This is a genomic window from Streptomyces sparsogenes (genome assembly GCF_001704635.1).
Classification (GTDB): Bacteria; Actinomycetota; Actinomycetes; order Streptomycetales; family Streptomycetaceae; genus Streptomyces; species Streptomyces sparsogenes.
This window is the reverse complement of record NZ_MAXF01000110.1, coordinates 1-115,343: the sequence shown is the minus strand read 5'-3', so window position 1 is coordinate 115,343 and position 115,343 is coordinate 1. Positions and strand designations below refer to the sequence as shown.

General features: G+C 72.2%; 79 protein-coding genes and 1 pseudogene (1 of these 80 running past the window's edge). 30 read left to right on the top strand and 50 right to left on the bottom strand.

The annotated features are described in order from the left end of the window. A protein-coding gene (locus BBH68_RS23590) for a prenyltransferase/squalene oxidase repeat-containing protein (protein WP_065965472.1) crosses the window boundary here: on the top strand, positions 1 to 1,246 show its 3' portion. Its footprint begins 179 nt before the window's first position; 1,246 of the gene's 1,425 nt are visible here — the last part of the coding sequence; its start codon lies off the left edge, out of view; it ends in the stop codon at positions 1,244 to 1,246. 122 nt (positions 1,247 to 1,368) lie between these two features. Here the strand turns inward: BBH68_RS23590 and BBH68_RS23585 are convergent, their stop codons facing one another. Continuing rightward, positions 1,369 to 2,367, bottom strand: coding sequence for a pirin family protein (locus BBH68_RS23585; RefSeq protein WP_065965471.1), 999 nt, complete (start codon positions 2,365 to 2,367; stop codon positions 1,369 to 1,371). A gap of 167 nt (positions 2,368 to 2,534) precedes the next feature. Here BBH68_RS23585 and BBH68_RS23580 point away from each other — a divergent pair, with 167 nt between their 5' ends. Further along, the gene (locus tag BBH68_RS23580; protein WP_065965498.1) at positions 2,535 to 3,041 is read left to right on the top strand and encodes a carboxymuconolactone decarboxylase family protein; all 507 of its coding nucleotides are present in this window, start codon (positions 2,535 to 2,537) and stop codon (positions 3,039 to 3,041) included. A gap of 66 nt (positions 3,042 to 3,107) precedes the next feature. Here BBH68_RS23580 and BBH68_RS23575 read toward each other — a convergent pair whose 3' ends face one another. After that, positions 3,108 to 4,139 (bottom strand): NAD-dependent epimerase/dehydratase family protein, encoded by a 1,032-nt coding sequence (locus BBH68_RS23575; protein WP_065965470.1) that lies wholly within the window; start codon positions 4,137 to 4,139, stop codon positions 3,108 to 3,110. A 125-nt stretch (positions 4,140 to 4,264) separates the two neighbouring features. Beyond that, a complete protein-coding gene (locus BBH68_RS23570; protein ID WP_245738248.1) occupies positions 4,265 to 5,461 on the bottom strand; it encodes a sulfotransferase family protein in 1,197 nt (398 codons plus the stop codon). Between the two features lie 6 nt (positions 5,462 to 5,467). Here BBH68_RS23570 and BBH68_RS23565 point away from each other — a divergent pair, with 6 nt between their 5' ends. Together BBH68_RS23565 and BBH68_RS23560 are read left to right on the top strand one after the other, a co-directional pair. Next, positions 5,468 to 6,355, top strand: coding sequence for a GNAT family N-acetyltransferase (locus BBH68_RS23565; RefSeq protein WP_065965469.1), 888 nt, complete (start codon positions 5,468 to 5,470; stop codon positions 6,353 to 6,355). A gap of 19 nt (positions 6,356 to 6,374) precedes the next feature. After that, entirely contained in the window at positions 6,375 to 7,313 is a 939-nt protein-coding gene (locus BBH68_RS23560; RefSeq protein ID WP_245738247.1) for an aminoglycoside phosphotransferase family protein, read from the top strand. Positions 7,314 to 7,410: 97 nt separating this feature from the next. Here the strand turns inward: BBH68_RS23560 and acnA are convergent, their stop codons facing one another. The 3 genes from acnA to BBH68_RS44315 all read right to left on the bottom strand — a co-directional run bounded on the left by acnA (position 7,411) and on the right by BBH68_RS44315 (position 11,301). Continuing rightward, positions 7,411 to 10,128, bottom strand: coding sequence for an aconitate hydratase AcnA (acnA, locus tag BBH68_RS23555; RefSeq protein WP_065965468.1), 2,718 nt, complete (start codon positions 10,126 to 10,128; stop codon positions 7,411 to 7,413). Positions 10,129 to 10,545: 417 nt separating this feature from the next. Beyond that, positions 10,546 to 11,010 carry a hypothetical protein gene (locus tag BBH68_RS44320; protein WP_065965467.1) on the bottom strand — a complete coding sequence of 155 codons (465 nt, stop codon included), beginning with the start codon at positions 11,008 to 11,010 and terminating at the stop codon, positions 10,546 to 10,548. Positions 11,011 to 11,055: 45 nt separating this feature from the next. Beyond that, positions 11,056 to 11,301, bottom strand: a complete 246-nt coding sequence (locus BBH68_RS44315; RefSeq protein ID WP_065965466.1) for a hypothetical protein — start codon at positions 11,299 to 11,301, stop codon at positions 11,056 to 11,058. A 533-nt stretch (positions 11,302 to 11,834) separates the two neighbouring features. Between BBH68_RS44315 and BBH68_RS23540 the strand changes: the two genes are divergently transcribed. Together BBH68_RS23540 and BBH68_RS23535 are read left to right on the top strand one after the other, a co-directional pair. Continuing rightward, positions 11,835 to 12,728, top strand: a complete 894-nt coding sequence (locus BBH68_RS23540) for a ribonuclease BN (protein WP_245738246.1) — start codon at positions 11,835 to 11,837, stop codon at positions 12,726 to 12,728. 90 nt (positions 12,729 to 12,818) lie between these two features. Continuing rightward, positions 12,819 to 13,385, top strand: coding sequence for a Uma2 family endonuclease (locus BBH68_RS23535; protein ID WP_065965465.1), 567 nt, complete (start codon positions 12,819 to 12,821; stop codon positions 13,383 to 13,385). A 15-nt stretch (positions 13,386 to 13,400) separates the two neighbouring features. Here BBH68_RS23535 and BBH68_RS23530 read toward each other — a convergent pair whose 3' ends face one another. Both BBH68_RS23530 and BBH68_RS23525 read right to left on the bottom strand, forming a co-directional pair. Beyond that, entirely contained in the window at positions 13,401 to 13,763 is a 363-nt protein-coding gene (locus BBH68_RS23530; protein ID WP_065965464.1) for a GntR family transcriptional regulator, read from the bottom strand. Between the two features lies 1 nt (position 13,764). Further along, entirely contained in the window at positions 13,765 to 14,733 is a 969-nt protein-coding gene (locus BBH68_RS23525; RefSeq protein ID WP_104531380.1) for an SdpI family protein, read from the bottom strand. A gap of 134 nt (positions 14,734 to 14,867) precedes the next feature. Between BBH68_RS23525 and BBH68_RS23520 the strand changes: the two genes are divergently transcribed. The 4 genes from BBH68_RS23520 (at position 14,868) to BBH68_RS23505 (ending at position 30,004) form a co-directional block, all read left to right on the top strand. Beyond that, the gene (locus tag BBH68_RS23520) at positions 14,868 to 16,397 is read left to right on the top strand and encodes a helix-turn-helix domain-containing protein (RefSeq protein WP_065965462.1); all 1,530 of its coding nucleotides are present in this window, start codon (positions 14,868 to 14,870) and stop codon (positions 16,395 to 16,397) included. A gap of 128 nt (positions 16,398 to 16,525) precedes the next feature. Continuing rightward, the gene (locus BBH68_RS23515; RefSeq protein ID WP_065965461.1) at positions 16,526 to 22,873 is read left to right on the top strand and encodes a protein kinase domain-containing protein; all 6,348 of its coding nucleotides are present in this window, start codon (positions 16,526 to 16,528) and stop codon (positions 22,871 to 22,873) included. 55 nt (positions 22,874 to 22,928) lie between these two features. Next, a complete protein-coding gene (locus BBH68_RS23510; protein ID WP_065965460.1) occupies positions 22,929 to 25,877 on the top strand; it encodes a DEAD/DEAH box helicase in 2,949 nt (982 codons plus the stop codon). After that, a complete protein-coding gene (locus tag BBH68_RS23505) occupies positions 25,877 to 30,004 on the top strand; it encodes an Eco57I restriction-modification methylase domain-containing protein (protein WP_065965459.1) in 4,128 nt (1,375 codons plus the stop codon). Before BBH68_RS23510 ends, BBH68_RS23505 begins: the two co-directional genes overlap by 1 nt. Positions 30,005 to 30,504: 500 nt before the next feature. Here the strand turns inward: BBH68_RS23505 and BBH68_RS43300 are convergent, their stop codons facing one another. Continuing rightward, positions 30,505 to 30,705, bottom strand: coding sequence for a DUF397 domain-containing protein (locus tag BBH68_RS43300; protein ID WP_076970684.1), 201 nt, complete (start codon positions 30,703 to 30,705; stop codon positions 30,505 to 30,507). Next, positions 30,702 to 31,583, bottom strand: coding sequence for a helix-turn-helix domain-containing protein (locus tag BBH68_RS23495; protein WP_065965457.1), 882 nt, complete (start codon positions 31,581 to 31,583; stop codon positions 30,702 to 30,704). The genes BBH68_RS43300 and BBH68_RS23495 overlap by 4 nt, the downstream gene beginning before the upstream one ends. A 157-nt stretch (positions 31,584 to 31,740) precedes the next feature. On the opposite strand from BBH68_RS23495, the gene BBH68_RS23490 reads away from it, so the two are divergent. Continuing rightward, a complete protein-coding gene (locus BBH68_RS23490) occupies positions 31,741 to 32,223 on the top strand; it encodes an ATP-binding protein (protein WP_065965456.1) in 483 nt (160 codons plus the stop codon). A 54-nt stretch (positions 32,224 to 32,277) separates the two neighbouring features. Here the strand turns inward: BBH68_RS23490 and BBH68_RS23485 are convergent, their stop codons facing one another. From BBH68_RS23485 to BBH68_RS23465, 5 genes are all read right to left on the bottom strand, one after another. Further along, entirely contained in the window at positions 32,278 to 32,910 is a 633-nt protein-coding gene (locus tag BBH68_RS23485) for a hypothetical protein (protein WP_065965455.1), read from the bottom strand. 19 nt (positions 32,911 to 32,929) lie between these two features. Continuing rightward, a complete protein-coding gene (locus BBH68_RS23480) occupies positions 32,930 to 34,051 on the bottom strand; it encodes an AAA family ATPase (protein WP_065965454.1) in 1,122 nt (373 codons plus the stop codon). Positions 34,052 to 34,056: 5 nt separating this feature from the next. Then, positions 34,057 to 35,931 (bottom strand): DUF1998 domain-containing protein, encoded by a 1,875-nt coding sequence (drmB, locus tag BBH68_RS23475; protein WP_065965453.1) that lies wholly within the window; start codon positions 35,929 to 35,931, stop codon positions 34,057 to 34,059. Continuing rightward, on the bottom strand, positions 35,928 to 39,077 hold the full coding sequence (locus tag BBH68_RS23470) for a helicase-related protein (RefSeq protein WP_065965452.1): 3,150 nt from the start codon (positions 39,075 to 39,077) through the stop codon (positions 35,928 to 35,930). The genes drmB and BBH68_RS23470 overlap by 4 nt, the downstream gene beginning before the upstream one ends. 73 nt (positions 39,078 to 39,150) lie before the next feature. Continuing rightward, on the bottom strand, positions 39,151 to 40,257 hold the full coding sequence (locus BBH68_RS23465) for a sigma-70 family RNA polymerase sigma factor (RefSeq protein WP_065965451.1): 1,107 nt from the start codon (positions 40,255 to 40,257) through the stop codon (positions 39,151 to 39,153). Between the two features lie 477 nt (positions 40,258 to 40,734). Here BBH68_RS23465 and BBH68_RS23460 point away from each other — a divergent pair, with 477 nt between their 5' ends. Genes BBH68_RS23460 through BBH68_RS23450 form a run of 3 tightly spaced genes read left to right on the top strand, consistent with a single transcriptional unit; the run spans position 40,735 to position 46,016 of the window. Then, entirely contained in the window at positions 40,735 to 42,552 is a 1,818-nt protein-coding gene (locus BBH68_RS23460) for a DUF4357 domain-containing protein (protein WP_065965493.1), read from the top strand. A 14-nt stretch (positions 42,553 to 42,566) separates the two neighbouring features. Then, on the top strand, positions 42,567 to 43,844 hold the full coding sequence (locus BBH68_RS23455; protein ID WP_065965494.1) for an McrC family protein: 1,278 nt from the start codon (positions 42,567 to 42,569) through the stop codon (positions 43,842 to 43,844). A gap of 36 nt (positions 43,845 to 43,880) precedes the next feature. After that, positions 43,881 to 46,016 carry a UvrD-helicase domain-containing protein gene (locus BBH68_RS23450; RefSeq protein ID WP_065965450.1) on the top strand — a complete coding sequence of 712 codons (2,136 nt, stop codon included), beginning with the start codon at positions 43,881 to 43,883 and terminating at the stop codon, positions 46,014 to 46,016. A gap of 21 nt (positions 46,017 to 46,037) precedes the next feature. Here BBH68_RS23450 and BBH68_RS23445 read toward each other — a convergent pair whose 3' ends face one another. Beyond that, positions 46,038 to 47,693, bottom strand: coding sequence for an N-6 DNA methylase (locus BBH68_RS23445; RefSeq protein WP_065965449.1), 1,656 nt, complete (start codon positions 47,691 to 47,693; stop codon positions 46,038 to 46,040). A 169-nt stretch (positions 47,694 to 47,862) separates the two neighbouring features. Here BBH68_RS23445 and BBH68_RS23440 point away from each other — a divergent pair, with 169 nt between their 5' ends. Both BBH68_RS23440 and BBH68_RS23435 read left to right on the top strand, forming a co-directional pair. Next, on the top strand, positions 47,863 to 49,182 hold the full coding sequence (locus tag BBH68_RS23440) for an ATP-grasp domain-containing protein (protein WP_065965448.1): 1,320 nt from the start codon (positions 47,863 to 47,865) through the stop codon (positions 49,180 to 49,182). Then, positions 49,182 to 51,251 (top strand): CocE/NonD family hydrolase, encoded by a 2,070-nt coding sequence (locus tag BBH68_RS23435; protein WP_065965447.1) that lies wholly within the window; start codon positions 49,182 to 49,184, stop codon positions 51,249 to 51,251. The genes BBH68_RS23440 and BBH68_RS23435 overlap by 1 nt, the downstream gene beginning before the upstream one ends. 89 nt (positions 51,252 to 51,340) lie before the next feature. Here the strand turns inward: BBH68_RS23435 and BBH68_RS23430 are convergent, their stop codons facing one another. Then, the gene (locus tag BBH68_RS23430; protein WP_065965492.1) at positions 51,341 to 51,733 is read right to left on the bottom strand and encodes a RidA family protein; all 393 of its coding nucleotides are present in this window, start codon (positions 51,731 to 51,733) and stop codon (positions 51,341 to 51,343) included. Positions 51,734 to 51,855: 122 nt separating this feature from the next. Beyond that, on the bottom strand, positions 51,856 to 52,980 hold the full coding sequence (locus tag BBH68_RS23425) for an acyl-CoA dehydrogenase family protein (protein ID WP_065965446.1): 1,125 nt from the start codon (positions 52,978 to 52,980) through the stop codon (positions 51,856 to 51,858). A 266-nt stretch (positions 52,981 to 53,246) separates the two neighbouring features. On the opposite strand from BBH68_RS23425, the gene BBH68_RS23420 reads away from it, so the two are divergent. Next, positions 53,247 to 54,917 carry an AMP-binding protein gene (locus BBH68_RS23420; protein WP_065965445.1) on the top strand — a complete coding sequence of 557 codons (1,671 nt, stop codon included), beginning with the start codon at positions 53,247 to 53,249 and terminating at the stop codon, positions 54,915 to 54,917. A gap of 4 nt (positions 54,918 to 54,921) precedes the next feature. Then, a complete protein-coding gene (locus BBH68_RS23415) occupies positions 54,922 to 55,776 on the top strand; it encodes a PaaX family transcriptional regulator (protein WP_065965491.1) in 855 nt (284 codons plus the stop codon). An 85-nt stretch (positions 55,777 to 55,861) separates the two neighbouring features. Here BBH68_RS23415 and BBH68_RS23410 read toward each other — a convergent pair whose 3' ends face one another. From BBH68_RS23410 to BBH68_RS23400, 3 genes are read right to left on the bottom strand one after another with little or no spacing between them, the layout of a single operon-like run. Continuing rightward, positions 55,862 to 56,410 carry a DinB family protein gene (locus BBH68_RS23410; protein WP_174589076.1) on the bottom strand — a complete coding sequence of 183 codons (549 nt, stop codon included), beginning with the start codon at positions 56,408 to 56,410 and terminating at the stop codon, positions 55,862 to 55,864. Positions 56,411 to 56,422: 12 nt separating this feature from the next. Beyond that, positions 56,423 to 58,705, bottom strand: a complete 2,283-nt coding sequence (locus BBH68_RS23405) for a bifunctional salicylyl-CoA 5-hydroxylase/oxidoreductase (RefSeq protein ID WP_065965444.1) — start codon at positions 58,703 to 58,705, stop codon at positions 56,423 to 56,425. Further along, positions 58,702 to 59,529: an enoyl-CoA hydratase family protein gene (locus BBH68_RS23400; RefSeq protein ID WP_065965443.1), complete on the bottom strand. Its 828-nt coding sequence runs from the start codon at positions 59,527 to 59,529 to the stop codon at positions 58,702 to 58,704. The genes BBH68_RS23405 and BBH68_RS23400 overlap by 4 nt, the downstream gene beginning before the upstream one ends. Before the next feature lie 232 nt (positions 59,530 to 59,761). On the opposite strand from BBH68_RS23400, the gene BBH68_RS23395 reads away from it, so the two are divergent. Further along, positions 59,762 to 60,241: an ATP-binding protein gene (locus tag BBH68_RS23395; protein WP_065965442.1), complete on the top strand. Its 480-nt coding sequence runs from the start codon at positions 59,762 to 59,764 to the stop codon at positions 60,239 to 60,241. Between the two features lie 13 nt (positions 60,242 to 60,254). Here the strand turns inward: BBH68_RS23395 and argF are convergent, their stop codons facing one another. The 6 genes from argF to BBH68_RS23365 form a co-directional block, all read right to left on the bottom strand. After that, positions 60,255 to 61,259 (bottom strand): ornithine carbamoyltransferase, encoded by a 1,005-nt coding sequence (gene argF / locus BBH68_RS23390; RefSeq protein WP_065965441.1) that lies wholly within the window; start codon positions 61,257 to 61,259, stop codon positions 60,255 to 60,257. A gap of 124 nt (positions 61,260 to 61,383) precedes the next feature. After that, entirely contained in the window at positions 61,384 to 62,607 is a 1,224-nt protein-coding gene (locus tag BBH68_RS23385; RefSeq protein WP_065965440.1) for an arginine deiminase, read from the bottom strand. 102 nt (positions 62,608 to 62,709) lie between these two features. Continuing rightward, positions 62,710 to 63,492: a hypothetical protein gene (locus BBH68_RS23380; protein ID WP_065965439.1), complete on the bottom strand. Its 783-nt coding sequence runs from the start codon at positions 63,490 to 63,492 to the stop codon at positions 62,710 to 62,712. Between the two features lie 17 nt (positions 63,493 to 63,509). Beyond that, on the bottom strand, positions 63,510 to 65,666 hold the full coding sequence (locus BBH68_RS23375; protein ID WP_065965489.1) for a hypothetical protein: 2,157 nt from the start codon (positions 65,664 to 65,666) through the stop codon (positions 63,510 to 63,512). Positions 65,667 to 66,023: 357 nt separating this feature from the next. After that, on the bottom strand, positions 66,024 to 66,716 hold the full coding sequence (locus tag BBH68_RS23370; protein ID WP_065965438.1) for a Crp/Fnr family transcriptional regulator: 693 nt from the start codon (positions 66,714 to 66,716) through the stop codon (positions 66,024 to 66,026). A gap of 173 nt (positions 66,717 to 66,889) precedes the next feature. Continuing rightward, the gene (locus BBH68_RS23365) at positions 66,890 to 68,317 is read right to left on the bottom strand and encodes an MFS transporter (protein ID WP_245738245.1); all 1,428 of its coding nucleotides are present in this window, start codon (positions 68,315 to 68,317) and stop codon (positions 66,890 to 66,892) included. Between the two features lie 234 nt (positions 68,318 to 68,551). On the opposite strand from BBH68_RS23365, the gene BBH68_RS23360 reads away from it, so the two are divergent. The 4 genes from BBH68_RS23360 to BBH68_RS23345 all read left to right on the top strand — a co-directional run bounded on the left by BBH68_RS23360 (position 68,552) and on the right by BBH68_RS23345 (position 71,567). Further along, positions 68,552 to 69,529, top strand: coding sequence for a GlxA family transcriptional regulator (locus BBH68_RS23360; RefSeq protein WP_065965436.1), 978 nt, complete (start codon positions 68,552 to 68,554; stop codon positions 69,527 to 69,529). A 49-nt stretch (positions 69,530 to 69,578) separates the two neighbouring features. Next, positions 69,579 to 70,604 (top strand): YihY/virulence factor BrkB family protein, encoded by a 1,026-nt coding sequence (locus BBH68_RS23355; RefSeq protein ID WP_065965488.1) that lies wholly within the window; start codon positions 69,579 to 69,581, stop codon positions 70,602 to 70,604. A 62-nt stretch (positions 70,605 to 70,666) separates the two neighbouring features. Then, a complete protein-coding gene (locus tag BBH68_RS23350; RefSeq protein ID WP_065965487.1) occupies positions 70,667 to 71,215 on the top strand; it encodes a phosphatase PAP2 family protein in 549 nt (182 codons plus the stop codon). Between the two features lie 85 nt (positions 71,216 to 71,300). Beyond that, a complete protein-coding gene (locus tag BBH68_RS23345; protein WP_065965486.1) occupies positions 71,301 to 71,567 on the top strand; it encodes a DUF4235 domain-containing protein in 267 nt (88 codons plus the stop codon). Between the two features lie 69 nt (positions 71,568 to 71,636). Here BBH68_RS23345 and BBH68_RS23340 read toward each other — a convergent pair whose 3' ends face one another. From BBH68_RS23340 to BBH68_RS23290, 12 genes and pseudogenes are all read right to left on the bottom strand, one after another. Further along, positions 71,637 to 74,336: a polynucleotide kinase-phosphatase gene (locus BBH68_RS23340; protein WP_065965435.1), complete on the bottom strand. Its 2,700-nt coding sequence runs from the start codon at positions 74,334 to 74,336 to the stop codon at positions 71,637 to 71,639. Next, a complete protein-coding gene (locus BBH68_RS23335) occupies positions 74,333 to 75,886 on the bottom strand; it encodes a 3' terminal RNA ribose 2'-O-methyltransferase Hen1 (protein WP_065965434.1) in 1,554 nt (517 codons plus the stop codon). Before BBH68_RS23335 ends, BBH68_RS23340 begins: the two co-directional genes overlap by 4 nt. Positions 75,887 to 75,984: 98 nt before the next feature. Beyond that, positions 75,985 to 76,515 (bottom strand): annotated as a pseudogene (locus BBH68_RS23330) (AAA family ATPase); the annotation flags it as partial. A gap of 69 nt (positions 76,516 to 76,584) precedes the next feature. Beyond that, a complete protein-coding gene (mmuM, locus tag BBH68_RS23325) occupies positions 76,585 to 77,511 on the bottom strand; it encodes a homocysteine S-methyltransferase (protein ID WP_065965433.1) in 927 nt (308 codons plus the stop codon). Between the two features lie 380 nt (positions 77,512 to 77,891). Continuing rightward, positions 77,892 to 78,815 carry an LLM class F420-dependent oxidoreductase gene (locus tag BBH68_RS23320; protein ID WP_065965432.1) on the bottom strand — a complete coding sequence of 308 codons (924 nt, stop codon included), beginning with the start codon at positions 78,813 to 78,815 and terminating at the stop codon, positions 77,892 to 77,894. A gap of 18 nt (positions 78,816 to 78,833) precedes the next feature. Beyond that, a complete protein-coding gene (locus tag BBH68_RS23315; RefSeq protein WP_065965431.1) occupies positions 78,834 to 79,307 on the bottom strand; it encodes a DUF6099 family protein in 474 nt (157 codons plus the stop codon). Between the two features lie 159 nt (positions 79,308 to 79,466). Then, complete coding sequence (locus tag BBH68_RS23310) at positions 79,467 to 79,838, bottom strand: nucleotide pyrophosphohydrolase (RefSeq protein ID WP_065965430.1); 372 nt, start codon at positions 79,836 to 79,838, stop codon at positions 79,467 to 79,469. Then, on the bottom strand, positions 79,804 to 80,976 hold the full coding sequence (locus BBH68_RS23305; protein ID WP_065965429.1) for an AAA family ATPase: 1,173 nt from the start codon (positions 80,974 to 80,976) through the stop codon (positions 79,804 to 79,806). Before BBH68_RS23305 ends, BBH68_RS23310 begins: the two co-directional genes overlap by 35 nt. 147 nt (positions 80,977 to 81,123) lie before the next feature. Further along, positions 81,124 to 81,516: a nuclear transport factor 2 family protein gene (locus BBH68_RS23300; protein ID WP_065965428.1), complete on the bottom strand. Its 393-nt coding sequence runs from the start codon at positions 81,514 to 81,516 to the stop codon at positions 81,124 to 81,126. 64 nt (positions 81,517 to 81,580) lie between these two features. Next, the gene (locus tag BBH68_RS42080; RefSeq protein ID WP_170066590.1) at positions 81,581 to 81,745 is read right to left on the bottom strand and encodes a hypothetical protein; all 165 of its coding nucleotides are present in this window, start codon (positions 81,743 to 81,745) and stop codon (positions 81,581 to 81,583) included. Between the two features lie 53 nt (positions 81,746 to 81,798). Then, positions 81,799 to 83,382 (bottom strand): IS1182 family transposase, encoded by a 1,584-nt coding sequence (locus BBH68_RS23295; protein WP_065960697.1) that lies wholly within the window; start codon positions 83,380 to 83,382, stop codon positions 81,799 to 81,801. 186 nt (positions 83,383 to 83,568) lie between these two features. Further along, entirely contained in the window at positions 83,569 to 84,597 is a 1,029-nt protein-coding gene (locus BBH68_RS23290; RefSeq protein WP_065965427.1) for a LysR family transcriptional regulator, read from the bottom strand. Positions 84,598 to 84,812: 215 nt separating this feature from the next. Here BBH68_RS23290 and BBH68_RS23285 point away from each other — a divergent pair, with 215 nt between their 5' ends. Further along, positions 84,813 to 85,595, top strand: coding sequence for a hypothetical protein (locus BBH68_RS23285; RefSeq protein ID WP_065965426.1), 783 nt, complete (start codon positions 84,813 to 84,815; stop codon positions 85,593 to 85,595). A gap of 126 nt (positions 85,596 to 85,721) precedes the next feature. On the opposite strand, the gene BBH68_RS42075 is transcribed toward BBH68_RS23285, so the two are convergent. Beyond that, the gene (locus BBH68_RS42075) at positions 85,722 to 85,877 is read right to left on the bottom strand and encodes a hypothetical protein (RefSeq protein WP_158080290.1); all 156 of its coding nucleotides are present in this window, start codon (positions 85,875 to 85,877) and stop codon (positions 85,722 to 85,724) included. A gap of 65 nt (positions 85,878 to 85,942) precedes the next feature. Between BBH68_RS42075 and BBH68_RS43295 the strand changes: the two genes are divergently transcribed. Then, positions 85,943 to 86,332, top strand: a complete 390-nt coding sequence (locus tag BBH68_RS43295) for an AAA domain-containing protein (RefSeq protein ID WP_065965425.1) — start codon at positions 85,943 to 85,945, stop codon at positions 86,330 to 86,332. Positions 86,333 to 86,684: 352 nt separating this feature from the next. On the opposite strand, the gene BBH68_RS23275 is transcribed toward BBH68_RS43295, so the two are convergent. From BBH68_RS23275 to BBH68_RS23260, 4 genes are read right to left on the bottom strand one after another with little or no spacing between them, the layout of a single operon-like run. After that, the gene (locus tag BBH68_RS23275) at positions 86,685 to 87,935 is read right to left on the bottom strand and encodes a TIGR02679 family protein (RefSeq protein WP_065965424.1); all 1,251 of its coding nucleotides are present in this window, start codon (positions 87,933 to 87,935) and stop codon (positions 86,685 to 86,687) included. Further along, positions 87,932 to 92,065, bottom strand: a complete 4,134-nt coding sequence (locus BBH68_RS23270; protein ID WP_065965423.1) for a TIGR02680 family protein — start codon at positions 92,063 to 92,065, stop codon at positions 87,932 to 87,934. Before BBH68_RS23270 ends, BBH68_RS23275 begins: the two co-directional genes overlap by 4 nt. Beyond that, positions 92,062 to 93,348, bottom strand: a complete 1,287-nt coding sequence (locus BBH68_RS23265) for a TIGR02678 family protein (RefSeq protein ID WP_065965422.1) — start codon at positions 93,346 to 93,348, stop codon at positions 92,062 to 92,064. Before BBH68_RS23265 ends, BBH68_RS23270 begins: the two co-directional genes overlap by 4 nt. Continuing rightward, positions 93,345 to 94,898 (bottom strand): TIGR02677 family protein, encoded by a 1,554-nt coding sequence (locus BBH68_RS23260; protein ID WP_065965421.1) that lies wholly within the window; start codon positions 94,896 to 94,898, stop codon positions 93,345 to 93,347. The genes BBH68_RS23265 and BBH68_RS23260 overlap by 4 nt, the downstream gene beginning before the upstream one ends. A gap of 789 nt (positions 94,899 to 95,687) precedes the next feature. Here BBH68_RS23260 and BBH68_RS41545 point away from each other — a divergent pair. Then, positions 95,688 to 96,347 (top strand): hypothetical protein, encoded by a 660-nt coding sequence (locus BBH68_RS41545; protein ID WP_141713047.1) that lies wholly within the window; start codon positions 95,688 to 95,690, stop codon positions 96,345 to 96,347. 209 nt (positions 96,348 to 96,556) lie between these two features. Here the strand turns inward: BBH68_RS41545 and BBH68_RS23250 are convergent, their stop codons facing one another. Both BBH68_RS23250 and BBH68_RS23245 read right to left on the bottom strand, forming a co-directional pair. Further along, entirely contained in the window at positions 96,557 to 102,616 is a 6,060-nt protein-coding gene (locus BBH68_RS23250) for a hypothetical protein (protein ID WP_065965419.1), read from the bottom strand. 76 nt (positions 102,617 to 102,692) lie between these two features. Beyond that, positions 102,693 to 104,969, bottom strand: a complete 2,277-nt coding sequence (locus tag BBH68_RS23245; protein ID WP_245738243.1) for a hypothetical protein — start codon at positions 104,967 to 104,969, stop codon at positions 102,693 to 102,695. Between the two features lie 302 nt (positions 104,970 to 105,271). Between BBH68_RS23245 and BBH68_RS23240 the strand changes: the two genes are divergently transcribed. The 4 genes from BBH68_RS23240 to BBH68_RS43285 all read left to right on the top strand — a co-directional run bounded on the left by BBH68_RS23240 (position 105,272) and on the right by BBH68_RS43285 (position 109,925). Continuing rightward, on the top strand, positions 105,272 to 106,984 hold the full coding sequence (locus BBH68_RS23240; RefSeq protein ID WP_065965485.1) for a DUF262 domain-containing protein: 1,713 nt from the start codon (positions 105,272 to 105,274) through the stop codon (positions 106,982 to 106,984). Positions 106,985 to 107,019: 35 nt separating this feature from the next. Continuing rightward, positions 107,020 to 108,300 (top strand): type II toxin-antitoxin system HipA family toxin, encoded by a 1,281-nt coding sequence (locus tag BBH68_RS23235; protein ID WP_065965417.1) that lies wholly within the window; start codon positions 107,020 to 107,022, stop codon positions 108,298 to 108,300. Positions 108,301 to 108,666: 366 nt separating this feature from the next. Further along, entirely contained in the window at positions 108,667 to 108,894 is a 228-nt protein-coding gene (locus BBH68_RS43290; RefSeq protein WP_245738251.1) for a DUF4357 domain-containing protein, read from the top strand. Between the two features lie 2 nt (positions 108,895 to 108,896). Next, on the top strand, positions 108,897 to 109,925 hold the full coding sequence (locus BBH68_RS43285) for a 5-methylcytosine restriction system specificity protein McrC (protein ID WP_076970688.1): 1,029 nt from the start codon (positions 108,897 to 108,899) through the stop codon (positions 109,923 to 109,925). Here BBH68_RS43285 and BBH68_RS23220 read toward each other — a convergent pair. From BBH68_RS23220 to BBH68_RS23205, 4 genes are all read right to left on the bottom strand, one after another. Beyond that, positions 109,829 to 111,184 (bottom strand): class I SAM-dependent RNA methyltransferase, encoded by a 1,356-nt coding sequence (locus BBH68_RS23220; protein WP_065965414.1) that lies wholly within the window; start codon positions 111,182 to 111,184, stop codon positions 109,829 to 109,831. The two genes, BBH68_RS43285 and BBH68_RS23220, sit on opposite strands and share 97 nt — an antisense overlap. 74 nt (positions 111,185 to 111,258) lie before the next feature. Further along, positions 111,259 to 113,361, bottom strand: coding sequence for an APC family permease (locus tag BBH68_RS23215; RefSeq protein ID WP_065965413.1), 2,103 nt, complete (start codon positions 113,359 to 113,361; stop codon positions 111,259 to 111,261). Between the two features lie 93 nt (positions 113,362 to 113,454). After that, positions 113,455 to 114,939 carry a cytochrome P450 gene (locus BBH68_RS23210; protein WP_065965412.1) on the bottom strand — a complete coding sequence of 495 codons (1,485 nt, stop codon included), beginning with the start codon at positions 114,937 to 114,939 and terminating at the stop codon, positions 113,455 to 113,457. Next, on the bottom strand, positions 114,936 to 115,343 hold a 408-nt coding region (locus tag BBH68_RS23205; protein ID WP_065965484.1), incomplete at its 5' end, for a GTP-binding protein. The genes BBH68_RS23205 and BBH68_RS23210, both read right to left, overlap by 4 nt.

Genomic DNA, 115,343 nt, shown 5'->3' with positions numbered 1-115,343 from the left:
TTCGTACGCCGGGCCGGGGCTGTCCAACGAGTGGGCGTTCAGCGCCTTCGCCGCCGCCGGAACCGCGGCGGTGGACGTCACCCCGGCCGGCGACACGAGCAGGAACGCGAGAACGGTCTACCGAAACCTTCTGTCCACCACCGGCTGGCCGTCCTCCTCCCCCGTCGTCACCGACTACGAACGCGCCGCGCTCAACGCGTACGCCGCCGGCATCGACCCGGCCCGCGTCTCCGCCTCCCGCAACCTGATCGCCGACATCTACGGCTACTGGCACACCAGCGAGGTCGGCTACTTCGGTCCCTCCGCCAACTTCAACGGCACCGTCTTCGCCGCGCTCGCCCTGAACGGCGCGAAAACCCGGTCCGGCCAGGTCCGCGTCCCGCAGGCCTTGCGCGACACGATCGTCACCCGCATCCGCGCCAACCAGCACAACGACGGCGGCTGGAACTACAGCAAAGCCGAGGGCAACCCAACCGAGCTAGCGACGGCCGGCGACATCGACATGACGGGCGCGGCGATGGCAGCCCTGTGCGTCTCCGGCGTGCCGAACACCGACACCGACATCGTGCAGGCCAAGGCTTTCCTCAAGAGCAAACTGGTGGCCAACAGCGGCGCTTTCAACGCCATGTTCGGCGTCAACACCGACTCCAACGGCTGGGCCGTCTCCGGCCTGAACGCCTGCGGCATCAACCCACAGACCGGCGACTTCCTCACCTCCCAGGGCAAGACCCCCATCGACTTCATCATCGCCCAGCAGTTCAACCCCGGCGGCGGCTTCAAGTACCTGCCCAGCGACACGACCCCATCGGCGTACGCGTCCATCGACGGTCTGCGGGCGGTGGCCGGAGGCGGCTTCACCTCCGCCCCGCCCGTGCCGACCACCCCGGGTGCCCCGCAGTGGGTGGGCCAGACCTCCCTCACCCCCGGTACGGCGACGAAACTGGCGCTGACCGTGGACGACGGTGCAGGCAACCTCAAGGTCTGCTCGGTGACCCTCACCCCGACCGCCGGAACGACCACGCTGGGCGCCGTTCTCGACGCGGCGACGAGCGCGGCCCTCCCGTCGGGCTGTGTCACCTCGGTGGCGCCGTCCTCCGGCACGGGCACCATCGCGTCCCTCAACGGCAAGGCCAACAGCGGCTCGAACACCTGGAAGGTCAGCGTCGACGGCTCGGCCTTCACCACCGCGACGCGGGAGACGGCCGTGGGCGTCGGCGACACGATCGCCGTGCGCTGGGGCGCCTGATGCCCGTGCCGGGGTCGTGGGGTCGCGCGGCGCGCCGTCTCCCCGCCGCCTGCCGCGGCCGGCTTCGTCACTGAGCCGGGGCCGCCCGGGCTGCGACGTTGCCACCCCTACGTCTGTCCAGGTCAGCGATCATTTCCCCGCGGCTTCAGCGGCGCGTTCGGCAGCTCGGGGGCGGGCAGGCGGTCACCGTCGTAGCCCTTGACCTCGCCGAAGCGGGAGCCGGTCATCCAGTCCTCGCGGGCCTGGGCGATGTCCTGGTGGTCGCGGCCGATGAAGTTCCACCACATCACGATCCGCTCCCCGAACGGCGTCCCGCCGAGCAGCACCATCCGGGCGGGGGCGTCCGTGGTGTTCGTCAGCTCCAGGGTCCGGTTTCCGGGGGCGAGGTAGCCGAGTTCGGCGGGGCGCAGGAGGGTGTCGGCCATGCGGACCTCGCCGCGGTCGAGGAGGAGGCCGTGCTCGAAGGCCGGGTCGATGTCGAGGCCGACCGTGGCGTGCGGCTCCAGGACGAGTTCGGCGCCCAGCAGGGGGCTGAAAGTGGGGACCGGCGACGTGTCGCCCGCGAGGGAGCCGAGGAACACCCTGGCCTCACCGGCGGACCCGTCCCCCGCCGGGGTGCCGGTCAGGGCGACGGGGCCCGGGACGTAGTGCCGGAAGTCGCGGGCGGTGTGCCGGTGCTGTTCCGGCAGGGCCACCCACAGCTGTACGCCGTGCAGGATCGTGGTCCGGGGGGTGGAGACCTCGGAGTGGCTGATCCCGTGGCCGCCGGTCATCAGGTTCAGCTCGCCGGGGCGTACGAAGGCGTGGCTGCCCAGGCTGTCGCGGTGCTCGATCTCCCCGCTGAACAGCCAGCTCACCGTCTGCAGCCCGGTGTGCGGATGCGGGGCGACGTCCATCCCGCCCGTGGCGGCCACGTCGTCGGGCCCGTAGTGGTCCGCGAAACACCAGGCGCCGATCAGCGTCCGGGCCCGCTGTGGCAGGGTGCGTCGTACCGTCATCGCGCGCGGGCCGCCCAGCGGGACGTCGCGCGGGGTCAGGACCTCCACCCGGGGGGCGCCGGTCTCCTCGTCCGGGGAGGCGCCGCAGCGCTGCACGGCGGGCTGGGTCTCGGTGTTGCTCATGGGGCGACGCCTCCCGGGGCGGGATAGTGCGGGATAGTTTTATGCTCAACAATCATGGATGATAGGTCCACACCTCGCTGAGGTGCGAGACCTCTCGAGAAGTGTGGCCCATGCGGTCCGGTGAAGGAGATCAGGTGACTGACGCGGCAGCGACCTCCGTCGACAAGGTGACCTCCGCCGAGGGGCGGGGCAAGCGGGTCTTCGTCGACAAGCAGAGCCCGCGGGCCTACGGCGCCCTGGCACAGACCGCCGAGGCGGTCCGCGCGGTCGCCGCCGAGGCCGGGCTCGACCGGATCCTCGTGGAACTGGTCAACCTCCGGGTGTCCCAGATCAACGGCTGCGCGTACTGCCTCCACCTCCACACCAAGGCCGCGCTGCGCGCCAGCGAGACCACCCAGCGCCTGGGCGTGCTGCCGGCCTGGCGCGACACGGAGGTGTTCACCCCCCGGGAGCGGGCCGCGCTCGCCCTCGCCGAGGCGACCACCAACCCCGCGGACGCCGCAGCCCAGGAGGCGGCCTACGCCGTCGCGCGCCCGGTGCTGACCGACGACGAGATCTCGGCGGTGATCTGGGTGGCGATCACCATCAATGCGTTCAACCGGATCTCGATCATGAGCAAGCACCCCGTACGCCCGGTCCCCGCGCCCCGGCCGGCCGCTGCCGCACAGGACTAGGCCCTCCCGCCGGCCGGGAGCCCCCGCCGGCCGGGGGCCATCGGGAGGGCCACCTCGGAAACGTGCCTACGGCGCCCCGGCCGCCGATGCCGCCAGCACCCTCGCCTCCCGCTCCGGGTCGAGCCCCACCGGCGGCCGGTCCGGGCGGTGGGGCGCCCGGCCGCCAAGCGCGCACAGCCACTCCCAGGTGGCGGCCACGGTCTCGGCGACGGGGCGGCAGCGCAGGCCCGCGGCCAGCGCCCGGGACACGTCGCTCTGGTGCACCGTGTCGTAGAGCTCCCCCGGCGGCAGCCAGATAGGCAGCTCGGTCCACGGCTCGACACCGGCCGCCAGGACCGTCTCCGGGTCCGTCCAGCACAGCTCGGCGTCCGACCCGGTGGCGGCCACGCACGCCTCCAGCAGCTCGCCGAAGGTCGCGTGGCCGGGCGGGCTCACCAGGTTGTACGGGCCGCCGAGCCCGCGCTCGGCCGCGTCGAGCAACCAGGCGGCCAGGTCGCGTACGTCGATGTACTGCAGCGGCAGATCGCGCGGCCCCGGTGCCAGGACCCGGCCGCCCAGGGTCCCTCCCCGCGCGGCGCCCGCGATGCGGGTCAGCCACCACGGCAGCCGCCCGACGTTCTCGTACGGGCCCAGGATCAGCCCGGCCCGGGCCAGCAGCGCCCGGTCCCCGAACGCCGCCTCGGCCGCCAGCTCGCCGCCCCTCTTGGCCTCGGCGTACTCGACCTCGCCCGCGTCCGGCGAGGCCTCCACCAGCGGGCCGTCCTCGTCGAGCCCGGCCGGGGCGGGGTAGGCGTAGACGGACCGGCTGGAGACGTAGACGTAGTGCCCGGCGCGCCCGGCCAGCAGCCGTGCCGCGTCCCGCACGGCGGATGGCGCGCCCGTCCAGGTGTCGACGACCACGTCCCACTCCCCCGCGCCGGCCCCCTCCAGGGCCGCCAGGCCGCCCGCGGCGCTCCGGTCGCCCCGCAGGGCGGCCACGCCCGCCGGGGGTTCGTGCCGCCCCCGGTTGAACACCGTCACCTGCCAGTCGCGTGCCAGCGCCTCCTCGGCCACGGCCCGCCCCACGAATTCCGTACCGCCCAGCAGCAGAAGTCTCATGGCGGCGACTCTGCCCGGCCGGGCGGCGCCCGCGGAATCGCCGCATGCTCTGAGCGAATACGCTCACAGCGGACACGCCCTGGGCGGGCGCGCCCTGCGCGAACCGGCGGTGAGGCAACCCGCCGCTACGCCCCGGCCATGGCCGCGCGCAGCACCTCCGTACCCGGGGCGCAGGACTCCCGGAGGGCCGACAGCTCCTCCGGGGGGAGGCGCAGGGAGGCGCCGCGCCGGCCGTGGTCGAGCGTGGCCTCGGCCGCCGCCAGCCAGTCCGGGGTGGGCTCCACGCCGATGAACCCGGCCAGCCGGGTCAGCTCCCGCCGGGGCGCGTCGAGCAGCTCCTCGTACGACAGGGATGTCCGGGACCCCTCCGGGACCCGGGAGAGCGCGGTCAGGCCCCGGGTGATCAGCCGCGACCACATCGCGCCGAACCGGGCGACCGGCACGGGCGCCTCCAGCAGCAGCGCGGGGTCGAACCGTTCGGCGAACAGCCCCGCGAGGTCGGGCGGCAGGGACCGCAGGTGCTCGTCGGTGAGCCGGGTCAGCGGACCCGCGCCCGAGGCGGCCCTGGCGTCCATGGTGCGCAGGATCATCCGGAAGCCGGGGTGGCGGCTCATGGACAGCGCGCAGTCAGGCCCGTCCCGGAACAGATGGACGAACCGGGCCCCGGGGAACGCCTCCCGCAGCCAGGGCACCCAGGCCAGGGCGCCGCCCGAGCGCTCGACGACCACGCCGCGGCCGAACCGGTCGGCCAGCAGCTCGAACAGCGCCCCGTAGTGGCGGGCGACAGGGCGGCCGGGCCACGCCGAGACGCGCGGCGCCAGCTCGTCGAAGAGCCCGTCCGGGTCGTCGGTGAGGTGCGGCAGGACCGTCATGCACAGGGCGGGGATGCCGGTGGTCCCGGCCGAGAAGCGCCCGGGGCGCCGGGGGTAGAGGAACTCGGGCGCCGGGACGCCGCTGCGGATCATCCGGTCGAAGCTCTCGTTCGGCCGGGTGAGCAGCTCCCAGAACTCCGCGCCGCCCAAGGTCCGCCCGGGCAGCGGGTGCCGGTGGGGCTCGGCGCCGAGGGACGTGAAGAGCTCGTTGACGCTGAGGACGCCGGGGTGCAGGTTCAGGACGTGCGAGAGCGCCGTCGAGCCGCTGCGTCCGGTGCCGACGACGAACGTCAGGGGCCGCGTGCTGATGGGTCCACCTCCGGTGCTGGCCCGCCGCGGGGTACGGCGGCGGGGCGGCGGCCGCGCGCGGGCCGCCGGGCAGCGATCAGTAAAGGCCCAGGTGCGACCGGGGCGCAAGGGTGTCGACGGCGGCAACACGGGCGCCATCATGGAGACATGATCCTCCGTCGGCTACGCGACACCGAGGAGGACGCCGAGGCGGTACGGACCGTGTCCGCCGCCGCCTTCGGCGCCTCCCGCGCCCTCCCCGGCGCGCCCGACGCCGAGTGGCCGCCGCGCCGCGTCGCCCTCGCCCACGGCCGCAACCGCCACCTGGCCCGCACCGACCCGGGCGGCTGCTGGCTGGCCGTGGACGACGCCGGGATGCCGGTGGGCGCGGCGCTGTCCACCCGGCGCGAGGGCACCTGGGGGCTGGCGATGCTGGCGGTGCTGCCGCGGGCGCAGGGGCGCGGCCTCGGGCGGGAGCTGCTGGCCGCGACGCTCGCGTACGGCCGCGCCTGCCTGCGCGGGATCATCGTGGGCTCCGAGGACCCGCGCGCGGCCGCCACCTACCGGCGCGCGGGCTTCACCCTGCACCCGGCCATCCGGATGCGCGGAGTCGTCGACAAGGTGGCCAAGGACCGGCTGCCCCCGCTGGACGGCGCCGTGTTCGAGGGCGGGGCCAGGCAGCGGGACATGCTGGACTCCGTGGACCGCCGCACCCGGGGCGGGGCGCACGGGCCCGACCACGACCTGCTGCTGCGCCAGCGCCGGCTGTTCGTCTCGGACGACCTGGCGGGCAGCGGCTACTGCTACGTCGGCGACGACGGCAAGGTGGAGCTGCTGGCCGCGACCTCGCGGCGGCTGGCGAAGCGGCTGCTGACCGCCGCGCTGCTCAGCCTCCCCGAGGGCACCGAGGCCCGGGTCCCGAGCCTGACGGCCGAGCAGGAGTGGGCGGTGGACGTGGGCCTGGCGGCCGGTCTCGAGCTGTCCACCAGGGGCTATGTGTGCCTGCGCGGGATGCGGCCCCCGGCCCCGTACATCCCGTCCAGTACATTCCTGTGAGGGTGAGGGGTACCTTCCTGTGACCGTGAGAATTGAGGTACCCGAGGCGCTGGCCGCCTCGCAGAGCAGGTACGAGGGGGCCGCCGGGCGCGCCTGGGTCGCGGCGCTGCCGGGGCTGGTCGCCGGGTACCTGGACCGGTGGGAGCTGCGCCCGGACGGGCCGCCGATGCACGGTGCGTGCGCCCTCGTGCTGCCGGTGACGGGCGCGGGCGGCGACGGTCCGGCCGTGCTCAAGGTGCAGCTGGTCACCGAGGAGACCGTGGACGAGCCCGCCGCGCTGCGGGCGTGGGGCGGGCTGGGCGCGGTCCGCCTGCTGCGGGACGAGCCGGCCGGCGGGGCGATGCTGCTGGAGCGTCTTGACCCCGCCCGCTCGCTGTCCGCCGTCCCCGACGACACGGCCGCCGTCGAGGTCCTGGCCGGGCTGCTGGCCCGCCTTGGCGAGGCCCCGGCCCCGCCAGGCCTGCGGCACCTCGCGGACATCGCCGCGGCGATGCTCGACCGGGTGCCTGGGGCGGTGGCCGCGCTCGGCGCCCCGGAGGACGCCCGCCTGGTCCGTGACTGCGCGGCCGCCGTGCGGGAGGTGGCCGGGGAGCCCGGCGACCGGCTGCTGCACTGGGATCTGCACTACGACAACGTCCTGGCCCCGCCCGCCCCCGACGCCGACGGCCGGGGCCCGTGGCTGGCCATCGACCCCAAACCGCTGGTGGGCGACCCGGGCTTCGAACTCTTCCCGGCCCTGTACAACCGCTGGGACGACATCACCGCGACCGGGGACGTGCCGCGCGCGGTGCGCCGCCGCTTCGATGTGATGACCGAGGTGCTGGGGCTGGACCGGCGGCGGGCGCGGGCCTGGACGCTCGGGCGCGTGCTGCAGAACACGCTGTGGGCGGTGGCCGGCGGCGCGCGGGCGGTCGATCCGGTGCGGGCCGCGATCGCCCGCGCGCTGCGGAGCCCCTGACCGCACGCGGACGGGCCACCCGCGCGCCGGGGACACGCGGACGGGCCGCACCCCCGCGCCGGGGGTGCGGCCCGTCCGTACGGGTGACCGCTGGGGGTTACTTGCGGATCAGCGAGCGCAGCACGTACTGCATGATGCCGCCGTTGCGGTAGTAGTCGGCCTCACCGGGGGTGTCGATGCGGACGACCGCGTCGAACTCGACGCCCGTGTCGGTGGTGACCTTCACGGTGCGCGGGGTGGTGCCCTCGTTCAGCTCGGTGACGCCGGTGATGGAGAAGGTCTCCTCACCGGTCAGGCCCAGCGACAGCGCCGAGGCGCCCTCCGGGAACTGGAGCGGCAGCACGCCCATGCCGATGAGGTTCGAGCGGTGGATGCGCTCGTACGACTCGGCGATGACGGCCTTGACGCCGAGCAGCGCGGTGCCCTTGGCGGCCCAGTCGCGGGAGGAGCCGGAGCCGTACTCCTTGCCCGCCAGGATCACCAGCGGGATGCCCGCGGCCTGGTAGTTCTGCGAGGCGTCGTAGATGAAGGAGACCGGCCCGCCCTCCTGGGTGAAGTCGCGGGTGTAGCCGCCCTCGGTGCCCGGCGCGACCTGGTTGCGCAGGCGGATGTTGGCGAAGGTGCCGCGGATCATGACCTCGTGGTTGCCGCGGCGCGAGCCGTAGGAGTTGAAGTCGCGGCGCTCGACGCCGTGCTCGGTGAGGTACTTGCCGGCCGGGGTGTCGGCCTTGATGGCACCGGCCGGGGAGATGTGGTCGGTGGTGACCGAGTCGCCGAGCTTGGCGAGCACCCGGGCGCCGGTGACGTCCTGGACGGGGGCCGGCTCCATGGTCATGCCCTCGAAGTACGGGGGCTTGCGGACGTAGGTGGACTCCGGGTCCCACTCGAAGGTGTTGCCGGTCGGGATCGGCAGCGCCTGCCACTGCGCGTCGCCCGCGAAGACGTCGGAGTAGCTGGAGGCGAACATCTCCTGGCCGATCGCGGAGGCGACGACCTCCTCGACCTCCTTCTCGGAGGGCCAGATGTCGGCCAGGTGGACCGGGTTGCCGTCCTGGTCGGTGCCGAGGGCGTCCTTGGTGATGTCCACCTTCATGGAGCCCGCGATGGCGTACGCGACGACCAGCGGCGGGGACGCCAGGTAGTTCATCTTGACGTCCGGGTTGATCCGGCCCTCGAAGTTGCGGTTGCCGGAGAGCACGGAGGTGACGGCGAGGTCGGCCTCGTTGACGGCCTTGGAGACCTCCTCCGGCAGCGGGCCGGAGTTGCCGATGCAGGTGGTGCAGCCGTAGCCGACCAGGTTGAAGCCCAGCTTGTCCAGGTACGGGGTGAGGCCGGCCCGGTCGTAGTAGTCCATGACGACCTTGGACCCGGGCGCCAGGGTGGTCTTGACCCACGGCTTGCGGGTCAGGCCCTTCTCCACGGCCTTCTTGGCCACCAGGGCGGCGGCGACCATGACGTACGGGTTGGAGGTGTTGGTGCAGGAGGTGATCGCGGCGACGGTGACGGCGCCGTGGTCGATCTCGTACTGGCTGCCGTCGGGGGCGATGACCGGGGTCGGCTTGCTCGGCACGCCGTTGTGGTTGACGGCCGGGGCGTCGGAGGCGGGGAAGGACTCCTTGCCCGTCTCCTCGTCCTCCGAGACGTAGTTGCGCACGTCCTGGGCGAACCGCTCGGCGGCCTCGGACAGGATGATCCGGTCCTGCGGGCGCTTGGGGCCGGCGATCGACGGGACGACCGTCGACAGGTCGAGCTCCAGCTTCTCGGAGAAGTCCGGCTCGGCGGCCGGGTCGAGCCACAGGCCCTGCTCCTTGGCGTACGCCTCGACGAGCGCGAGCTGCTGCTCGCTGCGGCCGGTGAGCTTGAGGTAGTTGATGGTCTCGCCGTCGATCGGGAAGATCGCGGCGGTGGAGCCGAACTCCGGCGACATGTTGCCGATGGTGGCGCGGTTCGCGAGCGGGATGGAGGACACGCCCTCGCCGTAGAACTCGACGAACTTGCCGACCACGCCGTGCTTGCGCAGCATCTCGGTGATGGTCAGCACCAGGTCGGTGGCGGTGGTGCCGGTCGGCAGCGAGCCGGTCAGCTTGAAGCCGACGACGCGCGGGATCAGCATGGACACCGGCTGGCCCAGCATCGCGGCCTCGGCCTCGATGCCGCCGACGCCCCAGCCCAGCACGCCCAGGCCGTTGACCATGGTGGTGTGCGAGTCGGTGCCGACCAGGGTGTCGGGGTACGCCTGTCCGTTCCGCACCATGACGGTGCGGGCCAGGTGCTCGATGTTGACCTGGTGGACGATGCCGGTGCCCGGCGGGACGACCTTGAACTCGTCGAACGCCGTCTGGCCCCAGCGCAGGAACTGATAGCGCTCCTTGTTGCGCCCGTACTCCAGCTCCACGTTCTGCGTGAACGCCTCGGGGGTGCCGAAGCGGTCGGCGATGACCGAGTGGTCGATGACCAGCTCGGCGGGCGCGAGCGGGTTGATGCGCGCGGGGTCACCGCCCAGCTCCTTGACGGCCTCGCGCATGGTGGCGAGGTCGACGACACAGGGCACACCGGTGAAGTCCTGCATGATCACACGGGCCGGCGTGAACTGGATCTCCTGGCTGGGCTGGGCGCTCGGATCCCAGTTGCCCAGCGCGCGGATGTGGTCGGCGGTGATGTTCGCGCCGTCCTCGGTGCGGAGCAGGTTCTCCAGCAGCACCTTCAGGCTGTACGGCAGCCGGGCGGAGCCCTCCACCTTGTCGAGCCTGAAGATTTCGTACGACTCGTCGCCCACCTGCAGCGTGCTGCGGGCGTCGAAGCTGTTCGCCGACACGACTGTCTCCTTCATGCATGATCTCGCGCGTACTACCGCAATCCTGCCGTCACATGCCCTCGCCCATCAGCTAAGGCCAGACTTACTTAGGCAAGCCTTACCAGTGCGGCCGCGGTGCGCCTTCCGGCGGATATCTCGATGTCAAGATAACCCTAATACATGGGCCGCCGCACAGGGGGCTCGCGTGGCGATCAACTGTGCCTTTGCTCACCATGAGGACCAGGCGAAGGAGGACCTCATGGATTCCTCGGGCACTCCCCCCTCGGAACCTCCCTCGGAACCCCCGTCCGGATCTCCCTCGGAACCTCCCTCCGGCTCTCCCTCCGGGGTTCCCTCACAGCCGCCACTGAACGCCGTCGAGCGCCAGGAGTACGAACGGCTGCGCAAGGCGGCGGCCGTCCGCCACCGCCGGCTGCGCTACGCCGCCGCGTCGGTGCTGCTGGTGCTGGCCGTGCTGCTCGCCCCGCTCGCCGTGGTGGCCACCTGGACGCACGAGGAGGTCGCCGACACCGACCGGTACGTGCAGACCGTGGCCCCGCTGGCCTCCGAACCCGCCGTGCAGAACGCGGTGACCGACCGGCTCACCAAGCGCGTGGTCGACAACGTGGACGTGGCCGGTCTCACCGCCGCCCTCTCCAGGGCCCTCGACCGGGTCGGCGCCCCGCCCCGGGTGGCCGACAGCGCCCGGCTGCTGACCGGGCCGCTGAAGACCGCCCTGACCACGGGCGTGCACGACGTGGTGGCCAAGGTGGTGCGCAGCGACCAGTTCGCCCAGGTGTGGACCGCCGCCAACCGCCGGGCACACGCCGCCGTGGTGAAGGTCCTCACCGGTGAGGGGCCCAGCGCCGTCCAGGCCAGGGGGAACACCGTCGTCCTGGACATCGGCACCCTCATCGACAACGTCAAGCGCCGGCTGGTGCAGGCGGGCTACGAGAAGGCCGCGAAGATCCCCACCGTGGAGCGTACGGTCCCGCTGCTGCGGGTCGAGAAGCTCGACAAGGCGCAGAACGCCATGCGGCTGCTCGATGTGCTGGGCCTGTGGCTGCCGGTCGCCGCGATCGTGCTCGCCGCGCTCGCCGTGTGGACGGCCCCCGCGCACCGGGTGGCGCTGATGAGCGTCGGCGTGGGCGTCGCGGTGATGATGCTGGTGCTGCTCGTCGGCCTCGCCGTCATGCGCCAGGTCTATCTGGGCTCCGTCCCGCCCACCACGCTGCCCGCCGACGCCGCCGCCACCATCTACGACACCTTCGTACGCTTCCTGCGCGAGTCCACCCGCACGATCCTGGTCATCGCGGTGATCACCGTGGTGTCCGGCTATCTGTACGGCCCCGGGCGCGGCGCCCGCGCCGTGCGCTCGGGGGCCGCCCGCGCCACCGGCGCCACCGGCCGGGCGCTGGCCCGCACCGGTGCGCGCACGGGTGGTACGGGCCGCTGGCTGGACGCCCACCGCGCCTGGACCACCGGGGTCGTCATCACCGGCGGCGCGCTCGCCCTCGTCCTGTGGAACCACCCCACCCCGGCGTCCGTGGCGCTCGTGCTGGGCGTGGTCGTCCTCGTCCTGGCGCTGCTCGGCATCCTCGCGTCGGCGGCGGGCGAACGTCACGAGAGCCCCTTATCGGTGGCGGAGAGCCCCTTATCGGTGGCGGCGGCAGCGGTGAACCGGCCCGACCGTCCGAGGTGGCAGCCTGGAACGCAGGAGGCAGGCGGTGAGTTCCGGCGGAGACGAACACCGGCCACCCCGGTTCGGCAGAGCACGGAGTGTCCTGGCCGCGGCGCGCTCGCCAGCGGTCGCCGGGCTGGCCGAACGGCTCCTGGCGGTGAACACCGTGGAGGCCGCCATGCGGCTGGCCGCCCAGGCGTTCCTGACGGCCCTGCCGCTGCTGATGGCGGTGTCCGCGTTCGCCCCCCAGGGGCTGAAGGGCCTGCTGACGGACTCCGTGCGCTCCGTCGTGGGCGTGCGTGGCGAAGCGCTGGACGAGGTGCGCCGGGCCCTCGCCGCGTCCGGCACCGCCAGGACCCCGTCGGGTGCCGTGGGCATCGTGGTGGCGCTGGTGTCGGCGACGGCCTTCAGCCGCGCCCTGCAAGCGGTCTGCGAGCGGTGCTGGAAACTGCCCAGGGCGGGCCTCCGCGTGGCGGCGTGGCGCTGGCTGCTGTGGCTGCTGGTGTGGCTGGCGGTGCTGCTCGTACAGGCGCCGCTGCGCAGGGGCTTCGGCACCGGGATCGTCTCGGGGCTCGTGTTCTCCCTGCTGTCGGCCGTCCTGCTGTGGTGGTGGACCCAGCACCTCCTGCTGGGCGGCCGGGTCGACTGGCTGCTCCTGCTCCCCGGCGCGGTCCTCGCGGGCACCGGCACCGTGCTGCTGGGCTACGCCTCCCGTCTGCTCATGCCCTTCGCCATGAACCGCAGCCTCGGCGACTTCGGCCCCCTCGGTCCCGTGTTCACGCTGCTGTCCTGGCTCATCGTGATGTTCCTGATCGTGGTGGCGGGCCTCGCGATCGGCCAGCTGGTGGCCACCTCCGCGTGGTACGCCCGGCTCGCCGGCCTGCCGGCGGGTGACGGGGCGGGGTCGGGGGCGGGGGCGGCCGGTCACCGATACGAGTGATCGCTGGGGAGAAACGCCCCACGTCGTGAAGGATTGCGATAGACCTTCCGCAGTCGTCATGCTGCAGTTACGTCGCCTGGTGGAGGACCGATGAGCGTGCAACCCCATTCGGACACGGCTTCGTACGTGGCCGACGACCCCGAAACCGCACTTAAGTACGCGATCCAGCACGTCCGGGGGGACGACCGGGTGCAGATCGTCGAGGGGGTCATCGAACCGTTGTCTCCGACCTGGGGCCATGAGAAGGCAGCCGACAAGATCCGTAACCAGATCGCGCCGGTCGTATCCAAGCTCGGGTGTGTAGCGGGGTCAGGCAATTTGGACCTGCCCGGCAGCACTAACTGGTACGTGCCCGACGTGGCGGTAGTACCTGAAGAGCTGGCAGAGGCCAGGGCACTGTTGCCCGACCAGACCCTGCTGGTCGTCGAGGTCACCTCGGACTCGAACGGAGACACCGACCGGATCGTGAAGCGCCGCCGCTACGCCGAGTACCGCGCCCCGCTGTATCTGCTGGTCGACCGGCAGGAGCGCACCTGCACGCTCTACAGCGAGCCCGGGGACCTGGGCTACACCGAGGTGCACGGCCCGCATCCGTTCGGTACGCCGATCCGGCTCCCCGAGCCGTTCGACCTGGAGCTGGACACCTCGGAGTTCTGACGGCCGCCGGCGGGCTCAGCCGCCCGTGAGGCGGGTGCGGACGAGGGCGAGGAGCTCGTCGTCCGAGAGGCCGATCGCGCGGGCCCGGGCGACCAGGCCGTGGACCTCCTCGACGAGGCGGGCGCGGCCGGGGGAGGTGGTGGCGCCGGTGACGACCGCGCCGCGGCCGCGGCGGAGTTCGATCAGGCCCTCTTCGCGGAGCCGCTGGTAGCCGCGGAGGACGGTGTGCACATTGACGCCGAGGGAGTCGGCGAGGGCGCGGGCGGCGGGGAGGCGTTCGCCGGGGTGGACGGTGCCGTCGGCGATGGCGCGGCGTACGGAGGAGGCGATCTGGTCGCCGAGCGGGACCGGGGAGCCGGGGTCGACCGTGAACAGCATGTCAGCTCGCGTCCGCCGGGCGGCCCGCGCCGCGGTCGACGAGGGTGTTGAGCAGGGCCGCGGCGGTGCGGGCATCGTCCACCGTCACCACGAACTCCTTTCCGGTGGTCAGCCGCAGGCACAGCGCGTCGCCGGAGCGCATGACCAGGCCGCTGCGCCCGGCCCGGATCCGGTAGCCCCAGCCGCCGAAGTCGCCGAAGGCGTCCACCGGGCGGCTCGTGGCCTCCTCGATGCGGCCGAGCGGCACCCGCAGCCGGGGCCGCCGGACCACGGGCGGGGTCACGGTCAGGCCGCGCCGGTCGACGGTCACCCGGCAGGCGGACAGCAGCACGGAGATCACCCCCATGATCGTCATCGGCAGCCCGCTCCCCGGGTTCACGGCGAAGGCCAGTATGGCGCCCGCGCCGACGAGGGCGGCCCCCACCGCCAGCAGCACGCGCGAGGTGACGGTGCGCGTCCAGCTGGCGACCTCGCCCTTGCCCAGCGGCAGGCGGTGCGGCTCGCCGGCGGGCCGGTCGGCGGACCGCGCGTCCGCGCCCGCCAGCAGCCAGCCGACCGCGCCGGCGGGCAGGGCGCAGGCCAGGGCCACGGCCAGCTGCCACATGGGGAAGCGGACATCGGCGGCGTCGGGGACGTCGGCGTTGGCGAAGAGCGTGGCGGGGAACGCGTAGCCCAGCAGCCCCGACTCGCCGTACGCGCAGGCGATCAGCGGGCGCAGCGAGCCCAGGCTCCGGCTCGTGCGGTGGGCGAGCACGGCGAAGACCGCCCCCTGGACCGCGAGGAGCGCGACGGCCACCCCGACGAAGGAGCCCGCGCCGGAGAACCCGTCGGCCCTGCCGCTCGCCGGGAAGTGGGTGGCGAGCGGGTCCGGCAGCCGGTCGCGCAGGGCCGCGTACGTGGTGACGACGGCGGCGCAGGCCAGGGCGAAGGGGAGGACGACGACCAGCGTGCGGCGCGGGGACTGATTCACGAGCACCTCCTATTGTTCGCATACTAGTAGAACAATCGCGCGCGATCACCCGACCGGGCAGGGCCTCGCGCACCCCTCACCCGATCGCCACCCCCGTCACGCCTGCATCTCATATCTGAGATAGCCTCTCCCGTATGACTGATGACTACCTCTCCCGCATCGGCAAGCTCATCCGTGACGCCCGCCAGCATCGCGGCTGGACCCAGTCGCAGCTCGCGGAGGCTCTGGGCACAAGCCAGAGCGCGGTCAACCGTATTGAGCGCGGCAACCAGAACATCAGCCTTGAGATGATCGCCAGGATCGGCGAGGCGCTCGACAGCGAGATCGTCTCGCTCGGCTACGCGGGGCCGATGCATCTGCGGGTCGTCGGCGGCCGCCGCCTCTCGGGCGCCATCGACGTCAAGACGAGCAAGAACGCGTGCGTCGCCCTGCTGTGCGCCACGCTGCTCAACTCGGGCCGTACGACGCTGCGAAGGGTCGCCCGGATCGAGGAGGTCTACCGGATCCTGGAGGTGCTGAACAGCGTCGGCGTCCGCACCCGCTGGATCAACGACGGGGCCGATCTGGAGATCGTGCCGCCCGCCGAGCTGGACCTCGACGCGATGGACACCGAGGCCGCCCGCCGCACCCGCAGCGTCATCATGTTCCTCGGCCCCCTGCTGCACCGCATGGAACAGTTCAAGATCCCCTACGCGGGCGGCTGCGACCTCGGCACCCGCACCGTCCAGCCGCACATGACCGCGCTGCGCCCCTTCGGCCTCGAAGTGACCGCCACGGACGGGATGTACCACGCGCGGGTGGACCGCACGGTGGCCCCCACCCGCGCCATCGTCCTGACCGAGCGCGGCGACACGGTCACCGAGAACGCCCTGCTGGCCGCGGCCCGCCACGACGGCGTCACCGTTATCCGCAACGCCTCCCCCAACTACATGGTCCAGGACCTGTGCTTCTTCCTCGAGGAGTTGGGGGTCAAGGTCGAGGGAGTGGGCACCACCACCCTCACCGTGCACGGCGTCCCCCGCATCGACCGGGACGTGGACTTCTCCCCCTCCGAGGACCCGGTCGAGGCGATGAGCCTGCTCGCCGCCGCGGTGGTCACGGAGTCGGAGCTGACGATCCGGCGGGTCCCGGTGGAGTTCCTGGAGATCGAGCTGGCGGTGCTCGAGGAGATGGGCCTGGACCACGAGCGCGGCATCGAGTACGCGGCCGACAACGGCCGCACCCGGCTGGTCGACCTGACCGTACGGCCCTCCAAGCTCCAGGCCCCGATCGACAAGATCCACCCGATGCCGTTCCCCGGCATCAACATCGACAACGTGCCCTTCTTCGCGGCCATCGCCGCCTCCGCGCAGGGCTCCACGCTGATCCACGACTGGGTCTACGACAACCGGGCCATCTACCTGACCGAGTTGAACCGCCTGGGCGCCCACGTCAAGCTCCTCGACCCGCACCGGGTCCTGGTGGAGGGCCCGACCCGGTGGCGCACGGCCGAGATGATGTGCCCGCCGGCGCTGCGGCCCGCGGTGGTGGTCCTGCTGGCGATGCTGGCGGCGCCGGGGACCTCGGTCCTGCGCAACGTGTATGTGATCAACCGGGGTTACGAGGACCTGGCGGAGCGGCTGAACTCGATCGGCGCGCAGATCGAGACCTTCCGCGACATCTGAGCACGCCCGGCGATAACGCCGTGTTGCCCTGACCAACTCCCCGCCATCTGTTGACGACGTCAACGCGAAGGTGCCATCCTCGTCAACAGGTGAAGGTATACGCTCCCTACGGAACGTACCCACCTTGTATGCGACGGGTGAAGCGGGGAGGGCCAGTGGGCCAGGAGACGGTCGACGGACGGTTCCGGATCACGGGGATTCTGGGGCGCGGGAACATGGGCGAGGTGCACCGGGCCCGGGACCTTCGGGCCGCCCCGGACTCCCCGCACCAGGAGGTCGCGGTCAAGACCGTGCTCCGGGCCCGGACCGGAGTCGCCGTCGACGCGTCGGGGCCGAGCAAGGAGATCGACCGTTTCCGCCGTGAAGTGCGGATCATGCGCATGCTCTCCCAGGGCCACCCCAACCTCACCCTGCTGATCGACGGTGGCGTGGACCGCACGCCGGGCGGCAGTGGCCTGCCCTACCTGGCCATGGAACTGCTGGACGGCCACCCCCTCGCGGACCTCATCGACGAGGAGCCGCAGCTGCCCGTCTCCTGGGTCGCCGCCATCGGGGCGCAGATCGCCGCGGGGCTCGCCGCCGCCCACACCGCCGGGGTCGTCCACCGCGATCTGAAGCCGGCCAATGCGATGCTGACCCGCGACGGCACCGTCAAGGTCCTCGACTTCGGCATGGGCTCGGTCGTCGACGACCCCGACCAGACCAGGCTGACCAGCACCGGCGTCAGCGTCGGCACGGCGCGGTACATGGCACCCGAGCAGTTCCGCGCCGAGCGGGTTTCTGCGTCGGCCGACCTCTACGCGCTCGGCTGCATCGTGTACGAGCTGCTGATCGGACGGCCGCCGTTCTCCGCCAGAACCCCCTACGAGCTGTCCGAACAGCACCAGCACGAGCGGCCGCCGCGACTGACACTGGTGCGCCCGGACCTGCCCCCCGAGCTGGTCCGGCTGGTGGACCGCCTCCTGGAGAAGGACGCCGAACTCCGGCCCGAGAACGCCGCCCTGGTGCGCGAGGCGCTGGTCCCGCTCGCGCTCGCACGGGACGACACGGCCGCCCTGCTGGCTCCGCACTGGCAGGTGATGGACCCGGTGGCACGGCTGCGCGCCCTGCTCCCCGAGCCCGCGCCGGCCGCCCCCGCACCCGTGCCGCGCAGGGAGCCGCGCCTGCCCGAGGCGATGGACGTCTTCGGCATCCACGCCGACCTGATCAGCGAGTACGAAAGCTTCACCAAGAGCGCCACGGTGATCAGGGACGCCCGCATCGCCGGTTTCGTCGAGGACGACCTGGCGGCGAAGTCGCAGTGGCCCGACCCGTGGCTGTCCCTGAACCCGTTCTTCGCCGACGGCGGCCAGGTCACCGACCTCGTGCGGGACGAAGTGCTGCATCCGAAGTGCGCGGAGATCTTCCAGGCCGGCAAGAAGGAGACCTCGCCGCGCCCGGACGGCCGGCCCCTGACCTTCCATCTCCACCAGCGGCAGGCGATCGAGGCCGCGCAGGCGGGCGACTCCTATGTGCTCACCACGGGCACCGGTTCCGGCAAGTCGCTGGCGTACATCGTCCCGATCGTGGACCGCGTACTGAAGGAGCGTCAGGCGGCGGGACCGGACGCGGGTGGCCGCGTGCGCGCGATCGTCGTCTATCCCATGAACGCGCTGGCCAACTCACAGCTCGGTGAGCTGGAGAAGTATCTGCGCCACGGGTTCGGGAAGGGCCGGGAGCCCGTCACCTTCGCCCGCTACACCGGCCAGGAGTCCGACGAGGACCGCCGGGAGCTGCGCAAGAACCCCCCGGACATCCTGCTGACCAACTACGTGATGCTGGAGCTGATGCTGACCCGGCCGGACGACCGGTCCAGCCTGATCCGCATGGCCGAGGGGCTTCAGTTCCTCGTCTTCGACGAGTTGCACACCTACCGGGGCAGGCAGGGCGCGGACGTGGCGTTCCTGATCCGCCGGGTGCGGGAGGCCTGCCGCGCGTCCTCGACCCTGCAGTGCATCGGCACCTCGGCGACCATGTCCACCGAGGGCTCCTGGGAAGACCAGCAGCGCGAGGTGGCCAGGGTCGCCGGCCGGCTGTTCGGTACGCCGGTGCTGCCGAAGCGGGTCATCGGCGAGACCCTGGTCCGGGCGACCGAGGAGGCCCCGGAGACCGTGCCCGCCGAGCGGCTGCGGGTGCCGGCCGCGCCCCGCTCGTACGAGGCGCTGACGAAGGACCCGCTGGCCCGCTGGGTGGAGTCCCGGTTCGGCCTGGAGCGCGAGGAGGGCACGGGGCGGTTTCGCCGCCGCGCCCCGGGCACCGTCGAGAAGGCGGCGGCCAAGCTGGCCGCGCAGTCCGGGGTGCCCGAGGAGAGCGTGCGCGAGGCGATCCGGACGACCCTGGAGGCGGGTGCGCAGGCCAAGCATCCCGTGACGGAGCGGCCGCTGTTCGCGTTCCGGCTGCACCAGTTCCTCTCCAAGGGCGACACCGTCTACACGACGCTCGAGGACCCGCTCACCCGGCCGCTCACCCGCACCTACCAGCTGGAACAGCCGGACAGCGACGGCAAGCCGCTGTTCCCGCTGGCGTTCTGCCGTGAGTGCGGCCAGGAGTACCTGACCGTCTGGCGCACGGAGGACGGCGGCGCGTTTGGTTACGAACCGCGCCGGGACACCTCCGCCTCCGGGGGCCGTGAGGGCGAGGGCTATCTGTACCTGGGCATCCCCGGGGAGGACTACGAGTGGCCGGCCGACCCGCAGAAGGCCGTGGACGACCGGCGGCTGCCGGAGTCGTGGCTGGAGCCGGACGCGCAGGGCGTGACGGTCGTCAAGAAGTCCTACCGGCCACGGCTGCCCAAGCGGGTCGTCGTGGACGCCCACGGACACGAGTCGGGTGAGGGGCTGGTGGCGGCCTTCGTCCCGGCACCGTTCCTGTTCTGCGTGCACTGCCAGGTCTCCTACGAGCAGACCCGCGGCCGGGACTTCGCCAAGCTGGCCACCCTCGACCAGGAGGGGCGTTCCTCGGCGACCTCGCTGATCTCCGCGTCCATCGTGAAGTCCCTGCGGGCGGTGCCGGAGGAGAGCCTGGGCAAGGAGGCGCGCAAGCTCCTCACCTTCGTCGACAACCGGCAGGACGCCTCGCTCCAGGCCGGGCACTTCAACGACTTCGCCCAGGTGACCCAGTTGCGTGGCGCCCTCTATCAGGCCGCGGTACGGGCCGGTGAAGAGGGGCTGCGCCACGACGACCTGGCCGAGGCCGTCACCGAGGTGATGGGCCTCACCCCGCGCGAGTACGCGGCCGGCACCGACCTGCCTCCGTCCATGGAGCGCCGGGCCACGAAGGCGTTCCGGGACGTCGTGGGATACCGCCTGTACCGCGATCTGGAGCGCGGCTGGCGCATCACGATGCCGAACCTGGAGCAGACGGGGCTGCTGCGGATCGACTACGAGGACCTGGCCTGGATCGCCGCCCACCCCGAACGCTGGCAGTCCGCGCACGCCGCGCTGCGCGACGCCGATCCTGCCCTGCGCGAGGAGGTCGCCCGGACGCTGCTCGACTTCATGCGGCGTGCCCTCGCCATCGATGTGCAGTACTTCCGCGACGACTTCGACACCTTGCAGCGGGCGAGCGAGGAGCGCCTGACCGGGCCGTGGGTGCTCAGTGAGAGCGACCGGCCCGCGGTGGGCACCGCCTACCCATACGGCTCACGGCCGGGTATGGAGCGGACCGCTCAGTTCCTTTCGGCCCGCGGCAAGTTCGGCAAGTATCTGCGGCGCAACATGCCGGACCTGCGCGACCTTCCCCTCGACGACGTCCAGAAGGTCATCGAGGACCTGTTGACGGTACTGCGCGACGCCGACCTGGTGCGCGAAGTGGACGCGACCCCCGAGCAGTCCGGTCCGGCCTACCGCCGCCGCGCGGCGCAGAAGCGCACCGGTTACCGGGTGTCGGCCGCCGCGCTGATCTGGCGGGCCGGGACCGGAGAGCGGGGCGCGGTCGATCCCCTGGCGCGCACCTACACCAGCGGCGAGGGCCCGCGCGTCAACCCGTTCTTCCGCGACCTGTACCGCACCGCGGCCGCCGAGCTGGCCGGCCTCTACGCGCGGGAGCACACCGCGCAGGTCACCCCGGAGGACCGGCTGGAGCGCGAGCGGCAGTTCCGCGACGCCGAACTGCCGCTGCTGTACTGCTCGCCGACGATGGAGCTGGGCGTGGACATCTCCTCGCTCAACGCGGTGATGATGCGCAACGTGCCGCCGACCCCGGCGAACTACGCGCAGCGCTCGGGCCGGGCGGGCCGTTCCGGTCAGCCCGCGCTGGTGACGACGTACTGCGCGACGGGCAACAGCCACGACCAGTACTACTTCCGCCGCTCCCAGGCCATGGTGTCGGGGCAGGTGGCCCCGCCGCGCCTGGACCTGGCCAACGAGGACCTGGTGCGCTCGCATCTGCAGGGCATCTGGCTGGCGGAGACCGGGATGAAGCTCGGCACCGCGATCCCGGAGGTCGTCGACGTCGCCTACGACCCCGACGGGGACGACCGCCCCGACCCCCACATGCCGCTGCCCCTCCTCCCGGACATCCTCAGCGCGTCCCTGGACGAGGACGCCCGCAGGCGCGCGGCCGCCACCGCCCGTACCGTCCTCGCCCCGCTGATCGCGGACTTCGAGTCGACCACCTGGTGGTACGACGAGTGGATCGAGGACCGGATCGAGCGGGCCCCGGAGAAGTTCGACGCCTCCTTCGATCGGTGGCGGGATCTGTTCCGGGCCGCCGTCATCGACCAGTACGAGCAGAACAAGCGCGTCGTGGACCACACCCTCTCCCCGGGCGAGCAGAGCCGGGCGCGCTCTCGCCGCCGGGAGGCGGAGACGCAGACGAACCTCCTGCTGAACCGCTCCGTCGACAGCAAGTCGGTGATGAGCGACTTCAATCCGTACCGCTACCTGGCGTCCGAGGGGTTCCTGCCCGGCTACAGCTTCCCGCGGCTGCCGCTGGCCGCGTACATCCCGCGCTCCGGCAACCGCCGCAACGCCGACGGCGACTACTTGCAGCGTCCCCGCTTCCTCGCGATCCGCGAGTTCGGCCCGGGCGCGCTCATCTACCACGAGGGCGCCCGCTATCAGGTCACCCGGGTGCAGCTGCCGCCGGACGCCTCGGGCGAGCTGGCGACGGCGGAGGCGCGCCGCTGCGACGGCTGCGGCTACCACTACGCCGTCAAGCCCGGCTCCGACACGTGCACGATGTGCGGGGAGGAGCTGTACGGCAAGCGCACCGGCCTGCTCCACCTCCACACCGTGTACACCACGCCGCGCGAGCGGATCTCCTCCGACGAGGAGGAGCGCCGCCGGGCCGGTTTCCGGCTGGAGACCTCGTACGCGTTCCAGGACCACGGGGCCCGCAAGGGGCGGCTCACCTCGCATGTCGCCGACGCCGACGGGGCGCCCGTCCTCGACCTGGACTACGGCGACTCCGCGACCGTCCGGATCACCAACCTCGGCCGGGTCCGCGACAAGGAGGGCGAGCCGGACGGCTACTGGCTGGACCTGGGCGACGGCCGCTGGCTCAACGACCGGGCCGCCGCGGACGCCATCGAGGGCACCGGCATGCCGGTGGTCGACGAGGACGGCAACGAGAAGCGCCGCAAGAAGCGGGTCCTGCCCTTCGTGGAGGACCGCCGCAACATCCTCGTGGTCACCCTGGAGGAGCCGCTGCCCGAGCCGGTGGCCCTGTCGTTCCTGTACGCGCTGGAGCGGGGCATCGAGGCGGCGTTCGAGCTGGAGGACTCCGAGCTGACCGCGGAGCTGCTGCCGCCGGACGACGGCCCGCGCCGCCGCATGCTGTTCACGGAGGCCGCCGAGGGCGGCGCCGGGGTGCTGCGCCGGATCCAGCACGACAGGCACGCCCTCGCCAAGGCCGCCCGGACCGCGCTGGAGATCTGCCATTTCGGCGAGGACGAGGGCGGCCCCGCGGGCGGCGAGAAGTGCGCCCGCGGCTGCTACGCCTGCCTGCTGACCTACGCCAACCAGACCCACCACCGCCAGCTGAGCCGGCACGCCGCCCGCCCGCTGCTGGAGCGGCTGGCCCAGGCCCGCACCGAGCGGGAGGACCGCGGCGAGTCCCGGAGCGAAGCCTTCCGCAGGCTCGCCCCGGCGGCCATGTCCCACAGCGCCTCGCCGACCCCGGTGGAGGCCGATCTGGCGGCCCTCGTCGCGGGCGGTGACCTGCTCGGCTGGCTGCGGGCGAAGGGCTACCGGCTGCCGGACGAGGCCGGCGTCCTGGTCCCGGAGGCCGGGGCGTGCCCCGACCTCGTCTTCCGCCTGGACGGGGCCAACCTCGCCGTGTTCGTCGACGTCCCCGGCCACACGGCCGACTCCACCCGCGACGTCGAGGCCGGGTACCGCCTGGAGGACGCCGGCTGGGACGTCCTGCGCTTCCCCACGGACGCGGACTGGGACGCCATCATCGAGCACAACGCCGCCTACTTCCGCCTCCGTTGATCGTCGCACCCCTCCTGTCGCCCCCCTCTCGATCCCAAGGAAACCGAGACATCTCATGAGCCTCACGTACACAGCCGGCTCCCTGGTCGCCGCCCGTGGCCGGGAATGGGTGGTGCTGCCCGAGAGCGCCCCCGACATGCTGGTGCTGCGCCCCCTGGGCGGGAGCGAGGACGACATCGCGGCCGTCTTCCCCACCTTCGAGGAGGTGCGCCCGGCCGAGTTCGCGGCGCCGAGCCCGGCCGACCTGGGCGACCAGCGGGCCGCCGGTCTGCTGCGCACGGCGCTGCGCATCGGGTTCCGCTCGGGTGCGGGCCCGTTCCGCTCGCTGGCGTCGATCGCCGTCGAGCCCCGGGCCTACCAGCTGGTGCCGCTGCTGATGGCGCTGCGGCAGCGCACCGTGCGGCTGCTGATCTCGGACGACGTCGGTATCGGCAAGACCGTCGAGGCCGGCCTGATCGCCAAGGAACTCCTCGCCCAGGGCGAGGCGACCCGGCTGGCGGTGCTGTGCTCCCCCGCCCTGGCCGAGCAGTGGCAGTCCGAGCTGCGGGAGAAGTTCGGCATCGACGCCGAGCTGGTCCTGGCCTCCACGGTGACACGGCTGGAGCGCGGCCTGGAGCTGGGCCAGTCCCTGTTCGACAAGCACCCCTGCACGATCATCTCGACGGACTTCATCAAGTCGACCCGGCACCGGGAGGACTTCGTCCGGCACTGCCCCGAACTGGTGATCGTCGACGAGGCCCACACCTGCGTGGCGGCCGACGACACCGCACAGGGCGGCACCTCGTCCGCGGCGAACCAGCTCCGCTACGAGCTGCTGCGCAGGATCTCCGCCACCGCCGACCGGCATCTGCTGCTGCTGACCGCGACCCCGCACTCCGGCAAGGAGTCCGCGTTCCGCAACCTGCTCGGCCTGGTGCGGCCCGAACTCGCCACGCTGGACCTGGAGTCCGCGGCGGGGCGCGCGAAGCTCGCCGAGCACTTCGTGGCCCGCAAGCGCGCCGACGTCCGCGACTACCTCACCAAGGAGGACGGCCTCGCCGACGACTCCCTGGCCGAGCGGACCGCCTTCCCGTCCGACCGCTGGACCAAGGACGAGCCGTACAAGCTGACGCCCGCCTACCGGGCGCTGCTCGACGACGCCATCGCCTACGCGCGGGACCGCGTCACGGCGGCCGGGGAGCAGGGCAAGCGGGAGGCCCGCATCGCCTGGTGGTCGGTGATCGCGCTGCTGCGCTCGATGGTGTCCTCACCCGCGGCCGCCGCGCAGACCCTCAAGACGCGTTCCGAGTCCGCCACCGCCCGCACCGCGCAGGAGGCGGACGCGCTGGGCGCCCCGGTGGCCGCCGACTCCGCCGAGAACGACCGGCTGGAAGGCATGGACGTCGCCCCCGGCGCCGCCGAGTCGGAGGAGGCGGGCGCCCGGCTGCTCGAACTCTCGCAGCGGGCGGCACAGTTGGTGGGACCGGCCGAGGACGCGAAACTGAAGGCGCTCACCCGGCATCTGAAGGGCCTGATCGCCGACGGCTACCACCCGATCGTCTTCTGCCGTTACATCCCCACCGCTGAGTACCTCGCCACGCAGCTCGACGGCAAGCTCGGCAAGAAGACCAAGATCGCCGCGGTCACCGGCACCCTCTCCCCGCAGCAGCGTCTTGAGCGCATCGAGCAGCTCGCCGCCGAATCCGCCGAGGAGGCCGGCGACCCCGCCGCCCGCCGCGTGCTGATCGCCACGGACTGTCTCTCCGAGGGCGTCAACCTCCAGCACCACTTCGACGCCGTCGTCCATTACGACCTGGCCTGGAACCCCACCCGCCACGACCAGCGGGAGGGCCGCGTCGACCGCTACGGGCAGAAGCGCGACCAGGTCCGTGTCATCACCATGTACGGCGAGGACAACGGCATCGACGGCAAGGTCCTGGACGTGCTGTTCAAGAAGCACCGGCAGATCAAGAAGGACCTGGGCATCTCCGTCTCCGTCCCCGACGAGACCGCCTCCGGCGTCACCGACGCGGTGGTGGAGTGGCTGCTGCTGCACGGACGGCAGGGCAGCCAGGAAAGCCTGTTCGACGTGGACGGCCACCAGGAGTCGTTCGACCGCATCGAGCGCGAGTGGAACTCGGCCGCCGAGCGGGAGAAGACGTCCCGCTCCAAGTACGCCCAGCGCGCCATCCACCCGGAGGAGGTGGCCCGCGAGGTCGCCGCCGTACGGGCCGCGCTCGGGGGCGCCGACGAGGTGCGCGGCTTCGCCCTGGAGGCGCTGCGCGACCTGGAAGCGCTGGTCCGCGACCCACGCGGTGGCACCGGCGACTTCACCGCCCAGCTCGGCGGCGCCCCGGCCGGCCTGCGCGACGCGCTCGCCGCCACGCTCGGCGGACGGCTGATCGAGGAGGACCGGGAGATCCCCTTCCGTACGACACCGGCGATCGCCCGCGGCGAGGCCGCGCTGGTCCGCACCGACCCCGTGATCGGCGCCATCGCCTCGTACGTCCTGGACTCGGCGCTCGACGCGAACACCCCGGGCCCCCGCCCCGCCCGGCGCTGTGGCGTCGTCACCACGGACGCGGTCACCATCCGCACCACCCTCCTGCTGGTCCGCTACCGCTTCCACCTCACCCTGCCGTCCCGCACCGGAGAGCGGCAATTGGTCGCGGAGGACGCCCGGCTGCTCGCCTACGAGGGGATGCCGGCGCGCGCCCGCTGGCTGGACGACGACGCGGCCACCGCCCTCCTCGCGGCCCGCGCCACCGCCAACACCCACGAGCAGCTGGCCCGCAACCAGATCACCCGCGCCCTGGACGGCCTGCCGGACCTGTCCGCCCACCTCACGGAGTACGGCACCCGCCTGGCCGCCGAACTCGACACCTCGCACCGCCGCGTGCGCAAGGCCAACGAGGAGATCGTCCGCGGCCTGAAGGTCGTCCCGCAGGAGCCCGCCGATGTCCTCGGCGTGTACGTCTATCTGCCGCAGCAGCCCGTTTCTATCGCGCCGGGAGCCGAAGCCTGATGTCCGCCGCCACCCGCACCGCCCTGGCCTTCACCGCCGTCACCACGGTCGGCGGACTGCTCCCCGCCGACATGCTCCTGCGCATCGCCGAGGCGCGGAACCTCCCGGGCACCAAGCCCGCCGACTACGGCCTGCCCGCCTCGGTCCCCGTACGCGACGAGGCCGAGCGCGCCTGGGAGTACCTCAAGCCGCTCTGGCGCGACCTGCGCACCGCCCTGCCGTCCGACCCGAACACCGGCGCCCCCGCCGCCGACCCGACCGGCCGCGCGGGCACCGACTGGCTCGCCCAGCTCTTCCGCAAGCTGGACTTCGGCGCGCTGACGGAGGTCGGTGGGGACGGCATTCCCGCCGACTCGGACCCGGACAAGCGGTTCCCGGTCTCCCACCGGCACGGCCCGGCCCTCGTCCATCTGATCCCCTGGAACCAGGAGCTCGACAAGCGCCCGGCGGCTGGGCAAGTCCCCGCGCAGTCCATGCTCCAGGACTGCCTCAACCGCACCGAGGCCCACCTGTGGGCAGCACTTACCAACGGCCGCCGCCTGCGGCTGCTGCGCGACTCTTCGTCCTTCTCCACCGCCGCCTACGTCGAGTTCGACCTGGAGGCGATGTTCGACGGCGAGCTGTTCAGCGAGTTCGTGCTGCTGTACAGCCTGCTGCACGCGTCGCGGTTCGAGGTGCCGGAGGGGGCGGCGCCCTCGGGGTGCTGGCTGGAGAAGTGGCGGACCGAAGCCGTCACCTCGGGGGCGCGGGCGCTGGACCAGCTCCGGCTGGGGGTGCAGAACGCGCTGACGGTGCTTGGTACGGGGTTCCTGCGCCACCCCGACAACGCGCGACTGCGGGAGAACACCGACCCGAAAGCGCTCCGGGATGCTCTGCTGCGCCTCGTCTACCGTCTGCTCTTCGTCTTCGTCGCCGAGGACCGCGATGCCCTGCTCGACCCGGAGGCCGGCGAGCGGCAGCGGGAGGCGTACGAGCGGTACTTCTCCTCGGCGCGGTTGCGTCAGCGCGCCCGGCGGCGTCAGGGCACGGCACACGGCGACCAGTACGAGGCTCTGCGGATCGTCCTCGACGCGCTGGGTACGGAGGATGGCCGCCCGGAGCTGGGGCTGCCGGGGCTCGGCGGCCTGTTCACCCACACGGATGCCGATGCCCCGCTGGACGGTCTGAAGCTGTCCAACGAGTCGTTGCTGGCCGCCGTCCGTCACCTGGCCCAGGTCCGCGACCCGGGCGCGCGGCGCTGGCGGGCGGTGGACTACCGCCACTTGGACGCGGAGGAGCTGGGCTCGGTGTACGAGTCCCTGCTGGAGCTGGAGCCGAAGCACTCGGCGACGGACCGCTCGTTCGAGCTGATCGAGGTGGCTGGGAACAGCCGTAAGACGACCGGGAGTTACTACACGCCGTCCTCGCTCATCGAGTGCCTGCTGGACACGACGCTCGACCCGGTCATAGACGACGCGGTCAAGCGGGGCGAACAGCGGGCCACGGAGGCCGGTCGTCCCGATCCGACGGATGACATTGTTGATGAGCTGCTGTCGCTGATGGTGTGTGACCCGGCGTGTGGATCTGGACACTTCCTCGTGGCCTCGGCGCGGCGTATCGCCAAGCGCGTGGCGTCCGTGCGGGAGCGCAACCCGGAGCCGACGGTCGACGCGATGCGTCACGCGTTGCACGAGGTCGTCGCGCGCTGCATCTACGGTGTCGACCTCAACCCGATGGCCGTGGAGCTGGCCAAGGTCTCCCTGTGGATCGAGGCCATGGAACCGGGCAAGCCGCTCGGCTTCCTGGACGCGCATGTCAAGCACGGGAACGGCTTGATCGGCGCGACGCCGAAGCTGCTGGCGGACGGTGTTCCGGACGACGCCTTCAAGCCGATCGAGGGCGACGACCGGAAGTACGCGGCCGGGCTCGTCAAGCGCAACAAGGCCCAGCGCGGTGGCCAGGACGAGCTTCTGTTCGACACGGATGCGCTGCCCGGCAATGAGCGTTACGCCGCTGAGCTGGCCCGGATCACTGCTGCACCTGCCGATTCCCTGAAGCAGGTGCGGGCGCAGGAGTCCGCGTACCGCGCCTACACGGAGTCGACCGCGTATGTGCACGACCTGCACGCTGCTGACGCGTGGTGTGCCGCGTTCGTCTGGCCCAAGCGGGAGGGGGCGCCGGAGGCGCCGACGGATCAGGTGTTCCGGGCTCTGCGGGGGCGTGACCAGTCGGCTGTGCCGGATGCCACGCATGAGGAGATTCTGCGGCTGCGGGATCAGTACGGCTTCTTCCACTGGCACCTGGAGTTCCCGGAGGTGTTCGCCGTCCCGGAGTCCGGTGTCGGGGTTCAGGAAGGAACGGGCTGGGCCGGAGGGTTCGACGCGGTGGTGGGGAATCCGCCGTGGGAGAGCGTGAACTTTCCGGAGACGGAGTTCTTTGCAGTGCGCGCTCCGGAGATTGCAGCAACCAACAACACAGCTGCCCGCAAGAAGAAGATCCGAGAACTCAAGGAAAACCCGGACACCATGCACCTGCACAGCAGCTACGAGCTTGCAAAGCGTAAGGTCTACGGTGAGAGTCACTTCTTGCGCGCTTCAGCCCGCTACCCACTGACCGGACAGGGAAATCTCAATCTATACGCACTTTTCGCCGAGGGCGACCGCGTCCTAACCTCCAGCCGAGGTCGCACTGGCGTCATCATTCCAACCGGCATCGCGACAGACGCACGTACACAGTATTTCTTCAAGGATGTCGTCATGAAGGGCCATTTGGTGGCTCTCTACGGTTTCGAGAATGAGGAGAAGGTCTTCCCCAGCGTCCATCACAGCATGAACTTCGCCTTGTTCTGCATGGCAGGCTCCGGCACCCCAGACAACCCCATCTCCTTCGCCTTCCGCGTCCGCCAAGTCGCCCAGATCCCCGAACGCGCCTACACCCTCACCGCCCGCGACATCCAACTCCTCAACCCGAACACCGGTACCTGCCCCGTCTTTCGCAGTCGGCGCGACGTTGAGATCACTCTCGGCATCTACCGCCGGGTCCCCGTCCTGATCAACGAGACGAAGGGCTCGGACGGGAATCCATGGGATGTCTCATTCATGACCATGTTCCACATGTCGCATGAGTCGCACCTCTTCCGTCCCAACATCCAAAACGGTGAGACCTTCAACGATCTCCTCAATAGCGGTTGGCGTCTCGACGGCAACGTCCTGGTCCGCGGCGCCGAACGGCTCCTCCCCCTATACGAGGCGAAGATGCTCCACCACTACGACCACCGCTTCTCCACGTACGAGAACGCCACAGAGAAGCAACTGGCCGTGGGCACTCTCCCCCGCTTCACTCTGGATCAACACCAGGATGCATCTGCTGTCCCCCTACCCCGGTACTGGGTCTCGGAACAGGACTGGACTAACGGCGAGTTCGACAAGAAGACCGGAGAGGAAGTCAAGGAAGCCGGAGTCTCTACCCGACTGGCCAGGAGGGGGTGGAAGCGGGATTGGCTGCTTGGATGGCGGGACATCACGAATACGAGTAACGAGCGGACCACTATCTCGTTCGTTTTCTCGCGTTCCGGAGTTGGCAACAAGGTTCCAATCATGACATCGAGCCTTCCCGCAGCTAGTCTCGGATCACTCATTGCTTGCCAGTCATCCTTCGCGCACGACTTCGCAAGCCGACAAAAGGTCGGCGGAATTACGATGAACTTCTTCATCGTTCGACAGTTGCCCACCCCCACCCCCGCCCAACTGGCCCCCCACCTGAACTCGATCGTTCCACGCCTTCTCGAACTCACCTACACCGCTGCGGACATGGAAGCGTTCGCCCGCGACCTAGGCGACACCGGCACCCCCTTCCGCTGGGACCCCGAGCGCCGTGCCATCATCCGCGCCGAGCTGGACGCCCTCTTCTTCCACCTCTACGGCATCACCCGCGACGACACTGCCTACATTCTGGACACCTTCAACGTCGTCCGCGACAACGACATCAAGGCGCACGGCGAGTACCGCACCAAGAACCTGATCCTCGCCGAGCACGACCGCATGGCCGCCGCCGGTCTCACCTTGGAGAACCCGCTCATCGAGGGCGAGTCCGGCAACTACCGCTCCACCCTCACCCCGCCCCCCGGCCAGGGCCCCCGCCACGCCTGATCCGCCCCACACGCAAGGAACGAACATCTCGTGGTACGCCGAAGCCAGACCAGCAACCCGCGCTCGGCCGTCGTCCTGACGTCGGGCGCGGACTGGGGCACGCGTGCCGCCGGGCAGCGTCGGGGCAGCGGGGCGGAGTTCCCGATGCCCCGGCGGCAGGCGGCGAAGGTCAAGGCGTTGCAGCAATCCCTCGGACTGATACGCACGGCGATCAAGGCCAAGCGCTGGGCCCAGGCGCGCTACATGCTCAGCCGGGCCAGGGCTCTGGTCAACGCGCTGCCCGCCGACCAGACCGTGCAGGAGCGTGAGCAGCTATCTCAGCTGCGGAAGAAGTTCGAGGCACGCGGCACGCCGGCCGCCAAGAGCGCCGCAAAAGCGAAGGCCACTCCCGGGGCGCGGGCGGGCGGCAAGAAGTCAGCCGCCAAGCCCGCGCCACAGAAGACCGCGCCGAAACCGCCACCCAACCTCGGCGAGCGCTACATCAACCGCGCCTCGCTCGGCTACGCGCCCGAGGCACCCGACACGAACGTCACGAAGGACGCCCAGCCCTCGCGGTCCACGGCGAAGGGCGGGCGGGTCAGGTCCTTGGAGTCCCGTATGTGAACAGCTTCCTCGGCGATCGCGATCTCCACGCAGTCGTCGCCCTCACCGCCGCTGTAGCTGGACTTGAACCAGGCGAGTTCCGTCGTACCCCTACTCATAGCTCTCCTCGCAGTCGCTCCAGCAAGGCCCGGGATTCGTTGGGGCTCAGGGCCTGCGAGCGCAGTGTTTCATAGCGTTGGCAGAGCGCACTCACCTCTTTCGGGTCGGAGATCAGCCGCCCGTTCTTCTGGCCCTCGGAGTACCCGAGCCTCTGCCTCGCAGGGGTCTCCAAGATCCGCACCGGCCCATCCATGCACGGGTGCAACCCAGACTCCAGCGGCACTACCTGGAGCGTCACGTTGCGCGGGGTACTGCATTCCAACACGTGGTCCAACAGCCCCCGCATAGCCTCCGCATCCCCGAACCGCCGCCGGAACACATGCTCCTCGACAATGAAGCTGAACGGCACCTTCGGCCGCTCCCGCATCATCCGCTGCCGCTCCATCCGCGCCGCGAGCTGCTCCTCCAGTTCCTCCTCGGTCCGCAGCGGGATCGTGCCCTCGAACACCGCCCGCGCATACGCCTCCGACTGCAACAGCCCCGGCACCACCCTGCACTCATACGTGCACAGGCTCACCGCCTCCCGCTCCAGCCGCGCCCACCGACGGAACCACGCCGCGAGCCCCGCCTCGCCCCGGGTGAGATGGCGGGCGGCCCTCCGCAGCGCGCCGGTGTTTCCGGTTGCCTCCTCCGCGCGTTCCACGAACGCCTCGTCCGGCATCCGGCGTCCCAACTCCACCGACTCCACGGTGTGCTTGGAGAACTGGACGATGGTGGCGAGTTCACTTCGGCTGAGCCCCGCGTGTTCGCGCAATGCCTGGACGACCGCGCCGAATGTGCGCAGACTGTCCGAGGGGTGGGGTTCCCGCTCGGTATCCCCCGCCGGAACCGTCCGGGCATCCACGACCGTGGCTGTCTCCGTTTGGACCATGTCCATCCGCCGCCCCTTTCTCCAGCCCTCTCGGGCCCGCACACGTTCAACACTCAGCGTGGCGGCGCGACACGCGTACTGTCCACGCAGTGTGTTCGTACACTGACCTAGCGTACGTGATGTGGCTCTCGTCACAGGCCCAAACGGGTATCACGCTGGCGCCATGAACCAACCCGCTCCCCAAGTCACCACCACGCCGCTCACCTTCACGCAGCTGATCTCCTCGACCCGACGCGGCGCTCGGCTCGCCCGGCTGCTCAGCGTGGATCAGCTGCGGTCCTGGGGTGCCCCGCAGGACCTCACCGAGCGTGCCGAGATCGTGGTCGCTGAGCTTGCCGCGAACGCCGCACTCCACGGCAGCCTGCCGGGTCGCAGCTTTCGGCTGACCCTCGTGTTCGACGCTCCGCCCGGCCGCCTTCGTGTCGATGTCACCGATGGGCGTGGAGACAGGTGGCCCCTGGTCAGGCCCGCAAGCGCCGTGTCCGACGAGTCGCTCGCCACCACCGGGCGCGGGCTCTCGCTCGTCGCCGCGATCGCCGACCGCTGGGACACGCTCCCCTATCCGCCCAGCGGCAAAACGGTCCGCGCCCTCCTCACGTCACCTCCTCCTGCCCCGCGCCCGAACGGATCAGTGACTTTGCGGTGAGTTTGGGACAGCGACACCGCCACGGCGTGTCGGTGTCCCAAACTCACCGCAAGCTCATGCCTCGCACGGGGCCCAGCTCGACGGGGGCTGTCCGAAGATGGCACGGGCGGACTTGATCGTCAGTCGTCCGAAGAGATGGTTGCCGCCTGCGCCGAGCGCGGCACCGATACCGAGTGGCACCTGCTTGCTCAGCACCAGAACCCCTTGCTTGGTCCCGTACTTGGTGACGAACCGCGGGCCCAGCACCTTGTTGACGCGGTTGATCGCGCTCATGGGGATCGCGTTGACGATGCGCCGTGCCCAGTAGGGGCCGGTGCGCCCGATGGCCTTGTCCAGGACCTTGACCGCTCCGTCGCCGAGGAGGACGGTCAGGACCAGGAGCTTGCGTCGCTCGAAGTCCTCGGGATGTATGCCGTGGACCTCGGCCAGCGACAGCGTGTAGAGCACTGACGCCTCGGTGAAGACCATGGCATCGGCCAGAGCCGTCGGGATCCCGGCACCGGGCACGATCCCTGCCGCGCCGGATGCTCCTCCGGATGCGGTGATGCCGGCGAGGTAGTAGCGGTTCAACCGACGGATCAACTCCTGTGGGGTGTCGTCGGGGTGGACTCTCCGCAGGCGCTCGACGTGCTTCCTCGCCAGCGGTTGCTGGGCGACCAACGCCTTGTCGAGGGCCTGCTGGAGCATTCTTTTGGCGTCATCGGCCTTAGTCTTCGGGGTTGTGGTCCTCTCGGATCGCGAGCGCTTCGAGGTGGCGCGGCGGCCGGCTGCCCTGCCAGCCCAGTACCAGTCGCTCACGCGCGCGCGTGATCATGACGTAGTAGGCCATGCGGAGGGAGGCCGCCGTGGGGTCGGTGGCGGAGTCGGTTTCGGTGTCGGCGATGACGACGGTGTCGAAGTCGAGCCCCTTGGCGCTCGCCCGGTGGACGAGGACGACGCCGGGGCGGGCGAGGTCGAGGTCGCGGTAGCGGCCGGAGGGGGCCGCCGAGCTGTAGAGCTGGGGCTCGTGGACGAGGCCGGCGCGTTCCAGGTGGCGCATCAGATCGGCTGCCGTGCGCAGGGAGTTGACGATGACGCCGATGCGGTCCTTCGGGTGCCGGGCCGCCATGGTGGCGATGTCGTCGGCCAGGGCCCTGGTGCCGGAGTAGTGGCGGACGACGGGCACCGTGCCACTGCGGAAGGGTGTCCGGGGGCGGGGGCCGCCGGTGCGGAAGTGCTCGGCGAGGGCGGCGATCTCGCGGGTGTTGCGGTGGTTGCCGGTGATCTCGATACGTCCGGTGGAGCGCCCGAGGGCGTCGGTGATCTCGGTGAGGGTGGAGTTGGTGTCGGTGAGGCGCTGGCACTCGTCGGCGAAGACCGTGACCGAGGCGGCGGCGAGCCGGACCAGCCGGTAGAAGCCCGGCGAAAGGTCCTGGCCCTCGTCGATCACGAGGTGGGGTGTGGCCGTGTCGTTCTCGCCGAGGGTGGTGGCGGCCCGGTGGGTGAGGGCGGTCCAGTCGAACCAGCCGTCCTCGGTGCGGGGTGCGTCCTGGCCGAAGCGGCGGTTGATCCAGCCGTGGACGGTGGCGGCTTCGACGGGCGCGCCGGGGACCGTGAGGCCGGCCAGGGTGTCGCGCAACAGCCGGCTCAGGAGGCGGGAGCGCGACAGCAGCAGGGTGGGGCGGCCGGTGAGGGCGAGGTGCACGGCGCGGTGCGCGGCGAGCAGGCTCTTGCCGCTGCCGGGCGGGCCGCTGACGAGGTGGTTGCCGGTCAGTGGCAGGGCGTCCAGGCAGTCGCGCTGGGCGGGGGTGAGGCCGGGGTGGAGAACGGGGGTGTTCGCGGTGGTCATGGCGGTCATCCCAGGGCGGTGGCGGCCGCGTACTCGCGGCTCGCGGTGAGGACGTCGGTGAAGTAGCCGGGGACGCGGGCGGAACCGACGACCAGGGCGCGGTCGAGGAGGGTGTTGCCGGTCTGGCAGCTCGTCTCGGGCAGCAGGGTGCAGGCGTGGCAGGCGGCTCGGTTGAGGTTTCCGAAGCCCTGGCCGGTGTGTTCCGCGCACAGCGGGTCGGCGGAGCACCAGGCGGCGGCCTCCAGCATGCGGATGAGCGTCTCGGCGAGGTGGGGCGCCTCGCCCTGCCGGACCAGGCCGCCGAGGGTGCCCTCCGCGTCACCGGCGGCCGTGTAGACGAGCAAGCCGCGCTGGGCGTACTCGGGGCGCCCGTAGACGCGCTCGCGCAGGCTGGCGGTGGTGTAGCCGGAGTCGAAGGAGAGCTGGCGGATGAGCAGGTGGGCGAGGGTGTGCAGGAGCAGGAAGCGAGCGGAGAGTGCGCTGCCGACGGTCTCGGCGAGCTGTTCGTCGCGGAACGACGCGTCCAGGTCGGCGCGGACCCCGTGGACGTGGGCCCGCACGCGGGGGTCGTTCTCCCAGGTGGTCAGGCGCTGCTCGTCGAGGGTGAGGACGATGCCCTCGCCGTAGACCTCGGTCGCGGGCAGCCAGCGCAGGCGGCCGCTGGTGTCGGCGGGTACGAGGGTGCCGCCCGGGGAGTGGCGGCGGAACCCGGTCAGTGCCCGCACCTCGCGGAGCCGGTCGGCGAGGACGACGCCGTCGATGTGCGCGTCGAGGGTGGCCCAGGGCTCCTCCGTCTCGCCGCCGAGACCGAGGCCACTGCGGCGGATGGAGAAGTGACCGGTGGGCTCCGGGAGTTCGGTGGCGTCGAAGGCGTGCCACTCGTCGCGGCTCAGGTCGATCTTTCCGGACTCCGGGCGGTCGGCGGGCTGGGGCGCGGTCGAACCGGTGGCCTCCGCGATGAGCTGGTCGATGAGGCTGTCGGGGGCCTCGGTGTCCTCCTTGATCATGTCCCGGAAGAGGGCCGCTCGGGGTGTGCCGAGTGCGTCGAGCAGGTTCGTCCAGTAGCCGTGGCCCCGGACGGCCTCCGCCGCGTCCTGCTCCGCGCGCGGGGCTTCCGCGGACTGGGGGATGTCCAGAGCCGAGTAGACGACCGGGTAGTAGACGTTGCCCGCGGTGCGCTGCACGACGTGGACCTGCTGGCCGCACGTGATGTTTTCATCCCGGCGCTGCCAGGGGTTGCGGCCCGGGCAGCGTCCGCCCTGGGGGCCGAGGATGTCGAGCAGGTCGCGCTCGGCTCCGCACGCCTTGCCGTCCTGCCGGATCGCGCCGCAGCGTACGGAGAGCGCTTCGAGCCCGGAGGCGCGGTCGGCGACCCGGAAGCCGAGCCGGCGTGCCTTCCAGGCGTGCTTCGCCTCCGGGCACGAGGCCCGAAGTTCGGGCGTGAGGCGGGAGTGGGCCCAGTACCACCAGTCGACGTCGTCGAGGTGCCCGTCCGCGCAGACGCGGACGAACCGCATCGGCGTGAGGCGGGGCGCGGCGGCGCAGGACGTGCACACGGGCGGCTCGCCGGGCTTCTCCATCTCACGCAGGAAGCGGACCATGGTGCGGCAGGCGCCGCAGAACAGCCAGCCGGGGAAGCGGACGTAGGGGACGCCGGGGCCGTCGGGCCGGTCGTAGCGGTCGTTGAGGGTGTGGGGCGCGGCGTAGAAGCCGGTGACGCCGAGGCGGACGGCGAGCCGTTCGGCGGGGACGGGGGTCTTGAGCCGCGGCCAGGCCTCGATGCCGGCGGCGACGAAGGACTCGCCCTGGACGTCGAGGACGGCGCCGACGCCGAACGGCAGCACGGTCTGTGCCTGGCGGACCCGGAGTTTGCGCTTCACTTTCCTGCTCCCGTCACGGTTATCTGGCACTCGCGGTCGACGCTGCGCATGGAGTTGAGGGTCTCCCACAGGCCGTAGCGCTGCTCGAAGGTCTTGAGCAGGTTCCGGTGGCCCTTCCCCTGGCTGCGGTAGTAGAGGTCCTTGCCCTCGGCGGCGGCTGTTCGGGCCTCCCGGTACCAGTCGGCCAGAAGGTTGCCGAGTTCGGCGCGGACATCGGCCCGTACACCGTCGGCGTCGGCGCCCGTAACGCCGCGCTCAGCGACGGCGGCGCGCTCGGCGAGGGCGTCGGCGATCCGCTGGGCCTCGTCCTGGTGGCGGGTGAGGTGTCCGGCCTGGTTCTCGGCGGCCAGGCCGAGCCGGTGGCGGACCAGGACGACGAGCGCGGCGTGCAGGGCGCGGCGCCGGGCGGGCGGGGACCAGGGGGTGACGCTGGCGGGTTCGACGTAGCGGTAGAGCGCCCGGTGGTAGTCGAGGAAGGTCTCGTAGTGGGACCGGTCGCGCGGGCGGGTGGCGTTGAAGTAGGTGACGACGAGTCCGGGCACGTGGTGGCGGCCGACGCGGCTGGTGGCCTGGATGTACTCGGCGGTGGTCTTGGGCTGGCCCTGCATGAGCAGGTAGGCGAGCCGCTTCACGTCGACGCCGACGGAGAGCATGTTGGTGCACGGCAGGAAGGACACCGACCGGGGGTCGCTCCAGGGCTTCTCCAGGCGGTCGAGGAGGATGGGCTGCTCGGCACGCGGCAGGTTGCTGGTCAGTTCCTGTACGTCGCCGGCGCCGAGCGCGCGGACGCCGGTGCCCTCGTCGAGGCCCCTCAGCTGGGCGGGGATGTCGTCGCCGGCCGCGGTGACGGTTCGGCCGAGCTCGCGCAGGCTGTGGTGGTAGGCGACGAGCGTCCAGTAGGCGTCGCGGTGTTCCTCGGGGAGTTGGTGGACGCCCTGGAGCATGGCCGCCGTGGTGGCGACGGCGCCGCGGCCCGCGGTGTGGCCCTGGGCCATGACGCCGAGGTAGAGGCGGCCGGGGCGGCCGGTGTCGGGGACGGCGAAGTAGCTGTCGCGGGCGTCGAGTCCGGACGGCGGGAAGAGCTGCACGTCCTGGTGGTGCAGGGCGCGGACCTGTTCGGTGGAGCGCCGGATGGTGGCCGTGGCGGCGACGATCTTGGGCGGGCGGCCGTCCGGGCCGGTGCACAGCTCCAGGACGGCCGCCTCGTAGAGGCCGACCGTGGTGCCCAGCGGTCCGGTGAGCAGGTGCAGCTCGTCCTGGATGATCAGGGACGGGGGCGGGTTGCCGGTGCCGGCGCCGAAGAGGCGGCCGGAGTCGGGCTCCCAGGCGAGCCGGGCGAACTTGTCGACGGTGCCGAGGACGAAGGTGGGCGGATCCCGGTAGAGGTGCTGGTCGACGACGGCGACGGGCAGGACGTCGTGGAAGGCGCACTCGTCACGGGTGCAGTGGAAGGCGAAGGCGTCCGTCCCGGCGCGGACTCCGTAGTCGGAGCGGACGCCGGACCGGGCCGGCGGCAGGATGCGGGTGCCGCACCACGGGCAGCGGTCGAGGATGAAGACGTCCTCGGGGTGGGTGGCCTCGTACTGCTGGTCGAAGGCGTCCTTGGCCTTCTGGAACGTGTTGGGGGTGGTGGTCTCGCCGACCCACAGGCCGATGGTGATCGGTTCGTCGCCGAGGCCGAGTCCGGGTTCGGTGCGGCGGAGGTGTTCCAGGGCGCAGATCGTGGTGGCGGCGCGCTGGAACTGCTGGGTGGTGAGCAGGCTGAGGGTGTAGCGGCTGAGCACGGTCGTTCCGCCGCCTTCGCCGCGGATCCGGCGCAGGGCGATCGTGAAGGCGGCCAGGAGCAGATACGCCTCGGTCTTGCCGCCGCCGGTGGGGAACCAGATCAGGTCGGTGGTCTCCCGGTCGCGGTGGCCGGGTTCGGCGACGCCGTCGAGGGCGAGGAGGAAGAAGGCGAGCTGGAAGGGGCGCCAGGTGGCCTCGGGGTCGACGGGCGGGTCGAGGGCCACGGGGTCGGAGCGGTGGCGCCGCTGACCGGCCTGGTCGGGGGCGGAGTGGCGCATCTGGAGCAGCATGGCGCGCTGGGCGATGCGGAAGGCGGCCAGGAGTTCGGGGCGGTCCGGGTCGCACAGGGTGCGCACGCCCGCTTCGATGCGGGTGACCGCCTGACGGACACGGCCGAGGATTCGCTCCGCGGCCTCCCGCCCCCAGACCGGCACCTCGACGGAGCACTGGCCCACATACCAGGCGTGGTAGGAGGCGGCGAACTCGGCCAACTCCTCACGCAGTTGGTCTCTGTCGACGGCCGCGTCGGCCAGGTGGGCGAGGGTGAGCACGGGGGCGTCGAGCGGGCCGCCGGGCCGGACGGCGGGCACCTCGGCGCGCGGCAGGACTTCGCAGGCGAGGCGTTCGACGGCGCCGTCCTCGCCGCGGTCCTCGCGGACGGCGCAGCCGTGGCCGACGGCGTGGGTGACGACGTGCCGGTACTGCAGGCGCAGTTCACGCTCCTCGGGGTCACGGCTGGCGAGCCGGACGCTGGGGTAGGGCAGGACGGCGCCGTCGGCGGGGCGGACGGTGAGCCCGCACTGGAACAGCATGTCGTCCCAGCTCGGCGCCTTGCCGTCGGTGCCGTCGTGGCGGGCGGTGTTGACCAGCGCCACGGTGATCAGGGTGCCGTCGCCGTAGGAGCGGCGGCGCAGCCGGATCTCCGCACGGCCGCCGAGGACGGGCACGCTCTCCCGGTCGGGGCCGACGGTGTGCCTCTCGGCCGCGAGGGGGATCCGGCGCCAGCGCCGCCCGCGCCCGGGTTCGCTGCGCTGCGTCTCGTAGCGGCCGGCCGTGCAGACCACCTCGACCTGTGCGGCGTCGGTGTAGAAGCTGAGGCCGAGGGAGGCGGGCAGCCAGCTGTTGGTCTCGGGCACCGGGTCGGCGGCCGGACTCGCGTCGGGGGCGTCCTCCTCGGCGCCCGGCGCCTCGGGGTCGTCGGCCGCGAGGGCGAGCCGGCGCTCCAGCGGGGCCTGTTGCGGGTACAGCGTGCCCATGAGGTACTGCCGGTCGGGCGGAGCGTCGAGCACCTCGTCCTCGCCGCCGGCGGGGCCGACGAGCTGGCGGGTGAGGTAGTCGACCAGCTCCTGGCGCGGGTCCATGTGCGGGTTCCTTTGGATCAGGTGGGGGCGTGGAGAGGGTTCGGCGGTGGGCCCGCCGTGATGTGCGGCCGGTTCAGGGGTGCGACGGGATCATCCTGTGGCGGACGAGCTGCTCGCGGAACTTCTCCTTGGCCTTCGATTCGAGCTGTCGGATGCGTTCGCGGGTGACGCCGAAGACGGCGCCGATCTCCTCCAGCGTGTCCGGCTCGTCGCCGTCAAGGCCGGTGCGCCGGACGAGGATGTGCCGCTCCCGCTCGGGGAGGTGCTCCAAGACGTGCCGAAGGCGCGCCTGGAATTCCTTGCGGAGCAGCACGGCAGGAGGTCCGGGCTGCCGGCTCGGCCCGATGATCAGGTCGCCGAGTGCGGTGTCGTCGCCGATGATCCGGTCCAGGGAGTCGGTGGGCCGGCTGATTCTGCGCACCTTCTCCACTTCGGCGAACGTGAGGCCGGTGGCGTAGGCCACGTTGTCGACGGTCCTGGCGCGGCCCTCGCTCAGCAGCTTGCGCTCGGCCACGGCCACCTTGCTGACCTTTTCGTGCATGTGCACGGGCACCCGGATCACCGTGCCCTCGTCGGCGATGGCCCGGGTGATGGCCTGCCTGATCCACGACGTCGCGTAGGTCGACAGCTTGTAGCCTCTGGTGGCGTCGAACTTGCGGACCGCGCGCATCAGGCCGAGGGTTCCGTGCTGGACGAGGTCCTCGATGTCCAGTCCGTGTCCCTGGTAGCCCTGCGCGATCTTCCCCACGAGCCGCCGGTTGTGCAGGACGAGGCACTCGTAAGCACGCCACGGCTCGCCGTCGCGGGGCAGCGCCGCTATCTCCTCCTCCGGGACATCGCGGCCGAGGTGGTCGGTACCGCCGCGGAGGAGAACGGCGAGACCGACTTCCTCGTCCGCCTTGAGCACGACCTTCGCCGGGTTTCCGCGCCACCGGTCCTCCTCCAGCACGGCCCGTGCGGCGCGAACGGCGTCGGACAGCCTGTCGTCCATGACGGAAACGGCGGAGTGGGCGCACTTCTCACGGGTCGGCGGCTGCACGCGGGGTGTGCCGGGGCGGGTGATCGGGAAGTCGGCGGTCAGCTCACGTGCTTCCGCGGGGCCGAGCCCATGGAGCCTTACGACGCCGTCGTGGGCGAGCTTGCTGACGGTGCCTTCGGCGTCGGCGTAGCGGGCCAGCATCCGCCGGGCCTGGGCCAGGTGTCCCTGGGCGGGTGCCGTGGCGGGCGCCCGACATTCTTTCCGGCGTGGGGGCTTCACATGAATGCCGACTACTGCGAGCCCGGTGCGGAGCCTTCGCCGCTGCTCGTCACTCGTGAGCCCGAGCCGGTCCGCCTCCCGCGCGAAGGCCTGGTGGCCGACAACTCCCGCGGAAGACGCGCACCGTTTCAGTCTTTCGATGACCGAAGGTAACTCCGCCTCGATCGCACGCCGCTTGGCCTCGGCCACTGGCTCCGCACCCATACGCCCCCCACTTCAGCGTTCAAGCGCCGGCTCGGCCCGAAACGGTCGAGCGGACACATTCCACACCCTAGGACCTGTCTGTTTACATCGTCAACACGCTCCCTCTAAGCGCTTTTGCAGAACACGGATCACTTGACACCGTCAACAGGTAAGGTGTGGGCGTCCGTACAGGCCTCGCGCACCCGGAAGGTCACCGTGCCCCAGCCCGAGCTCCTCCCCGGCACACCCGAGTTCCGCATCAAGCTGCCCAAGGACGGCGGTGAGGCCCGGGGACATCTGCTCGCCGAGTTCGGCGGCAACGGCACCCACAAGTTCCTTCTGCGGGCAGGTTCCATGGTGGCCGCCGAGGCATGGCCCGGGCTCGGCGACCACGCCCGCCGCAACCGCGCGGATCTGCGCGCGAGCGGCGGCCTGGCCGACGCTCCCGCCGATCCCGGCCTGCCGCAGGGGCCGCCCCGTTGGGTGGTGACCCGGGACATCGAGTGCAACTCCTCCTCGGCCGCCGCCGCGCTCGTCTACGGGTACGACGCTTCCGGCCCCGAGTCCTGGCGCACCGCGGAGGGCCACCCGCTCGCCGACTACCTGGCCACGGGCTGGCGTCCCCCGCGCAAGGCGTGGCTGGTGCGCGGCTCCAATGTCTCCGGGCACAACCTGGTGCGGCAGCTGTGGCTGAAGGAGGGCTTCGTCTCCCTCGCGGCCGCGCATCTGCCGCCCCTGGAGGAGACAGATCCGACCAAGAGCACGCTGCGCCGTTTCGTGGAGGAGGGGTACGAGGGGGCGGCCTCGTACAACCAGAAGCGGGGTCTCGTCGACGAACTGCACGCCTTCCTGACGCAGATGCGCGTCGGCGACACGGTCGCCACCATCGGCGACGGCCGGCTGCACATCGGGCGGATCACCGGGGAGGCCGTGCAGACTTCGTCGCCGGGCGGGCTGTCCAATCTGCGGAGGGCCGTCTCCTGGATGCCGCGGAGCCGTGCGTACGAGGAGCTTCCGGAGGAAGTGCAGCAGAAGCTGTCCGTTCAGCATGACGTCGTCGACCTGACCGGTGTGCTGGAAGCGCTCGACGGGCTCAGCGGGCAGAAGGAGCACACGGCCCCGGCGGCCCCCGGTGAGGACCCCGCCGTGGGACAGTCGGCGCCGCGAGAGCTGTCGCTGCCCCACATCACCGAGGCGCTCGCCGCCGACCTCTTCGTCCACGACCGCGCCTGGCTTGACGACATACGCGAACTGCTCGTCGACGAGAAGCAGTTGGTGCTCTACGGCCCACCGGGCACCGGCAAGACCTATATGGCGATGAAGCTGGCCGAGTACTTCGGTGGCGGCCCCGAGCAGGTCAAGATCGTGCAGTTCCACCCCTCGTACGCGTACGAGGACTTCTTCGAGGGGTTCCGGCCCGTGGAGGACCCCGAGACGCGGGAGGTCGCCTTCCGGCTGACGGCGGGCCCGCTGCGGGAGCTTGCCGATCTCGCCCTGCGCGAGGGCAACCGGCACATCCCGCACTTCCTGATCATCGACGAGATCAACCGCGCCAATCTGGCGAAGGTCTTCGGCGAGCTGTACTTCCTCCTGGAGTACCGGAAGAAATCGCTCCGCCTCACCTACTCCGGGGACGACTTCGCGCTGCCGCCCAACCTCTTCGTGATCGGCACGATGAACACCGCCGACCGGTCGATCGCCCTGGTGGACGCGGCGATGCGGCGCCGCTTCGCGTTCGTGGAGCTGTCCCCGCGCAGCGAACCGACCGCCGGGCTGCTCGCGCGCTGGCTGCGACGCGAGGGCAGGGACCTGGAGCCCGCCGGCCTCCTCGACGCCCTCAACGCCCGTATCGACGACGCCGACTTCGCCATCGGCCCCTCGTACCTGATGAAGCCGGGCGTGTACCGCGAAGGCGGCCTCGAACGGACCTGGCGCACGAAGATCCTGCCGTTGCTGGAGGAACACCACTACGGCGAGGGAATCGACGTCAACGCCCGCTACGGCCTCGACTCGCTGCGCGGGCAGCTCCCGTGACGGTGCCCGCGTCCGTGCCCGCGTCCGTGCCCGCGTCCGTGCCCGCGTCCGTGCCCGAGGTGTCACTGCGCGAGTACGGGCCCGCCGTCTCCGTCCCGCTGGGCGCCGAGGCCGGTCGGGCGCTGGCCGCCTCCGGCATCCTGCGGAGCGCGACCCCCGACCCCGGCCGGCCCGGACACTGGCTGCTGCGCGCGGGCAACCGGGTCGGCGCAGTGCGCACACCCGGCGGTCCGGTCGTACGGATCATGCCCAAGACCCCGGTGAGCCGGCTGTTCTTCCTCCTCGGGTTCAGCCTCGACCCGGCCCGCGCCTGGCGTGACAGCGGGGAGGGCACCGTCGACACCGGCGCGTACGACGACGTCGTCCCCGCGCTCGCGCACGCCGTGGAACGGCAGATCGACGCGGCGCTGCGGCAGGGGGTCCTCCAGGGCTACCGGGAGGTGGAGGAATCCGCTCTGGTCATGCGCGGGCGCCTGCGCGAGGCCGAGCAGATCCGGCGGCACTTCGGCCGTACGCCGCCCGTGGAGGTCGCCTACGACGCGTACACCGCCGACACCGCCGAGAACCGCATCCTGCGCGCCGCCGCCGAGCGGTTGCTGCGGCTGCCGGGCGTTCCCGGACCCGTCCGGCGGCGCCTCGCTCATCAGCGCGTACGCCTGGCCGACGCCCTGCCGCTGATACGGGGGCAGGAACTGCCGCGCTGGCAGCCTTCACGCCTCAACTCCCGCTACCAGCCCGCGCTGCGGATCGCCGAGGCCGTCCTGCGCGGCACCTCGCCCGAGCACCGTCCGGCCGGGGCCGACCCGCTCGCCGTGGACGGCTTCCTGCTGGACATGAACAAGCTGTTCGAGGACTTCGTCACGGTCGCGCTGCGTGAGGCTCTTCGGGAGCGCGGCCTGACCGCGCGCCTCCAGGATCCCCACCACCTCGACCTCGCGGGTCTCGTACGGATGCGCCCCGACCTCGTCGTCCGTACCGGCGACGGCCGCACCCCGCTCGCCGTCGTGGACGCCAAGTACAAGGTGGAGAAGGCATACGGACTCCCCAACGCCGACCTGTACCAGGCCCTCACCTACGCCACCGTGCTCGGGCTGCCCGAGGCCCACCTGGTGTACGCCGCCGGGCACCGGCCCGAGCGCTTCCACGAGGTACGGGGCACGGCGGCGGGTCCTGACGGCCGGGGAGTGCGCCTCTACCAGCACAGCCTCGATCTCTCCCGCCCACCGGAACAACTCCTCACGGCCCTGGGACAGCTCGCCGGACGGCTGGCCGGGGACCTTCCCCATTCATGATCACGAAAAACCGCCCGGCGGAAAGGAAGAGACCCCATGCCCCGGCTCGCCTTCGCCCAGAGCTTCTGGGACGGCTACGACACCCTGGAGAAGCCGGTCCGAGCCGGAGTACGCAAGGCCATGGCGAAATTCCAGGCCATGAGCGTCGCCGCGCTCAACGCGGACAAGGGACTGCATCTGGAGTCCGTGGAGAACGCCCGTGACCCACGGATGCGCACCATCCGCATCACCGACTTCTGGCGGGGCGTCGTGCTCGCGCCCGACGACGGCAGCGATATGTTCCTGCTGGTCAACGTCCTGCCGCACGACGACGCCTACACCTGGGCTGCGAAGCGTCTGTACAGCGCCAACTCCGCGACGCGCGCCCTCGAGGTGCGCGACGCCGTCGCCCTGGACGAGCTGACACCGCTGTACGAGACGGCCGCGCGCACGGCACCCCGGCTGCTGTTCGCGGATGTCTCCGACGGCACGCTGCGTGAACTCGGGATCGACGACCAGGTGCTGCGCGCCGCGCGCTCCATGGTGGACAAGGCCCAGCTGGAGGCCTTCGCCACGCTCCTGCCGGAGGACCAGCTGGAGGTGTTGCAGTACCTCGCCGAAGGGTTCAGCCCGGAGGAGGTCTACCGGGACGTCGTGGCCGTCCGCCGGCCCGCCGACGCGCCCGCCGAACCGGTCGAGGACCTGGCCACGGTGATCTCCAACACCCACGCGCGCATCCGGCTGGTCAGCGGGCCGCACGAGTTGGAGGAGATGCTGGAGAAGCCGTTCGCGGCCTGGAGGGTCTTCCTCCACCCCTCCCAGCGGCGCGTCGCCTATCGCACCTCCTATGGCGGCCCCGTCCAGGTCACCGGCGGACCCGGCACCGGCAAGACGGTGGCCGCCCTGCACCGGGTGCGGCACCTGCTCGGCCGCTCCGAGGACGGCCGTGTCCTGCTCACCACGTACACGAACGCGCTCGCGGCCGGGCTGCGCGAGTTGCTCGGTCTGCTCCTCGACGAGGACGAGAAGCTGCTGGCGCGCGTGGACGTGACCACGGTCGACGCTTTCGCGAACGGCGTCGTGCGCGCCGACTCGGCGGCCGTGTGCAAGCCGATCGGGGACCGGGAGCAGCGGCAGTTGTGGGAGAAGGCGGTCAAGCAGCTCGATCTGCCGTTCACCGCCCAGTTCCTGGCCCAGGAGTACCGGCACGTCGTCCTCGGCCAGAACCTCCGCGATCTCGACGCCTACCTCGCCGCGAGCCGCCGCGGCCGCGGCTCCGGTCTCGGTCCCGCGCGCCGCCGGGAGGTGTGGAGCGGCGTGGAGCGGTTCGAGCAGTTCCTGCGCGACCGCGGCGAGACCACGCACCTGCGCGTCTGCGCCCGCGCGGCGGAAATCCTCGCCGACCGGCCGGCTCCGTACGCCCATGTCGTGGTCGACGAGGCGCAGGACCTGCATCCCGCGCAGTGGCGTGTGCTGCGCGCTGCCGTCTTCCCCGGCCCCGACGACCTTTTTGTGACCGGCGACCCGCATCAGCGGATCTACGACTCCCGGGTGTCGCTGCGGTCGCTGGGCATCACCACGACCGGGCGCAGCTTCCGGCTGCGCGTCAACTACCGCTCCACGGAGGAGATACTCGCCTGGTCGGCTCGCCTCCTCGCACCCGTCACCGTCGACACGCTCGAGGGAGAGGGGCCCGACTCGCTGGCCGGGTACCGCTCCCTGCTCCATGGACGCCGGCCCCAGGTGCGGGGGTACGCGACCCGGCAGGAGGAGACCGAGGCGCTGGTGGAGCGGGTCCGGACGTTGCTCGCCGAGGGCCTCGCGCCGCACGAGATCGGCGTGTGCGCACGCTTCAACCTCTCCCTGGACACGGCCGAGGAGAAACTGAACGCCGCCGGCATCCCGGTGCTACGGGTCAGAGGCCGGGTGGCGCAGGGCGCCGAGGGCGTACGGCTGGCGACGATGCACGCGATGAAGGGGCTGGAGTTCCGGGCGGTGTCCGTGCTCGGTGCCGCCGAGGGCGCCGTCCCGTTCGCCCGCGAGATCACCCCGCGTGAGGCCGACCCGCTCCAGCACGACGCCGACCTGCTCCGTGAGCGCTGTCTGCTCTTCGTCGCGTGCACACGGGCTCGCGAGACCCTGAGTGTGACCTGGAGCGGGACCGCGAGCCCCTTCCTTCCGCACGCCGTCTGACCGGCCGCGACGACTCCGTGCTCATTCCTCCGGTGCCAGGGCGCCCGTGGCGAGACCGTCCCGGGCGACCTCGGCGAGCTGCCGGCTCAGCTCGTCGACCTTGCGCATTCCTTCCTCGAACGCGGACAGCGCCCGGAAGGCGGAGCCGTACCGGCGCTGATCATCGATGCCCATACGGGGGATGCGTGAGCCCCTGCCGTCGAAGCGGTAGGTTCCGCTCGCGCTCGTGGACCTCCGGGCGTTGGCGGAGCTGCGCAGGAATCCCCGCAGATAGTCGGTGTCGAGCTGATCGCTGGCCGAGACCGGCTCCTGGCCGTCGTACGCCACGAGCCCGGCACGGGCGAGATCCGCGACGCTGGTGGTGGCGCCGTCCAGCGAGCCCGGCCCGCCGCCCGCGGCGAGCCCGGGCAGGAGGGCGGCGAGTCGACGGATCCGGTCCTCCAGTTCCTCGCGCAGGGCGGCGTACTCACCGGGGTAGTCGCGGTGCCGGAAACGGAGGTGGCTGCCGGGTGTCAGGTCGACGGTGTCGTCGAGGAATTCGATCAGCGGCACGTCGGCGACCTGGTCGGGGCGTGGTTCCAGACTCCCGTCGGGGCTGTTGTCCGTCAGGTCGACCATGCGCACGGTGTGGTTCGTGTCCACGCCTCCCGTGCTCTCGGGGCGCCGCAGACACCACAGATGGACGGGCAGGGCGTGCGAGGTCGCCGTGCCCGGCGGCAGGGCGACGACTTGCCGCACGATGCCCCGGCGTACGAGTTCCGCCCGGATGCGGCGGCCGGCCTTGCGGTAGGCGACCGAGGCCGGCATGACCATGAGGACGTGGCCGCCGGGCACCGTGTGCGCGTAGGCGTGCTGGAGCCAGGCCAGCTCCCCTTCGGCTTTGGACGGGGTGCCGAGGTCCCAGCGGGCGTCGAGGAGCAGTTCCTCCCGCCCCCACTCGGTCACGCCGGCCGGAGGGTCGCAGACGACCAGATCGGCCTTGAGGTCCGGCCACTCGTCCGCGCGCAGGGAATCACCCGCCACGACGCGCACGCCCGACCGGCCCAGGAGGTCGGCGCGGAGCTGTGCGAAGCGGGCGCTGTCGGCGTCCAGCTCCTGTCCGCGGCAGCGCGCCCCGGCTCGGGAAGCAACGGACAGGAGCAGCACCCCGATGCCGCAGGCGGGATCGAAGACGGTGGCGTCGGCCGGCAACTCGGGAGCGAAATGGCACACGGCGCGCACCACGCGCTCCGGCGTCACCTGGTCGGACCCGGCGCGCCGGGCGGAGTCCATGAACCGTTCCGTCAGTCCGTTGACGACGTCGGCGGGCGTTTCCGTGCGGGCGAGCCCCTGTACACGGGTGGCGACGTCATCCGGCACTCCCGCTCCGGCCTCTCCGGCCAGCACCGCGGCGACCTGGGCCAAGCCCGCGATCATCTGTTCCCCGTACACGGCCCGCATGGCCTGCCACAACTCGACCTCGGGTGAGACCTCCTGGCCTTTGCGCTGCTTGTCCAGCCATTCCTGGACCTCCGCGAGCGCGTAGAGCGGGCTGTTCGCGGCACCGCCCGCCGGCGCGGGAAAGTCGTCGTAGCGCCGACGCCAGTTGGAGACAGCGGCCCGGGTGACTCCGGCCAGCCGAGCGATCTCGGCGCCGGTGACCAGTGGGCCGACCGGTGAAGCGGCATTCTCCGTCATAGCTTCAGCGTATACGGAGTGTTACCTGCTTTCCAGGGTGCACTATGTTGACAATGTACACATACCGTAACTGTCGCCACTGCCGTCGCAATCGGACACATGGGGATGGCTGATCCGCCGGCGGGTACCCGGGCACCCGGAAACGGCGTCGTCGAGGAGGCAGGACCCGGTGGGCGAGAAGAACATCTTTGTGATCGGTCTGGACGAGGCGAACGTGCCGACGCTCGAGCGTGTCCCGGGAGCGGACCAGTACCGGTTCCACCGTCTGCTCTCGATCGAGGAACTGCAGGTCGGTGAGGTCTCCGTGGCGGATCTCATCAAGCGGGCCGAGGGCGTGCTGGACGCCTTCGAGGGCAGTGTCGACGCGATCGTCGGCTACTGGGACTTCCCGGTGAGCACGCTCGTGCCGATCCTGAGCGAGCGCTACGGCACCCGCAGTACGAGTCTCGAGTCCGTGGTCAAGTGCGAGCACAAGTACTGGAGCCGGCTGGAGCAGCAGAAGGTGATCGACGAGCATCCGCGCTTCGGCCGGGTCGATCTGGAGGCGCGCGATCCCCGGCCGCCGGAGGGGGTGCGCTTCCCGATGTGGCTCAAGCCGGCGCTCTCGTACTCCTCGGAGCTGGCGTTCGGCGTCAAGGACGAGGAGGAGTTCCGCGCGGCGGTCGCCGAGATCCGGGAGGGCATCGGCCGGGTGGGCAGGCCGTTCGAGTACATCCTGGAACGGCTGGATCTCCCGCCGGAGATGCGGGGGGTGGGCGGTCAGGTGTGCCTGGCGGAGGAGGCGCTGACCGGGGTGCAGGTCGCGGTGGAGGGATACGTCCACGAGGGCGAGGTGATCGTCTACGGGGTGCTGGACTCCATCGACTACCCCGACAGCCCCTGCTTCCTGCGCCACCAGTACCCCTCCACGCTGCCGGAGCCGGTGGTCCGGCGGCTGCACGACGTGTCCCGGCGGGTCATCCGGCAGATCGGCATGGACGGCGCCACGTTCAGCATCGAGTACTTCTACGACCCGGGGACCGACGAGATCAATCTGCTGGAGATCAACCCCCGGCACTCCCAGTCCCACGCCGAGCTGTTCGCCTACGTCGACGGCGTGGCCAACCACCACTGCATGCTCGGCCTCGCCCTCGGCGAGGACCCGAGCCTCCCCCACCGCGCCGGCCGCTACCGGATGGCCGCCAAGTGGTACTACCGGTGGTTCGCCGACGGGGTCGTGCGGCGGACGCCCGACGCCGAGGAGATCGCGCGCATCGAGCGGGAGATCCCGGGGGTGCGGATCGACGTGGTGCCCGAGCGGGGGCAGCGGCTGTCGCAGCTGGAGCAGCAGGACAGCTACAGCTTCGAGATCGCCCACATCGTCACCGGCGGGGACACCGAGGAGGACATGCGCGAGAAGTACGACCGCTGTGTGGCCGCCCTGAACAGGACCCTGGAGGCCGCGCCCGATGGCCATGGGGAGGAGCGGAAGGAGCGAGGGACCGGCTGATGCGTTGTGTGAGCAATCTGCCGTACGCCACGAAGGAAGAAGAGCACGTCACCATCGCCATGTCGGACGGCGTCCGGCTGTCGGCACGCGTCTGGCGTCCCACGTCCTCGGACGAGGAGCCGGTGCCGGCGGTGCTGGAGTACATCCCGTACCGCAAGCGCGATCTGACCGCCGTGCGCGACTCCATCCACCACCCGTACATCGCCGGCCACGGCTACGCGTGCGTCCGCGTCGATCTGCGCGGCACCGGCGAGTCGGAGGGGGTGCTGACGGACGAGTACCTGGAGCAGGAGCAGCGCGACGCCGAGGAGGTCCTGGCCTGGCTCGCCGAGCAGCCCTGGTGCGACGGCAACACGGGCATGATGGGCATCTCCTGGGGCGCCTTCGCCGCCCTTCAGGTCGCCGCGCGGCGGCCGCCGAGCCTGCGCGCCATCGTCATCGCCTCCTTCACCGACGACCGGTACGCCGACGACATGCACTACATGGGCGGCGCCCTGCTGTCGGACAACCTGGCCGAGGCGGGCACCATGTTCGCGTACGCCACCTGCCCGCCGGACCCGGCCGTGGTCGGCGACCGCTGGCGCGGGATGTGGCGGGAGCGGCTGGAGAACGCCCGCCCCTGGGTGCTGGAGTGGCTGCGCCACCAGCGCCGCGACGACTACTGGCGGCACGCCTCGGTGTGCGAGGACTACGGGGCCGTCCAGTGCCCGGTGCTGGCCTCCAGCGGCTGGGCGGACGGCTACTCCAACGCCGTGACCCGGCTCCTCGGCCGTCTGGACGTGCCGCGCAAGGGCCTGATCGGCCCCTGGTCGCACAAGTACCCGCACCTGGGCGAGCCCGGCCCCGCCATCGGGTACCTCCAGGAGGTGGTGCGGTGGTGGGACCACTGGCTCAAGGGCGTGGACAACGGCGTCATGGACGGGCCCATGCTGGTGACCTGGATGCAGGACAGCGTGCCGCCGTCCACCTCCTACGAGGAGCGGCCCGGCCGCTGGGTCGGGGAGCCCACCTGGCCGTCCCCGCACGTCGAGCCGGTCGCGTACCCGCTCACCCGCCACCGCATCGGCGCCCCCGGGGTGGCGCCCGGCGGCCGGGACGCGCCCGGGGAGGCGCTCGGCGGCCAGGAGGGGGACGGCGAGGCGCTGACCGTGCAATCTCCGCTGTCCGTGGGCCAGTTCGCCGGCAAGTGGGCCTCCTACAACGCGCCCCCGGACCTGCCGTACGACCAGCGGGAGGAGGACGGCGGTTCGCTGGTGTTCGAGACCGATCCGCTCACCGAGCGGGTGGAGATCCTCGGCTCCCCCTCCGTGGAGCTGGAGCTGTCGGCCAGCGAACCGGTCGCCATGGTCGCCGCCAGGCTGTCCGACGTGGCCCCCGACGGCCGCGCCACCCGGGTCACCTACGGGGTGCTGAACCTCACCCACCACCAGGCCATCGGCGACCCGGAACCGCTGGAGCCCGGCCGGCGCTACCGCGCCCGCGTGCAACTCAACGGGGTGGGCCAGGCCTTCCCGCCCGGCCACCGCATCCGGCTGTCGCTGTCCACGTCGTACTGGCCGCTCGCCTGGCCCCCGCCCAGGCCGGTCCTGCTGAGCGTGGTCGACGGCGCCGGCACCCTCACCCTGCCGGTGCGCCGGCCGCAGCCGAGCGACGACCGGCTGCAGCGGGTGTTCGGCGAGCCCGAGGGCACACCCCCCGTCGCCACCACCCGCACGACACCCCGCGAGGAGCGCTGGGACGTCAAGCGCGACCTGGTCGGCTACCGGTCCGAGCTGGAGATCGTCAAGGACGCCGGCACGCTGCGCGTCGAGGACATCGGGCTGGACGTGGGCCGCCGGGCCTACGAGCGCTACACCGCCGTCGCCGACGACTTCACCTCGGTCGGCGGCGAGTCCACCTGGACCATGCGCTTCCGGCGCGACGACTGGGACGTACGGGTGGTGACCAGCACCAAGCTGCGGTGTGACGAGAAGGAGTTCTCCATCGACGCCACGCTGGACGGCTACGAGGGCGACCGGCGGGTGTTCTGCCGCAGTTGGAACGAGACGCTGCCCCGCGACTGTCTGTGACCACGGCGTCCGTGCGCGGCGCTCCGGGTGTCCGCGGGGGTCGGGGCGCGGCGGTCGGGGCGCGCCGGCCGTGGCGGGCGCGCCGGCTCCTACGGGACCACCGCGATGCCGTCCAGCTCGACCAGCGCCGCCTCGTCCCACAGCCGTACGACGCCGATGACCGCCATCGCGGGGTAGTCGCGGCCCGCGAGCTCGCGCCAGATCCGGCCGAGCTCCGGGGCGGACGCGCGGTACGCCGCGACGTCGGTGGTGTGCACGGTGAGCCGGGCCAGGTCACAGGGCGCGCCACCGGCGGCGGCCAGGGCGGTCAGCAGGTTGGTCAGGGCGCGGCGGAACTGGTCCGGGAGCGTGGCGCCGACGATCGAGCCCGCGCCGTCGAGCGCGGTCTGGCCGGCCAGGAAGACCAGCCGGCCGCCGGTGGCCGTGACGGCGTGGCTGAAGCCGGTGGGCGGGGAGAGCTGCGGCGGGTTGACGCGCAGCAGCGGGGGCGGGGCGGGGGACTCGGGGGGCGCGGCCGGGGGCCTGGGGCGCCCGGTGGCGGCGGGGCCGGGGCGCCCGGCGGGAGCAGGGTGTCCGGCGTCGCCGGTGTGGTCTGTGGGGCCGGTCATCGGTACAGCTCCCTCGCGATGATCGTGCGCTGGACCTCGGTCGCGCCCTCGTAGATCCGGGGCGCGCGGACCTCGCGGTACAGGTGTTCCAGCAGGTGGCCGCGGCGCAGCGCCCGGGCGCCGTGGATCTGCACGGCGGCGTCCACGACGTACTGGGCGGTCTCGGTGGCCAGGAGCTTGGCCATGGCCGAACTGCCCGCGATGCCGGGCGCGCCCTCGTCGTACGCGGCGGCGGCCGCGTAGACCAGGAGGCGGGCGGCCTCGGTGCGGGTGGCCATCTCGGCGAGCTGGTGGGAGACGGCCTGGAGGTCCTTCAGGGGGCCGCCGAAGGCGGTGCGCCGGCCGGCGTGGGTCACGGAGGCGTCGAGCGCGGCCTGGGCCATGCCGACGGCGAATGCTCCGACGCTCGGCCGCAGCAGGTCGAGGGTGCGCATGGCGACGCCGAATCCCTTGTCGGGCGCGCCCAGGACGTCCTCGCGGGTGACCGGGACGCCGTCGAAGACGAGGCTGCCGATGGGGTGCGGGCTGAGCATCTCCAGCCGCTCGCCGCTGAGCCCGGGGCGGTCGGCGGGCACGAGAAAGGCGGTGACGCCGCGCGAGCCCGCGCCCTGGGTGGTGCGGGCGAAGACCACGGTGAAGTCGGCCTCGGGGGCGTTGGAGATCCAGCACTTCTCGCCGGTCAGCCGCCAGCCGCCGGCCCCGTCCGGGTCGGCCCGCAGGGCGAGCGCGGCGGCGTCGGACCCGGCCTGCGGCTCGCTGAGCGCGAAGGCCGCGACCGCGCGGCCGGCCCGGACCTCGGGCATCCAGCGGGCGTACTGCTCGGGGCCGCCGGACAGCACGATCGGGTAGCCGCCCAGGCCCTGGAGCGCGAGCGCGGTCTCGGCCTCGGTGCACTCCCGGGCGAGCGATTCGCGCAGCAGGCACAGGTCGAGGGCGCGCACCGGGCCGTCGTCCGGGAACAGCCGCCGCAGCAGGCCGAGTTCGCCGAGCGCGGCGGTCAGGGGCCGGTTGACCCGGCCGGGCGGGCCGCTGTCGGCGAGGGGGCGCAGCAGGTCGCGGGCGAGGGAGCGCACTTCGGCGCACCAGCGCCGCTGCTTCGGATCGAGTGCGAACGACGGCACCGGTCACCCCCAGTAACTCGGTTTTGCCTCCGGGGCGCCTCAGCCCCTGTCGACGGTCGACCGTGCTCGGCCCTTCGTTCCTCAGGGCCTCCGCGCGCTCTCCCTTTCGACAGCGGCGCGCCCCTTCGGCGCGGAGTGTTTATCGCGATCTGTTGACTGTCGTCACCATCACGTTACGCTGACAAGGCGACTTCGGGCAGGGCATGTGCGGGCACAGCGGCATGCACAGGGCAGGCATGAGGCCGGGCATAGGGGGCGCGTCCGCGATGGAGCTGAGGCCTTCGGCGCACACCGACACGTTCGCCCGGGACCATCTGCCGCCCGCCGGCCAGTGGCCCGCCTTCCTCCTCGGCCTGCCCGGGCCGCCCCGCCCCGACCGGCTCAACTGCGGCGCCGAGCTGCTGGACGCCACCGTCGAGCGGTACGGCGCGGACCGGGTCGCGGTGCGCTCGGCGACGGGCGAGGTGTGGACGTACGGGGAGCTGCGCGCGCGTGTCGACCGGATCGCGCACACGCTCACCGGGGCGCTCGGGGTGGTGCCCGGCAACCGGGTGCTGCTGCGCGGCGCCACCTCGCCGTGGCTGGCCGCGTGCTGGCTGGCCGTGATGAAGGCGGGGGCGGTCGCGGTGACCGTGCTGGCCGCCCACCGGGCCCGGGAGTTGGCGACGATCTGCGAGGCGGCCCGGATACGGCACGCGCTGTGCGACATCCGATGCGCGGACGACCTGGAGAGGGCCGCGGTGCCGGGGCTGCGGGCGACGTACTACGGCGGGGACGGCCCCGGGGACCTGCTGCGGCTGGCGGCCACCGCGCCGGCGTCGTACGAGGCGGTGCCGACCTCCGCCGACGACGTGGCGCTGATCGCCTTCACCTCCGGGACGACGGGACGGCCGAAGGGCTGTATGCACTTCCACCGCGATGTGCTGGCCATCGCCGACACCTTCTCCGCGCAGGTGCTACGGCCGCGCGCCGACGACGTGTTCGCGGGCAGCCCTCCCCTGGGCTTCACCTTCGGCCTCGGCGGTCTGGTCGTCTTCCCGCTGCGCGCGGGCGCGTCGGCGCTGCTGGCCGACTGGGGCGGGCCGGAGCGGCTGCTGGCCGACATCGCGCGCCACCGGATCTCCGTGCTGTTCACCGCGCCGACCGCCTACCGGACGATGCTGGCGCGGCTGGCGGGCGGCGACGCGTACGACATCTCCTCGCTGCGCCGCTGCGTCTCGGCCGGGGAGAACCTGCCCGCGGCCACCTGGCACGCGTGGCACCGGGCGACCGGGCTGCGGATCATCAACGGCATCGGGGCGACCGAGCTGCTGCACATCTTCATCTCCGCCGCCGACGACGCGATCCGGCCGGACGCGACGGGCGTCCCGGTGCCCGGCTTCGAGGCGCGGGTGGTGGAGCACACGGACGCCGGGCTGCGGCCGGTCCCGGACGGCCGGCCCGGGCTGCTCGCGGTGCGCGGGCCCACGGGCTGCCGCTATCTGGCGGACGAGCGGCAGCGCGAGTACGTACGGGACGGCTGGAACCTCACCGGGGACACCTACATCCGCGACCCGGACGGCTACTTCCGCTATGTGGCACGCGCCGACGACATGATCATCTCGGCCGGGTACAACATCGCGGGCCCCGAGGTCGAGGATGCGCTGCTGCGCCACCCCGACGTGGTGGAGGCCGCGGTGACCGGGCGGCCGGACGAGCGGCGGGGCGCGGTCGTGGTCGCCCATGTGGTGTTGCGGCCGCGCGTCGCGGGGACGGACGAGACCGCCGCGGCGCTGCGGGAGTTCGTCGCCTCGGAGCTGGCCCCGTACAAGTGCCCGCGCGAGTTCGTCTTCCTGGACGCCCTGCCCCGCACCCCCACCGGCAAGCTCCAGCGCTACCGCCTGCGGGACGGAACGGCGGAGCGCGGCAGGCGGGGTGCGGGCGGCGGCTTACAGTAAGCGCGTGACCGGCCAGCACACGCCCCGCTCCCTGATCGTCACCTTCTACGGCGCCTACGGCCGCGGCGACGGCCACCCGGGCGGGCACCCGGACGACCGCCCGCCCGGCCCCGTCCCCGTCGCCGCGCTGATCCGGCTGCTGGGCGCGGTGGGCGTGGACGCGCCCTCCGTACGCTCCGCCGTCTCCCGCCTCAAGCGGCGCGGGCTGCTCGTCGCCGACCGCACGCGGGCCGGGGCGGCCGGATACGCCCTGTCCCCGGACGCGCGCCAGTTGCTGGAGGACGGCGACCGCCGCATCTACGGGCGCCCGGGCGCGGACGGGGGCACCGGCGGCTGGCTGCTCGCCGTCTTCTCGGTCCCCGAACACGAGCGCCACAAGCGGCACCTGCTGCGCTCGCGGCTGGCCCGGCTCGGCTTCGGCACCGCCGCGCCCGGGGTGTGGGTCGCCCCCGACCACCTCTACGAGGAGACCCGGCACACCCTGGCCCGCCTCGAACTGTCCTCGTACGTCGACCTCTTCCGCGGCGGCCACGCGGGCTTCGAGCCGACGGCCCGCGCGGTGCGCCGCTGGTGGGACCTGGAACACCTGGCGAAGCTGCACCGCGCCTTCCTCGACGCCCACGAGCCGGTGCTCGCCCGCTGGTCGGACGGCGGAGCGCCGGACCCCGAGGACGCCTACCGCGACTACGTCCTCGCCCTGGACTCCTGGCGCTCCCTCCCCTACGCCGACCCGGGGCTGCCCGCCGCGCTGCTGCCTGCCGACTGGCCCGGCGTCCGGGCGGCGGAGGTGTTCGCGGCGCTGCACGACCGACTGCGCGACGCGGGGGCGGCGTACGTGCGGGATGTGGTGGCGGCCTGACGCCGGGGGCTGAACTTCTGACGCCGGGCCGACGCGGGGCCTGACGCTCTGACGCCGGGCCCGGCGCGGGGCCCGGCGGCCGGCGTCACACGCCGATCGCGCCGTCGATCCGCTCCCGCAGCAGGTCGGCGTGGCCGTTGTGCCGGGCGTACTCCTCGATCATGTGGATCAGGACCCAGCGCAGCGAGACCGCCCCGCGCCATCCGTCGTCCCCCGTGACGTCCAGGTCGGGCGCCTCGACGACGAAGCGCTCGGCGAAGGCCACCTCGCCTCGCCATGCCTCCCACGCCTCGGCGACGACCGCCGGATCGGACACCGCGCCGTCGAAGTCCCCGTCGGGCTCCTCGTCCGTGGAGAAGAGCAGCGGCACGTCCTGCCCGGCCAGGACGCGACGGAACCAGCGGCGCTCCACATCGGCGAGGTGCCGGACCAGGCCGAGCAGCGAGAGCGTGGAGGGCTCCACGGAGGGCCGGGCCAACTCCCCCTCCAGCCCCGCGCATTTCAGCTCCAGGGTGCTGCGCTGGGCCGCCAGGGCGCCGGTGAGGATGCCCCGCTCGTCACCGGTCGTGGGGGCGTCGAGCCGGCGGTCCTGGTCCTCGGGGACGAACAGATCGCCCCTTCTGCGTTTCGTCATGGCGACCATCATTTACCGGTCGGCGCGGCCCGTCGGGGGTTTTCTGCTGCCCGCCCGGTACGGGAGCGGCCAGGGCGCGCCGGGGCCGGTGTAGCCCTGTTCCGCGGCGGCGTGGAGGGTCCAGTGCGGGTCGTAGAGATGGGGGCGGCCCAGGGCGCACAGGTCGGCGCGGCCCGCGAGCAGCAGGGAGTTCACGTCGTCCCAGGAGGAGATGGCGCCGACCGCGATGACGGGGACGCCCAGTTCGTTGCGGATCCGGTCGGCGTACGGGGTCTGGTAGGAGCGGCCGAAGTCGGGGCGCTCGTCGGGGACGACCTGGCCGGTGGAGACGTCGACGGCGTCCGCGCCGTGGGCGGCGAAGGCCGCCGCGACGGCGACCGCGTCGTCCGCCGTGGTGCCGCCCTCGGCCCAGTCGGTCGCGGAGATGCGGACCGTCATCGGGGAGTCGGCCGGCCACACCTCCCGTATGGCGTCGAAGACTTCGAGGGGGTAGCGCAGCCGGGCGGTGAGGGTGCCACCGTAGGCGTCGGTGCGGTGGTTGGTGAGCGGGGACAGGAAGCTGGAGAGCAGATAGCCGTGGGCGCAGTGGAGTTCGAGGAGGTCGAAGCCGACCCGGGCGGCGCGCCGCGCGGCGGCCGTGAACTGTGCGCGGATCTCGGCGAGCCCGGCGGTGTCCAGGGCGTGGGGGACCTGGCTGACGCCGGGGCGGTAGGGCAGCGGGGAGGGGGCGGACAGCGGCCAGTTGCCCCGCGGGAGGGGGTCGTCCATGCCCTCCCACATCAGCCGGGTGGAGCCCTTGCGCCCGCTGTGGCCGAGCTGGACGCCGATGGCGGTGCCCGGGGACGCGGTGTGCGCGAAGTCCACGACCCGGCGCCAGGCGCGTTCGTGCACGTCGCGGTACAGGCCGGTGCAGCCGGGGGTGATGCGGCCCTCGGGGCTCACGCACACCATCTCGGTCATCACCAGTCCCGCGCCGCCCAGCGCCCGCGCGCCCAGGTGGACGAGGTGGAAGTCGCCGGGCGTGCCGTCGTCGGCCGAGTACATGTCCATGGGCGAGACGACCACGCGGTTGCGCAGGGTGAGGCCGCGCAGCCGGAAGGGGGTGAACATCGGCGGGGTGGCCGGGGGCAGGGCGGCCTCGCGCTCGACCGCCGTCACGAAGGCGGGGTCGCGCAGCCGCAGATTGCCGTGGGTGACGCGGCGGCTGCGGGTGAGGAGGTTGAAGGCGAAGCGGCGGGGCGGCTGGTCCACGTACAGCGCCAGGTTCTCGAACCACTCCAGGCTGGCGCGGGCGGCGCGCTGGGTCGACTCGACGGCCGGGCGGCGCTCGGCCTCGTACGCGGCGAGCGCCCCGGGCACCGGGGAGCGCTCCCCGAGGTGGGCCGCGAGGTGGTCGGCGAGCGCCGCGGCGTCCTCCATGGCGAGCTTGGTGCCGGAGCCGATCGAGAAGTGGGCGGTGTGCGCGGCGTCGCCGAGCAGCACCGTGTTGCCGTGCCACCAGCGCTCGTTGACGACCGTGCGGAAGGCGGTCCACTGGGAGCGGTTGCCGCGCAGCGGGCGGCCTTCGAGCGCGTCGGCGAACAGCTCGGCGCACCACCGCGTGGACTCCCGCTCGTCCAGCCGGTCCAGGCCCGCCCGGCGCCAGACCTCCTCGTGGGCCTCGACGATGACGGTGCTGGCGCCGGGCCGGTAGGGGTAGCCGTGCAGCTGCACCACGCCGTGCTCGGTCTCGGCCACCTCGAAGCGGAAGGCGTCGAACGCGAAGTCCGCGGCGAGCCAGATGTAGCGGCAGCGGTGGGTGGTCAGCCGGGGCCGGAAGGCGTCGGCGTGGGCCCGGCGGGTCGCGCTGTGCACCCCGTCGGCGGCGACCACCAGGTCGTACGAGCGCGCCAGCTCGGCGGCGGGCGGCGCCTGCGTACGGAACCGGAGCCGGACCCCGAGGGCCTGGCAGCGCTCGTGCAGGATCCCCAGCAGGCGGCGCCGGCCGAGCGCGGCGAAGCCGTGGCCGCCCGAGGTGAGGGTCCGGCCGCGGTGCACGACGTCGATGTCGTCCCAGCGGACGAAGTCGCGGCGCAGGGCGTCGTGGACGGCGGGGTCGGCGTGCTCGATGCCGCCGAGGGTCTCGTCGGAGAGGACGACACCGAAGCCGAAGGTGTCGTCGGGCGCGTTGCGCTCCCAGACGGTGACCTCGGGGCCGGGGCTGAGCCGGCGGCGCAGCAGCGCGGCCGCGTACAGGCCGCCGGGGCCGCCGCCGACGACGGCGATCCTCAGGGGGCGCTCCCCCTGGGGGGTCATCGCCCCTGCCAGTCGGGCGGGCGGCGGGCGGTGAAGGCGGCGTGGAACTCGGCGTAGTCGGCGCTGTTCATCAGCAGCGCCTGCGTCACCGCGTCCATCTCGATCGACGCGCCCAGCGGCATGTCGAGCTCCGCCGTGAGCAGCGCCTTGGTCTGCGCGAGGGCCAGCGCCGGCCCGTCGGCGAGGCGGCGGGCCAGCGCGGCCGCCTCGGCCGCCGCCCGGCCCTCGTCGACGAGCTTGCTGATCAGGCCGATGCGCTCGGCCTCGGGGGCGCGCACCGGATCCCCGAGCATCAGCAGCCGGGTGGCGTGCCCGAGGCCCACCACGCGCGGCAGCAGATACGCGGCGCCCATGTCGCCGCCGGACAGCCCGACCTTGGTGAACAGGAACGAGAAGCGCGCCGAGGGGTCGGCGACCCGGAAGTCGGCGGCCAGGGCCAGCACCGCGCCCGCGCCCGCCGCCGCCCCGTGGACCGCGGCGACCACGGGGAAGGGGCACTCCCTCAGGGCGCGCACGACCTGCCCGGTCATGCGGTTGAAGTCGAGCAGCTCGCGGGTGTCCATGGCGAGGGTGGCGCCGATGATGTCGTCGACGTCGCCGCCGGAGCAGAACCCGCGGCCCTCCCCGCCCAGCACCAGGGCCCGTACGGACCCCTCGCGGGCCAGCTCGGCGATCAGGTCGCGCAGATCGGCGTAGGCGCCGAAGGTGAGGGCGTTCAGCTTCTCGGGGCGGGCGAGGGTGACGGTCGCGACACCCGAGTCGAGGGTCAGGCGCAGATGCCGCCACTCCTCGGTCCCGGTCGCGGAGCCGGTGAACGGACTCATGGGCCAGGGTCTCCTTCAGCCGGACGGCTGGTGCCTGCCCTCCGAAGTTATCACTCTCGTGTAACTGTCGTCACGAGTACGCGATAAAGGTCGAGGAACGCCGTTCATCGGGTAAGTGAGTAGTCATAAATCACATCACGAGTGGTCCACCGCCTCTTACGGCGCTATCGTCCGCTTCATACCTCCGCCGGCCACCGCTGGGAGGAGCTTTCGCCACCGACTGGACCGAGCCGTGCCCGACCCCGCCCCCGCCGCCACCAGTGGCCCCGCCACTGCCACCGCCTCCTGGCGCTTCGCCCTGCCGCACGCCACGGTCGCCGTCCCCCTGGCCCGCGCCCTGGTCCGCAACACCCTGGCGGACACCGGCGCGCCCGTGGACGGCGACACGGCGGAGCTGCTGACGGCCGAGCTGGTCGCCAACGCGGTGCAGCACACGGACGGCGACGAGCCCATAGAGCTGGTGCTGGAGCTGGCGTCGTCCGGCGACTGGCAGGTCGAGGTGCACGACCAGGACCCCAGCCCGCCCGCCGGCCTCCGCGAGCCGCGCCCGCCGAGCGCCGCCGAGACGGGCGAGGACCCGCGCGAGGTCTCCGAGCGCGGGCGCGGCCTCCAGCTGCTCCGGACGCTCAGCGCCGCGGCGGGCTACCGCCCCACCCCGGCGGGCAAGGCGGTCTGGTTCACCCTCCCGGCCGTGGCGGGCCAGGTGTACTGACCCGCGGGGCCGGCTAGGGCCGGCCGAGCGTGGCGACCAGCACCGCCTTGATGGTGTGCATCCGGTTCTCCGCCTCGTCGAAGACGACGGAGTGGGCGGACTCGAAGACCTCGTCGGTGACCTCGAGCGAGGTCAGTCCGTGCCGCTCGTGGATCTCGCGGCCGACGGCGGTGCCCAGGTCGTGGAAGGCCGGGAGGCAGTGGAGGAACTTCACGTCCTCGTTGCCGGTGGCGCGCAGCACGTCCATGGTGACCGCGTAGGGGCCGAGCAGCGCTATGCGCTCGTCCCAGACCTCCTTGGGCTCCCCCATCGACACCCAGACGTCGGTGGCGACGAAGTCCGCGCCGGCCACGCCCTCGGCGATGTCCTCGGTGAGGGTGACCCGGGCGCCCGAGTCCTTCGCCAGCTCGCGCGCCCGCTCCACGACGGCCTCGTCGGGCCACAGGCTCCGGGGGGCGACGATCCGCACGTCCATGCCCAGCAGCGCGCCCGTGATCAGGTAGGAGTTGCCCATGTTGTAGCGGGCGTCGCCCAGGTAGGCGAAGGTCACCTCTTCCAGCGGCTTGTCGCTGTGCTCGGTGATGGTGAGCACGTCGGCGAGCATCTGGGTGGGGTGCCAGTCGTCGGTGAGGCCGTTGTAGACGGGCACCCCGGCGTGGGCGGCGAGTTCCTCGACGACGTCCTGGCCGCTGCCGCGGTACTCGATCGCGTCGTACATCCGGCCCAGCACCCGCGCGGTGTCCTTCACGGACTCCTTGTGGCCGATCTGCGAGCCCGACGGGTCCAGGTAGGTGGTGGAGGCGCCCTGGTCGGCGGCGGCGACCTCGAAGGCGCAGCGGGTGCGGGTGGAGGTCTTCGCGAAGATCAGCGCGATGTTCCTGCCCTTGAGGTGCTGGACCTCGGTGCCCGCGCGCTTGGCCGCCTTCAGCTCGGCGGCCAGGGAGACCAGATGGCGGAACTCCTCGGCGGTGAAGTCCAGCTCCTTGAGGAAGTGGCGGCCGGTGAGGTCTGTCGCCATGTTCGGGCTCCTAGGGTGCGATCACAAGGGATGCTGGAAGTCTATACGAAGGACCGTATATATACGGAAGCCCCCGCCGTCCCGGCCTCAAGCCTCAGCTGCTCCACTGCTCCTGCTCCTGCTCCTAGACGGGGTCCCGCTCCACCGGGCAGCTCATGCAGCGCGGCCCGCCCCGCCCCCGCCCCAGCTCGCTGCCCGGGATCGTGATGACCTCGATCCCGCGCTTGCGCAGATAGGTGTTGGTGGTCGCGTTCCGCTCGTAGGCGACGACCACCCCCGGCTCGACGGCCAGCACGTTGCAGCCGTCGTCCCACTGCTCGCGCTCGGCCGCGTGCACGTCCTGCGTGGCCGTGAGCACCCGGATGGCGTCCAGGCCGAGCGCGGCCGCTATCGCCCGGTGCATGTGCTCCGGCGGGTGGTCGGTGACCTTGAGCTCCTGTCCGGCGCCGCCCGGCTCGATGGTGTACGAGGGGAGCATCCCCAGCCCCGCGTACTGCGTGAAGGTGTCCCCGTCGACCATGGTCATCACGGTGTCGAGGTGCATGAACGCCCGCCCCTTGGGCATGTCGAGCGCCACGATGGTCCGGGCGGAACCGGCGGCGAACAGCCCGCGCGCCAGCATCTCCACCGCCTGCGGCGTGGTCCGCTCGCTCATCCCGATCAGCACGGCGCCATTGCCGATCACCAGGACGTCGCCGCCCTCGATCGTCGACGGATAGGCCGCCTGCCCCTCCGACCAGACGTGGAAGCCGCCGTCCGCGAACAGGGGGTGGTGGCGGTAGACGGCCTCGTAGTGGACGGTCTCGTGCCAGCGGGCGGGCCAGCGCATCGCGTTGATGGACACCCCGTCGTACACCCAGGCGGAGGCGTCCCGGGTGAAGAGGTGGTTGGGCAGCGGGTTCACGACGAAATCGTCCGGCTCCATGGTGTGGAAGCGGATCGAGACCGGCTCCGGATACCGCTCCAGGTACTCCCGCTTGGTCATGCCGCCGATCAGCGCCCCCGCCAGCTCAAGGCCGCCCAGCTCGTCGAAGGCCGCCCGCAGGTGGTCGGTGGCCAGCGGGCCGTACTCCTTCTCGTCGAAGACCCGGTCGAGCACCAGGGCCCGCGCCTCCGGGAGAGCCATGCTCTCGGCCAGCAGGTCCCCGAAGAGATGCACCTCGACGCCGCGATCGCGCAGCACGTCAGCGAAGCCGTCGTGCTCCTGGCGGGCCCGGCGCACCCACAGGACGTCGTCGAAGAGGAGCGCGTCCTTGTTGGAGGGCGTGAGCCGCTTCAGCTCCAGGTCGGGGCGGTGCAGGATGACGCGGCGCAGCCGCCCGGCCTCGGAGTCCACATGGAATCCCATGCGTCCATCTTCGTCGCTACGGGCCCGCGGGGAAGGCCGCACGGCCGTGCTGCCGGTGTTCCGGCACTCCCTGGACAGGCGGCGGGCGGGCAGCGGGCCGGGCTATCGGGCGGCCAGGACGACGATCAGGACCAGGCCGACGGAGATCAGCCCCAGGAGGATGGACACCCACAGCTGACCGGGCTGCAACTCGATCCGGCCGCCGTCCCCACCCCGGCGCGGCCTCAGCCGCCGCGACCACCAGCGCCGCGCCCCGCGCCGGGCCACGGCCGCCGCCGCGTCCTCGCGCTCGCGGCACTCCTCCGCGGCGCAGGTGAACAGCTCCTTCCACGCCCGCTCGCCGAACCCCGTGGGCTGCCGCGAGTCCACGATGCGGCGCACCACCTCACGCCCCGCGCCGCCCCGCGCCGCCCACAGCGCGGGCACCACGCACGCCAGCAGTCCGGGGGTGCCGCCGCGCTCCGCGCAGGGGCGTACCAGGCCGTCGTACAGCATGAGCGCGTTGCGCACCCGCAGCCGGTCGTCGGCGCCCGACGACGCCGGGGCCTCCAGATAGAGCCTGGCCAGCAGCACCTTCTCGCAGACCGCGTCCGCGAGCTCCGGGCCGCGCTCGGGGGCGCGGCGCACCAGCTCCACGACGACGCGGGTGGCCCGCTCGGCGGGCATCCCCTCGTCGAGCGCGCTCAGCAGCAGGCCGTCGTCGGCCTCGCGCAGCGCGACGGGAAACGCCTCGCCGCCCTGCCGCAGTGCCTCGCGCAGCTGCCGCGCTCCCCCGGCTACCGCCGGGAGGTGGTGCGCCACTTCCACGGCCGCCTTCTCCTCAGCTGTCTCTTCCACGGCTGTCTCTTCCACGGCTGCCTCTTCCACGGCTGCCTCTTCCACCATGGCCGTTCGTCTCCTTCTCACAGCGCTTCCAGTACCTCCCGGATCCGCGTGGCGGCCCGCGCGTCGAGGGGCTCGTCGCCGTCCTGCGCCACCAGGGGCAGGACCTCGCACAACACCGCCAGCTGCCGCTCGTCCCCGGCCGCCCGCCGCATCCAGCCCACGAGCGCCTCCTCGGCCGCCTCGGCCGACCGGGGCCAGGTCAGCGCGGCCCGCAGCAGCTCGGCCAGCGCCGCGCGGCACCCGGGGCGGGCCGCCGCCAGCGCCGTGGCCAGCGGCCAGGCGGCGTACGGCGACAGCTCCGGCACCTCCCGCAGCCCCCACAGGTGCGAGGCGCGGGTCCGCACCGCGCGCAGCGCCGTCAGCAGCGCCAGGTCGCGGCGGGAGCGGCGGGGGTCGCGCAGCCAGTGGGTCAGCAGCTCCAGCACGGTCTCGGGCTCCGGCCCGGCCAGCAGCCGCACCGCGCTGTACGACGCGGTGCCGCAGCCGTCCGTGGCGGCGATCCGGCCGAGCTCCTCCAGGGAGGCCGCGACCGAGCCGGCCACCAGGCCGTAGCCGTGGGCGAGCGCGGCGGTCTCCCGCTCCCGCTCGTCGCCGCGCGCGGCCCAGCCGCTCAGCAGCCCCGCCACGGCGGGGCGCACGCCGGCGTCGCGCGACGCCTCGGCGAGCGCGGTCGCCGCCGCCATGCGCTGCACCGGGCTGTCGCCGCGGGCCAGCGGCAGCAGCAGCTCGGTGAGCCCGTACAGATAGTCACGGGCGCTCAGCACGCCCGCCGCGACCGCGGCCCGCACCCACACCTGGGGGCGCGGGTCGTCGCACAGCCCGCGCAGCCAACGCGCCATCGGGCCGCGGGCGTTGTGGTGGTGGTCCCACACCTCGAAGAGCACCGCGGGCGCCAGCCGACGGCCCCGGAACCGCACCGTGCGGACCGGGACCGCCGCCTCGCCCAGGTCCTCCACGCCCTCCCCGAGCACCGCGCGGGCGGCGGCGGGCAGGGTGTCGGCGGGCGTGGCGAACGGCGGGCGCCCGGGCGCGTACTGCGGGTCGAGGGTGACCGCCAGCTCCCAGGCCAGCAGTTCGGCGGCCTCGGCGGTGAGGCTGTGGGCCGAGCCGTTGAAGACGGCGAGGGCGATGCGCAGCGCCGCCCGGCGCAGGGCGGGCAGCGCGGCGGGGAGCGTGCGGGGACACCCCGCGCCCGCGAACCACGCGCGCGCCTGGCGCGGGGCGAACGACCGGCAGCGGACGAGCAGTTCCGCCTCCGGCAGCTCGCCCCGGGCGTGCTCGGCGAGATGGCCGGCCAGCCGGGCCGCCTCGCCCGGCAGCGGCTCCTCCAGGCCCAGGGCCTCCGCCACCTCGGGGCGCGCGGCGGTCGCGCGCGCCCGGAGGAGCAGCTCCGGCCGCTCGTGCGCCAGCAGATCGGCCAGGTGCGCCTCGAGTACGTCGGCGGCGGCCGGGGGCTCGTACGGTACGGCGTGCCGGCGGCCACGCAGCAGTCGGTCGGCCGCCTCGCCGCCGGGAACGAGGACGACGCAGAACGCCTCGTGCTCGGCGAAGTGGGCGCGCAACCGGTCCAGCAGCGCTTCGGGGCCCGGGGCCGCGGGCTGGGAGGAGACGGGGTCGGCGGGCAGTTCGAGCAGATAGCCGTGGCCCCGCTGGGTCTTCTCCCCCACCGGCGCGAGGTGTTGCCGCCACACGCCGCCGCCCGTGGTCTCGGTCAGCTCGGCCAGGAGCGCGAGGCCGGTCCAGCCGCGTCCCGAGCCCGGCTCGCCGCACAGGGCCAGGAGGTGGCCGCGGCGCAGGTGTTCCCGCATGACGGCGAAGCCCGGACCCCGCCGGTGGACCCGGCGCAGACGGGCCAGCTCGTCAGGGGACACGGGCCCCTCGGGGAGCGGACCGGGGGCGGGTGCTTCGGCCGGGGGGCGTGCGGGGTGTGCGGGGTACGGCCCATACGCGCCGGGGTGCGGGGGCGTGGCAGGGTGCGGGGGCGTGGCGGGGTGCAGATGCGCGCATGCCTCGCGGGCCGCCCGGGCGCCGCCCGCCTCGCCGACGGTGCCCAGCGGGCTGTCCGCGGGGAGGTCCAGCCGCGCGCCGGTCCGCTCCTGCCGCTCCTGTCGCTCCTGCCGCGGGGTGATCCGCAGTGTCCGGCTTTCCGCCAGGTCGGCTTCCGTTCCGTTCATCGCCCCGCCGTTCATCGCCCGCCGTCCTTCGTGCCCGATGCCGTACGTGCCCGATGCCGTCCGTGTCCGGTGGCTGTGGTTGGTGGTTCCGAGGGGGTCGGGTCCGAAGGTGCCGGTGGCGTGGGTGGCTCCCGTGGCCGAAGCCGGCGGCGGGGCTCTGCCCCCGTGCTCCGCTCCGCCGCCCTGCTCCGGTGCCGGGCGCTGGGCCGCGTACACCCCCGTCGCACACGGTCCCGTCCCCGCGCCTTCTTCAGGGTCGCGGCCCGGGGCCCGAGCGGCTGTAGCCGTTTACACAGTCGGCGGAGATTATCCGGGGGCTCACGCGCTGGCGCCCGTTGGCGGGCCCGGCGCGGCCGGTCACCCCGTCGCGCGCCCCTCGGCCAGCAGGCGCAGCAGCCCGGCGTCCATGACCACGAAGCGACGCGAGGCGGTCCGCACCACGCCCTGGTCGCGCAGCAGGCGCAGCGCCTTGGCGACCGCTTCCCGGGTGGACCCCACGGCGGCGGCGATGTCGTGCTGGGGCAGGGGCAGATCCACGGAGATGGCGCCGTCGGCCTCCGGGCGGCCGGTCCGTTCGGCGAGTTCGACGAGGCGGGCCGCCAGCCGCTGGAGCACCTTCTCGGAGGCCAGGGAGCGCCGTTCGCCGTCGGAGCTGCGCAGCCGGGAGCTGAGCTGACGCATGATCAGGACGGTGGCGGCGGGGCGCGCGGCCAGATAAGCCCGGAAGCGGTCACCGGAGACGACGACCGCCTCCAGCCGCCCGAGCGCGGTGACCGTGGCGCTGCGCGAGCCGTGGTCCACGGCGGCCTGGTCGCCCACCACCTCGCCCGCCCCGCGCAGCGCCAGTATCAGACGGACGCCGCGCTCGGTCTCCACCGAGACGGTGGCCCAGCCGGAGGTGATGGCGACGACGAAGGTCGTGCGGTCGTGCTCGCGCAGCACTATTTGGGAGGGCTCGTACGTGCGGCGTCTGCCGAGCGCCAGCAGCGCGCGCCGGTCCTGGGCGGGGAGCGCGTGCAGGAACGGCCTGCCGCCCTCGAAGAGACTCATCCGCCCTCCCCGCTCGGTGCCACGCGGCGGAGCCGCATATCGATACGTACGTCGTCCGGCTCGCGGAGAACACCCTCACATCGGGTCCGCTCCGTCATGGCACGGCGGGCGGGTGGCGCGGAAGCCCGCGACCGACATGGGCGACAGAACGTTAGGCACCTGTCACAGGCACGTCAATGGCGCCTCGCCGCCTTGCCGTCGGCGGTGCGGAACACCGCGCCCGCGAGCGCCGCGACCGCGGCGGCCACGGCCGCGAAGACCCAGCCCGCGCGCAGGTCCGCCAGGCCGGGCTGCCGGGCGCCGCCGGTGACCACCACCAGGGCCGCGACGCCCAGCGCGGTGCCGCCCTGCCGCGACATCATCAGCACGCCGGAACCCACGGACAGCCGCCGGGCGGGAAGCAGCCCGGCCGCGGCGAACATGACCGGCTGGTACAGGCCCGCACCGATCCCGGCGAGCACAAGACCCGGCAGGAAACCGGCCGCGTAGTGCGCCCCATCGCCGGACGGGCCCGCCGCGACGAGCCACCACAGCGGCGCCGCGGTGAAGGCGACGGCCCCCAGCACGGCCCCGCGCCGCTCCCCCAGGGCCCGGACGATCCGGCCCGACAAGGCGGAGACGACCAGCACCGTCAGCGGCCAGGGAGCGACGGCCAGGCCCGCGCGGCGCGTCGAGTAGCCCCACACGCCGGAGAACATCCAGGTCGCGGCGAGCAGGATCGCCGAATAGGCGAGGAAGTAGCTGAGCAGGCCGAGGGCGGCGGTGGTGAACCCCCGCGTGCGGAACAGCGCCGGGTCCACCACCGGGTCCGGGTGCCGCCGCACATGCGCCGCGCACAGCGCGCCCGCCACGACGCCCACACCCAGGAAGGCGAGGGTGGCGGGCGCGGCGTACCCCCACTCCGGCGCCTGGACGCACGCCGTGGTCAGGGAGCCGGTGGCCATGAGCACCAGCAGGGTGCCGAGCGGATCGAGCCGGCGGACGGCGCGAGTGCGTACGGGCTCGGCCCGGGCGCCCTCGGCGGGTACGGGCTCGGTGCGTACGGACTCGGCGGCCTGACCAGGCCGTACGGGCTCGGTGCGGGGCAGGAGGCGCAGGCCCGCCGCTACCGCGCCCAGCACCACCGGGGCGTTGATCAGGAAGATCCACCGCCAGTCGAGGGCCGCGAGCAGCCCGCCCACCACCGGCCCCGAACTGGCCGCCACCGCACTGACCGCGGTCCACACCCCCACGGCCGTGGCCTGCTCGCGCGGCGCGAAGGCGGGCAGCGCCAGCGAGAGGGAGGTGGGCACCACCACCGCCGCCGCCACGCCCTGCACCACACGGGCCGCGATCAGCCAGCCCAGGCCCGGGGCCGCCCCGCAGCCGATCGAGGCCAGCCCGAACAGGGCCATGCCCAGCAGGAACGAACGGCGCCTGCCCGTCTCGTCGGCGAGCCTGCCCGCCGGGACCAGCAGCGCCGCCAGCACGATGGTGTAGGCGTTCAGGACCCAGGAGAGCCCGGCGGTGGAGGCGGAGCGGAAGTCCGCGCCGATCGCCGGGAAGGCGATGTTCACGGCGATCAGGTCGAGCACGGCGAGGAACTGCGCCGTGGACGCCACGGCGAGTATCAGCCAGCGACGGGGATCGGGTTCGGACCCGGGATCGGACCCGGGATCGGACCCGGGGACAGTACCGGACTCGGGCCGGGGATCGGGTTCGGGGCCGGGGAGGGGGGCGGGGGGCACACCGCTCCCCTGGGCCTTGGCGGAAGGGATCTTCATGCCCATCCAGCATCGACGGCGCGGCACGGGCTCACGAGTGGCAAGAGTGACAGCACCCGCTACATTTCTGCCATGCCCTCCATAGCCCTCGCCGTCACCGCCGGTATGCCGATCTTCGATCTGGCCGTGCCCTGCCACGTCTTCGGCACCGACCGCCCCGAACTGCCCGACGGCTGGTACGACTTGCGGGTCTGCGGGATCGGCCCGGACAGCGGCCCGGTCGCCACCCGATCCTGGTTCGCCGCGCACACGCCGTACGGGATCGAGGAGCTGATCACCGCGGACACGGTGATCGTCCCGGCCTCCGCCGATGTGCGCGGCGACCCGCCCGGCGAACTCGTCGACGCGCTGCGCGAGGCCCACCGGCGCGGCGCCCGCGTGGTGTCGCTGTGCTCGGGCGCCTTCACGCTCGCCGCCACCGGGCTCCTCGACGGCCGCACGGCCGCCACCCACTGGATGTACGCGGCGCTGCTCGCCGAGCGCTACCCGGCGGTGCGGGTCGATCCCTCCGTGCTCTACGTGGACCACGGCGACGTGCTCACGGGGGCGGGGTCGACCGCGTGCATCGACGTGTGCCTGCACCTGGTGCGCGAGGACTTCGGCAGCGCGGCCGCCAACACCCTGGCGCGGCAGCTGGTCGCGCCCGCCCACCGGCCGGGCGGCCAGGCCCAGTACATCGAGGCGCCGCTGCCGGAGCGCACCGACGACTCGCTCGCCCCGCTGCTGCACTGGGCCACCGAGCGCCTGCACACCCCGCTGACCGTCGCCGACCTGGCCCGCCGCGCCCACACCAGCCCCCGCACCCTGGCCCGGCGCTTCCACGCCGCCACCGGCACCACACCGCTGCGCTGGCTGCAGGCCCAGCGCATCGCGCGGGCCCGGGAGCTGCTGGAGGGCGGGGACCTGCCGGTGGACCGGGTGGCGGAGCTGTGCGGCCTGGGCACGGCGGCCAATCTGCGGCGCCACTTCACCCGCGCGGTGGGAGTGCCACCGCACGACTACCGCCGCGCCTTCCGCGCCCGCCGCCCGGCGGCCGTCCCACAGAGGTGACCGGGGCCGGCACCGGGTGACTGGGCCTTTTGTGGTTACCCGCCTGCTCATGGCGAAGTTCAAGAGACTGGGACGCAAGCGGGCGGAGGAGCCGGAGGACTTCGGTCCGGATCCGGCGGTGGAGCGCAGGGCACCGGACACTCCGGCCCAGATGCCGAAGAAGTCGTGGTGGGCGGTGCTGCGCGGAACGTTCAAGGAGTTCAAGGACGACGAGCTGACCGACCGTGCGGCGGCCCTGACCTATTACGCCATCCTGGCGCTGTTCCCCGCGCTGCTGGTGCTGGTCTCCCTGCTGGGCGTCGCCGGGCAGTCGGCCACCAGCGCGGTTCTGGACAACGTGCAGCAGCTCACCCCGGGCGCCGCCCGCGATGTGATCCGCAAGGCGGTGCGGCAGCTCCAGGGCAACGCCGGCGTCGGGTCCGTCATGGCGGTCGTCGGCCTGGCCCTGGCCATCTGGTCGGCCTCCGGCTACGTGGCCGCGTTCATCCGCGCCTCCAACGCCGTCTACGACATACCGGAAGGCCGCCCGCTGTGGAAGGTGCTGCCCTTGCGGCTGGCCCTCACCGTCGCGCTGATGGTCCTCGCGGTGATCAGCGCCCTGATCGTGGTCTTCACCGGGCCCCTGGCCCGCCGCGCCGGCGACCTGCTCGGGGTCGGCCACACGGCGCTGACCGTGTGGTCGATCGCGAAGTGGCCGGTCCTGATCCTCCTGGTCATCCTCATGATCGCGATCCTGTACTGGGCCAGCCCCAACGCGAAGGTACGCGGCTTCAAGTGGATCACGCCGGGCAGCTTCCTCGCCCTGGTCATCTGGATGCTCGCGTCGGCGGGGTTCGCCTCCTACGTGGCCAATTTCGCCTCGTACAACAAGACCTACGGCACCTTCGCCGGTGTGATCGTCTTCCTGGTGTGGTTGTGGATCACCAACATCGCCATCCTGCTGGGCCTGGAGTTCGACGCCGAGGCCGCCCGCCAGCGCGCCGTCGTCGGCGGGTACCCGCCCCACGAGGAGCCGTACGTCGAGCCGCGCGATGTCCGCACGTGGGACGAGGAGGACCGCCGCCGGCTGGAGTAGCACGCGTGGCACGGCAGGAATGGGCGGGTGTGTACCGGCCGTCACTGGGATATGCGCAGCTCATGAGGTTGCTGGAGAGATTGCAGGAGACCGACCGAGTCGTGGCGCGGCGGACGGGCTCACGCGTTCCGAGCGGCGTCGGCCGGGTGCTGTCGGGTGTGGAGGAGGCGGCGGAGAGCGCGAAACTGTGGTGCGGCGCCGCCGCGGCGATGGCCGCGTTCGGCGGGTGGCGGGGCCGGAAGGCGGCGGCCGCGGGGGTAGCCGCGCTCACGATGGCCCAGCTGGTCTCCAACGGCCTGTGCAAGCAGGTCGCCGACCGGCCCAGGCCGCCGAAGGAGTGGTTTCCGCACGACGAGGTCGAGGACCGTCCCGACTCCTCGTCCTTCCCCTCCGGACACACCGCGGCCGCGGTCGCCTTCACCGCCGCCGTCGCGCCCACCTGGCCGGCCGCCGGAATCGCCTGTGCCGTGCCGGCGGCCATGGTGTCCGTCGAGCGGGTCCAGTCGGGCGCCCACTACCCCAGCGACGTCGCCACCGGCGCCGCCATCGGCCTGCTCAGCGCCTGGCTCACCCGGCGCGCCCCGGGGCTGCTGCTGCGGCGCCTGCTGTAGCCCCGCCCTGAAACGCCCTGAAGTGGGCCGTTGTGGGTACTCGCCCGACCAGCGAGCACGAACGCCATGGAAAGGGGTGCGCCGGGTGAAGGCGTCGAAGATCGCATACAAGCCGGTGGGTTTCGTCCTGGGCGCGGTCAGCGGGATGGCCGCCAGAGCGGTGTTCAACAAGACCTGGAAACTGCTCGGCCACGAGGATGACGCCCCCGGCGCCACCGACGAGGAACGCGCCTGGGGGGAGGTACTGCTCGCCACCGCGCTGCAGGGCGCCATCTTCTCCGTGGTCAAGGCCGCCGTCGACCGCGCCGGGGCCACCGCCGTACGCCGTCTGACCGGCACCTGGCCCGGCTGACGCGCCCGCGAGGGGTGCCGGTGCGGCATGGACACCGGCGGACACCGGCACCCCGTGCGGCCGGCCCGGCTACAGCCGGGGGTCCACCGGCTCGGACTCCAGGGCCAGCACGCCGAAGACCGCCTCGTGGACCCGCCACAGCGGCTCCCCGTCCGCCAGCCGGTCCAGCGCCTCGAGCCCGAGCGCGTACTCGCGCAGCGCGAGCGACCGCTTGTGGCCCAGGTGCCGCTCCCGCAGCCGGTCCAGGTGCTCGGGGCGGGTGTACTCCGGGCCGTAGATGATCCGGAGGTACTCGCGGCCGCGGCACTTGACGCCGGGCTGCACCAGGCGGCCGTCCCCCTTGCGGACGAGCCCCTGCAGCGGTTTGACCACCATGCCCTCGCCGCCGGCCTCCGTCAGCTCCAGCCACCACCGCACGCCCTCGGCGACCGACGCCTCGTCCTCGGTGTCGACGACCAGCCGGCGGGTGGGGGCGAGCAGCCGGTTCACATACGTGGGGGTGAAGGCGCAGATGGAGTTGTTGGCGTAGACGTCGAGCTCCTCCCGCTCGATGAGCCGGTCGATCATCGCGAGCTGCTGGTCGTGGGGCAGCGCGGCGAGGCTGCGGCCGCGCGCCGCCAGGATCTGGAACGGCGCCAGCCGGATGCCGTCCAGCCCGTCCGTGCCGCGCGCCCCCACCGCCCGGCGGCCGGTCTCCCGCTCCTCGCCCGGCCAGCCGCGCCGCGGATCGCCGACCGGCCAGCAGTAGCGGCGGTACGCCTCGGTGAAGGCGGCCGCGTCCGAGGCCCGCTCGCGCTGCTTGCCGAGCAGGGCGGTCACCTCCACGCCGCGCGCGGCGGCCGACTCCAGGGCGGCCAGCGCCCCGGGGAACGCGGCGCCGGCGGCCGCGCCCACGGCCGCGTACTGGTTGCGCAGCAGCCCCTCCGCCTTCAGTGACCAGGGCATCAGCTCGGCGTCGAGCAGCAGCCAGTCGGTGTCCAGCTCCTCCCACAGGCCCTCGTGGCCGATGGTGCCGCGCAGCCGGCGCAGGACGCGCTCGGTCATCGCCGGGTCGTCGAAGAACGGCCGGCCCGTGCGCGTGCACAGCGCGCCGGACACGCCCTCGAGCGTGCCGAAGCGCTCGCCCGCCACCTCCTCGTCGCGGCAGACCAGCACCACCGCGCGCGACCCCATGTGCTTCTCCTCGCACACCACCTCGCGCACCCCGTCCGCCCGGTAGGCGGCGAACGCCTCCGCCGGGTGCTCCAGGTAGCCGGGTTCGCGCGAGGTGGCGCAGGGGGCCATGGTCGGCGGGAGGTACGGGAGGAGCCGGGGGTCGATCGCGAAGCGGCTCATGACCTCCAGCGCCGCCGCCGCGTTCTCCTCCTTCACGGCGACGCGGCCCATGTGGCGGGTCTCGACGACCCGGCGGCCCTGCACGTCCTTCAGGTCGAGCGGGCGGCCGTCGGCGCCGCCCGGGCCCTCGGTCGCCAGCGGCTTGACGGGCTCGTACCAGACCCGCTCGGCGGGGACGTCCACCAGCTCGCGCTCGGGCCAGCGCAGGGCGGTCATCCTGCCGCCGAAAACACAGCCGGTGTCGAGGCAGATGGTGTTGTTCAGCCAGGAGGCCCGCGGGGTGGGGGTGTGGCCGTAGACGACGGCGGCGCGGCCGCGGTAGTCCTCGGCCCACGGGTAGCGCACGGGCAGGCCGAACTCGTCGGTCTCGCCGGTCGTGTCGCCGTAGAGCGCGTGCGAGCGGACCCGGCCGGAGGTGCGGCCGTGGTACTTCTCGGGCAGCCCGGCGTGGCAGACCACCAGGGCGCCGCCGTCCAGCACGTAGTGGCTGACGAGCGAGGCGATGAACTCCCGCACCCGCTCGCGGAAGGCGGGGTCGGTGGCGTCCTCCTTCTCCAGCTGCTCGATGGTCTCGGCCAGGCCGTGGGTGTTCCGGACGTTGCGGCCCCCCAGGTAGCGGCCGAGCTTGTTCTCGTGGTTGCCGGGCACGCACAGCGCGGCGCCCGAGGCGACCATGCCCATCACCAGGCGCAGCACGCCCGGGCTGTCGGGCCCGCGGTCGACGAGGTCGCCGACGAAGACGGCCGTGCGGCCCTCGGGGTGGGTGGCGTCGACGGGGCGGCCGAGGGGGTCGCGGCGCAGTACGTAGCCGAGCCTGCCGAGCAGGGTCTCCAGCTCCGAGCGGCAGCCGTGGACGTCGCCGATGATGTCGAACGGGCCGGTCAGGTGGCGCAGGTCGTTGTAGCGGCGCTCGGTGACGACCTCGGCGGCCGCCACCTCCTCCTCGCCGCGCAGGATGTGCACCTTGCGGAAGCCCTCGCGCTCCAGGGACTTCAGCGACCGGCGCAGCTCGCGCCGCTGGCGGGGGATGACATGGGCGGGCAGGTCCGCCCGGTCGGGCCGCTCGGCGTTGCGCCGCGCGCAGACGCCCTCCGGCACGTCGAGGACGATGGCGACGGGCAGCACGTCGTGTTCGCGGGCGAGCCCGATCAGGCTGCGGCGGGCCTGGGGCTGGACGTTGGTCGCGTCGACGACGGTGAGCCGCCCGGCGGCGAGCCGCTTGCCCGCGATGTAGTGGAGCACGTCGAAGGCGTCGGGGGTGGCGCTCTGGTCGTTCTCGTCGTCGGCGACCAGCCCCCGGCAGACGTCCGAGGAGACGATCTGGGTGGGCAGGAAGTGGCGCCGGGCGAAGGTGGACTTGCCGGAGCCGGTGGTGCCGATGAGCACCACGAGGGAGAGGTCGGGCACGGCGAGGCCGCGCTTGGCGGTGGTCATGCGGCCGTCTCCTTCGCGGTGGTGGTGTCGGTGGTGGTGCTGCTGTGGGTTTCCGTGCTGGTTTCCGCACGGGTCCCTGTGCTGGTCTCTGTACGGGTCCCTGCACTGGCCTCTGCGCCGAGGCGGAACAGCGCGAGCTGGGTCGGGGGGCCGACCTCGGGGTCGTCGGGGCCGACGGGCCGGAACTCCACGGCGTAGCCATGGCGTGCGGCGACGGCCCGCGCCCAGCCGCGGAACTCCTCCCGCGTCCACTCGAAGCGGTGGTCGGGGTGGCGCGCCCGCCCGGCGGGCAGGGTCTCCCACCGCACGTTGTACTCCACGTTGGGCGTGGTCACCACGACCGTGCGGGGCCGGGCGGCGCCGAACACCGCGTACTCCAGGGCGGGCAGCCGCGGCGGGTCCAGGTGCTCGATCACCTCGCTGAGCACCGCCGCGTCGTATCCGCGCAGGCGGCCGTCGGTGTACGCCAGCGACCCCTGGAGCAGCTTGACGCGCGACGAGCGGCGCTCGCCCATCCGGTCCAGGCGCAGCCGCCGGGCCGCCTCGTTCAGCGCGCGCATCGACACGTCGACGCCGACGATCTCGGTGAACCGCGGGTCCTCGAGGAGCGCGCCCACCAACTGCCCCTGCCCGCAGCCCAGGTCGAGCACCCGGGCGGCCTCGGCCGAGCGGAGTGCGTCGAGGATCGCCTCGCGCCGCCGCACGGCCAGCGGCACCGGCTTCTCCTCGGTGTCGTGCCGCTCGTCGACGGCGTTGTCGATCTCCTCCACCTCCGTGTCGTCCGCCTCCGCGAGCCGCACCAGCTCCAGCCGCTCCAGCGCGCTGCGCGTGAGCGACCAGCGGCGGGCCAGGTAGCGGCTGGTGATGAGCCGCTGCTCGGGGTGGTGTTCGAGCCAGCCCTCGCCGGAGGCGAGCAGCTTGTCCACCTCGTCCGGGGCCACCCAGTAGTGCTTGGCGTCGTCGAGCACCGGCAGCAGCACATACAGCTGGCGCAGCGCCTCGGCCAGCCGCAGCTCGCCCTCCAGGACCAGCCTTACGTAGCGGGAGTCGCCCCACTGCGGGAACCCCGGGTCCAGCGGCACCGGCTCGGCCGTCACCGCCCAGCCCAGCGGCTCGAAGAGCCGCACCACCAGTTCGGCGCCGCCGCGCGCGGGGAGGGCGGGCACCTCGATCCGCAGCGGCATGGCCCGCTCGGGCAGCTCGGGCCGCGCCTTGCACCGGCCCTTGAGGGCGCTGGAGAAGACGCTGCTGAGCGCGACGGCGAGCAGCGACGAGGCGGCGTAGGGCCGGTCGTTGACGTAGTTCCCCAGGGCCGCGTCCGGAGCGCCGCCCCGGCCCTTCCCCCGGCCCCGCCGCACCAGCGCCACCGGATCCACCTCCAGCAGCAGCGCCGCCGTGCAGCGCTCGGTGTCCGCCTCGGGGTAGAAGACGTGGGCCGTGCCGTGGGAGGTCGAGAACCGCTGCGCGTTGTCGGGATGCTTGTGCAGCAGGAACCCGAGGTCGGTCGCGGGGCGCTCGGCGGTACCGGTGGTGGATATCGTCAGGAACACCCGTCCGAGTATCGCCGGACCACCGCCGCGTTTCTAATCGTTTTGTCCAGCTCTCGGGTTGATCGATCTCCGAGCGGAGTGCCGCCCCGCCCAGTCCGTCCCGCCCAGCCGGTGGCGGCCACCACCTCGCGCGCGATGTCCACGACAGCCCGTCCATCCGTCACCACCCGCACGGTCTCCGCTGAGGTCCGCTGGTCCAGCAGCCGCGCCTTGCGGGCACTGCCCGCTATTTCCCGCTCCAGCTCCGAGCCGAGTTCCCGGCGCACCAGCCGCTCGCGGGCGGTGGCATCGGAGGCGGTGAGCAGGACCCGTACGATCCGCACCCCCGCTCCCATGGCACGCTCGAACATCCCGGTCGTCTCAGGGAGCACGCTCAGCGTGTTCGTATAGATCAGCCGACGGTAACCGCGCCGGGCGAAGTTCGCCCACACGGCGGTCAGATTGCTCTCCGTGACCTCCGAGCGGTGAGGATCGCCCTCCGGGGCCGGATGCACCTGCCCCATGAAGTCACCGTCGATGACCGCGTGCGAGACCTCCGCGGCCCGCAGCAACGCCGAAACCTCCCATCCCACCGTCGTCTTGCCGACCCCGGCCCGTCCTCCGATGAGCAGTACTTCCGCGTGATCCATAGAGGAAGCCTGTCAGCCCACCTCCGCCTCTCGCGATCCGTTATCGACCGGCCCTGTGGCCAGGGGCCCCTAGGTCTGATCGTCGGCCAGGACGGCCGCCAGCTCCGCGATCCGGTCCGGCCCCACCCGGCAGCAGCCGCCGATGAGCCGCGCGCCCGCGTCGTGCCACGCCTTCACCCGCGCCGGGTCGAACGTCGACCGTCCGCGCCAGCCGCGGGCCCTGGCGTCCCACTCCTCGCCGCTGTTCGGATAGACCACCACCGGCTTGCCCGTGGCCTCGGCGGCGATCTCCACCGCCCGGTCGGCGTCGCCCGGCTCGCAGCAGTTGACGCCCACGGCCAGCACCTGGCCGTTCCCCGCCGCCAGGGCGAATGCCTCGCGCAGCGGCTGCCCGGCCCGCGTGTGCTCGCCCGCGATGCTGTACGAGAGCCACACCGGCACCCCGCAGCCGTCGACCGCCCGCAGCAGCGCCTCGGCCTCGTCGGCGTCCGGCACCGTCTCCAGCGCGAGCACATCGGGCCCGGCCGCGGCCAGCGCCTCGATCCGCGGCCGGTGGAACCGCTCCAGCTCCTCGACGCTCAGCCCGTAGCGCCCCCGGTACTCGCTGCCGTCCGCCAGCATCGCCCCGTACGGACCGACGGACGCGGCCACCCACACCGGCCGGTCCACGCCGCCGCCCGCGCCCTCGGCGGCCCGGCGCGCCAGCTCCACGCTGCGCTCCAGCAACCCCGTGGCCTCCTTCTCCGTCACCCCGCGACGGGCGAAGCCCTGGTAGGTCGCCTGATAGCTGCTGGTGATCAGCACCCGCGCGCCCGCCCGCGCATACGCCGCGTGGGCCGCCTCGATCTGCCGCGGGTCGTCGGCCAGCAGCCGGGCCGACCACAGCTCGTCGGACAGATCGCAGCCCTGGGCCTCCAGCTGGTTGGACAGCCCGCCGTCGAGGACGAGCGGCCCCTCCTCCAGGGCGGCGGCCAGTGGCGTACGGCGGGCAGACATCACGGGTGCTCCTAGGGTCTGTCGTCAAAGGGGGCGCCCTGCTCCCGACGCCGCAGTGACACCAGCCTCCCCCAGCTACCGCTGGGCGGTGCCCCCTGCCGCGGCGGGCGGCCCCTCGCTGCGATGTCGCAACGCCCGCCACGCCGCGGCAGCGGCACATCGACCGCAGCGCCCAGTACGAGGGCGACGCTCCGCCTTGCGATGGTCCCCCAGCTACCGCTGGGAGGTGCCCCCTGCGCCAGACGCCGCTCGCGGCCGGACGCCCCCTTTTACGACAGACCCTAGCTCGGGGTCGTGCTCACGGCCCAGGGCCTCTCACGGCCCAGGGCCTCTCACGGCCCGGGGCCTCCTCGTGGCCCGGGGCGTGCTCGGCGGGCGGCTCAGCCCAGCTGGGCCTGGACCTGGGAGGAAATCAGCTCCAGGTGATCGAGGTCGTCGAGGTCCAGAATCTGGAGATAGATCCGGGACGAGCAGGCCTGCGCATAGCGGCCGATCTTGTCGACGACCTCGGCCGGCGAGCCCGCCAGGCCGTTCTCCTTCAACTCGTCCACCTGGCGTCCGATGGCGTCGGCCCGCCGGGCGACCTCGGCGTCGTCCTTGCCCACGCAGACCACCAGCGCGTTGGAGTACACCAGGTCGTCGCCCTTGCGGCCGGCGGCCTCGGCCGCCGCCCGCACCCGCTCGAACTGCCGCTCACTGTCCTCCGCCGAGGCGAACGGCATATTGAACTCGTCCGCGTACTGCCCCGCGAGGCGGGGGGTGCGGGTCTTCCCGTGGCCGCCGATCAGCACGGGCACCCGCTGCTGCGCGGGCTTGGGCAGCGCGGGCGAGTCGGCGAGCTGGTAGTACGTCCCCTCGTATCCGAAGGTCTCGCCGACCGGAGTCCGCCACAGGCCGGTGACGATGGCCAGCTGCTCCTCCAGCCTGGCGAACTTCTCCGCCGGGAAGGGGATGCCGTAGGCCCGGTGCTCCTCCTCGTACCAGCCGGCGCCCAGGCCCAGCTCCACGCGGCCGCCGGACATCTGGTCCACCTGCGCCACCTGGATCGCGAGCACGCCGGGCAGCCGGAAGGTGGCGGCCGTCATCAGGGTGCCGAGCCGGATCCGCCGGGTCTCGCGGGCGATCCCGGCCAGGGTGATCCACGCGTCGGTGGGGCCGGGCAGCCCGTCGACATCCCCCATGCTCAGATAGTGGTCGGAGCGGAAGAAGGCGTCGAAGCCGAGGTCCTCCGTGGCCTTGGCGACGCTGAGCAGGGTGTCGTAGCTCGCCCCCTGCTGGGGCTCGGTGAAGATTCGCAGATCCATGCGTCCCATCCTGCACTGTCATGCCGCGCCACCCCACTCCAGCACCGTGAGGTGCCTGAGCATCCCGTGCACCCGGTCCCGCGCCTCGTCCGCCGCGTCGATCGCCTCGACACACTGCCAGTACAGCGCCTCCTCGTCCGTGTTGGAGGCGACGCCGACCAGCGCGAAACCCGCCTCCGCGAGCAGATCGCCGAGGGCCAGCAGCACCCCCCTCGGATCCCGCACCTCCGACAGCTCGGCGGCCCGTAAGCCCCCGCCGCGCCGGGCGGGGTAGTGCAGCGCGGGGCGGAACAGGACCCCGCGCGCCCTGCTCCCTGCCTCGCACAGGCCACGCGCCTCCGCGCGCGCGGCCACCGGACCGCTGACCACGAAGTGGCCGCCGATCGCCTCCGCGAGCGCCTGTATCTGCCAGGCCTCGGCCACGATGTCATGCACGGTCCCGGCCTGCGCCAGGGCGTGCCGAGTGACACCGATCAGCCGCATCGCGTCCATGCCCCGATCCCCTCTCAACGGACTTCCCGCACCCGTCACTCCTCCACTACCCAGAGTGATGACTAACAGGCCGAAAAGCTAGGGGAATTCAGGAATCTGTTGACAACAGTTGCGTTGTGGATAACTTAGTCACTACTCAGAGTGACAAAACGAAGATCCTTACCGCTTGGCGGCCGGGAACCGGACCTCATTGCGGTCGATCTTGGCGGCGAGAGCCGCCAGCGCGTCGATCCCCAACACCTCGCAGAACTGGAGCAGATACGCCAGCACGTCGGCGACCTCGTCCTCCACCCGGGCCGCGCTCTTCTCGTCCTCCATCACCCGCGCCGACTCCTCCGGCGTCAGCCACTGGAAGATCTCCACCAGCTCCGACGCCTCGACGCTCAGCGCCGTGGCCAGGTTCTTGGGCGTGTGGTACGGCTGCCAGTCGCGCGCCGCGGCGAACGCGGCGAGCCGGCGCTGCAGCGCCCGCACGTCCCGCTCCTGGCCCTGCGACTCATCCGGCTGTGGGTACTCTCGTGCCTCGCTCACACCCCAGGTGTACCACTGTCGCCCCGGCACCTTCCTCCGCACCCGGCAGGTCCGCCACCGGCGGCTCCGCCACCGTCCCCACCAGCCGGATGTGCCCCCGCGCGCACATCCGCGCCGCGACCCCCAGCAGCGCCCGCGCCTGCCGCCGGTCCAGGCACCGGTCGAACCCGTCGGCCAGCACCGTCAGCACCTGCCGCGCCGCGAGCACATCCGTCACCGGGTCCATCTCCAGCACGCCCGGGCCGGTGAGCAGCACCAGAGCCAGCGCGATGTAGCGCAGCTCCCCGTCCCCCAGCCGCTCGACGGGCATCGCCCCCAGCTCCCCCTGCGCCAGCAGGGCCCGCACCGCCCCGCCCGCCGGGCACTCCGCCGTGACCAGGTCCTCCACCGGCCCGGTGCAGCCCGCCCGGACCGCCCTGACCAGCGCCGCGTGCCGGGTGCCGCACTCCCGGCTGGTGCGCCGCAGCACCGCCGCGAGGTTCTCGCAGCCGCCCCGCAGCCGCCCGTCCCGCGGCGGCGCGGGCGCCCGCATCCGCTCCGGCCGCGGGTCGCACGCGAAGACGGACCGCAGCGCGATGACCACCTGCTCGGCGGCGGCCAGCGCGAGCCGCTGCCCCTCGGTCTTGCCCGCCACCCGCAGCGGCAGCAGCGCGGTCGCCAGCCGGTCGTCGGGCAGCGGGGCCCGGGTGACCGCGACCGCCCCCGCCGTGTGCCAGGCGGCCTGCACCCGGCGCCGCCCCGGGTCGCGCAGCGCCGTCTCCAGCAGGGTCTCCCCCGCGCCCGTCATCCGCTCGCCCACGATCCGCAGCTCGGGCTCCGCCTGCACGGCCACATCCAGCCGCACCGGCCCCACCGGGCCGTCCACCGTGCAGCCGATCCGGAACCCCCGCCGCCCCTGCCCGTCCGGCCGCGCCCGCCGCGGGACGTACCCCGCCGGATCGCGGAACACCTCCTCCAACCGCTGCCCGCCCGCCAGGCGCGCGAGCGCCGTGTACGCCTCCAACACACCGGACTTACCGCTTCCGCTGGGTCCGGCGATCAACGTCAGCGGCCCCAGGGGAAAGGCCGCGCGGCAGTGCGTCTTGAAGGCCGACAGCCTCAACTCCGTGACGACCGGCCGCAGTCCGGATGCGCTCATGCCCCGGAACGTATCTCCCGCGCCGCACCGGCGAACCGTTCCGTCTACCGTATCTTCCTAATCTTCCTACGAACGGGGGACGGTGGCCGCCCCGAGGACGACCGGCGCGACACCCCGGGGAGCATCGACGCTCGCTTCTGGACCGTGTCAGCCGTTCAGCGCCCGGTCGACGACGAGGCTGTCGGCGGCCTGCCTCAGCTTGACGAGCCTGCCGTCGCGGGCGGTCCAGATGTGGACGAACCTGGCGTCCACTCGGTCGCTCTGCCTGGTCTCGCAGTGGTAGTGGCCGAGGACGAAGACATGGCCGTCGTCGTCCGCGTAGTACTCCTCGCCCACGGGATAGAACGTGTCGAACCGCTCGAAGAGCGGGCCGAAGAAATCCCGGCCCACGCTCTCGAACCCCTTGTACACGCCGCCACCCGGGAAACCGGGCGTGATGTCCCAGACGATGTCCGGATCGATGACCTCCTCGAGGACGGCCGGAGCGGCCTGGGACTCGTAGAGCCTGCGGACCAGGGCGATGTTGTCGGATGCGGACATGGAGGCGCTCCTTCGAGAACAACGGCGGATGCGGAAGAGGGCCCGGTGTCGGACCGTGACGGTGTCAGGCCGCGCGGGTGGCACGCCCGGCGAGGAGGTACGCGGTCTGCCACGCCACGCGGCCGCCGAGGCGCTCGGCGGTGGCGATGCCCGACGGGTGGCCCGCGTCCGGACCCCCGCCGACCGGCGCCCGGGCTCCGGCACCCAGAAAACAGCCTAGAAGGCTCATGAAGATCTTGAAGAGGGGGCCATCCGGCCGGAGGCCGGGTGGCCCCCTCTTGGCTATGGGGTGGCTGGGGTGAGGTGCCAGGTGCCGCTGGTTCGGGTGAGTCCGAGGTTGATCAGCCGGCGGAGGTTGAGGGCGGCGGCGCGGTGGTGGAGCCAGATGTTGTTGGCGATGACGCCGCGGTAGCGGACTCGACGGTTTCCCTTGGCGACCAGCCAGGCGATGGCGCGTTCGACCGGGGGCCGCCATCTGCGGTATTCGTCCTGCCAGGCGGGGTCGGTGGCCGCCTGGTGGCGGGCCGCGGACAGCAGTTCGCGCTGGGGGTGGACGTTGAGGGTGCGCCCGGTCTTGGACCTGGTGCAGCGCCCGCGCAGGGGACAGTTGGTGCACAGGTGCTTGAACTGAGCGGTGCGGGCACCGTCGGCTTTGACCTGTCCGAGGTTGGCGGTGTGTCCGGCCGGGCAGGTCGCGGTGCCGGCCGCCAGGTCGATGTGGAAGTCGTCGATGGTGAAACCGCCGGGGACGGCCTGCCGCAGCGGCGGCGGCTTGATGACCGGGGTATGGCCGTCGGCCTGCAGGTGTGCACGCAGGTCGCCGGTGCCGTAGGCGGAATCGCCGAGCACGGTTAACCGCGTGTCCGGTTCCTCGTCGGCGAGCAGGCGGGTGGCGACGGCGGCCTCGTGGTTGTCGGAGCCGTGGCCGCTGGTGAGCGCGACGGCGGTGAACAGCCCGGTCTCCGGCTCGAAGGACGCATGTCCTTTGAAGCCGTCCTGGTGGCGGGTGCGGTTTTTGTGGATGTGGCGTGCGTCCGCATCGACGGTGGACACGGTCCGGTCCGCGACTGTGCGCCGGGCGATGCGCCAGCGTCCGTCACGCCCGTCGGAGTCTTCGGCCGGCTCCACGTCCTGGCCCGCGACCAGGGCCAGCAGGCCCACCGCGTTCGCCGCCTTCTCGCCGAGTTCCCGCTCGGGCAGGTGTCCGAGCAGGTTGATCGCGTCGGTGACCAGCGCGTCGATCAGCGTGGCGCGTGCTTGCTCGTCGGCCCAGGCGATCCTCGGCTTGCCCGGGTCGGTGTAGTCGTGCGCGCGGCACCACTGCGCCGCCGTCTCCTCGCCTCCGGGGACCTCGCGGATCACCCGGCGGATCGCGGAGATGATCTGGGTGACGGTGTCCTGGGTGGCCACCGCGTCATCGAGGACGGTGGAGTCCAGTGCCCGGCGGTGCTTGCCCTTGAGGACACCGGTGGCCTTCACGACTTCACGCACGGCCTCAAAGACCCGGTTCGGGCGGGTGGAACGGCCCAGACGACGGCGGAAGTAGGCCAGGAGCGACGGGTCGAAGGCCATGTCGTTGAGGCCCAGCCCGCAGGCGGCCTTCCACCGCAGGTCGCAGCGCAGTTCCTGGACCGTCTCGAAGTCCGATAGCCCGTGCAGGGCCTGCAGGGTGATCGCAGCGGCCAGGATCTGCGGGGGCATGCTCGGCCGCCCGTTCGCCGATGGATACATGTCCGCGAACATCTCCACCGGAAACAGCGCACCACGATGCTCGGCCAGGAACGCGAACACACTCCCCGCCGGAATCAACTCCCGGCAGGTCTCCCACACATCCGGCCCGACCGTCTCTCCGGACCATTCACCCATCACCACAACAACGAGTCTGGCCCCGCCGCTCACACGGCGGGGCCAGAACCCCAAGATCTTCATGAATCTTCTAGGCGGTTGAGGTCGCCCCCGCTGCTCGTGGTCGAGCCCCGGCCGGGCGGGCCGGCTCACCCCCGCGCCGCCGACCCCGCCGGCCGAACGGAGGCGCGGGCGGGGACGGCCGGTTCATCCAGGGGGTGGCCGGTGGGTATCGCGGGGCGGCAGCGGGCGGCGGGGAGTGGGCGGGGCGGGGGCGGTGGGGTCGTGCAAAGGGCGGACGACGATGTCGCCCTTCACCCGGCCGGCGGCGGTGGCCGCCTCGGCGTGGTCGCGGGCCGCCTGCCGCAGCGCGTCGACCACTGCCCTGGACGCCGTGGCGCCGCCACCGTGGCCGGTGCGGTAGAGCATCCGCGTGATCTGGCTGCCATGGACGGGCAGCGCGGTCACCGTCACGTGATCGAACTGCGCGGCGAGAAAGGCCGGCAGGACGGCGGCACCGACCTGCCCCGCCAGCATCGCCTGAACGGCGATCATGTGGTCGGCGAGGTGTTCGACCGACGGCTCGACCCCGTGGGTGTGCGCGAACCGGGCGAAGGCACGGCCGCGCGCGGAGTGCTCGGGGGCGCTGATCCAGGGGCGGCCGGACAGTTCGGCGGCGGTGGCCGGTGTGTCCCAGGCGGCCGGGACGACGACGCGGTACTCGTCCTCGCTCAGCATCTGCGCCCCTACGGCGGGCGGCAGCGGCACCGCCGTGTCCCGGTCGTCGGTGATCACCAGGACGTCCACCTCACCGAGCCTCAGCTGCCGCAGGCCGTCGGTCAGCCCGGCCTCGACGAACCTCGGCTCGAGGCGCGGGTGCCACCGGGCGAGCAGCCGCAGCACCGGGGCAGCGACCCGCGCGAGCACCCAGGAAGTGGCCCCGATCGCCACCGGGCCCCGCACGACATGATCATTGACGGCGCCCAACTGTTCTGCGGCCAGCGTCAGTTCCTGGCTGATGCGCTCACCGGTGGCGGCGAGCAGCCGGCCGGCCGCGGTGAGCTCCAGTCGTGCGCCCGAGCGGTCCACCAGCGGGAGGCCGACCTCCCGTTCCAGACTGGCCAGTTGCTGCGAGACCGCCGAGCGCGTGTGCCCGAGCGCCCGCGCCGCGGGCGCCAACCCACCGCTCTGCGCGATCGCGTGCAGGACCAGCAGACGTCGGGGATCGAGATCCATGCGCGGCTCCCTCCTCCGCCACGGGCGTCATCGTGGCACGGGCACCGCACGCCGCACCAGTTCTCCTGTCGGGGGTGGCAAGCACCTCTGGACGGTGGGGCTGCCCCGCCGCCGTGCGGCTGCCATAGTTGCGGCACCCCCAGGTCTCCGGCCGTCACCGCCCTGGTTCCCGCATGCCCGAAACGGGTCTGTCCCCCTTCCCGAGGAGGCCGCACATGGCACGCCCCGTCCCGCCACGCATCCGGACATCGGCCGCCCTCGCACTGGCCGCGGCCTGCGTATGGACATCGGCCTGCGGCCCGTCCCACCCCGCCGCCGACTCCCCGTCCCGGACGGCCGCGCAAGGCAGCACCCCCGCATCGCCCACGCTCGGCGGCCCCGGCGCCACGGGAGGCGCCGACGGAAACGACACCGAGGGAAACGGCACAGGCGAAAACGGCACCACAGGAAACGGCACAGGCGAAAAAGACGCCACCTCGTACGTACTGACCGCCCCTCAGGTAGCGGCCGGCTACCCCCAGGGCCGGCCCCCGGCCTCCCTGATCAGCACGGTGAATGCCGATCTGCAGCAGACCGCCGCTCGGCTCGGCATCTCCGGCACTCCTGTGCAGGCCTACTACGACGACCGCGCGGACGGCGCGTGGATCTTCTACAACGGCGTCACCGGCACCGGCTTCGACCCCGACCACCTGCACGACGTCCTGAACCAGCTCCCCGCCAGCCAGGACGACGGCGCCGGAGACCGGATCACCACCAGCGCCATAGACGCCATGCCCGGCCCGCACGGCGGCCGCGCGATCTGCAACACCGTCCTGGTCCAGAACACGATGTTCACCACGGCCGCCACTACCTGCTCCTGGTTCACCCCGACCACCGCCGCCGGCATCAGCCTCGTCATCAAGGGCGACGGCACCAGCACCAAGGTCGGCTTCACCGCCGCCGAGGTCGCCCCGATCATGCGCGCGATCCGCGCGGACGTCGAGCGGCCGCGGACCTGAACCGCACACTATGGGCACATCTCAGGCCGCGGCTGACAACCCGCGGCGCGCCACTGCTGTGCGCAGGCAGGCCCCACCGCGCCGCTGGTCCGCCGTTGACATCGCCACAGGGCCGGCTGAGGAGGATCACAGGTCCGGACGGATCTTGCCGCCGATGTGAGCGAGGCAGATCGTCCGTTCCTCCGGGACCAGGCGGAAGTGGATGCGACCGGCCCCCGTGGTGAACCGGGCGCGCAGGTCGAAGGTGGGTGTTTCTCCGTCCAGGTCGGTAAAACGGCACACGGGCTCACCTGACCGGCCGCCACAGCGGCTGGTGGCCGGCCGGCGCACTGATCGCCAGAGCCCTCGTGCAGTGCCACCGCGGAAAGGGCGAGGAGACGGGCATCGCCACGCCGTACGGTATGCAGGCGGACGCGACCCTGGAGGCTCCGCGGGACGCGGAGAGCGGGGGCGGCCCTCTGGCGGAGGTGGGCACGGCACACCGCTTCCCGGGCCGGGAGTTCCCTGTCGTCGTCTTCGACACGGTTGAGGGCGCCGACGGCCGGGAGCTGTGGATGTCCCGGGCCCACCGGGAGCCCGACGCGTCGGACTGGGCGCGGGACGGCGTGCGGCTGCTCAACGTGGCGGCCACCCGCGTCCAGACCCGCCTCTACGTCATCGGCAGTTGGGCACCGCCCTTCGAGCCGTCGCCCACACCGTCATCCCCGTCAACGTCATGCACCGGAACATCGCGGTGATCGACGAACGCACGGTGATGATCGGCAGCCTCAACCCCCTGTCCCAGTCATGGACCCGAGAGGTCATGGTGACGATGCGGGGCGGCCACTTCGCCCGCAAGCTACTGGAGCTCGAACATGCCGAACTCTTGCCCCGTCCGCCGAAGTGCGCCCGCTGCGGCGGTACAGTGTCGGGCAGTTCATCTCCCCGGAGCCTGGCGCCGGGTCGTCCATATCCGTGTACGCGGCGAAATCCAAGGTTCATGATGCAAGAATCTTGCAAAGTCGCAGTTCAAAGGCCCCTCTCGACGCAGGTGTAGGGCTCCTTGGGTACCCAGAGCGTCAAACGAGCGTGAGCGACCAGCCAGCATCCTTACCGAACCGCTGCAGCGAGATCTGCCAACAAGACGTCGGCCACCAGTTCCTCGACCACTGCGGTGCCATGCTCGGTCATGGCGCGCGTCAGTTCGGGGTCCCAGGGTGCCGTGGTGAGTCGGCCGGGCTGAGGTCCCTTCGGTGTGCGCGCGACCGCGGCACGGTAGTCCGCGGCCGTCATGCGCCAGGGTTGGACCGGCGTCTTGTCCAGGAGATACGCGGCGATGCGAACGCCTTCTCCGTCGAAGTCGCCGTGGTACCGGAGGGCGGCGCCCTGGTCCGCGAGAAGGCGGAGGAGATGGATGGCCGCGCTGTTGGGCCAGCCGGACGTGCACACGAGCGGCGGGCAGTCCGCGCCGAAGCGGCGCACCGCGAGAGCCAGGATGCTGGGGTTCTCCACGGCGTGGACGACGGGCGTGGGGGCAGCGGCCAGAGTGAACTCGCCTGGGGTGCGCAGTTGGGCGAGGGTGAGGCTGGCGGCCTGTCCAGCCTCGGCGCACACTCGGGACACACGGGCGAGCGGGCCGTCGCCGAACGGGCGCAGGCCGGCGACGAGGACGGTGGCGGACAGGTCGTCATCGGCGACACCCGCGCGAGCCCACAACGCCCGCCGTTCCGCCGCGGACTGCGGCACGGCGGTGTCGTAAAGGGTTGCCAGGGCGCGCAGGACGAGGGTCGACAGCGGAGTGCCGTCGTCAAGTGCGTGTGAGTGACCGTTCAGGACTCGGGCGGCGAAGACGGGCAGTGGCTCCGCGCGGGCAGGTAGCTCCCCGAGCACGGTGAGCGCGTCTGTGAGCAGCGCTCGGGTGTGTTCCGGGGAGGCTCCGACCAGCCCGGCGGCTCGGCAGGAGGCAACCCAGTCCGACAGCGCGGGCTGGGCCCTCACGGTGTCGTGGCCGGCCAGCCAGGTCCACAGCCTGGTGCGCTCGCCCTCTAGGCGGCGCCGTTCGCCCGCTCGGTCACCGAGAGGGCCGACGAGTTCGGTGACGGTTTCCCTGACGGTACGGCCACACAGCTCGGTGACGGCTTCTTCCAGCCGGGCCAGAGCGACGGAGGGCCGGGCGTCCGGCAGCCGGTCGAGGCCGAGCAGGTCGGCCAGGGCTTCGCGCTGGGCCTCGTCGAGCGGTCCGAGCCGAACTCGTGTGACAGGGCGGCCGGAGGACAGGCGGTCGTGGACCGTGTGCCAGAGCGAGCGGAGTTCGGGGCGGCGCAGGGTGCGTTCGCCCGGAGCCGGATCCGGGCAAGTCATCCTGCCTCCAGGTCGGTGCCGTTCCAGACGAAGCGCGCGCTGGTGACCGCGTCGTCGGCCGCGTCGGTGAGGAGTTGATGGACGGCGATGCCGGGCAGTTCGCCGTAGGTGCACCACTCGTGGTCGGAGGTGACCATGAGGTCCAGGTCGAGTGCGGTGAGCAGCGCGAAGACCTGTCCGCGGTTTACGGTGTCGACGCCGACGAAGACCTCGTCCAGCAGGATCGGCCGGGGTGCGAGGGGCACTGCCTCGTAGTGGGCGGCGACGGCGGCGAACAGCGGCAGGTGAAGGGCGATGGCTTTCTCTCCGCCGGAGAGCGCGCCGTGCAGCTTCTTGGTCAGGGGCTGCCACCCGGACCCGTTCGCCCGGTCGAGACGGACGGTGAAGCGGTGCCAGGCGGTGTAGTCGAGCACCTCACCGAGCTGCTCCTCCCAGCTCGCGGCCGTTTCGCTGCCCTTGGCCTCCTCGATACGGGCGCGGAAGAACGCGTGCAGGGCCTCCCGGTCGGTCTCGGTGACCCGGCCGGGGTCCTTCAGCAGCAGCTGCCGGGCGGTGCGGGTACTGTCCGGGAGGTCCGGACGGACGTCCCACACGAGTTGGACGGCGACGTTGGAGGCGGTGCGGACCCGCTCCAGGTGTCCGTTCATGCGGTCGACGAGTTCACCGGCCTGACGGATGCGCGCCGCGAGGTGGCGGCGGATGTCGCCGGTGAGGATCTGGTCGAACAGGCGCCGTTCTGCGGTGGTGATGTCGTCCCGGCTGCGGTCGCGCTCCTGGGTGAGCGCGGTGAGCATGCCCGTCGCTCCCACGCGTACGCCGTCCAGAGTGGCGGTGAAGAGCTGGATGTCGTCGTCCGGTTCCAGGTCCAGGTCGGCGCGGGCGCCGAGGCGCTGGCGGGCCTCGTGGACTGCTTCGGACAGGCGGCTCGCGGCATCACCCAGGTTCCGCGGAGCGTGCGGGATGCTCGCCCACTCGGCGGCTGTGGCACGGGCGGCCTCCAGGGTGGCCTTCGTGCCGTCCGCGGCATCGAGTTCCGGCGTGATGCCGGCATCCTCGGCCAGCCCGGCCAGGCACAGGTGCCGGAATCGCTCTGCCGCGGCGTCCCGGGTGGCGACGGCCCGTTCCCGTCGTTCGGCGTCCTGGGCGCTGGTGGCCCGAAGTTCTCCGATACGTCCTTCCAGGTGCAACAGGAGATCAGCCGCCCGGCGGACCTCCTCACGGCAGCGGCGCAGCTCGGCGCGCGCCTCGGCGACGCGTGCGACGATCTGCCGGTAGTCCTCGCCGACGGTGGCCTCCACCGCGTCCAGGCGCGCCTTCAGCCCCGCCGCCCCCGCTTCTGCGGCGGCCGCGTCCTCGGCCCGTGCCTCAGCGGTCCGCCGCGAACGGTCTGCCTGTACGGCCCTCTGGTGGGCCCGGTCGGCGGCGGCGGTCGCGGCGAGGCGGGCGTCCACCCAGCTGTCGGCGATGTCCCGGAACTCGTCGATGGCGGCGGACAGTTCACACAACCGGTCGCGGTCAGTGGGCAGCCCGTGTTCCGCGGCCCTGCGGTCGAGCGTGCGCAGAGCACCCGCCACCTCGCTCTCGCACCGCGCCAGACGCCCCGCGGCGTCGCGCACGGCGTCGTCCCGAGCGGCCACCCTCTCCTCGGCTCGGTCCCGGTCACGCCGTCGGGCGTCGAGTTCCCGGTGGTCGGGGCGGGCGGCGCGGTCGGCGTCAAGCCGGGCGCGGCGGGCGGCGAGGCCGCGCAGCTGGTCGTCGAAAGCGGCGAGCGAGGCATTGGTCTCAGCGATGCGGTCGGACAGTTCGCCGATCCTGCGCTGTCGGGCCCGCTGCCGTGCGAGGGCGCCGATGTAGGTCGGCTCCGGCTTGCTCCATGTACCGGTGGCGAGCGCGAGACGCCAGGCGCCGTCGGCGGAGACGGCCGCGGGGTGCCCGCCCGGCAGCGTCGTCCCGTACGCGACACCGGCGAGGATCCGGATCACGGTGTCGGCCGGGACAGGGATGTCGGCCTCGGGCTCCAGCACCTCCAGCAGGCTGGGCCCCGGCGCGGTCACGGATAGGGCCGCCTCGGCGCGGGTGTCGTGCCCCGGCAGGGTGATCCCGTCGTAGGGGCTGACCCAGGCGTCCAGGAGGCCCGACGCCTCCAGTGCTGCCTCTACGGCGGCCTGCACGGCGAGTGGGAAGCCTTCGCGGAAAGCGACCAACCGCCACAGGGGTGCTCCCGCCGTCGCCGTGCGGACGGTGGTGCGGGTGGGCGGGGGCACCGGCGGCAGGTCGGTCTCGCCGCTGAGCCGTCGTACTTCCTCCTCCAGTCGGCCACGCTCGTCCCGCAGGCTCTGACGTGCGGCTCGGGTGGTGGCCTCCGCCGTGGCGATCTTCTGTTCCAGCGAACGCGCGGCGGCTTCGGTCAGGGCGGTCACCGCGGCCTCGTCCGCCGCTCTGGCCCTCAGTTCCTCGGAGTCGGTGATACGCAGTTCAGCGCAGCCCTCGGCCCAGGCGAGCAGCCGTTCCGCCTGCGCGGCGAGGGCGTCGTCCCAGGCGGCGGCCGCCTCGTCCCGCCGGGCGATCGCCTGCGCGAGCCGGTTGCGGGCCTCGTCCAGCAGTTCCTCGGCGGCGCGTCGGTCGCGTACCGCGCGATCGTGCTCGTCGATCGCCCTGGTGACGAGGGTGACCTGCTGCCGTCGGGCGGTGACCGCGCCGCGCAGCAGCCGACGAGCTTGGCGCGCCCCGTTCTCGGCAGTCGTGCGCGGGCCAAGGGAGTCCTGGTCGCGTCCCGTGCTGTCGGGCAGGGCCATCCCGGAATCCGCGTCCAGGATCGTCCTCGTCTCGTGGTGGATGGACTCCAGCCCTGCTGCCCGAGCCGACCGGTGTGCTTCCGCGGCGGCCTCGCGCGCGTGCTCGTCGAGCGTGCGGGCCTGGCTCGCCGCCTCGTCGGCGTGCCGCTGGTCCTCCTCCGCCTGGTGCTGGGCGTCCTGGGCGGTGGCTCGTCGCCGCCGGGCGGTTCCTGTCGCGTCTTCGGTACGACGGCGGAGCCGGTCGAGTTCCTCGCCCTGTTTGTACGCGTCCCTCTCGCGCAGGCCCTCGATGGTCTCCTCCAGGGCATGTGCGCGCAGCTCCTGTTCCTCACGTCGGTCCTGCGCGGACTCCCGCTCCGTCAACGCCTGTTCGAGCTGCGCGGCGCTCTGGCGGGCGACGCGGGTGAGATTGTCCATCTCGGTGGTGGCCGAGATCAGCGCGGCGGAACCGGCGCGCAGGACCCGTCGCGCGTAGGCGCGCTGCCGGGAAGCGACGGTCTCGGCCGCCGTCACCTCCTCGTCGAGCCGCTTGAGGTGTTCGCGCTGCCGGTCCAGCCGCTCGAAGCCCTCGGCGAGTTCGGCGATCTCTCCCTCGCCCAGCGGGGGCAGAGCGCGGGACAGCAGGGTGGAGAGCAGGGACGGGTCGAGCCTTTCGGACAGTTTGGGCTGGCGCAGCTGAAGCAGGGCGGACAGCAGTGACTCGTAACGCTGCTCCCCCATGCCGGCGAAGAGTTCACGCCGTACGGCGGTGCGGTAGTCGGCGGCCGAGGCATGGACCTCTCCGCGATCACGCACGGCTTCGGCGAGGGCGGCCCGGGTCAGTGGCTGTCCCGCCTCGTTGACCAGGAGCACACCCTCGGGGTCGGCGATTCTGGAGCGGGTGGTGAAGTAGTCGGCGTGCACCGTGCTGGTGTGCACGCTCGCCTGCAGGCGCGCCCCGCAGCCGAACCACCGCTCGGTGCCGTCGTCGCCGACCCGACGGAACTCCATCCACACATACCCGACACGGGTCTTGCCGGAGGCGCCCTCGCCCAGCAGGTTCCAGTGCATGGTGCGTTCCGAACCACCGAAGGTGGACAGGCGGTTGGGGCGGAGACTGGCGTCGAAGAGGAAGGGCAGCAGCAGCTCCAGCGCCTTGGACTTGCCCGAACCGTTCTGGCCGCGCAGCAGCAGGCGGCCCCGGTGGAAGGTGAACGTCTCGTCGTAGTAGCGCCAGACGTTGAGGATGCCCGCCCGGTGCGGCTGCCATCGGCTGACGGCGTCGCCCGTCGCAGGTGCCTCGTCCGGCTCGGTGGGCTCCGGCCGCCGGGGAAGCGGAAGCTCTGTGACGCTCACTGCTGTTCTCCTTGACTGCGTTCACTGCCTTCCGGATCCGGACTCGTCGTCTCCGTCAGGCGGTAGCGGTGCGCGGCCGGGCACGCGACGACACGACCCCTGGCCCGGCGCACCAGGCCGACGTCACGCAGGACGCGTACGGCGTCGTCGGCCAGCCGGGCAGCGCCGTCCTCCGACTGATACGCCTTGGCCCAGCGCGGGAAGCGGCGCAGCAGATTCGCTCCCGCCTCGGCGAGCTGCTCGGGCAGCAGTCCGGCGGGCGCGGCGCACAGCGGCTCCAGGAGGAGCAGCGCGGCGACCCTGGCAGTCGACGTGTCGTCGGGGAAGCGGATATCGGTGGCGAGCCCGTCCGGGTCCACGAGCAGGAAGCCCTCGGCTCGCTCCTCCAGGAGGAAGCCGGCCTGCTCGACCGAACGGCGCAGGATCTGGCGTCCGGTCAGGGAGGTGACGTACGCCAGCTCGTCGTCGGTGAGGTCCGTCCGGTGGAGCACGGGGTCGTCGAAGAGGCGGCGCAGGACCGAGTGGCGCAGCTTCAGGTTGCGTTGCGTGTCCGTGGCGGCGGTCTCGCCGTGTGCCTCGTCCGTCGTCCCCTCGGCGAGCGACCCGCCGTAACGACGCTCCCGTACGAGACCAATGAGGAGGGACTCGAACCGTATCGGCACCTCGTCCGGGGGTACGGCGAGCCGTGAGGCGCCGACGGGCGCGGCGGGCAGCCGCATGAGCAGCGTGGTGTCCACGCGGTAGAGGACTTTGGCCTCCGCGGACTCGACGTACGCCTCGGTGGTGCCGTCGACCGCGCGCAGCACGTCGTACGACTCCAGCAGCTTCAGGACGTCGACGAACGCCATCCGCTCCGGCTTGTGAACCGGGTCGAATGCGGCCAGCGCCCGGTCGGCCGCCGTGGCCTGAACGACCCGGTCGGCGAGCATGCCGATGGTCGTCATCGGCATCGACAGCAGCTCGGCGGCGGTCACGCACAGCAGCACGTAACGCCGGCGGTCGAACGGGGCCCGGCCGGTGCGCGCCCTGCGGGCCGGGCGGGAGCCGTCCGGGTCGGCGCGGACCTTGGTGAGGCGGGCGTACCCTCGGCGGGGCTCCACCACCAGGCTCCAGCCGCAGGTGTAGTCGAACCACTGGGCCAGCGGCTCGCGTCGGCGGCGGACGAGTTCGAAGCCGGCCGGGTCCGCAGCCTCGGTCAGCAGGGGCCTGGCCAGCAGGATACGGATGGCGCGGGCGACTTCCTCCCGTTCCGCGGACGCGAGTTGGTTGGCGAGGGTACTCATCCGGCCGCCTCCTGCCGCGCGCCGCGGACGCGCGGAACGGCGCTCGCTCCGCCCACCGCCGTGAAGTGGACGACGTAGTCCGGTCCGGCCAGGGTGCCCTTCGTCGTGCGCAGTACGGCGGTGCGCTCGTCGGGAGACGGAGACAGCGCGATCTCCACCCGGCCGTCCCCCGTCATGGCGCGCCGCAGGCCGCTCGCGTCCGGGCGGGCGGACAGGGCCCGGCCCAGCAGGTCGAGCAACCGGTCGAAGACGGCGGGATCCAGCGTGCCGAAGGAGGACAGGCGTACGGGACCGTCCGTCTCCAGCGCCTCCCAGGCGCGCGCGAGTTCCGCACGCTCCGCGCGGGCCCGCTCCGCACGCTCGGCCCTGACCGCCGCGACGTCCCGCACCTTGGCCGTGCGGGTGAAGCGCTCCGTCCTTCCGCTGGTCCGCAGCAGCGCCGACACCTCCACGGGCGGGGCCTCTGACCAGGACTGGGACGACGGGATCAGCTCCGGGTCCGAGTGGGCGAGGTGGGCGTGACGTGCCGAGCCGAGCCCGAAGGCCGCCGACCACAGCCGGTGCAGGTCCTCCTCCGCGGGCGCCCCGGCGAACCAGCGTGCCAGCTCCCGGAAGTCCTGCACCGCGCTGGAGGAACGGCGCCGTGACTCGTTGATCCGCTCCAGGACCTGCAGGAGCGAGACGATGGCCCGCCGGGCGATGTCGTGCAGCTGCTCGATCCGGGGCCGTGTCCCGTCGTCCGGCAGGAACCATGCCCGCAGACCCGCCCAGCGCGCCCGCCTGCTCTCCAGCCAGCCGGCCTCGGGGTTCGCACCGGCCACCGGCGGCAGCTCGGCCCCGCGCAGGGCCCGCTCGCGCAGCACGGCGGTCCCCCGCTCCTCCACCCGGGCCACGGCGGCGGCGACCGCCTGCCCGCGCCGGTCGAGGTTGACCAGGAACTCCTGCAGATACGCGACAGTCGCGGCCTTGACCTCGCGGAACACCGCCAGATCCGCGCCCTCGGCGCGCACCAGGCGCTGCAGTTCAGCGTTGAACGCTTTGGTGTTCTCCGCCAGGGCCTCCGAGTGTCCCTCCAGCTCGCGCAACGTAGTGAAGATCCGGCGGTCGGCCGAGGCGGGTTCGCCGGACAGCAGGCAGAGCTCGTCCAGGCGGTCGGCGATGGCCTCCAGCACGGCCGTCTGCAGCGCCCCCGTGGAGGCCAGCACCTCCAGCGCGTGCCTTACTCCGGCGAGGGCGGCCTCGCCCCGACGGGTCAGTGAGTACTGGAGGTTGCGACGCTCGTACTCCTCGGCCGTGCGGTAGTTCTCCGCGTGGTTGTGCACGACGTCCAGAAGCTCCCACTGCACGAGCTTCTTGAGTACCTCGTGCAGCTCTTCGTCCTCGACTGCCGCCGCCCAGCCCACCGCGCGCAGCCGCTCGCGCACCGCGTCGAGCCCCAGCGCCGTCTCCAGGTGCTCGCCGGCCACACCGAAGGCCTCCAGCACCGCCCCGTACAGATCGGACCTCTCCACCGTCGTGAACCGGAACATCTCCGGTGGCATCCTGCGCATGCCCGCGCCCCCTCCCCAGCACCTCGGCGGCATCCGGACCCTCCACCGTAGTGGTCGGCTCCGACGTTCCGGAGGGAGTCCCGGCCAACTGGTCCCCCGCCGACACCGACAGCATCCGATGATGCGTTAGCGAGGTCAACACGAAAACATCAGCCGATTCCACGGACCCGCGTGTACTGTACCCACGAGCTCGTCGACGGCAGATTCCGTATCGGGCGCGTCATCGGCAGGGGAAACATGAGGGAGGTCCACCAGGCCGAGGACCTGCGGGCTCCCGCGGAAGCCTCCGAGCGCACGGTCGCCGTCAAGACGATCCTTCGATACCAAGCCCGGTGCGCAAGCGTGAAATGGCTCGCGCCATTGAGGCGTACCGCTCAGTGGAGACCCGGCCTCCTGCGAACGGAGGCGTGCAGCCCCATGTCGTACGCGGATACGACCGCGTCGAGGGGCGGAGGCGGGTCCGGCACTCGCGCCGTTCGGGTCGGCTCGTGACATACATAGTGACTCTCACCTCGGACCAGATGGCGGCCAATGAAAGCGACTGGCTCGTCACGGAACGCTTCACGAAGGGGATTGCCCCCAGGCCTCGACACGTCCGACGCGGGAACGCGGTTAGCGTTTCTGGTGTGCGACAACAGGGCGGGTTCCAGAAGCAACAGCCCAGAGGAGTTCTCCGAACACGGCCGGAACATCACCTGGGTCGGGGCCGTTCTCCGCTTCAACACCGTGGGACCGGTGGACAGAAGCATCACGATCCATCCCATACGGAGGGGTCCGAAGCCTGTCGCTGTGGACGGGCCCGACAGCATCCTCGCATCACTGCCTCCGGCCCACCGAGCGCACCTGGAGCGAGCTCTCGCCGACAGCGCGGGATACATCGGTTCGAAGACCTGGGAGGCTTTCCGGGGGACGCCTCTCAAGGCGCATCCCGAACTGTCGCGATATCTCGACTGGCTGCTCGCCAAACTCAACCCGGTCCTGTTCAACATCCAGGACGCTGCGGACCGCTCCTGGCAGGAACAGAAAGACGCGGCTCAATCCCTCACCCGGGTGACCGACTTCCCTCACTCGGCGTTGTCGGTCTGGGGCCGCCCTGCTGAACGGGACGCCCCCTTCCTCCGACCTGGCGCCCGGCATATATCCCCCTCTCTCTCCTACGCCCGCGTTCTTCTCAGTGACGACTGCACACGCGGACCGAAGAACTGCCGCGTCATCAGCTACGAAAACGCGTGGGCCGATACCTCGTCAGTTCACGGTTCACGGAACTGGTGCAGCCTGGAGCGCGCCCGAGCGGGATACAGCGTCGTGATGGGGATCGAGACAAGCGAGGAAACGCGTCGGGAACGCTCCACACGCATCCGTAGTCGCAGCGTGAAGAAGCGGCCGAAAGTCACGTCATACGTCTCGTCGGCGACACAGCAGTCATTGTTCGACGTCCAGGACTCCTGATCTCCCGCTCCTCGCTGCTCGTGCTCTGACCCGAGCCTCGCGTCGCGTCGTCCCGGCGCGTGAGGAGGGACAGAGCTGCGGAGGGATGGAGCGTAAGGTGCTACGCGGGTAGGCGAGCCGGTCTGTGGTGCGACAGTACGCACGTACCGGCCGCCCGGCCGCCCGGGTGCCCGGGCGGCCGGTACGGTGTCACATCCTGTCAGCCGGTCTCACCCACGGAGCGCCACGCACTCCCGGAGCACCGGTTCCAGGCGCATCTGGGTCTCCTCGCGGTCGAAGACCTGGAGGGCGTCGAGGCAGGTGACGATCCACCGGGCCTCGTCCTCGTCATCGATCTTGAGCGCGACAGCGGTCACCGCGCCCTCCAGATCGAAGAGGCCGTCCCTGAACTCGTCGTCGAGGGCCCGGTACCCGGCGGTCAGCAGCGGGTCCGTGTACACGCCGGTCGCCTCCGCGAAGTCGCGGGCCTCGGCCCGGTCCGTGTGAAGGCCGGCCAGGCGGCGCAACACCTCGTCGGGGTCGCTCAGTTCCTCGTACAGGCGGTGGGCTCGGACGACCAGGAGTGGCCAGCCGCCGGTCAGTTCGTGGAGACGGTCCAGACGGTCCTCCGTGTGGAACATGTTGACGCGCTGGGTCCAGCCGCGCAGGCTGCGGCGGTCATGGCGACGCAGCACCACCGGAGCGGCCGAGGTGGGTTCGGTTCCCGTCAGCAGGGAGCGCCACAGGGCGAGCTGGGCTGGGTCGGTGACGAGGACGACCGCTCGGGTGACCCCCGGGGTGGCGGGCAACAACGTCTCGGCCAGGTCGACGGCTTCGCGGCAGGTCTCGGGCCGGACGGGGTCCCGGTAGTTGACGAAGTCGCTGATGACGACCCGTCGTTCGCGGGGAAGTCCGCCGGTGAGTTCCTGCTTGTAGACGCTGGGCTTGCCCACGGGCGGCAGTGTCCAGCCGTCGATCGGTCCGGCGATCGTACGTAAGGTGCGGGCGACGTCGGTGACTGCGGTGGCGGTGGTGCCGAGGACGACCCTGGTCCGGTTGGACCGCTCGCCCAGAAGGTCGTCGAGCTGGGTGTTGGTCAGCGGAGCCGGCCGGCCGTCGGGCAGCTCGGGGCGGCCCTCCTGCACGATGCTCTCCTGGAGTTCACAGTCCTGCTCGGCCCTGAGCAGACGGGCCTCCACCTCGTGGGAGGTACCGATCATGCGCAGGGCGTTGGGACCGCGCAGATGCCAGCCCAGGCCGTCGTGGTTGGGCGCGAGGATGCCGAGACCGACCATTTCGGAGAGATAGGCGCGGAAACCCTCGGTGTCGAGCTGCTCGAACCCCTTGCGCCAATACGTCTCGCACTCCTCGCGCAGCTCGGTGTCGCTCAGCCGCACCTCCAGTCCGTGATGGCGGGCGTGGTACGCCAGCACATTGGCGATCACGTCGTAGCGGTGGTCGAGGCTCAGCGTGTCCTTGAAGGCCGCCGAGATGCCGTCCCGGAGCGCGGCGTCCGACTCCACGACCTCGATGTCGGTCACCTTCACCTCGTAAGGGGGTCCCTCGGCTCCGCGCCGCGCCCGCTTGCGGTGCATCAGCTCGACCAGCCGGTGCCCGAACATCTGCAGCAGGAACGGCTGGTAGGAGCAGTAGCCGAGCACACGATTGACGAGATCCAGGTCCTTGAACTCGAACCCGAGCGCCCTCATCGGCTCGACCAGCAGCTCCGCCGCCGACTGGGGAGCCAGCGGGCCGATCACCTTCGGGGTCTGAGCAAGGTGGCCGAACGGCCCGTTGCTCGCGAGCTTGGAGAAGCGCTGCACGGAGTGCAGTCCGGCGAAGACGACCTTGGCGCGGTCCTTGGTGTCGGACCCGAGGCCCTTTAGTTTCTTGGTCTGGTCGAAGCGCGGGGCGTCGGCCTCGAAGAACTGGTCGCACTCGTCGAGCAGGATCAGCAGACGGCGCCGCGAGTCCCCGTCCAGCCATGCCCGGATGCCGGCGCGCACCCGCTCCGAGATCTCCTGCCGCTTTCCGCGCCCCTGCGACCGGTCGTCGAGTACCTGTGCCACGGAAAGCTCCCGCAGCAGGACGCTCCACAGCGCCTCCGGCCCGCGCGAGCTGCCTTTGCCGATGTTCTCCTGGTCGAGGTTGACGTACACCGCCTGCTGATAGCCGGGACGTTGTTCCGTGAACCGTTCCCCGGCGTCGGCGAGCAGAGCCGACTTACCCAGGCCCCGGCCGCCGTAGATGACCTGGGTGCCGCGCGGATCGAGGATGCTCTTGCGTTCGGCGTCGCGGCCGTAGAACATCTCGCCGCCGATCCGGCCGCGCTTCTCCCTGATGTACGGGTTGACGCCGGAAAAGGGCAGCAGGGTCTGCGTGGCGGTGCTGACCTGGCGGTCGCCGCGGGCCGCGAGATAGGCGAGGGCGGCGTCGTCCACGACCAGCAGTGGCTGCAACCGGCCGGAGCCGACGGCGAGTTCGACGCGGGCCTCACGGCTCAGCGTGCCGAAGTAGACGACGAGAAGGCTCGCTCCGCTGGTGTCGCGCTCCGCCCAGCTCATGACGACCTTGGCGGGCGGCCTGCCCCAGACCATCATCACCCGCAGGTTGCCGCCCTGCTCCGTGATCTGCGACCCGAACGCGGGCGCGTTCGCCCTGCCGTTGATCTCCACCCCGGTCGCTTCGAAGAGACGGTATTCCCGCCGGTGCTGGGACCGGTCGTCGAGCGGCCTGGCGCTCTTGGCGTCGTAGCCGAGGAGCTTGAGGAGGGGCGGCACCTGCCGTGTCGGAGCCACCTGGAGCCGGTCCTTCCGCTCGGTGGCGGCGAGCGCGCGCCACTCGTCGAGAGCACCGGCCGCCAGCGCCGCCTCGTCGGTGGAGAGGCCGCCGTAGTCCAGGACGGGGACCATCGGATGCTTGCCGCCGGACCGGACCATCTCGACGAGGTCGTGGTCGATGCCTCCGGGCAGCCCATCGGGCACGGCCGGGAAGAACTCGGTCAGATGGGACTCGCCGCCCTCGATCTCCGGGACGGGTTCGCCGATCTCCAGGAAGTAGACGAGGTCGGCGGCAGTGGCCAGGTCGTTCGTCTCCAGGCGTCGCAGGACCTGGGCCCGCTCCTCCTCGGAGGGGTCCAGGGCGTCGAGCCGGGCCCGGATCCGGTCCGCCGCCTGCTGCCGGAAGGCAGGCAGGTCCCTCCGTACGGTGTCGAGCGCCCGCCGCACGTGCAACAGGTCGTCCCCGTCGGCACCTTCGAGGCGGTTGTGGGCGTCGGCCAGTAGCTCCTGAAGGCCCAGATCCTGGTCCTCGGTCACGGCGCCGTCGGCCTGCGCGCGGTGCAGTTCGGCGACGAGTTCGCCGTGTGCCTTCCGCAGCTGCAGGCGCCGGGCGGTCTCCCTGTCGCCGATCCCGGCTTCCGCGGGCGGGACGAACTCCCCGGCCCGGGCGGCGGGCAGCAGCCCTCGTTTGGCCAGCTCGACGATGTCACGGGCCGCGGTGAAGGCGTCGTGCGAGAGCCGCTCGTCGATGGCGACCTGCCAGCTCCGCTCGACCGCGATCAGCAGCTCGCCGAGCGACGGTTGCCCGTCCCGGGTGTCCTGAACCTTCAACAGCTCTGCATCGAGGACGAGTTCGGAGTCGACCGGACCGCCGGAACGCGTGGTCACGGTGTCGCCGGCCAGCAGAGCGAACAGCTCTCCCATCGAGGCGTGGGCCGCCCAGGCCATAGCGCCCGAGAGGGCGTCCGGGCGCCGCGCCAACCGCTCCAGTTCGCTCAGCGCCGCTTCCCTGCCGTCCAGCAGGGACTGGCGCAGGGAGGAGATCTCCTTGACCGCCCGGCTGCCGTCGGAACGGTCGCCGCGACGGGCGCCGTCGACCGCCAGGCACCACTCCTTGACCAGGCTGACGGCCCGCTCCACCAGATGCACCAGGTCCTGCCGCCCGGAACCCTGGAGCGGCTTGCCGCTGGACGAGCGGTACTTACGGTCCATGCGGTCGATCTCACTGTTGACCTCGGCCAGTTTCGACAGCCGGTCGGCCTGGTCCCGCACCTGCTGCAGCGCGTCGCGGTTGTCACCGACGACGGTCGTGAGCAGCGATCCGAGCATTCCGTCGTCGGGGGCGAGCCAGCGCTTGGCGATCTCCGTCGCCCGTGCGAAACGCAGCCGCTGCGGCGCAAGCAGAGCACGGCTCTGCTCGCGCAGCTCCCGCAGCCGGGCCTCCGTCTCGGAGACGTCGGCGACCAGCGGCGAGGCGATCATCAAGGCGCCGCTGAGGGCACGGTCGGCGACGTCGGTCGCCGCCTCCCCGAGCCGGTCCGGGAGCCGGGGCACCAGCGCCTTGAGCTGAGCGCCCGCAGCGTGGTCGCCGGTGATCAGCGCGGTACGCAGCAGGGCAGGCAGCAGGAGGAGTTCGCTGCCCTCGCTGTCCTGACCCGCGTATCCGCCGTACTCCTGGAGCAGGTCCGCCGTCAGCCGGGCACTCTGGCTGTCCCCGGAGGTGAGCAGCGCGGCGGCACCGGCCAGGCGGAGCGCCGCCACCTGGGGCTCGGGATGTCCGGCGGCCCTCGCCACATGGTGGGCGAGTCCGAAGCGCCGCTCGACGACCAGCTGCGCCAAGGCCCGCTCGGCCGCGGACTCGTCGGAGTCGTCACCCGCGGCCGGGGCCACTTCCCGGACGGACGTCTCCTCAGCGGGAGAGACCGTGGGTTCGGCGGGCGCCTGGACAGACGCGTCAGCGGACGTGGGGGGCGCCGGGTCGCTGTCGGCGGCCGGCGCGGCGTGTGCGTCCGGGGCGTGGATCGGCCCGGCGGTCGTCGTGGCTTCCGGCTCGGAGGCGGACTGGGGGGCGGTCTCCTCGTTCTGTGCGGCCGACTGTACGGTTCCGCGTTTTGCGGTCGTCTCGGCGTCGGCCGGCTTGGCGGTGCCAGGCGCCTCGGCCCCGGCGGGTTGTGGGTCACCGTCCACCGGCTGGTCCAGCGTCAGCTCAGGAGCGATCAGCACCGCCATGGCACACGCTGGCAGGACCCGTACGACCTGCGCCTGCAGTGCCAGGATCTCCGTCGCGGCATCCGCCTGCCGCCCCAGCCTGATGAGGCGGGCCAGAGCAGCGAGCGCGGCGCTCTCCTCGCGTTGCGACTGCTCCCACACCGGCATGTCCAACAGGCGGCGGGCCGCGCCGCGCACGGCCTCGGCGGCAGCGGCGGCAGCGGCGGAGCTGTCCGGGCTGCAGGCGACATCCAGCAGTTCCCGCAGCAGCTCGCGGGCCTGGAGGTCACGCTCCTGTGCTGTCCGGTGCGCGCGTGCGGCGCGCGTCATGTCTTCCAGGCGACGAGGCACCCCCTCGATCCCGGCGGCCCGGAACACCATCTCCACGCCATCGAAGGCAGTGCCCAGCGCGACGAGCGAAGCCAGGTCCTCGTCCTGCGGAGGACGGCCGTCCATGACCGCGTCGGTGACCATCTCCGCGGCCTGGCGGGCCCCCGCGAGGGCGGACTCCAGCTGCCGACAAGCCGCCTCCGGAGCCATCCTTTCCTCGGTCCCGGCGCCCTCGGACGCCGTAGCGGTCTCCTCGTGCGAGGTGCCGGGGTCCGCTGCCGGGGACTCCGGCGCGGTGGCACTGGTGCCCGGCCGGTCGGCGACGGCGGCGCGCCCGGGTCTCCCGTCCTCCGCGAGCGCCAGCTCGTCGTCTTCCGCCGCTCCGGAGGCGAAGTCGGGGTACGCCTCCACGAGGGGCCGCGCCGCAGCAGCGACGGCGGCGAGCCGAGCGGTCTCCTCGTCACCGGCCATCGCCCCGAACCAGTCCTGGTCCGCCGCCCAGGCAAGGATGTGAGCGTCGGTGACGGAGGCGTTGCACCACGCGAACACGGTGGCCCGGACCAGCGTCGCGCCCCATCGAGCAACAGGGTCGGGAACCATCTCCCCGTCCTGTGCCAGGACGAAGTTGCCCACCTGGTTCATCACGGTGACCGTAAGTCCCCTGACCCCGCATGTGCACGCGTGCTGCCGCGACTCGCGCCGCAGCCTGGTGAGAACATCCCGGCACAGGGCACTGCTCACCCGTCGAGGGGCCGACATCCGGATGCCCAGCCTGGTGAGCAACTCTTGGCGATGCTTGGGCCGCAGGGAGTTGAAGGCGAGTTCCACCATGTCCGCCGTGAGGTCGTTCAAGGCGGCGACGGCCGGGGACTCCAACGCGTTGAGCGCGGCGGCCAGGCCTTCGAGGTCCTCGGCCGAGACGCTCGGCGGTGACCACGGCGGCCCTGTGACGACGCGGTAGCGGTCCTGCATGTACACGCACTCCGTTTCTGTGGGTGAGGGGAAGAAGAGAGGGGCGAAGCCATGCACGCGCGAAAGCGGTGAAGGGTCAGCCGCCGCGCGTGTGCTCGGTCACGAACGTGTAGCCGCACGGCAGTTCCCAGCCGTCCGCCTTGCCGAGCCTGCGGCAGTGCTCCCGAAAAGCCGCGCGCTGCACATCGCTGGGCGAGCACCCCGGCCGCAGGCGGCGCAGATGACCTGGGACGACCTGCCCGCCGCGCAGTCCTTCACCGCCCGGTTCGCCACCGCCCCACGGACGTATCACCCGCGGCCGGGCGGGGCGGTAGCCGATGAGTGGGATGGTCCGCTGTCCGTCACGCGGCGGGAAGTGCGGCTGCCCCCAGGCGTCGCGGCTGCCGAGGGCCGGCTCCAGAAGTCGTTCCGCGAGCAGTTCCGCGAGGGCCGCGTCCAGAGCGGCGGCCTGTGACCGGGCCGGTAGGCGCCCATAGACCGCGCTCGGCAGGACCGAGCGGTCCATCAGGGCATGGCCGTCCAGGGTGAGCAGACCGCAACGACGCACGGTGCGCATCACCAGCTGCCGGGGACCTAGTCCCACCGAGCTGTCGCCATGGCGGCTGCTGCCCGGCACGTCCTCCCTGGTGAGTACACGAGGGTCGTAACAGTGCCCCGTCTCACGGTCGCCGACCTGAACCCGTTCCTTCAGCCGCGTCGTCGCAAGGCGGATCACCGTGTCGCCACGAAGCCGACGCAGCTCCAGCGTCAGGCCGGGGAAGAAGTCGCAGGGCCAGACGATTCCCGTCAACCGACCCGAGAGGTCGCCGAGTTCGGCCGTGACGTCCTGAACCGCCTCCTTCTCGTCCAACGTTTCACCGGCGTGGTTGAGTTCGAGGCGCAGCGTGGGGGGCGCGCCGTGCGACTGGCAAAGCTCCTCCGCAACGAAGGGGTGCAGGGGGAACCAGCCGCCGATGAGATGGGCCAGCCGCAGGGGCGCCCGCCAGACGATTTCCTGCGCGTCGCTCCGCAGGAGCTCGCCGGTGCCGAGGGAGGCATCGTCGGCGAGGGGCAGATCTACCGGTTCCAGCTCCCCTTCTGCTTCCGGCTCTGACGGTGCGGGCAGTGTGGAGTTCCAGCCACGTCCGGCCGGGACAAGGGGGTCTCCGGGTGCCTCCGCGTCACCGGGATGATGGGACCGCCACACCCCTCCACCCTCGAAGGCGTCGTCGAGGGTGACCCGGGAACCGTTCCCGAACAGACCCCGGTCGCTGTCCCGTTGGACCACGTCGGCGAGCGCCACGTTCGCCCGGCACACCGCAGCGGCGTACCCTGCTCCTCTGAGCCGTTCCGCCGCCCCGGGGAAACCGCGAATCCGTGGTCCGACCGCTGTGTACACAGTGACCGGAGCGACGAGGCCGTGTCGCCGCCTCGTCGGGGTGGCCGCGCGCTCCACCGCGGCCACGAGAGACCTCAGATCGTCGCCGCCCAGCGGTCCGGTGTCCCGCCAGCAGTCCGCGAGGGAGGTGCGGGTCATGGCGTAATGACCCCAGGTTCGCAACAGGGAACTGGAGTTGAGGACACCCCGCACCGTGTCGAGGAGACCGAGCAGTCCTGCCCGCAGGTCGTCGTCGTGCGTGCCGCCCACCAGGGCGGCAAGGGACACGGGGACGAAGGGGCTGAGCAACTGCTCCCGTGCCGTCGTCAGGAGATGGTCCGCGTAAGCCGTCAGATCGTCGCGCCGGCCTGCTTGCGAGGACGGATAGCACACGTCGACGACGACATGCCCGTCCTCATTGATCCAGCGCCCGCGCGTGCGTAAGCGATGAAGCTGGGCCGGTGACAGGCTCAGGGCCGGCCCGAAGGCGTGGAGGTCCGGGAGCAGTAGCTCCCTGCGCCGTGGCGCGGCGTCCGCCCCCGGCCTCCCCGGGCCCTCGGCACCCGCGGGCGCTCCCGACACCCAGGCCGGTACGTCACCGAGGGCGCCCACCTCCGGGTGGGCGCCCTCCCGGTAGACGATCTCGGCGTAGAGCGGGTCCGACCCGGTGGCGACACACACCATGGCACCGACCGGGAGCACGGGAGCGCACTCGCCGAAGGTGATCACGGGGAAGTCGTCGAGGCACAGCGGGCTTCCGCCGTAGCCGTCGCCACCGAGGTCGTACCCGAAGTACACGGCGTTGAAGGCGACGGTGGTGTGCACCGGCGCCGGACGGGTCGCGACAACCGCTTCGAGATAGCTTCGCAGCCGACTGCGTTCCCGGTCGGGAACGGCGTCGTAGCCCTCCGTCATGGCGGAGGTCAGGAGAGCCCAGTCACCGTACGGATCCGGCACCCCCGTCCGCTCGCGTTCTCCGGCCCCTGTTGCTGACACATACGGGTCCCCACCCATGACACCTCCGCCGCACTACAGGTCGCCCCGGCCCCCCTGCGGTGATTCCCGCAGAGTATGCCCATGCTTCGGTTTCCTGTGGCACTTTCATCACTTTGCGATGCCCCACGACGAGTGATTCCACCACTATGTTCACGAGAACCGTAAGACCAAGATGTTAATGACGTCAACAGATCGAATCGCTCGACATGTCGTAGACATTGCTAACAGGCGCACGTCATACTGAAGACGCCGTGCGTCGTAGCGTGTACGGCACGGGACCCATCGACCAGGGGAACACGAAGATGACCACGGCAGGCCTGGAAACGCAGCCGAGCGCCACCACGTACGAGCTGGGCAACCTCGTGGCCCAGGCCTGGAGCGGCCGGATTCACGTCCCCCACTTCCAGCGGGACTTCCGCTGGGGCACCACCGACGTACTCCGGCTCTTCGACAGCATCGTCAAGGGCTATCCCATCGGAAACCTGCTCCTCTGGGTTCGCAAGACGCCCGCGCGTTCCTTCACCCTGGGCCAGCTGAAGATCAACGCGCCGGCCTCTCCGGATGCCTTCTGGGTGGTGGACGGGCAGCAGCGCATCACCAGCCTCGCCAACGCGCTCAGCCCCGAAGGACATCTGCACGAACCCTTCTCCATCTACTACGACCTCAGGGAGAAGCGGTTCATCGCCCAGCCCAAGACGCGCGAGCCCCAGCACATCGCACTGCCCGTCCTCTTCGACCTGAAGAAGCTCCTCGGGTGGTTCCGCACGGAGGGTGAGCTGGTCGCCGAGCTCTTCGACGAAGCTGATCGGGTGGCCACCGCACTGCGCCAGTACAAGGTGCCCGCCTATCTCGTACGGCAGGACGACCTCGACATCCTGACCGACATCTTCGACCGGATGAACAACTACGGGAAGCGCCTCAACCGCGCGGAGATCTTCTCCGCGCTCTATGCGGGCCCCGAAGAAGGAGCCGCGGAGCGGCTCAACCTCTCCCGCATCGCCGACCGCATCGCCGCCAGGACCGGCTTCGGCACCATCGACACGGACACCGTCCTCGCCTCGATTCTCGCCCGCCGGGGGCCGGACCCGTCGCGGGACATCCGTAACGAGTTCAGCTCCACCAGCCGCCGGACCGCCCCGGAGTTCGAGGACGAAGACCAGTACGCCGCCTACGGAGAGGGCGAAGAGGCGCTGGTGCGCGCCATCGGCTTCCTGCAGGCCGAGGCCGAGGTACCGCACATCGCGCTGCTCGTCTATCGCGCGCTGCTCGTCGTCCTGACCCGCTTCTTCGCTCACTTCCCCGACCCCGAGCCCAACACCCGCCGCTTGCTGCGACGGCTGTACTGGCGAGTGGCCGTGTCCGGACCCGCCGTTTTCAAGGGCAGCTTCACGCAAGTGGCGCGTGTCCTGTGCGCCCGGATCCGCAAGGGTGACGAGCGCGGTTCGATCATGGGGCTGATGGACGCCATGGCCGAGGCCCAGCCGTCGATCCCGACCATCGAGCGCTTCCGGACCAACGAGGCCGCCGCGAAGATCATCCTCAGCTCCTGGTGGTCCCTGCGCCCCCGCTCCCTGGTCACCGCTGCGCCCGTCGATCTCCAGAGCCTCTCGACGCTGCTCGCCGATCAGAAGACCGCGGCCACGGTGGCCCATGTGATCTTTCCTCGCGGGCTCACCGCACAGCAGGTTCTGTACGCCGCCAACCGCCTGTTCCTGCCCAGCACGGAAGACCCCGTCTCGGAGATCACGACGCTGCTCGCTCACCGTCCTGACCATCTGGACGAGGAGACCTGGGACCGTGTACTGGCCTCGCACACCATGAGCCGACAGACAAGTCAAACCCTCGCCGAGGGAGATCGCGAAGGCTTCCTCCAGTTGCGTCAGCAGATCATCCAGCAGCACCTTAACGACTTTCTCGGGCGCATGGCGGAGTGGGACTACGAGGACACTCCCTCGTTGGACTCACTGGACTTCGACGCCCTCGATGAACTCGACGAGCCCGAAGAGTTGCTCTAACCGGTCCGCTCACCGCGAACAGGACACCACCCCGCATGACCAATCTCCCGGAGACGTACTACGCCGTACTCCTGCACTCCCGCCGGATCGGCACGCTCTGCCAGAAGGGCGACCACACGCGCTTCGTCGTCAACGAGTCCTACGTGACCGACCCACAGCGGCCGGTCCTCGGCCTCCGCTTCGAAGAGAACCTGCGCGCCCCCTACGCGTCCGCCCTGCGGCTGCCCCGCTGGTTCTCGAACCTCCTCCCCGAAGGCCCCCTGCGGGAGTGGATCGCCGACGATCGCGGTGTCTCACTCGACAGGGAGATGGAACTTCTGGCGCAAGTCGGCCACGACCTGCCCGGCGCCGTCCAGGTGCTGCCTGCCGACGGCCCCGACGACGGCTGGGAATGGCCTGACGGCGAGCAGTCGAGAAGAGAGGGAAAACGCCCCGGTGGGGCCTACGGCTTCCCGTCCTCCGACTCGCCATGGCGTTTCTCTCTGGCAGGGGTCGCCCTGAAGTTCTCCATGCTGGCGAGAGGAGACCGGCTCGCCGTTCCCGCCGCCGGCGTGCACGGCGACTGGCTGGTCAAGTTTCCGGACTACCGCCACCCGGACGTACCGCGCAACGAGTTCACCATCATGTCCCTGGCCCGGGCCGCAGGGCTCGACGTTCCCGACGTACGCCTCATGCACCGTGACGAGCTCGACGGGCTGCCTGACCGCATGTGGCCGAACGACGAACAGTGGGCCTACGCCGTCCGCCGTTTCGACCGCACACAGGACGAACACCGCGCCCCTATCCACATCGAGGACTTCGCGCAGGTCAGAGACAAATACCCCCAGGACAAGTACCAGTCGACGTTCGAGACGGTCGCGGCTGTCGCCTATCGCGGCCATGACAGGGACTCACTACGCGAGGCCGCCCGGCGGATAGCGTTCTCCATTCTGGTGGGCAACGGGGACGCTCACCTGAAGAACTGGTCCCTGATCTATCGCGACCGCCGGGTCCCGTCCCTGTCGCCGGCATACGACCTGGTGTCCACAGCGCCCTACGCACCCAGCGACGAACCGGAGGACCTCGGGCTCAAGTTCGGCGGCAGCAAGTCCTTCGAACGAGTACGGCTCGCCGCCTTCGACCGGCTCGAAGGCGCCCTCGACCGCCGATTCGGGACAACCGACGCCCGACTGCGCCAGGAGGCCGTGCAGACCATCGAGCGGACCCGCGTTCACTGGCCGCAGTACGAGGCGCACCTCTCGGAGAACCAGAGCCTGCGCAAGACCATCGGGGCGTGGATCAACAGCTCCGCCCAACGTCTGCTCAGGGGCACCTGACGGCGATCGGCCGACTGGCGGTGTCAGTGCCGCCCCGTACGCTGCGCACCCGACCTAACCAGGCAAAAGGCCGATCCATGGCCCACGAGTACCCGGAGTTCCGCCTGTGCCTGCCGGGCGGCGGCCCCGAGGCCCGAGGACGGCTGCTGACCGAGAAGGGGACGAACGGAAGCCAGAAGTTCGTCGTCCTGGCCGGGTCTCCGGGCCGTCCGGAGGTGGTGCCGTCCTTTCCTGTCCGCATGCCGTCGTCGTACCGGCTGAGGCAGAGACTGATCGAGGACGACCTCGTGGAGTCGGAAACCTGGCCAGGCTGGTTGGAGCTCGTTCAGGACGTCGAGTGCAACTTCTCCGTCGGCTGCCGCCGAAATCCTCGTCGGCCGCAGCGCCAACGGCTGGCTGGAGTGGAAGTCGGCCGACGGCCATCCGCTCTCCGACTACCTCGACCAGGTGTGGTGGGGCCCCCAACCGGGCCTGGCTGGTGCGCGGTTCCAACGTCTCCGGCCTCGACCTCGTCCGGCGGCTGTGGCTGCCCGAGGGGCTGGTAACACTCCAGGCCCGGCACCTGCGGCAAGGTTGCGGCCGATCGGGACCTGAGCGTGGAGATCCCCGCCCTGGCGGCCCGACGGGATCTGGAGCTGCCCGTCCCGACGGACGAACTCGCCACGGAACTCCTCGTGCACGAGGTCGGCTGGCTCCGGGAGGCCCGCGACCTGCTGTGGGACGAGCGCCAGTTGGTGCTGTCGGGCCCGCCCGGCACCGGCAAGACGTATCTCGCCCTCAAACTCGCCGAGTTCCTCGGCGGCGGGCCGGGGCAGGTGAAACTCCTCCAGTTTCATCCCTCGTACTCGTACAAGGACTTCATCGAGGGATTCCGCCCCCAGGAGGATCCGCGGGAGGTCGCCTTCCGGCTCACCGCCGGCCCGCTGCGCGAACTGGCCGATCTGGCCTCCCGTGAGGGCAACCGCCATATCCCGCACTTTCTGATCATCGACGAGATCAACCGCGCCAATCTGGCGAAGATCTTCGGCGAGCTGTACTTCCTGCTGGAATACCGTGAACAAGTCCGTGTGCCTCACCTACTCCGGCGACGACTTCGCTCTGCCGCCCAACCTGTTCGTCATCGGCACCATGAACACCGCGGACCGCTCGATCGCCCTCGTCGACGCGGCCATGCGGCGGCGCTTCGCCTTCGTCGAGCTCTCCCCGCGCGCGGACAGCCGCTGTCACAGTGGCGGCCGTCACGCCTCAACGCGCGGTACCACCAGGCTCTGCACCTGGTCCGGGCTGTCCTGGCTGACGCGTCCGTCCAGCATGCCGTCGGCGGACTGCGGGTCGACGGGTTCCTGTTCGACATGAACAAGCTTTTCGAGGACTTCGTGACCGTCGCACTGCGGGAGGCATGCCGTGCCCGCGGTCACACGGCTCGGCTCCAGGACCCGCACCACCTCGACGTGGCCGCCGCGATCCGCATGAAGCATGGACACCGCGAAACAGGTCGAGCCCCACCATCACTACGCCAAACCGCAGGTCAGCGCCTCTTTCCCGCAGGCTCCAGAATCGCCACGCACTCCACGTGGTGCGTCACCGGGAAGAGGTCGAAGGCGCGCAGCCGGCGCGGGGTGTAGCCGGCGTCGCGGAAGTAGGTGAGGTCGCGCGCCAGGGCGGCCGGGTCGCAGGCGACGTAGGCGATGCGGCGGGCGCCGAGGGAGGACAGGCGGGTGACGGTCTCCTTGCCCGCGCCGGCGCGGGGCGGGTCGAGGACGATCAGGTCGGCCTCGGTGATGCCGGTGCGGGGCAGGACCTGCTCGACCCTGCCGTGCTCGATCCGGACCCGGTCGAGGTCGCGGAGGTTGTGGCGGGCGTCCTCCACCGCGCGCTTGCCGGATTCGATGCCCAGCACCGCGCCGCGCTCCCCGACCCGTTCGGCGAGGGCGCCCGCGAAGAGGCCGACGCCGCAGTACAGGTCGAGGGCGGTCTCGCCCTTGCGCGGCATCAGGCCCTGCATCACGGCCTCGACGAGCACGTCGGCGGCCTTGGGGTGGACCTGCCAGAAGCCGCCCTCGCCGACCCGCCAGGTGCGGCCGGCGGCGCGCTCGCGGACGAAGGGGCGGCCGTGGACCCGGTGCACGGCGCGGGTGCCTTCCCGCGCCGCGCCGCCTGCCTGGGTTTCTCCCAGGCGCAGGACGGAGACGGGACGGTCCAGCTCCACCAGGGGGAGCCGGCCGCCGGGGCGCGGGGTGAGGACGACCTGGCGGTCGGAGGAGCCCGTGGCGGCGATCGCCTCGACGGTCGCGATCTGCGGCCATTCGCGCTTCTCGACGCCGAGTTCGCTGACGCCGGGGGCGGCGATCAGGCAGTGGTCGATGGGCTCGACCTCGTGGGAGCGGTGGCGGCGCAGACCGGGGCGTCCCTGCTCGTCCACGGCGTACTGGACGCGCGTGCGCCAGGCCGGGACCTCGCCCCGGGCGACCTTGTCGCCGGGGGCGGGCTCGACGGTGCCGTCCCAGCGGGCCTCCTCGGGGGTGAGCCCCGCCAGCCGGCTCAGCTGCTCGGTGATCACCTCGGCCTTCAGCCGGCGCTGGGCGCCCGGGGCCGCGTGCTGCCAGTCGCAGCCGCCGCACCGGCCGGGGCCGGAGAACGGGCAGGGGGCCTCGACGCGGTCCTTGGAGGCGTCCAGCACCCGGACCGCGTCGGCACGCAGGAACCGCGATCCCTCCTCGCCCTCGGTCACCCGGGCGACGACGCGCTCGCCGGGCAGCGCGTGCCGGACGAACAGCACCCGGCCCTCGGAGGTGCGGGCGACGCAGTGGCCGCCGTGCGCGACGGGCCCGACCTCGACCTCGTACTCCTCGCCGACCAGCGACGCCTTGGGTTCACGGTGCATGGCGGCTCGGCTCCAGAGGTCGGGGCGGGGGGATTGTCAGGAGGCGCGCCCGGGTGGGGCGCCAGCCCACCAGTCTAGGCCCTCGTCTCCGTGACGCCGTCCGGCCGCGGTGCGGCGTCGTCCGGCCGCGCCGCGGCGCCCGCCTTCTCGCCCTTCGGCGGCCCCACCGGCCCGCGCCGCACGGCGCCCGGCGCATGCCATTCGGCCCGCTTGCGGGCGCGCTTGCGGGCCAGCTCGGAGGAGTCCAGCTGCCAGGGCACCGAGGTCACCATGACGCCCGGGGTGAACAGCAGCCGGCCCTTGAGCCGCAGTGCGCTCTGGTTGTGCAGCAGGTGCTCGTACCAGCGGCCGACCACGTACTCCGGGATGAAGACGGAGATCACGTCGCGGGGGCTCTCCCGGCGCAGGCTCTTGACGTAGTCGATGGCGGGGCGGGTGATCTCGCGGTAGGGCGAGTCGAGGATCTTCAGGGGCACGTCTATGCCGCGTTCGGTCCACTCCTCCTGGAGCGCCTTGGTCTCGGCCGCGTCCACGCTGACGCTCAGCGCCTCCAGCTTGTGGGAGCGCATCAGCTTAGCGTAGGCGAGGGCGCGCAGCGTCGGCTTGTGGATCTTGGAGACGAGGACGATGGAGTGCACCCGGGAGGGGCGTACGGTCTCGTACTCGTCCTCCTCGAAGGCCGACAGCTCGCCGGAGACGCTGTCGTAGTGGCGGCGGATCGCGGTCATGACGCCGTAGAAGAAGACCATGCCGAGCAGGGCGACCCAGGCGCCGTGGGTGAACTTGGTCAGCAGCACCACGGCCAGCACCAGGCCGGTGAAGAAGGCGCCGAAGGTGTTGATCGCGCGCGAGCGGAGCATCCGGCGGCGCACCGCGGGGTCCTGCTCGGTCGCCAGGTGGCGGTTCCAGTGCCGCACCATGCCGGTCTGGCTGAGCGTGAAGGAGACGAAGACCCCGACGATGTAGAGCTGGATCAGCCGGGTCGAGTCGGCCCCGTAGATGTAGACCAGGACGGCCGCGGCTCCGGCGAGCAGCACGATGCCGTTGGAGAAGGCGAGCCGGTCGCCGCGGGTGTGGAGCTGGCGCGGGAGGTAGCGGTCCTGGGCGAGGATCGCGCCGAGCAGCGGGAAGCCGTTGTACGCGGTGTTGGCGGCCAGGAACAGGACCAGCGCGGTGGCCGCGGCCAGCACCACGAACAGCAGCGAGCCGTCGCCGAAGACGGCCGCCGCGACCTGGGTGATCACCGGGTCCTGGGTGTAGTTCTCCCCGAGCGCCACGCCCTGCTTGAGCAGGTCCTTGGCCGGGTTCTCGGCCATCTTCACATCGGTGGTCAGCGCCAGGGCGATGATCCCGCAGAACATGGTGACGGCGAGGCCGCCCATCAGCGCCAGGGTGGTGGCGGCGTTGCGGCTCTTGGGCTTGCGGAAGGCCGGCACGCCGTTGCTGATCGCCTCGACGCCGGTGAGCGCGGCGCAGCCGTCGGAGAAGGCCCGCAGCAGCAGGAAGACCAGCGCGAAGCCGGCGAGTCCGGTGTGCTCGGCCTTGATCTCGTAGCCGGCGGTGGGCGCCTTCATGTCGTCGCCGAGGATCAGCCCCCGGTAGGCGCCCCAGGCGATCATGATGAAGACGCCGGCGACGAAGACGTAGGTGGGGATCGCGAACAGCTTGCCGGACTCGCGCACACCGCGCAGGTTCATCAGGGTCAGCAGCACGATGATGCCGATCGCGCACGCCGTCTTGTGCTCGACGATGAAGGGGACGGCGGACCCCAGGTTCTCCACGCCCGAGGAGATCGACACCGCCACGGTCAGGACGTAGTCGACCAGCAGGGCGCTGGCGACGGTCAGGCCCGCCCGGGGGCCGAGGTTGGTGGTGGCGACCTCGTAGTCCCCGCCGCCGCTGGGATAGGCGTGCACGTTCTGGCGGTACGAGGCGACCACCGTGAACATCAGCACGATGATCGCGACAGTGATCCAGGGGCTGTAGTGATAGGCCGACGCACCCGCCACCGAGAGAACGATCATCACCTGCCCTGGCGCGTAAGCGACGGAGGACAGCGGGTCGGAGGCGAAGACGGGGAGCGCGATGCGCTTGGGGAGGAGGGTTTCTCCCAGCTTGTCGCTGCGCAGCGCCCGCCCGATCAGGATCCGTTTGGGGACGTCGGTCAGTTTGGACACGGAGAGGATCGTAAGCGGTCGCCAGTACCGCCGCCCAGTCCCCCCGGGGAGGGCGGCGGCGCGGTCAGCCGGGCAGCCCTGGCCCCGGCCCGCTCACTGGCCCCGCCACCACGCCGCGAGCGCGCCCCAGCGGCGCCGCTGGGCCGCCTGCCCGGGCTCCGTCCGGCTCGGCGCGGCCGGCTGCGGGACGGCCGCGGGGGCGGTCGCGGCCGGGGGCCGGGGGCCCGTCGCGGGGTCGGCGGAACGGGCGGGGCCCACGGTGCCGGCGGAGCCGAGGGCGCCGACGGGGCCCACGGTGCTGACGGGGAAGCGGACCGGCAGCGCCGCCAGCGCGCGGTGGAAGGGGCCGGGGCGCCAGGCGAGCTGGTCGGCGGGCACGGCCAGCCGCACGTCCGGCAGCCGGTCGAGGAGCTTCTCGATGGCCACCGAGGCGATCACCCGGGCCGGGCTCTCGGCGGGGCAGCGGTGGGCGCCGATGCTCCAGGCGAGGTGGGCCCGGTTGCCGAGCCGCCCCTCGGAGGTCAGCTCGGGGTCCGTGTTGGCGGCGGCGTAGCTGGTGAGCACCGGCTCGCCCCTGCGGATCCGTACGCCCGCCAGCTCCAGGTCGCGGCGGGCGAACCGGGTGCCGAAGTTGGCCAGCGGGGGGTCGGTCCACAGGACCTCGTCGATGGCGTCCTGGACGGGCATGCTGCCGCCGGAGAGCTCCCCGGCGAACCGGTCGTCCGAGAGCAGCAGGCGCAGCGCGTTGGCGATCAGGTTGAGCTGGGGTTCGGTGCCGGCGGCCAGGATCAGCATGAGCTGCTGCAGCAGCTCGTCCTCGGCCAGCCGGGAGGGGTGGGCCAGCATCCAGGAGGTGAGGTCCGGGCCGGGCCGCTCGCGCTTGGTGGCGATCAGGCCCGCCATGTAGTCCTGCAGCTCCTGGTTGGCCTCCGCCGCGTCCTCACCGCTGTCGAAGAGCTTGGCCATCGTCCCGACCAGGCGCAGCCCGTGTTCCGCGGGATAGCCGAAGAGCCGGTTGAAGACGAGCAGCGGGACGGCCGCGGCGTACTCGCTCAGCAGGTCCGCCTCGCCCTTGTCGGCGAAGGCGTCGATCAGGGTCTCGGCGCTGCGCTCGACGTACTCGCTCAGCGCGTAGGGGTCCAGCCGGGTGAGGCTGTCGGTGATCACTCCGCGCAGCCGGGCGTGTGCCTCGCCGTCGTTGAACAGCGCGTTGGGCCGGTACATCATCATGGGGCCCACCGGGCAGTCCGGGGGGATCCGCCCCTCGCCCAGCGCGCGCCAGCCGCGGGGGTCCTTGGCGAACCGCTCGGTGTCCCGGAGCACGTCCAGCGCGAGGGAGTAGCTGGTGATCAGGTAGGCCTCGACTCCGGGGGACAGCTCCACCGGGGCGATCGGTCCGAATCGGCGCAGCCGCTCGTAGAAGGCGTGCGGATCGGCGGCGAAATCCGGACCGTACAGGGGCAGGCCCTGGGCGGCGGGGCGGGCGGGGCTGCCGGGCCCGGGGCGCCCCGCGTGCGCGGGGCAGCCCGGGGGCGGCACGGCTCCGGCTCCGACCTCCGCGGCGGGGCGGTAGGTCACACAGGCTCCTGGCTGGTGTGGGCGTGACGGCTCTGCAGGTACTGCACGAGGGCGATGAGGGCGTGGGTGGAGGAGACCCGGTCCCGGGCGTCACAGGTGACGAGCGGGGTCTCCGGCAGCAGGTCGAGCGCTTCCCGGACCTCCGCCTCGGCGAAGTGCGGCGCGCCCTCGAAGTGGTTGACGGCCACGGCGTAGGGCAGCCCGTGCTCCTCGAGGATGGCCATGACGGGGAAGGACTGCTCGAGCCGCCGGGTGTCGGCGAGGACGAGGGCGCCCAGGGCCCCGCGCGTCATGTCCTGCCACAGCCGGGTGAAGCGCTGCTGGCCGGGGGCGCCGAACAGGTACAGGACCAGCGACTCGCTCAGGGTGAGGCGGCCGAAGTCCATGGCCACGGGTGGTCTTGT

What these genes read in the sequence shown, in the direction of transcription:
- BBH68_RS44315 (WP_065965466.1), bottom strand. Translation starts at nt 11,301, where the DNA reads ATGACGGCGAGGCCGACGAGCAGCACCAGCATCATCACCGCGACGCCC.
- BBH68_RS23315 (WP_065965431.1), bottom strand. Translation starts at nt 79,307, where the DNA reads ATGGACGCGATGCGGCTGATCGGTGTCACTCGGCACGCCCTGGCGCAG.
- BBH68_RS23575 (WP_065965470.1), bottom strand. Translation starts at nt 4,139, where the DNA reads ATGAGACTTCTGCTGCTGGGCGGTACGGAATTCGTGGGGCGGGCCGTG.
- BBH68_RS23290 (WP_065965427.1), bottom strand. Translation starts at nt 84,597, where the DNA reads ATGGATCTCGATCCCCGACGTCTGCTGGTCCTGCACGCGATCGCGCAG.
- BBH68_RS23480 (WP_065965454.1), bottom strand. Translation starts at nt 34,051, where the DNA reads ATGACCACCGCGAACACCCCCGTTCTCCACCCCGGCCTCACCCCCGCC.
- BBH68_RS23470 (WP_065965452.1), bottom strand. Translation starts at nt 39,077, where the DNA reads ATGGACCCGCGCCAGGAGCTGGTCGACTACCTCACCCGCCAGCTCGTC.
- BBH68_RS23400 (WP_065965443.1), bottom strand. Translation starts at nt 59,529, where the DNA reads ATGAGTCCGTTCACCGGCTCCGCGACCGGGACCGAGGAGTGGCGGCAT.
- BBH68_RS44320 (WP_065965467.1), bottom strand. Translation starts at nt 11,010, where the DNA reads ATGTCCAGGACGACGGTGTTCCCCCTGGCCTGGACGGCGCTGGGCCCC.
- BBH68_RS23260 (WP_065965421.1), bottom strand. Translation starts at nt 94,898, where the DNA reads ATGCGCAGGATGCCACCGGAGATGTTCCGGTTCACGACGGTGGAGAGG.
- BBH68_RS23465 (WP_065965451.1), bottom strand. Translation starts at nt 40,257, where the DNA reads ATGCTGGCCCGCTACGCCGACGCCGAAGGCACCGTCAGCAAGCTCGCC.
- BBH68_RS23530 (WP_065965464.1), bottom strand. Translation starts at nt 13,763, where the DNA reads ATGCTGTTCACGGTCGACCCCGGCTCCCCGGTCCCGCTCGGCGACCAG.
- BBH68_RS23250 (WP_065965419.1), bottom strand. Translation starts at nt 102,616, where the DNA reads ATGCAGGACCGCTACCGCGTCGTCACAGGGCCGCCGTGGTCACCGCCG.
- BBH68_RS23340 (WP_065965435.1), bottom strand. Translation starts at nt 74,336, where the DNA reads ATGACCACCGCCAAGCGCGGCCTCGCCGTGCCCGACCTCTCCCTCGTG.
- BBH68_RS23570 (WP_245738248.1), bottom strand. Translation starts at nt 5,461, where the DNA reads ATGATGGCGCCCGTGTTGCCGCCGTCGACACCCTTGCGCCCCGGTCGC.
- BBH68_RS23510 (WP_065965460.1), top strand. Translation starts at nt 22,929, where the DNA reads ATGAGCCTCACGTACACAGCCGGCTCCCTGGTCGCCGCCCGTGGCCGG.
- BBH68_RS23360 (WP_065965436.1), top strand. Translation starts at nt 68,552, where the DNA reads ATGCCCTCCATAGCCCTCGCCGTCACCGCCGGTATGCCGATCTTCGAT.
- BBH68_RS23485 (WP_065965455.1), bottom strand. Translation starts at nt 32,910, where the DNA reads ATGCTCCAGCAGGCCCTCGACAAGGCGTTGGTCGCCCAGCAACCGCTG.
- BBH68_RS43300 (WP_076970684.1), bottom strand. Translation starts at nt 30,705, where the DNA reads ATGAGTAGGGGTACGACGGAACTCGCCTGGTTCAAGTCCAGCTACAGC.
- argF (WP_065965441.1), bottom strand. Translation starts at nt 61,259, where the DNA reads ATGGCGACAGACCTCACCGGCCGCCACTTCCTCAAGGAGCTGGACTTC.
- BBH68_RS23565 (WP_065965469.1), top strand. Translation starts at nt 5,468, where the DNA reads ATGATCCTCCGTCGGCTACGCGACACCGAGGAGGACGCCGAGGCGGTA.
- BBH68_RS23535 (WP_065965465.1), top strand. Translation starts at nt 12,819, where the DNA reads ATGAGCGTGCAACCCCATTCGGACACGGCTTCGTACGTGGCCGACGAC.
- BBH68_RS23520 (WP_065965462.1), top strand. Translation starts at nt 14,868, where the DNA reads ATGACTGATGACTACCTCTCCCGCATCGGCAAGCTCATCCGTGACGCC.
- BBH68_RS23585 (WP_065965471.1), bottom strand. Translation starts at nt 2,367, where the DNA reads ATGAGCAACACCGAGACCCAGCCCGCCGTGCAGCGCTGCGGCGCCTCC.
- BBH68_RS23285 (WP_065965426.1), top strand. Translation starts at nt 84,813, where the DNA reads ATGGCACGCCCCGTCCCGCCACGCATCCGGACATCGGCCGCCCTCGCA.
- mmuM (WP_065965433.1), bottom strand. Translation starts at nt 77,511, where the DNA reads ATGTCTGCCCGCCGTACGCCACTGGCCGCCGCCCTGGAGGAGGGGCCG.
- BBH68_RS23420 (WP_065965445.1), top strand. Translation starts at nt 53,247, where the DNA reads ATGGAGCTGAGGCCTTCGGCGCACACCGACACGTTCGCCCGGGACCAT.
- BBH68_RS23405 (WP_065965444.1), bottom strand. Translation starts at nt 58,705, where the DNA reads ATGACCCCCCAGGGGGAGCGCCCCCTGAGGATCGCCGTCGTCGGCGGC.
- BBH68_RS23235 (WP_065965417.1), top strand. Translation starts at nt 107,020, where the DNA reads ATGACCAATCTCCCGGAGACGTACTACGCCGTACTCCTGCACTCCCGC.
- BBH68_RS23305 (WP_065965429.1), bottom strand. Translation starts at nt 80,976, where the DNA reads ATGAGCGCATCCGGACTGCGGCCGGTCGTCACGGAGTTGAGGCTGTCG.
- BBH68_RS42080 (WP_170066590.1), bottom strand. Translation starts at nt 81,745, where the DNA reads ATGAGCCTTCTAGGCTGTTTTCTGGGTGCCGGAGCCCGGGCGCCGGTC.
- BBH68_RS23265 (WP_065965422.1), bottom strand. Translation starts at nt 93,348, where the DNA reads ATGAGTACCCTCGCCAACCAACTCGCGTCCGCGGAACGGGAGGAAGTC.
- BBH68_RS23490 (WP_065965456.1), top strand. Translation starts at nt 31,741, where the DNA reads ATGAACCAACCCGCTCCCCAAGTCACCACCACGCCGCTCACCTTCACG.
- BBH68_RS23410 (WP_174589076.1), bottom strand. Translation starts at nt 56,410, where the DNA reads ATGACGAAACGCAGAAGGGGCGATCTGTTCGTCCCCGAGGACCAGGAC.
- BBH68_RS23295 (WP_065960697.1), bottom strand. Translation starts at nt 83,382, where the DNA reads ATGGGTGAATGGTCCGGAGAGACGGTCGGGCCGGATGTGTGGGAGACC.
- BBH68_RS23375 (WP_065965489.1), bottom strand. Translation starts at nt 65,666, where the DNA reads ATGAACGGAACGGAAGCCGACCTGGCGGAAAGCCGGACACTGCGGATC.
- BBH68_RS23450 (WP_065965450.1), top strand. Translation starts at nt 43,881, where the DNA reads ATGCCCCGGCTCGCCTTCGCCCAGAGCTTCTGGGACGGCTACGACACC.
- BBH68_RS23320 (WP_065965432.1), bottom strand. Translation starts at nt 78,815, where the DNA reads ATGGATCTGCGAATCTTCACCGAGCCCCAGCAGGGGGCGAGCTACGAC.
- BBH68_RS23435 (WP_065965447.1), top strand. Translation starts at nt 49,182, where the DNA reads ATGCGTTGTGTGAGCAATCTGCCGTACGCCACGAAGGAAGAAGAGCAC.
- BBH68_RS23515 (WP_065965461.1), top strand. Translation starts at nt 16,526, where the DNA reads ATGCGACGGGTGAAGCGGGGAGGGCCAGTGGGCCAGGAGACGGTCGAC.
- BBH68_RS23495 (WP_065965457.1), bottom strand. Translation starts at nt 31,583, where the DNA reads ATGGACATGGTCCAAACGGAGACAGCCACGGTCGTGGATGCCCGGACG.
- BBH68_RS23505 (WP_065965459.1), top strand. Translation starts at nt 25,877, where the DNA reads ATGTCCGCCGCCACCCGCACCGCCCTGGCCTTCACCGCCGTCACCACG.
- BBH68_RS23240 (WP_065965485.1), top strand. Translation starts at nt 105,272, where the DNA reads ATGACCACGGCAGGCCTGGAAACGCAGCCGAGCGCCACCACGTACGAG.
- BBH68_RS23300 (WP_065965428.1), bottom strand. Translation starts at nt 81,516, where the DNA reads ATGTCCGCATCCGACAACATCGCCCTGGTCCGCAGGCTCTACGAGTCC.
- BBH68_RS23380 (WP_065965439.1), bottom strand. Translation starts at nt 63,492, where the DNA reads ATGGTGGAAGAGGCAGCCGTGGAAGAGGCAGCCGTGGAAGAGACAGCC.
- BBH68_RS23275 (WP_065965424.1), bottom strand. Translation starts at nt 87,935, where the DNA reads ATGACTTGCCCGGATCCGGCTCCGGGCGAACGCACCCTGCGCCGCCCC.
- BBH68_RS23350 (WP_065965487.1), top strand. Translation starts at nt 70,667, where the DNA reads ATGAGGTTGCTGGAGAGATTGCAGGAGACCGACCGAGTCGTGGCGCGG.
- BBH68_RS23220 (WP_065965414.1), bottom strand. Translation starts at nt 111,184, where the DNA reads ATGCACCGTGAACCCAAGGCGTCGCTGGTCGGCGAGGAGTACGAGGTC.
- BBH68_RS23370 (WP_065965438.1), bottom strand. Translation starts at nt 66,716, where the DNA reads ATGAGTCTCTTCGAGGGCGGCAGGCCGTTCCTGCACGCGCTCCCCGCC.
- BBH68_RS23445 (WP_065965449.1), bottom strand. Translation starts at nt 47,693, where the DNA reads ATGACGGAGAATGCCGCTTCACCGGTCGGCCCACTGGTCACCGGCGCC.
- BBH68_RS23385 (WP_065965440.1), bottom strand. Translation starts at nt 62,607, where the DNA reads ATGGGATTCCATGTGGACTCCGAGGCCGGGCGGCTGCGCCGCGTCATC.
- BBH68_RS23355 (WP_065965488.1), top strand. Translation starts at nt 69,579, where the DNA reads ATGGCGAAGTTCAAGAGACTGGGACGCAAGCGGGCGGAGGAGCCGGAG.